The following is a 115,343-nucleotide window of genomic DNA, read 5'->3' as shown; positions in this document are numbered from 1 at the left end:
GCACCGTATTCTGGTGTCATGTTGGAGATGGTGGCACGGTCGCCCACGGTGAGGCTGTCGGCACCTTCGCCGTAGAACTCCAGATAAGCGCCTACCACGCGCTCCTTACGCAGGAATTCAGTGATCGCCAGGACCATATCAGTGCTGGTGATGCCTGGTTGCAGCTTGCCTTTGAGCTCAACGCCCACGATGTCCGGCAGGCGCATCATGGAGGCACGGCCCAGCATCACGCTCTCCGCTTCGAGGCCACCTACGCCCACGGAGATAACGCCCAGGGCATCCACCATCGGGGTGTGGCTGTCCGTACCCACGCAGGTGTCCGGGTAGGCAATATGCTTGCCTTCACCGTCTGGCCGGTTCTGAACCACCGGAGACATCTTCTCCAGATTGATCTGGTGCATGATGCCATTGCCCGGCGGAATCACATCCACGTTCCTGAACGCGGTTTTGGTCCAGTCGATGAAGTGAAAGCGGTCGTCATTTCGGCGGTCTTCAACGGCACGGTTTTTCTCAAAGGCATCGGCCTCAAAACCGGCGTGTTCCACCGCCAGGGAATGATCGACGATCAACTGCGTGGGAACCACCGGGTTGACCTTTGACGGATCGCCACCCTTTTCCTTGATGGCATCGCGCAGGCCAGCCAGATCCACCAGGGCGGTCTGCCCGAGGATGTCGTGGCAGACCACACGGGCCGGGTACCAGGGGAAATCCAGGTCGCGTTTGCGCTCGATCAGCTGCTTCAGGGAAGCTGTCAGCATCCCGGGCTCGCAACGGCGAACCAGTTGCTCGGCGAGGATTTTGGAGGTGTATGGGAGTTTGTCGTACGCACCGGCCTGGATGTCTTCCACGGCCTGGCGGGTGTCGAAATAGTCCAGGTCCGTGCCTGGCAGGGATTTACGGTAGTTGGTGTTCATGGGCGGTACTCTGATTCTGTTTTGTCGGATTACGGCTTTGCCTAATCCGACCTACGTTTATGGTGGCAATGACCTGTAGGTCGGATTAGCCGCAGGCGTAATCCGACACACAAACCAGATGTCACATCAAGGCCGTTGGTCGATTGGCACCCACTTCGCGTCTGCCGGGCCGGTGTAATCGGCGCTTGGGCGGATAATCCGGTTGTTGGCGCGCTGCTCTTTCACGTGGGCGGTCCAGCCGGAAACCCGCGACATGACGAAGATCGGGGTGAACAATTCGGTCGGAATGCCCATGAAGTGATAGGCCGAGGCGTGGAAGAAATCGGCGTTACAGAACAGCTTTTTCTCGCGCCACATGACGTCTTCACACCGCACTGACACCGGGTACAACACGGTGTCACCCACTTCGTCCGCCAGTTTCTCGGACCATTGCTTGATGATGGCGTTGCGCGGGTCGGACTCTTTATAGATCGCGTGGCCGAAGCCCATGATCTTGTCCTTGCGTTCCAGCATGCCCATCAGCCCTTCCTCGGCCTCGTCCGGGGTCTGGAATTTCTGGATCAGTGCCATGGCGGCTTCATTGGCACCACCATGCAGCGGGCCTCGCAGGGTACCAATCGCACCGGTCACACAGCTGTGAATATCCGACAGCGTGGACGCACACACCCGGGCGGTGAAGGTAGAGGCGTTGAACTCGTGCTCCGCGTAAAGAATCAGGGAGACATTCATCACCTTCTCGTGGAGCTCACTGGGCTTCTTGCCGTGCAGCAGTTCCAGGAAGTGACCGCCGATGGAGTCCACATTACTGTCGGTTTCAATACGCACGCCTTCGTGGGCGAAGCGGTACCAGTAGGTGATGATGGATGGGAACACCGCCAGCATGCGGTCGATCTTGTCGTCCTGCTCGTTGAAATCCTGTTCGGTTTCCAGGTTGCCCAGCATGGAGCAGCCGGTGCGCATGACGTCCATCGGATGTGCATCACTGGGAATCTGTTCCAGCACGGTTTTCAGGGCGGCGGGCAGGCCGCGCAAGCTCTGGAGCTTTTTCTTGTAGGCATCCAGTTCCTGGCGGTTGGGCAGTTTGCCCCGCAGCAACAGGTAGGCAATTTCTTCGAACTGCGCTTTTTCCGCCAGATCGGCGATGTCATAACCGCAATACGTCAGGCCGGCACCGCTCTTGCCCACGGTACACAGCGCGGTTTCACCCGCGACCTGGCCGCGGAGGCCCGCGCCGCTCAGTTTTTTTGCTTCAGCCATGGTGGTTTCTCCCATCATTATTCTGTCTGGATTGTTGGATTACGCCTGCGGCTAATCCAACCTACATTTTTAAAGTTCGAGGTCTGGTTTGGGTTGTCGGATTACGCCTACGGCTAATTCGAACTACATTTTTAATGTCCGGGTTCTGGTTTGGGTTGTCGGATTACGCCTGCGGCTAATCCGACCTACCTGCTGATCTCCGAATTCGTAGGTTGGATTAGGCGCAGCCGTAATCCAACAAACATCGTTAACCTTTGCTCTGCTCGAAAAGCTTGTCCAGCTTCTGCTCGAAATCGTGGTAATTCAGGAAATCATACAGTTCCATGCGGGTCTGCATCAGGTCGATCACATCTTTCTGGTCGCCTTTTTCCAAGATATTTTCGTACACCATCAGCGCCGCCTTGTTCATGGCGCGGAAGGCGCTCAATGGATACAGCACCATGTCAGCGCCGGCATCCGCCAGTTCTTTACGGTTGTAAAGCGGCGTGGCACCAAACTCGGTAATGTTGGCCAGAATCGGCACATCCAGCGCGGCGGCGAAAGCGTTGTAGTGTTCCAGCTCCGTGACGGCTTCGGCGAAAATGCCATCGGCACCGGCTTCTATGCAGGCTTTGGCGCGTTCAATGGCGGCGTCCAGGCCTTCTTTCTGAAAGGCATCGGTACGGGCCATGATGAAGAAGTCGTCGTCTTCCCGAGCATCCACGGCGGCTTTGATCCGGTCGACCATTTCTTCCTGGGAAACGATTTCCTTGTTCGGGCGGTGGCCACAGCGCTTCTGGGCCACCTGGTCCTCAATGTGAACCGCTGCCGCGCCGGCACGTTCCATTTCGCGGATGGTACGACCTATGTTGAACGCCCCACCCCAGCCAGTATCGATATCAACCAATAGCGGCACATCGGTGGCGGCGGTAATCCGGCGAACGTCTTCTACCACATCGTTCATGGAGGTCATGCCAAGGTCCGGCAGGCCGTACGAAGCGTTTGCCACACCGCCGCCAGACAGGTAAATCGCCTGGTGCCCTACCCGCTCGGCCATCATCGCGGAGTAGGCGTTGATGGTACCGACAATTTGCAGGGGGGTGTTGTCCTTCAGGGCCTTGCGAAAGCGTGCGCCGGGGCTGGGTTTCTTGGACATGGTGTTGACCTCGTTGTGATGAATAGTGATGCGTTGTGATGAGTCGTTTGTGAGCAGCGGTTAAATGGTTAAGCCGCCTTCCTGAATTTTTTTCTCGATGTTTCTGCGGGCGGCGTTGATGTGCCGCTTCATTAAAAACTCCGCCAGCTCGCCGTCTCGTTGGGCAATGGCCTCGACAATCCGCCGGTGTTCACCCAGTGCCATGTGAGGCCGGCCGGAGGAAGTACTCAAACGATATCGATACATGCGAACCATGTAGTAAAGGTCACCCAACAGCATTTGCGCGAGTTTTGTGTTGCGGCTTCCGGTGGCAATACGGTGATGAAAGTCATAGTCGCCCTCGGCCTGATAGTAGGCCTGGCCCTGAGCCTGCTCGATCATCCTTTCGTGGCTGTCGAGCGTGGCGTGGAGATCGGCAATTTCCTCGTCGGTCATACGCTCGGCGGCTTGGCGGGCGGCCAGGCCTTCCATGATTTCACGAATGCGGTACAGCTCCATGAGCTCTTCGGCGCTGACAGAAACCACTTTGACCCCTGCGTGGGGCCGGCGTACCAGTAACCCGCGGGATTCCAGCCGGCCAAGGGCTTCCCTGAGCGGGCCACGGGTAAGATCGAAACGCGAGCAGAGCTCCACTTCGCCAATTTTCTCCCCGGGGACAAGGTCACCTTTTACGATGGCCGTTTGCAGGCAATCAAAGGCTTCATCAGCACGGGTGTAGGTTTGAGCAAGGACTTCCGTCATATTTTGTCGACAATAAAGACTGTAATGACCCGAAATCTACGCTTCGCAGTGGTTATTGTCAACAATCCGCCCGCTGACGGTCTCTGCTCAACAAGGAAATTCGGCGGCCCCAGAAACTGTCGGGAGGTGACCGCCAGGCGAGCTGGTGCAATTCCGCCAACGATTGCCGGTCACGGCACAGCTGACTGAGTTCACTCCGGGACAAGGCACCCGGCCCGTCTCTGGCGCAGGATGCGGCCAGGGGAGCCAACAGTTGAGCTCGTCGGGTGTGTCGGTCATTTCGAGCCAGAGCCTGATGAAGCCGGTTCAACCGGGGCCGGATCACGGCGGCTTCAAGCGCTGTGAGCGCAGGCTCGCCCTTTTCATCACGCCTGGCAGCGCGGGCATCTTCCAGCACCGGTACCGGCTGCCGTTCTTCCGGAATCAGTAGCAGCCCCCACTTACGTAGGGCCTGACCCGCACCAACCCGGCTCAGCAGTACCGACGTCGGGGCGGCGAGCACCAGCGGAATGGCCACCGGCAGCGACCACAGAAAAAACAGAGGGTCGAGCCGCCAGGCAAAGGCCGCCCAGCCGGCACCGATCAGCATACCGGGGGCCTGCGTAAGGAACGCATCACGCCAGGACGTTTCTTGTGTCCGGTTCTGGCCCGCCCAGGTCAGCGACAGGTTCAATAACGCACCGACCACATAGCGGCTATGCGCCATCATCCTTACGGGCGCAAGCAGCACAGAAACAACAATCTCAGTCAGCACGCTGACGAAGAGCCGACTGAACCCTCCGAAATGCCACGCGGAGCCGTGGATAACGGCGTCTACAATGGCCAGGAACTTCGGTATAAACAGCAACGAAAGAGTGCTCAATGCCAGGCCGAGAGCCCATTCGGGCCGCCACTCCGGCCAGAGCGGGAATAACCCCTGATGCCCCTCCGGAAAGTAGTTAATGCTGCCGAGGGTCATCTGTACGGCTTCCATAGTGGTCAGAATCAGGAACGCCAGCCACAGCGGTGATGCCATATACGCCATGACACCGTTCAACAACGCCATTCTGTGGGCCAGCCGAAGCCGGCGACCGAACAGTAAAATCGCCAAGTGCTGAAGATTGCCCCGGGACCACCGGTTGTCCCGTGAGAGCTCATCGGAGAGGGTGGGCGGAGACTCTTCAAAGCTATTGCCAAGGCCCGGCTCCAGCCACACTTCATAGCCGGCCCGGCCCATGTAGGCCGCCTCCACAAAATCATGGCTCATGATCGGCCCCCGAAACAGCCCAAAGCCACGGAGCTTGCGCAGGCCACAATGGTCCATGAAGGGTTTGATCCGGATAATGGCGTTGTGCCCCCAGAATGCGGCATCGCCCATCTGGATGGCGGCAAGCCCGGTGGCGAACAGGCTGGAATAGAGCCGGTTGGAAAACTGCTGAACCCGGGCAAACAAAGACTCGCCATTAATGATGGAGGGCGCGGTTTGCAGAATGCCGATGTTCGGGTCTCGCTCCATCAGTTTCACCATACGTACAACGGTGTTTGCGCTGAGAAGACTGTCAGCATCCAGTACCACCATGTACCGGTAACGGCGACCCCAGCGACGCAGAAAATCCGCAACGTTGCCACTTTTGAAGTTCAGGTTCACCCGCCGACGACGATAGAACAGTCGCCCTTCTGCCCCAAGCTCACGACACAGGCGGTACCAGGTTGCCTGTTCTTCAAGCCATACGTTCGGATCGCGACTGTCTGAGAGAATATGAAACTCGAAGTCGTTCAGATGGCCGGAACGTTCGAGATCCCGGTACACCGCCTTGAGTCCGCTGAGAGTCCAGTGCACGGGCTCATGGTAGACCGGCATGATGATCGCCGTTTTAGCCAGTGGAGTGGCGTCCAGTTGTTTGCCCGCGTGCCGCATCAGTGGGCTGTGGCGGTCACCGCCCGCCAGCCTCAATACAAAGCCAAGAATCGCGGTCCAGAAACCGACCGCAATCCACATGTACAGCAACGCAAATAGCACCAGCAGCCCCAGCTCCAGCGCAGTACCGCCGTGATAAGGCAACACCCACAGCAAGAAGTAACAGGCCACAAGGGTCTGCCCCACCACGAACAGAGTCATCAGAAAACGCCGAAACGTGGCGACTCTGCGCCAGTCGCCCAAGCGCCTCCGCGCTACGCGATCGGTCTCACTCGCCATGTCAGTCATAGCCAATACGACCACGCTTCAGAGGTGGGGTCGCGTCCGGAAACGCTTCTGTTGGCCGCTCAAAATTATCAGGAATGCACGAAATGCAACGGGCAGGAAGATCCGGTCCAGCGCCCTTTTCCATCGCAGTATCCACCAGACGAAGGGCTCGCCTGCAGGCGTCCGTAGTCAGTTCCACGCCATCGTCTCCCAGATAGACCAGAACCCTATCCAGCGCTTGCTGACAAAGCTTGTCCGACATGATCAATGACCTCCTCAAGACCATTCAGTCAAGAACCGTTCAGCGCTGCCCTGGCCGCCTGCGAAAACGGATAGGACCAGACCTCCGTGAGCGGCTTGTCGCCGAGCAGTAACTGACCGTGAAAAACCGGATTTCCGCCACTGCCGGGCCGCACCAGCATGGACAGGCGCCAGTGATTGTCCGCCTCGACGAACTCGACGAAATGCTCGATAATTTCTGCATCGTCACCCTTCCCTTGACTATCCCCTCCGCTATACCCGCCTTTACTGACGTGACTGACCACCGGCGCGTTCGGCTCGATACTGGCCAGGGGGCCGCCGGCAAAATCAACAATAATGCGGTAGGCGTTTTCCGCATTACCACCGCCGGGCCGATTGCCATCCCCTATGAAGGTATGGACGACTCTCCCGATGTCCTGGTCGGCCACGTCAGGGCCGCCAAAACTGAGCGCGTAGGCAAGCGAACGTTGCTCGCCTCCGCTCGTTTCCTCCCGGGGTTTCCAGAATGCAACGATGTTGTCATTGGTTTCCGAATCGGTGGGGATCTCGACCAGCACAACTTCGCCATCTGACCAGCGCTGGCGCATCGATACCCATGCGCTTGGCCGCAAGTCATACCTCGCCTCTGCGTCCTCGAACTGATGAAACTCTGTGTTTCTCTGAATCAGACCGAAACCACCTAACTGTTTGACCTGCAGGTAACTGAGACTAAGGCGGGAAGGATTGAGCAATGGCCGCCACAACCACTCACCGGTACCCTGATCGTGAATCAGCAAGCCGTCGGAGTCATGCACCTGCGGCCGCCACTCCCCGATTGGCCGAACGGTGTTTTCGCCGTAGTAAAACATCGAGGTCAAGGGCGCAAAGCCCGGTTGTTTCATTCCATTGCGGAAGAACAGCTCCGCCGTGACATCCATTCGGGTAATCGCTCCGGGCTGAATATCGAAGCGGTAGGCTCCGGCCACACTGGGACCGCTCAGCAATCCGTATACGCGCATCCGGTTCCCGCCGACACCAGGCCGCTCTAACCAGAACTCCACAAATGAAGGAAACTCCTCGCCGGAGGGCAGGCCCGTATTAAGGGCAATCCCTCTCGCCGAGAGCCCGAACCGGTTGCCCGCGCCTACGCCTCGAAAGTAGCTGGCACCAGCAAACACCAGAAACTGGTTCTGTTCGTTTGCGTCGAGCAGCGGATAGGTGAGCTTGAAGCCGGCGTGGCCGAGATCGGCCGGCACGCGCTTGGCAAAATCACTGCTGGGAAAACTGTACGCAGACTTGTCAAAAGCAATGGCGTGCACACCGTTGTTGTCAATCCCGTTGAGTTTCACAGTGTGGGAATAGTAGTTTCCGGGGGGGACCAGCATGACCTGAAAAAGGGAACCACTTCCCCGCCAAAGACTGGCTTCAGGGTTAAACCGAATACCCTGATGTGCCTCGTAGTTCAGGTCTTTGAGAAAGCCCGGCACGTCGGGTGGCGGCTCATATTCCGCATTGGCCAACGCCCTGGCCTTTTCGACCACCTCTTCAAACTCAAATGCACCAGCCTGAAACGCATTGAGCAGCCATGGCAGCAAAAGCCCGGTAAGCAATCGTGTCCCTGAGCGCATGGTTCTCCGACCTCTATAATGTTCCTTCAAACATTAATGTAGCACCTGCGGGCCGAGCTTTCTCAAGTGACATTGATTTTAGGTGGAAGGGGTGCGTAATCAGATATCCACAGTAAGAGAGAACCGCACATCTGGATGGTCTGGCATTGTCAGGGCTGGATTGGAGGCACGGATCATTTGTCCCACGCTGACATTGGCAGTGAAAGCCCTACCCTGGAGGTTCAAGGAAACTTCGCCGGCACTGCCGGTGCCGTGGCGATCAGGCTGGCCACCGGAATACGGCACCCAGCCCTGCAGCATCGCGAAGTTAACACTGGATAAAACACCACCTACAAAGGGCATCGGCCAGGCGGGGCTGGCCGTGTTCATCCGCAGCCAGCCACCTTCGTTGGCATAAATGGATTGACCGTTGAAACCCGTTAGCATTGAGGATCCCGCCACTATCAGGTGCTCCGAGGGGGGCAGGTCCTCCGGCGCAAACTGATACCGTCCGTTAAGATCCCACTGCCACCGGAACAGTTCTCGCTCCAGAGAGGCGGTCACCGCGAACTTATAGAAGCGGTCATCGGTCGCCGTGTCGTTCTCGTGTGGGTAGTTCCACGCTGAATATTCACGCCCGCCGATTGCAGACAGTTCGCTGCGGGCGTAGAGCCCGCCGATGAGATGTTCGTCCCAACGCCCTTCCAACCCCATAGAGGATTTTTGATACGTCCGATCGGACACCAGACGCCCCTGCTCGAAGGCTTGGGTATCCCGCCCCGCATGTCGCATAACGCCATCGACATGGATTCCGTATCGGGACATCAGGAAACGTGAGCCGGAAATGCCCATAACCTGGGACTCGCTTCGAGCGTCAATCTGTTGGTCGTCCACGTGTTTCTGGTAGGTGTGCTGGTAATTCCCACGGGTCAGGCTGAGGTCCGTGGCCCCTAGCGGAAACTGGTAATCGATATCGAGGTTTCTGGTGCCATTCGCGGCTTTTCGGGATTTCGCATCGTGGAAATTCAGCCCCAGGGCGTGGTTGTCACCCACCAGATTGTTCGCCGTGACGCCAACACGGCCATCCAGCCCTTCGCTTGTCAGGGAAGACCGCCCCGAAAACCGGAGTTTGGAACGCAGCCAGTGCTCCCTCTTGGCACGATCGGACCGACCGGGGTCAAGCGCCCCCTGCTGCCAGCTCTCAGACAGACCGCTACCGCCCGGCTCCGCAGCGAGATTCTGGCTGAATACGCACCCGATCAGTGCAATGAGTAAAAAACGGATCAACACCTGGCCACCCAGTTAAAAAAATGTAGTCAGGAGGCAATCTAAGGCAGCCAATGTGTAAATTCTATGCAAATTTGCAAATTTTTACAATTTGAATCAATTGTATTTTCAATAACTTACATATATTTTTGGACGTATTTTCTTCATAAATCAACGGCTCGACCAAAACCGGACGCAAACGGCCGCTTTACCAAATTCAACATATTGATACACCACCCTCCTCTTAATGGCTGAACTTGGTTACACTTGGCACACTTCGTGTCTGACCCCGTATCAGGTAGGCAATCCAAGCAGCTTAAGGACGAACGTAATGATCAAAAAGTGCCTCTTCCCCGTCGCGGGGTACGGAACCCGCTTTCTTCCGGCAACCAAGGCCATGCCCAAGGAAATTCTGCCGATTGTTAACAAGCCGCTGGTCCAATATGGCGTTGAAGAAGCGGCAGACGCGGGCATCCACGAATTCGGTTTCGTGACGGGCCGGGGCAAGCGTGCCATCGAGGATCATTTCGACATCAGCTATGAACTCGAGCACCAGATCGCTGGCTCCGGCAAGGAAGGGCTTCTGACATCCATCCGCGATCTGATCGACAATAACTCTTTTGCCTTCACCCGCCAGAACGAGATGAAAGGCCTGGGCCACGCCATTCTTACCGGCCGGAATCTGGTTGGCGACAACCCCTTTGCCGTGGTCCTGGCCGACGATTTCTGTGTGGAAGACGGTGACGGTGAAGGTGTGCTGACGCAGATGGTGAAACTGTACAACCAGTTTCGCTGTTCCATCGTGGCGATCGAGGAAGTGCCGGCCGACGAAACCCACAAGTACGGTGTTATTGCCGGTGAGTCGATGAAAGACGGGCTTTACCGCATTACCGATATGGTTGAAAAACCGGCACCGGAAGATGCCCCGAGCAATCTGGCGATCATCGGGCGATACATCCTGACACCGGACATTTTCGATATCATTGAGCGCACCCCTCCAGGCAAGAACGGTGAAGTGCAAATAACGGATGCACTGCTTGAACAGGCGAAAAATGGCTGTGTGCTGGCCTACAAATTCAAGGGTCAGCGGTTTGATTGCGGCAGCATTGACGGTTTTGTCAAAGCCACGAACTACGTCTACGAAAATATCTACAAGAACGGCAAATAAGGTTCTGTCTAACAGGGCCTAGCGGCCCAGAATCTGCAGTATCATGCGCCGGTTTTCATCAGAAGCTTTCCGGAACCGGCGCAGTAATTCCACCTCTTCGTCCGTGAGCTGCACGCGGCTCAGTTCCTTTTCCAGCTCCGTCAACGCAGCGCCCAGGTCATCATTGTTGCTGAACGCCAGGCCCGGCAGTGGTAGCTGCCCGGAATCACCACCGGCCTCCAGGTCCAGAAGTTGTTCAAGCGGTGTGTCTGTGCGGATACACAGATCCAACAGCTCGGTGACGCCCGGATAACTGCGCTGTCTGGCGTCTGACGCCTCCCAACTGATCACCCGTGCGTCATCCACGCCGCACATGTGTGCTACGTCTTCACGGGACAGATGCCCCGCTTCACGCATCTGCCGCAGGCGACGGTGAAAGGTTTGCAGGTACCGCATAGCGCATTGCCTCAGCCGGGTCAGCACGGGTTGGCCTGACGGGATGCCGGAAATTCCCACTTCAGAGCCATAGAAGTGAATCAATCTGGAAATGTAACCTACATATAGCTTTATACACAATCTGCCTATACTGAATCCATCGGCAACGGACAATATCGCTATGGCTGCCCGACTTATGGATACACACTCTGCCTGGCATCTGGTGCTTGACGCAGTGAATCGCACCAATGTGACACTCTCATTGCCGGAGGAAGACAGGCCGGCTTTGGAGCTCAATGGAAGTGGGTGGCGATTGTTGCAACCTGCCTCGGAAGAGGCTGGCAATCTCCTTAACGTGTTCCTTCCTCTGTGCCTCCCGCTGACGGACACAGAATCCTGCCGGGTGGTCGGTCAACTTGGACAGAGCCTCGATGGTCGCATTGCCACAGTCACCGGTGCCTCACAGTTTATCAACGGTGAAGATGGCCTTATCCACTTACACCGTCTCCGTGCGGTATCTGACGCAGTCATCGTCGGGGCTGGCACGGCATCCACAGACAATCCGCGCCTGACGGTGCGCAAAGCACCCGGCCGTAACCCGGTGCGGGTAGTGATCGACCGGCACCGCCGGGTACCGGACAGCCATCACCTTTTTACCGACCGGGCCGCACCGACCCTTCGCCTGGTGGCCGGCACCTATCGACAGAATGCCCCGCAATCAGAACCTGTTGAACAGGCGTTGGCCGCTAACGGTCCGGTGGACGTGCCCTGCCTTGGCAACCCGGATTCAGACACGCCGGTTGCACCTGCGATTATTCTGCAGGTACTGGCTGACTTCGGGTTACGGAAGGTGTTTGTGGAAGGCGGCGGGCTGACGGTTTCCACGTTCCTGAACGCGGGCCTGCTGGATCGGCTGCATGTAATGGTCGCACCGATGATCATCGGGAGCGGCCGACCAGCGTTCTCACTGCCGGAGATTGATCTTTTATCCGACGCCCTTCGCCCCCGCGCACAGCTGGTCAACCTGGGGTCGGACATGCTGTTTGACCTGGATTTCAGCGTGCAACGGCCACCGAACTGAAGGTAAACAGCGCCCCGGGCAAACTCGCCAGCAGCACCAGCAGGCCGTAACCGACACTCAGCGCCACGCCCTGCTCCGCCGGCAACCCCGCCAGCGGCCACAAAAACGCCGCCGCGCTCTCCCGAACGCCCCAGCCGGCAACCGTGACCGGAATCACCATGCTCAGGAGCAATCCGCTGCACAGCGCCAGCAGCACAAGCATTGACTGACCATCCTCTAAATAGCCCGCCCCAAAAGCCAGTACAACAAACACTGCAAGGTAGCTGCCGACCACGAGCGCCGAAGACAGCAGCTGAATCAGCCCGACCGGCCAGCGCAGCAGACCAGCTCGAAGGTCCCGGGCCAGCCGCCGGCCGTAACGAAACCGTTGGGTACCAAGTACCACCACCATCACGGCCATCACTGCCACCAGGCCGACGCCGAGAACCGGCAATGCCGGAAGCTGATTGATCATACACAGCACGGTGGCCAGCGCTACCAGCACCAATTGGCCCGACAGCCGCTCAATAACCACCGCATGTACCGACGCCAGACGTGAGGTGGTGTCCAGGCTGTGACGCCAGGCGCGATTCACATCGCCCATCACCCCACCTGGCAATACCTGATTCAGAAACGTGGCAAGGTAGTATTCCCGCACAGCGACGGCGTAAGGCAAACCGAGATCGAGACAGCGGGCGGTGTAGCGCCAGCGCCACGCCGAAACACAGACCTGCACAACAGACAGCGCAACGGCCGGCACAAGCACCCAGGCCGGAAACCGTCCGAACTCGCTGAGCAACCTCGGCATATCAAGCCACCAGGCGACGCCAAGCAACAACACCAACGTGGCGATCCAGCGAACCGCTAGCATTCGACGCCCCTTCCCCTTACGCACCGCCATGCTGAGCGTCCGCCGGTAGCGCCAGCAGGTCCTGATGACTGACATGAACCGTCAGTTCACCGTCAGCAGCCTGTTGTTGCCGCTGATCCTGCCATTGGTGAATGCGCACTGCCATCGCCGGAGCCTGTTCAATGGCGGCCGCACACCATCCCTCGATCAGCGCGCGCTGTAATTCCGCATGGGTTGAGTCAAGCTGCCAGGGACTTTCTGCGATGGTCACCTGATAGCCGCGGCTGACCAGCATCCGCTTCAGGACAGCGGGTGCTTCCGGCCCCAGTGCCGCTGCCTTGCCTTTGTGCCCATGCTGATGCTCGTTCACCAACTGAAGCATCAATCCGTCATCGGGATGGGCCGGGCTCAGGCTGAAATCACCGCTGTAACTGAGCACAACAAACACTGCAGCCCTTCGTGTTGCGGCGCAGTCTGCCAATGCTTCAAGCCAGGGGGCGGGCACCAGGTCGATGAGCGCTGACGCGGTGATGACCTGCACATTGTCAGGAATGTGATGCGCCAGGGTCAGCGGTGATAATTCTGCCACCACCGCATCCAGCGGAATATCCAGAGCTGCTACCCGATCTTTCGCACGCCCAAGCAGGCGCGCGTCCTGATCCAGTAACGTCCAGTGCTGCGGGACCGGGATGGCCGGTGCCAGAAAGCACGCGTTGGACCCCGCCCCGCTTCCCAAGTCGACAATGGCAATGGGCGAACGTGAGCCGCCATGGGGCACCGTTGAGCGGTAAGCCCGCTCCACCCAGGTCGTCAGTTTTCTGGACAGTTCCCGATTTCGAGCCTGATGATCAGCGGGCTCCCGCAGCTCAAGCCATCGCGCGTCAAACAGGGTTGCGCTTTTATCGATCTGCAGCGCCTCCAGCCCCGCCAGAAAAGCCTCGGCGGTCCGGGCCCAGGTCTGAACCCGTGCGTGTGCCATCCGTGCGTCCTGCCGCAGTTGCGATAAACGATGAGGTTGTGCCATTAGCTTCGCCAACAGATCCGCCAGGGCCTGGATATCTCCGGCCGGAAACATTTGCACACCGGGCATATCAGCAACCCTGGCCAGCGCACCACCGTCAGAGGTAACAACGGGCAGCCCTGCGGCCAGCGCTTCGTCAATGGCCATGCCATAACCCTCGTAGAGGGACGGGAACACAAACAAGCTGGCCCGCTGATAGGCTTCGTTAACCGCTGATTCGTCGAGTTCTCCGGCGATCGTTACGCGATCCTGAAGCTGGCGGGCCGCCACCGCCCGCTTCACCGTGGCACTGTACCCGGCGTCGCGCTGGTCCGAGCCCACCAGGGTGCAATGCCATGGCAGTCTGGTCAGCTCAGAGAGGGCTTCCACCAGATGCAGCTGGGCCTTGCGGGGTGACAAATGGGCCACACACAGCAGTTCGATTAACTCGGTATCCGTTACTTTCGGCTGGGTTACGGGATTAGCCAGCCGGTCTACTCCCGGCCGGGCAACGTTGACCCGAGCCGCACTGACGCCGAAATCCGCCAGCCGTGCAGCAGTGTATTCACTGGTGGCGATAACCCCCTCAACGGCCGCCAGCGCCCGTTTCTCACTGCGGAAAAACCACGCTTTGCGCTCCGCTTCCAGCCCGGTTTCGTCCGCCAAGGGATGATGAACCAGAGCCACCAGAACCAGCCGCCCGGCGTGCCGTTCGATGACCTGCGGAACCCCGCCCATGGCCAGGCCATCGAGCACCACTCTGGAATGGTCCGGCAGGCTCGCCAACAGCTCATCAACGGCGATAACGGCTTCCTCATCGGGAAAGGGGAACTGGCCACCGACACCCACCACGTGGGCCGGGTGGCCCAGACCGTTCAGTGCGCCCACCAGGCGATTCACATAACGATAGCCACCGGTATTCTGATCCGGGTTGCCCGGTACCACAAACGTCAGCTGCTCGTGGCCATCAGAGGCTGCCATGGTAACTGGCCCAGGCAATGTGTGACTCACCAAGTGTCACTTTCATGCCAGTCAGCCCCTCGCCTGTGGTGCCCAGTCGACCGGATTTGATGGCAGCTGCCATCCTGTCGAACACCTGGCGGGCCATGAATTCAGTGGTGGTATTTCTGCCCTGCAACGCGTCCAGATCGTCCAGGTTTTTCATATTGAACTCTGCCAGCACCTCTTTCAGCACGGTGGACGCCAGCCCGATGTCGACAATGAGATCATCGTCATCCAGTTGCGGGCGCTCAAACGTCACATCAACAACGTAAGTAGCGCCGTGCAGCGCCTGCGCCGGCCCGAAAATCTCACCACGGAAACTGTGGGCAATCATCATGTGATCTCTGACCGTCAGGCTGTACATAAATCGGGGAACCTCTTGGCGTTGTGATTGTGATTGGGATTGGAATCCGGATTGAACAAGCGTGAGTTAGTCATAGCGAATGCGATGGCACAGCTCTTCGGTGGCACCGGCTAGCCGCGCCAAGGTGCCAGGAAGATCGGCAAACGGGCTTTCCCCGCTGATCAACACATCCAGTTCATCGTGTGCCAGTAATGAAAGCGCCAACGCCAATCGGTCCGGGTAGTGCCAGCGGGGTCGCTGAACCGGGTTGATTTGCCCAACCTGGCTGGAGATCAGGTTCAGGCGCTTTGAATGAAACGCGCCACCCAGATTGGCCGAAACACTCTGAGCACCAAACCAGCTCATTTCGACAACCCGCGCCTCCATGCCCGCCAGTGCCAACGCGGTGTTCAGGCCATCCGGGTGCCCGCTGGCGTGGAAAACCAGATCGTGGTCGCCCCGCTGCTCACCGCTGTCAAAATGCACACCCAGAGCGTGTGCAACCGATGCCCGGGTAGGATTCACGTCAATGCCGGTAACCCGGGTTCCCGGAATTCGGCTGGCGAGCCAGGCCAACATCAAGCCAACCACACCCAGGCCAACCACCGCGATTCGATCACCAACTCGTGGTGCGGCGTCCCACAGCCCGTTGATCGCGGTTTCCATATTGGCGGCCAGTACCGCGCGCTCCGGCGGCAGGTTCCCGGGCACTGGGGTCAAAGCACTGGCCGGGAGCGCAAAACGGCGCTGATGCGGAAACAGCGAAAATACCATCTGGCCTTTCAGGGCCTCACAACCCGCGACCACCTTTCCGACATTGCTGTAACCGTATTTGACCGGCCACGGAAATTCGCCTTCCTGAAACGGCGCACGCATGCGCTGATACTCTTCCGCAGGCACCTGTCCGTTGAATATCAGGGATTCGGTGCCGCGGCTGATCCCCGAGTAGCAGGTCTCAACTTCGATCAGATCAGGGGCATCGGCATAGGCCCGGCTCGTCACGTCGGTCGCTCGGATTTCACCTTGCTGTGGACCGGTGATCCAGAAGGCTTCGGTTTGGGGCATAGCGCCTCCCTGGGTTTAACGATTTGCACGCGGCACCGGAGGTTTGTTCGAATCCAGCCACCGTAGGGAACTAATAAGCGTTTCAGCAACTATAGTTTAGAGAACAGTTAAGAGAGTAGTTGCGAGACTGTCACCACGACGAGGTAATAAGATGGACTGTCCCCTCCGCTTTGAACGGATGGCCAGCGCTCCCGTACCCGACCTTTTCTGGGCCGGGCTGCTTACCTTTGTGCTGGTATTTACGGCGGGAGCCCTGTTACAGACCGGCTTGCTCATGCACCTTATCGCAACCATCGTGTTCGGGGGCATGGCGGGGTTGCTCATCTACCATTGGCCGGGGGCCAGGGAGTTTGGCTGGGCAAACCGCGCAACCCTGCTGCGCGCGGCCCTGGTGATACTGCTGATTAGCCTGGCACCTTTCGCAGAAAGCCTCGGCGGCTGGTTATGGCTTTACGCGGTTTTGTGCCTGTTGGCGTTAATCCTGGACGGTGTTGACGGTTCCATAGCCCGCAAAACCGGTTCTCAATCCGAATTCGGCGCACGTTTTGACATGGAGCTCGACGCGCTGTTCATCCTTGGCCTGTGTGTCACGGTGATCGCGCTGAACAAGGCTGGCCTTTGGGTGCTCTCGCTCGGGCTTATGCGCTATGGCTTTCTGATCGCAGGCCATGCTTTGCCGTTCCTGAATCGGCCGCTGCCAGACAGTTTCCGACGCAAAACCGTGTGCGTCTGGCAGGTTGCCACCCTGATGATCGCCATACTTCCAGTGACCAGCCCCCACTTCGCAACCTGGACACTCGCCACGGCCCTGATTCTGCTTGTGTATTCATTTGCCACGGATGTGTATTGGCTTTATCAAAGAAAAGAAGGGATATGAGGAGGGAACAGATATGAAAACCAGAATGTTACACGCAGCGGTCACCACCGCATGGCTGGCCGCAATCACAACACCGGCTCTGGCCGAGCCGGAAACATTTATCGTGGATGATGAGCACTTTTCCATGGCCTTCGAGGTGATGCACATCGGATACGCGCCGGTGATTGGCATGTTTCGTGACATCGAAGGCGAGTTCGAATTTGATGAAGAAACCAACGATATCGGATCCGGCAAGCTGGTGTTTCGGGCCGACAGCGTGTTCACCAATCACGACAAGCGCGACGAACACCTCAGGAAGCCTGACTTCCTCGACAGCAAACAATACCCGGATGTGACCTTCGAACTCACAGACTTCAAAACCACCGGAGACAATACCGGCGTTCTCACCGGCGACCTGACCCTGCTCGGCAAAACCCGCTCCGTTGAGGTAAACGTCACGCTCAATAAATCCGACAAGTACCCCATAGGTCACGAGGACTACACGCTGGGCGTGAGTGCCGAAACCACAATCCGGCGCAGCGAATGGGGCATGACCTACGGCCTGGACCCAGCGTTGGTGGGTGACGAGGTGAAACTCCGCTTCGGTTTCGAAGCGATCAAGGATTCCGGCTTCTTCTAACATTTATGACAATCATCACAGGCCTGAAACATTCCGTTACGTTTTCAGGCCATTTTTTTGCCTGCGGCGACCGCTCACGGTTTTCCCCACCTATCTTTTTTAGTTCGCAAACTATACATTACCTGGCTCTTTTCACCTGATCTGAGGTAGAGCGGTAGCTTGATGTCTGACGCCCATAAATCCGACCTGCTCCTTGTCGTTGTGACCCTCCTGGCGGCCATCAGCTGGATGTTTTCCAAGGAAGCCGTTCTGTTGATGCCGCCGCTGTTGTTTATGGCCGCCCGTTTTCTGTTGGCCGGCAGCCTGCTGGCTATCGTCGCCAGCCGTTCCCTCAAACGCCTCTCGGCGGATCAGTTAAAACGAAGCGTTGGCGTTGGGCTGGTGTTTGGTACGGCTATGAGTTGTTGGATCATGGGCCTGTTCCACGGTACTCACGTCGGCGAAGGGGCGTTTCTGACCAGCCTGGGCGTGGTCATCGTGCCAGTCATCGCGCGGCTGGTATTCAAGGAGCCGCAACCAGCCAGTACCTGGATTGCCATTCCCATCGCGGTGGCTGGCCTGGCGCTGCTGTCTTTGAAAAACGGTTTCAGGCCAGAACTCGGCCAACTGTTCTTTGTCTGTGCCGCTACCATTTTTGCCCTGTATTTCACACTGAACACCCGGGCAGCCAACCAGCGCACCGTGGTTAACCGCCAGGGTGAAAGCGTTGAGAAGCACCGGGTCCCAGCCCTGCCCCTCACCGCAATCGCGCTGCTGACGGTGGGCACGCTGACCCTGGTCGAGTCGCTCTTGCTTGAGTCCTGGACGGCGGTCATGGAGGGTTTTTCCGGCATCCTGGTCTGGTGGATTGTGGCCAGCGCGGTGATCGGCACCGCCGGACGGTTCCTGCTGCAAACCTATGCCCAGAGCCTGTCCGCCAATAGCCACGGCGTGGTGATTCTGGTACTCGAACCCGTCTGGGTTGCACTGTTCGCCGCTGGCTGGTTTTCGGAAACCATGAGCGCCACGCAACTTGCCGGTTGTGGGTTGATTTTTGCGGCTTTGCTGGTCAATCGCTGGGGGGTCATCAGCAAGGCGCTCAAAGGATGGCTGCGGAGCAGGCAGAGCGCATAAAAGTGGTTGACCCGCACCGCCGGAATCAGTATATTTCCTCCCCGTTGCAGAGACAGGACCATAGCTCAGTTGGTTAGAGCGCTGCCTTGACATGGCAGAGGTCGGCAGTTCGAATCTGCCTGGTCCTACCAACTCTGCAAAAAAGTCAGTCACTTACGAATGTCGTAAGCACTGGCTTTTTTTGTGCCTATGATTCCAGTCTTGCCTCACCCCAGTCACTCCCCCACCCGGAACAAAAATCGCTTATGCGCACCATCGTAGACCTTACCCTGAAAAAGCCCCAAATCGCCGTGGATGCCCTTAGCGATGCGACCGGTCTGTCCAAACAGCGCATTAAGGATGCCATGGCCAAAGGGGCGTGCCGCTGGACACTCAAAGGCAAGCAGATCCGTTTGCGCAAGGCCAAGCGTGAGGTCAAAGCCGGTACCCGACTCCAGCTGTTCTACGACGACATCGTGCTGGCTCGCCAACCGGAGCCGGCAGAGCTTCTGGTCGACCTGGGGGCCTACAGCCTGTGGTTCAAACCCCACGGGCTGCTCGCCCAGGGTTCACAGTGGGGGGATCACTGCAGCCTGTTACGGTTGGCTGAGGTGCGGTTCAACAAGCCATGCTTTCTGGTGCACAGGCTCGACGCGGACGCGGCGGGGCTTATGCTCATCGCCCATGACAGCAAAGCGGCGGCTGCCTTATCGGAATGTTTTGCGGGGCGGGCGTTGCGCAAGGTGTATCACGCTCGCGTAAGCGGGCAACTGGAGGCGCAGGCGCTGACGGTCAACACGCCCGTGGACGATAAAGAGGCTATCAGCCACATCACCACCCTGAAGACTGGGGTCCCCGACGACAGCACCGTGGTGGAGGTGACCATTGAAACCGGCCGTAAACACCAGATACGGCGGCACCTTGCGGGGCTGGGGTATCCGATTATCGGTGACCGCCTGTACGGTTCCGAGAGCGAACGGCCCCTGCAACTGGTGGCGGTGGAGCTGGAATTTTCCTGCCCGCTGACTCGCAAGCAACGCCTGCTCAGGCTGCCTGACGCACTCAACGATGTGCTAGCTGCCACCTGACAGCAAAAAGGCCAGCATGTGCTGGCCTTTGCTGAACGCTGGGTACCGTTACTCCTTAAACTGTCACACCTTGTAGAAATCCCGATACCAGTCCACAAAGTTGGCGATGCCCTCCTCCACCGTGGTGGATGGCTTATAGCCGACGTCGTCGATCAGGTCATCCACATTGGCGTAGGTGGCCGGTACATCACCTGGCTGCAGTGGCAGCAGGTTCTTTTCCGCCTTCTTGCCAACACGCTCCTCAATGATCTCGATAAAGCGGGACAGCTCTACCGGGTTGTTGCTACCAATGTTGTAGATCCGGTACGGGCCCTTGCTGGTGCCCGGGTCCGGCTGTGCACCACTCCAGTCTTCGTTGGGCTCAGCCACATGGTCCAACGTGCGGATCACGCCCTCCACGATGTCATCCACGTAGGTGAAATCCCGTTTGTGGTGGCCGTGGTTGAACACGTCAATCGGCTCGCCCGCCAGTATCTTCTTGGTGAAGATAAACAGGGCCATATCCGGGCGACCCCAGGGGCCGTATACCGTAAAGAAACGGAGCCCGGTCGTCGGCATGTTGTAGAGGTGGCTGTAGGTATGCGCCATCAGCTCGTTGGCTTTCTTGGAGGCCGCATAAAGACTCAGGGGATGGTCCACGTTGTCATGCACGGAGAACGGCATGGCTTCGTTGGCCCCATAGACCGAGCTACTGGACGCGTACACCAGGTGTTTGACGTCATTATGTCGGCAGCCCTCAAGAATATTCATGAAGCCGACCAGGTTGGCGTCCACGTAGGCGTGGGGGTTCTCGATTGAGTAGCGCACGCCCGCCTGTGCTGCCAGATGCACCACGCGCTCGGGCTTGTGCTCGCGGAACAGCGCTTCCATCACTTCCCGATCGGCAATATCCTTGCGCACCTCGGTGAAGCTCTGTTTGCATGTGAGCCTCGCCAGGCGAGCCTCTTTCAGGTTGACGTCGTAATAGTCGTTCACGATGTCTACGCCGATCACCTCGTCACCGCGATCAAGCAGGCGGTGAGCGAGGTGGGAGCCGATGAAACCGGCGGTTCCCGTAACCAGGATTTTCAAGTTTGCTCTCCCTGTCAGAACCGGACGCCCGCGCTTACGAAGGGCCCGCCCATATCGATATCCAGCTCTTCGTCACTGTCTTCGTAATCAATTGAGATCTGTCGATAGCCGGCACGCAGCTGCAGCAACGCGATCTCATACTGGCCATAGGCGTTGTAATCGAAAACAGAATCGCCGTCGAAGCTGATCATGTTGGCTTCGCCGCCGACGGACACGCCTGAAAATGGCAGGTCGAAACGGGCTGCCAGGTAACCCATGGGGATGACGGCGTCCACATCCGTCTCGCTGATCGCTACACCGGCGGTTTCCTGCACGATAAGTTTGCCATCCAGGTCGCGGGCGGTGACACCCAGGTCGAGATTGACCCAATTATCAAGCACTTCGTAATACAGGGTCAGGTCGAGTTGCTTCAATTCAAGCTGGGAGTCTACTTCACCGGACAGCTGGTCAAACCCAGCCGCAGACACTTCACCACGCCCGCTCTGGTCAATTCTGGTGTAGTTCAGGCGTACATTGGGCAGCAACGGCACCGGGTGCTCAATATAGGCGCTGAGATTGACGTTGGAATCGCTGTCCAGGTCCAGGTCGTTTTCAACGTCGACCACATCGCCGTTGTTTTTTACGTCACCGGACAAATCGGAGTCCCAGTAACTCACATTGGCACCCAGACCGATCACATCGGCGTAGGCCATCGGCGCGGCCAGAGCGGCTGCGCCGCCCATGGCAAGAATCAGTTTACGCATAAGACACCCTTTTCGTTGTTGTGTGATTGTTGTGCAGTTTTCGTCGGTCAGTCGAACTGAATACCCAGACGGCGACCAACCTCTTCGTAGGTTTCGATCACATCACCCAATCCCTGGCGAAAACGGTCCTTGTCCATTTTCTTGCGGGTTTCCTTATCCCATATACGACAGCCATCGGGACTGAACTCATCCCCGAGGACGATCTGGCCCCCAGAGCGGCCGAATTCCAGCTTGTAGTCCACCAGTAGCATGCCCGCTTCGTCAAACAGAGCTTTCAGCACATCATTCACCTGATAGGTGAGAGCTTTCATTTGTGCGAGTTCGTCTTCAGTTGCCCAACCAAAGGTGACCGCCAGTGACTCGTTTACCATCGGATCGTGCATGGCGTCGTTCTTGAGGAACAGTTCGTAAGTCGAGGGCGTCAGATTCTGCCCTTCTTCCACGCCCAGCCGACGGCACAGACTACCGGCGGACACGTTGCGGACCACGCACTCTACCGGAATCATATCGAGTTTTTTCACCAACGACTCGGTTGGTGCCAGCAACCCCTCAAAATGGGTGGGCACCCCTGCCGCTTCCAGCTTCTCCATCACAAAGGCGTTGAAACGGTTGTTCACCATACCTTTGCGATTCAGTTGCTCTTTTTTCTCGCCATCAAACGCTGAGGTATCATCGCGAAACACCAGCACAAACCGCTCCGGGTCGTCCGTTCGGTAAACAGATTTGGCCTTGCCCGAGTACAATTCGTCGCGCTTTTCCATGTCAGGTCTCCGGTGGTGCCAGGCCAATGGCCGGCACCCAATCGTTAATAAAGATACTCGAACAGCTCTGCAAGCAGTTCAGGGGAGCGATCATCGCCGTCGTAATCCGCTGTGCGGTGCGCGGTCACCGTCAGGACGCCGTCCTGCTCTTCCACGCGCAGATCGAAGGTATGCTGTGGCTCTTCGTCTTCACTGAACCAGCTGAACCAGCCGGATTCGCGCTCGGACGCTTCGCGGAAGTCCAGATTGAACCAGCCCTCGCTGCGATTCAGGTCCAGCACCGGGATTTCCGCCTCGTCCAGAGCGCGGCTGACTTCCGACCACCCTCGGCCGTAATCCAGGTCCAACTCAACCGCGACCGGTTTTTCGTTCGCCGAAATCAACCTGACCAGCGGCTCGGATACCATACCCAGTGCCGCTCTCGAGTAGGACTTGTTCTCCTCACGGCCTCGCAGGAAATCGCCCATGTCGGTGAGCAGGCGTTTACTGGTATCAAGTTCACTCCTGGATGGCTCTGCACCGGTCTGCCAGACCAGCAGCTCATCTGGATTGCTGTCGACTTCATGGACCCGCAACTGCACTTCTGTGGTCTTGCGGCGCACCCCCGGCGCGATGCGCGCCTGCACGACCAGAAGGTCTTCTCCGGAGTTCGGATCGCTCTGAAGTTCAAGCAACGTTCTGGCCCGTTTGCTGAAGTTGACCAGTTCACTTTGCTGCAGCCCAAGCTGAGGGCTGTCATGAGCGACCCCAAGACCCCGATCATTCAGGTAGGATGAGACAGCCGGCCAGACCCGCCCGGGCACATCGTTGACCAGCAACCACATCTGGCTGTCCAGTTCCTCAACAACGTAGTTCTCGTCAAGAATCTCAGAGGTCATATCGGGCGGCTTGGGAATCGAGGAGCTATGCATGCGGCCGGAATCGGCGGTGGTCACTTCTCGCACCGGCATCACCTGGCTGAAACGGGACTCATCGGCCGTCTCGGGGAGGGTCAGGGATTCGCCTTCAGGGGCATTGACGTACCGCTCGGAGCGATCTTCTACAAGGCTGCAGCCGGTGGCCGAGAGAACCGCGGCAAGGCCAGCGACCTTGACGACGGTGACAATCATTCGGTTTTTTTCTGTCCTGAACAGGAACGCCATCAGGCTACTCCAGGGTTTTGGTGGAACGAAAAACTCAGAGTACACCTGAGGCCTTGAGGGCATCTTCAACTTCACTGTGGAATTTCTCGCTCAGGGGGGTCAACGGCAGACGGATCCCCTCCCCGATCATGCCCATGTGCTGCAATGCCCATTTCACCGGAATCGGGTTCGCTTCCAGGAACAGTTTCCGGTTCAGCGGCATCAACACTTCATTGAGACGCGCGGTCTCGTCGCTGTCGCCGTTGATTGCGGCCTTGCAAAGCAGGGACATGTCCCTGGGTGCAACGTTGGCTGTCACCGAGACGTTACCTTTGGCACCCGCCAGCATCAGGTCAGCGGCGGTCGCGTCATCCCCTGAGTACACCGCGAGGCGGCCTTTGACGGCCTCAATCAGCTCCGCGCCGCGGGGGATGTTACCGGTCGCATCCTTGATACCGATAATGTTGGGAACATCGGCCAGCCGCTCAACGGTCTCGTTCAGCATGTCGCACGCGGTCCGACCGGGAACGTTGTACAGCATCTGGCTCATGCCGGGGACGGCTTCGGCAATGGCCTTAAAATGCTGGTACAGGCCTTCCTGGGTGGGCTTGTTGTAATAAGGCACAACCAGCAGGCAGGCGTCGGCACCGAGTTTATGGGCTTCGGTGGTCAGCTCAATCGCTTCGCGGGTGCTGTTACCACCCGTGCCGGCAATGACCGGAATGCGCCCGGCAACCCGTTTTATGATATGACCGACAACACGGCAGTGCTCCTTGGGATCCAGTGTGGCGGATTCACCAGTGGTGCCCACGGCGACAATGCCATCGGTGCCGTTTTCAATATGAAAATCCACCAGCTTATCCAGATCCTCCCAGTGGATGTCACCATTGGGATGCATGGGCGTGACCAGTGCGACAAGGCTACCCGTAATCATAAAAGCTCCGTCCGAATAAAACCGATATGGTAATGTTGGGTGCGAACTGACACAAGGGAATTAAAGGAGATGTCATGCCAGAATTGCTTCAGGCCGCGAAAGCCCTTTAAAGTTCTTCCGCAACCTCTACTGGCCGGCCATCTTTGACCGGCCAGGCGGAGAACACGGCCTTCAGCATGGTCGCCAACGGAATGGCAAAAAACACACCCCACAACCCCCATATGCCACCAAAAAACAGCACCGCAACGATGATCGCGACCGGGTGCAGGTTATTCACCTCAGAAAACAGCACCGGCACCAGGACATTTCCATCGAGCGCCTGAATGATGCCGTAAGCCACCATCACCCAGATAAAATGGGAGCCCCCGCCAAACGCAAACAGTGCAATCATCGCGACCGGAATGGTCACCACCGCCGCACCGATGTATGGAATAACCACGCTCAGCCCCACCAGCAATGCCAACAAGGCCGCATAAGGCATGCCCAAAAGCTTGAAGGTGACGTAAGTAATACCGCCCACGATCAGGATTTCCACCGCCTTGCCGCGGACATAATTCGCACATTGCAGATTCACTTCGTGCCAGATCCTGAGCATCATCGGGCGCTGAGGCGGCAACAACCGAGAGATGGAACCCAGCAGTTGGCTGCGGTCCTTGAGAAAGAAAAACACCAGAATTGGCACCAGCACCATGTAAATCAGCAAAGCGACGAGATCCGGAATACTGGACAGGGAAAACGACACCAGCCACTGAGTCAGGTGACCGGCCTCCGTGCTGATCTGCCGATACATGGTGTTAACAGCTTCCATCGAAATCAGCGTGGGGTACTGCTGGGGCAACAACTCCAGATAGGACTGCAGTTCCCTGATAATCCTGGGGGCCTCGCCGGCCAGGGACGACACCTGGGTCCATAACAGAGGCAGCAAGCCAAAGATGAACCCAACCAGAATGCCAAGGAAAACAACAAACACGCCCAGAATAGACACGATTTCCGGCACGCCCATACGCGTCAGCTTGGTGACCAGGCCCTGCAGAATAAACGCAATAATAACGGAGGCGATGGCCGGTGCCAGCATGGCACCGAATAGAATGATGAATACCGTGCCGGCAACAATGAGCAGAAAAAGAATGACGGCTTCGTCATCTGAAAAGTATTTATGAGCGAGACCGCGTAAAATTCTGACCATGTACATCTCCGTGGATCAATCGCCGCACTTTATCACAAACCGAAAGCGGCCATCGGCTTCCGTTGAGCTCACCAGCTCGTGCCGGGAGACCCGGAGATAAGCGGGGATGTCTCGGGCGGAGCCGGAATCTGTCGCGATAACCTCGAGCTCTTCACCTGGCGACATGGCGTTCAGTTCGAGTTTTGTTTTTAGCAGAGGCATCGGGCAACGCAGCCCGGATGCATCCAGAATTCGCTGGGCCATGACCGTAGGCACCCTGGATAACCGATATTTATGAGGCGGCATTATGACGACACTGCCCGGTGATTGCACCTCAATCGTATTTAATGAATGGTAGACGAACTTTTAATGGCAAAATGCTGTCCTATCAAGCGATTTAGTAATGGATAACCGAGACTGATGCGCACGTTTTTTCCAGACTCCAGACCGGCCCGGGCGTGGCTGATATCCGCGTTGATTGCAGCGCTTTCGGTTTTGCTTGTGGCTTCGGGCCAGGCACAGGAGAGCACGTTGCCATCCATCGGTGGTGCCGGTGGTGGGTTGATCTCTGAGCAGCAGGAAGCGGAAATCGGCCGCGAGGTCATGGCCTCCATCCGCCGATCCGCGCCTCAGGTTACTGATCCATTGGTCTACGACTACCTACACGACGTGATCTATCGGCTGGTGCCGTCGGCCCCCCTGAAAAATCGCGACCTGACGCTGGCCATCATCGACAGCCCGGACATCAACGCCTTTGCGGTGCCCGGCAGTATTGTCGGCATCAATGGTGGCCTGGTTCTTAACGCCAGCAGTGAGCAACAATTCGCCTCTGTACTCGCACACGAACTGGCGCACCTGAGTCAGCGACACTTCGCCCGGCGCATGCAACAGCAGGAAACCAGCGCCCCACTGACCATTGCAGGCATGCTCGCTGGCATTGTGCTTTCAGCTGTCACCCAGTCGGACATTGGCATTGCCGCCATCGTAGGCACCCAGGCACTGTCGATCCAGAACATGCTGGCCTACAGCCGTGCCCATGAGCAGGAAGCTGACCGAGTCGGTATGGACATACTGGCTGACGCCGGCATGGACCCCAGGGGCATGCCGGCGATGTTCGAGATCATGATGAAAAATAACCGGTTACAGGGAAACCGCCTGCCGGAATACCTGTCTACTCACCCACTTACCCAGAGCCGGGTATCGGATTCCCGCAACCGGGCAGAACAGTATCCGGTCAGGGACGACATCCAGGACACTCAGGAATACCACCTGATCCGTTCGCGGCTTCAGGTGCATTACTCGCGCTCCGCGAAAGAAGCCGTTGAGACCTTCAAGGACTACCTGGACCGACCGGATGTGCAAAAAACCGATGCCATCCGATACGGCCTCGCCGTTGCGCATCTGCGTGACGACGACCCCGACAGCGCCGTAGCGGTTCTTAACACCCTTCTTGAAAACAATCCGAGGCGCATCACCTACGTCGTGACGCTGGCCGAAGCGCTGGTAGACCAAGGCAAACTGGACCAGGCCAGGAGCCGCCTGCGGGAGGCGCTGGACCGGAACCCAGGCAACTACTCCATCACCTTCTGGCTGGCGCAAGTCGAGACGGCAGACGGCAACGGCGAGGCTGCCGCCGAACATCTGAAACGCCTTACCCGGGAGCGACCCCGCCAGGAACACCTGTGGAACCGTTTGGCGGAAGCGGAAGGCATGGCGAGGAACATCGTCGGCGTGCACCGTGCAAAGGCTGAATATGAGGCACTGATGGGCGACCTCGAAGCCGCCCAGCGACAGCTCCGCCAAGCTCAGGAAAAACTCCCGGCCGGCGCACCTATGCGTCAGATCGTCACTGAGCGGCTCGCAGAGATTACGGATCGGCTGAACACCCGGCGCAGCTAAAAGCTGGCACCCGCCAATCCCAATCGTCACATGGTCGCCGTCAGGCGTTACCGGCCGCTTTCAAGTTCATGCCTGCGGTGAAATCCAGCATGCGCTGAAGCGGCTTGAGTGCCTGCTCACGCAGGTCATCACCCACAAAGACTTCCTGATCACCATTTTCCAGTACGTGGAGCAAGTTTTCGAGGCCGTTCATTGCCATCCAGGGGCAGTGGGCACAGCTCCGGCAAGTGGCACCGTTTCCGGCCGTGGGCGCTTCAATCAGGGTTTTATTGGGGGCCAGCTGCTGCATCTTGTAAAAGATGCCGTTGTCAGTGGCCACGATAAACTGCTCATTCGGCAGGGTCTGCACCGCATGAATAAGCTGAGACGTTGAGCCGACCACGTCGGCCATTTCAACGACGCCATCCGGGGATTCCGGGTGCACCAGTACCGCAGCGTCCGGATACACTGCCTTCAGATCCTCAAGGCCCCGAAACTTGAACTCTTCGTGAACGATGCACGAACCATCCCACAACAGCACATCGGCCCCCGTGGTTTTCTGGACGTAGTGCCCCAAGTGTTTGTCCGGAGCCCAGAGGATCTTTTCACCTTTGGCATCCAGAGACTCAACAATGGCCTGGGCGCAGCTCGAGGTCACCACCCAGTCGGCCCTGGCCTTAACGGCCGCAGAGGTGTTTGCGTACACCACCACCGTGCGATCCGGGTGTTGGTCGCAAAACGCCGCAAATTCATCCGCCGGACAACCCACATCCAACGAACAGGTCGCCTCGAGTGTGGGCATCAAAACCCGTTTTTCCGGGTTCAGTATTTTTGCGGTTTCTCCCATGAAACGCACGCCAGCAACCACAATGGTTGACGCCGGGTGTTCGTTACCAAAACGGGCCATTTCCAGGGAATCGGACACACAGCCACCGGTTTCTTCAGCCAGGCGCTGAATGTCGGGATCGGTATAATAGTGGGCCACCAGCACCGCATCCTGCGCCTTCAGCACCTGACGGATACGAGATTCAAGCCGAACTTTTTCATCGGCGCTCAGCGGCGTCGGCTCAGCCTGGTGCGCCAGATGCTCGTGAACCAGAATGCGGTCTTCAGATCGTGTCATTACTGCGTCTCTGTGTTTCGGTGGCCTGTGAATTATATCATTGGGAGCGTACAGGCAAAAAAAAAGAGCCCGAGGGCTCTTTTTCAGATCAGGAGCCTGGGACTCCCTCTCATATTGGTGGGTCGTGAAGGATTCGAACCTTCGACCAATTGGTTAAAAGCCAACTGCTCTACCAACTGAGCTAACGACCCGTAACGCTTGGCCCACTCTTCACACCTGCATTGCGCATCTGCGACAAGGCCGAACAGAGCAACGGTTTACTGGTTGCCACGTTCTGTAATTGGTGGGTCGTGAAGGATTCGAACCTTCGACCAATTGGTTAAAAGCCAACTGCTCTACCAACTGAGCTAACGACCCAAACGAGGCGCATATAGTAATGATTTTTGGGCGCTGATCAACCCCTTTTTCGAGGTTACTCAACATTCTTGCTCAACTGTTTACTAACTGCCCGCCGAGTCCAGATACTTTTGCGCCAGCTTTGCCGCATTGGAGTCTGGGTAATTTCGTACCACCGATTCCATCCGGCCTTCAGCTTCGGCTTTCTCGTCAAGTCGGTCCAGCGTCACACCAAGCTTATAAACGGCATCCGGTGCCTTGCGATGATCGGCGTAGCGTGTGGCTACAATGGTGAACGCCTGCTTTGCCTGTTCCAGTTGCGGCTTGACCAGATACACCTCGCCCAGCCAGTAATAGGCATTCACTGACAGGTCCCCCTCGGGGTATTCGTCGACGAAATCGTATATTTGACTAATGGCTTCGTCGTAATTTTTGTCTTTATGGATCAGGTCCTGAATCTGTTCATAAGCCTGACGTTCTTCTCGTTCCGGCTGACGATAAACCTTGGTGACCGGTCGCTGCAGCGGTTCCGATCCTGACGATGGAAGATTAGCAGCCGACGGGGTGGCACTACCCCCGCCGGACGCCACCTTTTCAGACAGACCCAGAATACGCTGATCCAGATCGATGTACCGATCCCGGGACTGCCGGGTCAAGCGATTGATGAGGTTGCGCTGCTCCTCCACTTCGCCCTGAAGACGACGAATCTCGCCCTGCAGTTGCTGGATCATGTAGAACAGCTCAGCATTTGCCTGGCTGTTTCCGGCATTTTTTCGGGCTTCGGACGCATTGTCCTGAAACACCGGGGTTGCGGATTGCGCCAGTGCGCCTCCCACTGGCACCAGGGCCAGTGAGAGTGCAACTGTCGCCATGAGCATATGTCTCATGGGAGATCCCGTGGCTGTTTAGGATTATTCGAAAACGAGCTCAACACGGCGATTCTGAGCCCAGGCGCTTTCATCTGAACCGGTAACCGCCGGCTTTTCCTCACCGTAGCTTACGGTTTCCATCTGGCCACGGGAAGCGCCATTCACAATCAGGAAACGCTCAACCGCATTGGCACGACGCTCGCCCAGTGCCAGGTTGTATTCCTTGGAGCCGCGCTCGTCACCGTGACCTTCCAGGCGGACCTGTTGGTTCGGATCGTTTTCGAGATAGCGAGCGTGGGCAACCAGCACTTCCCGTGCTTCCGGCTTGATTTCAGCCGTGTCGAAATCAAAGTAGAAGGTGGTGATGTCACGCATTGCTTCCTGTTCGGCCCGCTCAGCGCGATCACGTCGCTCGTCTTCGGTCAGGTCGGAGGAGGATACACCACCATCGCCGTCACTGCCGTAGACGGTGCTACCGCCATCCTGATCGACCGCTTCGACGTCTGAACCGTATTCATCTTCTTCCATGGTCTCACCTGTGGAGCTACAGCCGGCGATCAGGCCCAGTGACAGAACCACTGCAAATGCTTTTTGATGAACTGAAATCTTCATAACACTTCCTTCCTGTTGGTTTGCTGTTGGTTTGCTATTGTCTGTTCGTTGATTGTGGAACCGCCTGTGCGGCTTCCGCATTAACGGAGGATCGGCGACCAGGCCGGGTCCCTTACATCGCCCTGTGAAGCGGGAAGGCTGTAGGCATCCCCCCCATCCGCCGAGACCACGGTCAATACGCTGTTGCCACTTTGCTTGGTGGCGTAAATCAGCATGCGCCCATTCGGTGACACGCTGGGAGACTCATCGGACTCTGACCGTGTCAGTACGGTTTCCTCACCACTTTCGAGGTCGGTCTTTGCTATATGGAATGCCCGGTCCCGTTGATGTACGTAATAAACGAACTTACCGTCATTGTCCGGACGGGCCCGAGCGTTATAACGACTACCAAACGTAATACGCCTGGGCTCGGCGTCCTCGCTGGATTTATGATAGATCTGCGGGCCACCTGACCGGTCTGAGGTGAAAAAGAAGCCGTTACCGGTGTGATCCCAGACCGCTTCGGTATCGATCGACCAATGGTTGGTCAGGCGTTTAAGATTCTTACTCTGAATATCAATCCGGTAAATTTCAGCGTTGCCGTCTTTCGACAGCGTCAGCAAGAGTGAACGGCCATCATCAGACCACGCAGGAGCCGAGTTGAGCCCGCGATACTCAGCAATTCGGGTGCGGTTGCCTGACGCCAATTCGTGGATAAACACCACCGGCCTGCCCGTTTCAAACGAAACGTAGGCCAATTTCCTGCCATCCGGTGACCAGGCGGGAGACAGGATTGGCTCCTTGCTTTCCAGGCGAATACCCGCGCGCTTGCCATCGACATCGCTCACCTGCAGGCGATAACGAGGCTCGCCGTTGGCGGAATCCCGGGTGACATAAGCCAGTTTCGTCGAGAAGGCTCCGGGCACACCGGTGATAGCCTCATAGACTTTATCGCTGATGTGGTGCGCCAGCGTTCGCATATTATTGGCGCTGGCACCGGCCGTTGCGCCCATAATGCGCTCCTCGCGGTTCACATCGAACAATTCATAGCGAGCCTCCACACGGTCGCCGTTGCGGTTCAATGCGCCCACCAAAACATACCGCTGGCCAAGCAGACGCCAGTCACGAAAGTAGACTTCAGAGCGCTTCGACGGCAGGCTCAGCATTTTCTCAGGTGCCAGCGTGCGAAACTCCCCGCTCATCGCCAGATCGTCCTGAACAATGCTGCTGATCTTGTCGCTTGAAGGGATGCCCTCACTTTCCGAGAACGGCACCACCGCCACTGGGATGGCGGCATCTGCGCCTTCGGTGATCCGGATCGTCAGCTCCGCCAGTGCGGAGTTGCTGCCCATCACTGCCCAGACAAACAACAGGCAAATCAGCGACTGTGCATACCGGGTACGGGGTGTTCTGGTCCGATTCGTCATCAATGGTCCCATGTTCCTTATTGCAATCGCTGCGGATTGAATTCAATCGTGAACTGGCGGAAATAGCGCTCAAATGTATCCCGGCTATCGGGGATCGGATAGCGATTCAGAGACTTCACAGCCCCCAACGCAGAATTATCAAATGCCGTGTTACCGCTGCTGCTGACCAGTTTGGCGGACTGAAGTTCACCCGTTGGCAACAGGGTGATCTGCACTCTGGCAGTCATTTCCTCGGTCGCTGAGGAAGGCGGATACCAGGCTTGGCTTAGCCGCTCACGGATCAGCGCCTGGTATTTCTCGCTTTCCGACATCATTTGCACTTCCCGGGCTTTTGCCGCCGCTGCTTCCTGCTGCCGTCTTGCTTTGGCTTCGCGCTCGCGATCAGCTTCGTCGGCAAGCGCTTCAAGCTGCTGCTCTTTCAGCCGACGCTCCGCTTCTTTACGTTTCTGTTCCGCTTCTCGCCGGGCTTGCTCCTCTCGTTCTCGCTGCTCGGCTTCTTCCTGCTTCCGGCGCTCCTCTTCGGCCTTGCGCCGGGCTTCTTCCTGACGCTGTTCCTCTTCTTTCGCCCGCTGGCGCTCCCGCTCTTTGGCTTCTGCTTCGGCTTTCTGCCGGGCGGCCTCTTCTTCGCGGGCCTGCTGCGCTTTTCGCTCGCGAGCTGCGGCCGCTTCCTGTTCTTCGCGTTCCTGTTCCTGCGCCTGCTCGATGCGCCGAGCCTCTTCCCGGACCTGTTCCTCTTCCGCAGCCTGACGCTCCGCTTCTTCGCGGCGCTGCTGTTCTTCTTCCTCTTTCCGGCGTTCCTCGTCGCGATCCGGTTCGTCGATGTCCTCGACCACCGGGCTTGGCTCAGGCTCCTGCTGGGTAATCAGCCGCGCCGAAATGCTCCTGGGCTCCGGATCATCCTTTGGCGTGCTCCAGGACCAGCCAGTCAATGCCACCACAACAATGAGCCCATGCAGTAGCAGTGACAAAGCAACCGGGGATCTCCAGGGCTGCTGGCCGGTTGGGGTTACATCACGTTCCTGACCTGTCACAAAAACCTGCCCGCTCTATGCTCAGTTTTCGGTGGATGGCGATTCGGTAATCAAGCCTATGCTGGCTGCTCCGGCCCCCTGGAGCTCGGCCATCAGCCGAACCACCATGCCGTACTCAACATTCTCGTCCCCACGGACCAGAATTTCTCCGGCGCTTCGTTCGGACAGAATCCTGGTCACCTGTGCCCGAATTTCTCCCAACGACATGGGATCGCTGTCTTCATCCCCGATTTCGAGAAAGTAGGCACCGTTGGAATCGATAGACACAATAATCGACTCCACGTCCTTGTCGGCCTGAATCGGCTCGGACGTTGTCTCCGGAAGATCCACCTTTACACCCTGAGTGAGCATCGGTGCCGTCACCATAAAAATAACGAGCAACACCAGCATCACGTCGATGTAGGGCACTACGTTGATCTCGGACATTGGTTTCCGACGATCCGCCGACATCATCCCCATGCCTTTCGTGCCTTTCGTGCCTTTCATGCCTTTGCACTCCTGACCGCTTTACCCTGGCGTGTGAATTTCATGATGCCGCTGACTGATCGCTGTTGTGAACGCGGCGATGGAGGATGCTGGAAAATTCGTCGGCAAAGGTTTCATAGTTTTTCAACAGTGCATCCGACATCGCTGAGAACCGGTTATAGGCAATAACCGCGGGTATCGCCGCGAACAGGCCCATAGCGGTCGCAATCAGGGCCTCGGAAATGCCGGGTGCAACCGTCGCCAGCGTGGCTTGCTGTACCTGAGCCAGCCCGCGAAAGGAATTCATAATGCCCCACACCGTACCGAAAAGACCGATATACGGACTGGTCGAGCCAACCGTCGCAAGGAATGGCAAAGACGCTTCCAGTCGCTCCTGCTCACGGGAAAACGCAACCCGCATGGCGCGCTGGGTGCCTTCCATCACCGCATCGGCATCCCGGCTTTGCTGACGCAGTCGGGAGAATTCCTTGAAGCCCGAGCGAAACAACGACTCCATGCCCGAAAAGGGGGTCGGATCGCTGTTCACTTCGCGATAAAGCTGGCCAAGATCCATGCCGGACCAGAACCGCTCTTCAAACGCGAGTTGCGCCTGACGGGCTTTGCGAAACACCTGAAAACGCTGAAAAATAAGCGCCCATGACACCACGGAAGCCAGAGCCAGCAACAGCATGACCAGCTGCACCAACACCCCCGCGTTGGCGATGAGATACCAAACAGAAACTTCTGACTCCACCTTATACTCCTGGCTTGTTCCGGTTTACAGTTGGTTGTCGTGAACCCGTTCCAACAGTTCACGCATTGTGTCCGGCAGCCGCCTGGGCCGCCCGCTATCCAGTACCACACAGGCAACCCGCACATCGGCGGAGGCAAGCTCACGTTCATCGCCTGCCCGTAATACCCGTTGGCGAAAATCCATCCATACCCGACCGAACCCTGTCGGCTCGGCCGTAATCAGCAATTGATCATCAAGCTTCGCGGGCACAGCGTAATGAATGTTCAGCCGCTGCACGACATAACTGATGTTGTCGGTAAGACCCGCCCTCAGGCCCACCCCACCCGTGCGCACCCATTCCGTGCGAGCCCGCTCCATGTAATGCAGGTATTTTGCATGGAACACAATGCCGCCGGCATCAGTGTCCTCAATGTATACCCTGACCGGCAGCCGGAACTGCGCAAGGCTGTGCTGATCAGTCAAAGAGGTCCTCCTTTCCTGACTGTGCGGGTGCCACGCCAAAATGCTGGTACGCGCTTGAGGTCACCATGCGCCCCCGGGGCGTCCGGACCATAAACCCCTGCTGAATCAGGAACGGCTCCAGAACGTCCTCAATGGTGCCTCGCTCTTCGCTGATGGCCGCGGCCAGACTTTCAACCCCAACGGGGCCACCGTCAAACTTTTCGATCATCGCCAGCAGTAAACGCCGGTCCATATGGTCAAAGCCCAGATCGTCCACTTTCAGCATGTTCAGTGCCAGATCGGCGATTCTATCGCTGATCCGCCCATCCGCCTTGACCTCCGCGTAGTCCCGTACCCGTCTCAGCAGGCGGTTGGCGATCCGCGGAGTACCACGGGACCGCCGCGCGATTTCGTAAGCGCCGCCCTCGTCAATACCCACCGAGGACAAACGCGCAGACCGAAGAATAATATTGGTCAGATCCGCCGTGTTGTAAAACTCCAGCCGCTGAACGATGCCAAAACGGTCCCGGAGCGGTGAAGTCAGCAGCCCCGCACGTGTCGTTGCCCCGACCAGGGTAAACGGCGGCAGATCCAGTTTGATGGAGCGTGCCGCCGGCCCCTCACCGATCATGATGTCCAGCTGATAATCTTCCATCGCCGGGTAAAGCACTTCCTCGACCGCGGCGCTCAGCCGGTGAATCTCATCAATAAAGAGCACATCGCCCTCTTCGAGATTGGTCAGCATGGCGGCGAGGTCACCTGCTTTTTCCAGTACCGGCCCCGAGGTTGTCTTGATCGCCACGCCCATTTCGTTGGCAATGATATTGGCCAGCGTGGTTTTACCGAGGCCCGGCGGGCCGAAAATCAGCACATGGTCGAGCGCTTCCTCGCGCCCCCGGGCCGCTGAGATGAAGATATCCATCTGTTCCCGCACCGCGGGCTGGCCGACATACTCGGACAACAGCGTTGGCCGGATTGCTCGGTCCTGCACTTCTTCATACTGCCCGGCCTGGGCTGAAATCAGTCGATCAGATTCAATCATCTAAGGAGTCCCAATTGTACAAACGGCTCTGTGGCTGTCACGTTACGCTCTATACAGAATAGCTGCCAGACGGATCGTAGGTTACGACAGGTTCATCCGGCAGGGATCATATTGCGAAGAGCAAGCCGGATCAGGTCTTCGCTGGACCTGCCTTCCTCCGCCACTTTGCTGATGGCTTTCGCCGCCTCCTGCGGCTTGTAGCCCAGTGAAATCAGCGCCGCTTCGGCTTCGTCTTTTGGCGAGTGGTCGTTGGCCGTTGCATACGCATGAGCCGGCTCACCCTCTGTCGCAGACGACGACATCGGCGTGAACTGCCCTTCAAGTTGCCCTATCCGATCTGTCATTTCAATAAGCAGGCGTTCCGCCGTCTTCTTGCCAACGCCAGGCAATTTGACCAGTGAATTGGCGTCCCGGGCTTCAACGCAACGAATAAATTGCTGCGCATCCAGCCCGGAGAGAATGCCAACGGCCAGCTTCGGCCCCACGCCATTGACCCGAATTAACAATCGGAACAGATCACGATCCAGCCGGGACGCAAAGCCATAGAGGCTTTGGGCGTCCTCACGGACCGCGAGATGGGTATGCAGGGTGACTTCAGCGCCCGCATCAGGGAGATGGAAGAAGGTGGTAAAAGGAATGTCGACTTCGTAACCCAGCCCGGCGCATTCAACCAACGCCTGACCCGGTGATTTTTCGACCAGCGTGCCTCGAATTCGGCCTATCAACGGGTTACTCCTTGGGCGCAATCACGCCGATGGTTATTAACGGACCCGCCCACTTCGGACCTTCCCGCCGGCGGCGAGCCTGGTCACGCTCTGACTCATATGAGCATGGCACAGGGCGATAGCAAGGGCATCAGCGGCGTCCGCCTGGGGCTTTCTGGAGAGTGCCAGCAGTACCTGAACCATATGCTGGACCTGGGATTTATCGGCACCGCCCTTGCCAACGACAGCCTGTTTTACCTGGCGAGCCGAATATTCATGCACCGGCAGGCCACTGTTGGCAGCAGCGACAATGGCCGCACCACGCGCCTGCCCCAGTTTGAGTGCCGAGTCAGGGTTGCGGGCCATGAACACCTGTTCAATGGCGAACTCTTGCGGGCGATATTCGCCAATCAACGTGGCCAGGCCGTGGAATATTGACTGCAGCCGCTCCGCCATCGGCTTATCACCCACCCGGATGCAGCCGCTGTCAATATAGTCAATGTGGCGACCTTCCGCCCGGATGACGCCGTACCCGGTGATTCGGGACCCCGGGTCCACCCCCAGAATGATTGCCACAGCCTGCCCCTGTCCGGTTTATCTAACCTTCCGCCTTGTTTCCATCGGTAGCCTTGGCAGCGGGCTTGCGCAGACGAATGTGCAGCTCGCGCAGCTGCTTCTCATCGACCTCACCCGGTGCCTGGGTCATCAGACAGGTCGCGCTCTGGGTTTTCGGGAACGCAATCACATCACGGATCGACGTGGCCCCGGTCATCAGCATCACCAGGCGATCCAGGCCAAAGGCCAGCCCACCGTGGGGCGGGCAACCGAACTTCAAAGCATCCAGCAGGAAGCCGAACTTGGCCCGCGCTTCTTCTTCACCAATGCCAAGAATGCGGAACACCGCTTCCTGCATTTTTTCATCGTGGATACGAATGGAGCCGCCGCCCAACTCGGTACCGTTAAGCACCATATCGTAGGCACGAGACAGCGCCGTTGCCGGGTTGGCTGCCAATTCTTCCGCTGAACAGGAGGGCGCGGTGAACGGATGGTGAATCGCCGTCAAGCCGCCGTCCGGAGTTTCTTCGAACATCGGGAAGTCCACCACCCACATCGGTGCCCACTCACTGGTGAGCAGGTCCAGATCATGGCCTACCTTGATGCGCAGTGCGCCAAGAGCTTCGTTGACGACGTTGGTCTTGTCGGCACCGAAAAACACGATATCGCCATCTTCCGCACCCACGCGCTCCATAACCGCCATGGCAACGTCGTCACCCAGAAACTTGATGATCGGGGATTGCAGGCCTTCAACGCCTTTCGCCAGGTCATTGACCTTGATATAGGCCAAGCCCCTGGCACCGTATATGCCGACAAATTTGGTGTACTCGTCGATCTGTTTGCGGGAAAGGTCGCCGCCCTTCGGCACGCGCAGCGCAGCGACACGCCCTTTCGGGTCTTTGGCGGGGCCGGCGAATACCTTGAAATCGACGGCTTCGACCAGGTCACCCACATCAAGCAGTTCCAGCGGAATCCGCAGGTCCGGCTTATCGCTGCCGTACCGCTGCATCGCCTCGGCGTAGGGCATGCGCGGAAATTCTGGCAGGTCCACTTCCAGCACATCCTTGAACAGCGAGCGGATCATGCCCTCGTTCAGGGACATCAGCGATTCTTCATCGATGAACGATGCCTCGATGTCCACCTGGGTGAACTCTGGCTGACGATCAGCCCGCAAGTCTTCGTCGCGGAAACACTTGGCAATCTGGTAGTAGCGGTCTACCCCGGACACCATCAACAGCTGCTTGAACAGCTGAGGGGATTGCGGCAGGGCAAAAAACGAGCCCTCCTGGGTCCGGCTCGGCACCAGGTAATCCCGTGCGCCTTCCGGTGTGGCTCGAGTCAGGATGGGGGTTTCCACATCCATGAAGCCGTTGCCATCCAGATAGTTGCGAATGTAGCTGGTGACGCGCGAACGAAAACGCAAGCGGTTCAGCATCTCCGGGCGGCGCAGATCCATATAGCGGTACTTCAGCCGAACGTCTTCGCCAACATCGACGTGCTGATCCAGCGGGAACGGTGGCGTGGCCGCTGCGTTCAGAATGCTGAGTTCTTTGCCCAGAAGCTCAACCTGCCCTGTCGGCATGGTGCTGTTCTCGGTACCCGCCGGACGACGGCGGACGCGGCCGGTCACTTTGACAACGAATTCGCTACGCACCTTTTCCGCCAGAGCAAAGCTCTCAGGGGTATCGGGATCGACCACGACCTGAGACATGCCGTCCCGGTCACGCAGGTCAAGAAAAATCACCCCGCCGTGGTCACGGCGACGATGGACCCAACCGCAAAGCGTTACTTGCTGATCAATGTGAGATTCGTTGATACCACCGCAATAATGGCTGCGCATACCGGTTCCCGTTGTTTCAGATGTGTGCATAAATGTGTGCAAATTTTGGATTTGGCGGACACTACTGGAAAAGCGGCCCATTATAAACACAATGCGCGCGAAAATCAGGCTCTGATCACGGTGGGTGACGCCTTAACGGCAGACCGATAGACTATGGTTCCCTGACTGCAATCGGAGCTGTTGTTTTGTCGTCCCGAGCCGAGCAAAAACTTAAGACCCGCCGCGCCCTGATGGACGCCGCCCTGGCCCAGCTGAGTGCCGATCGTGGCTTTGGCAGCCTGAGCCTGAGGGAGGTCGCACGGGAGGCCGGCATTGCCCCGACCTCGTTTTACCGCCATTTCACCGAGCTGAACGAATTGGGCCTGGCGCTGGTGGATGAAGGCGGCGTAGCGTTGCGGCAGTTAATGCGCCACGCCCGTAAGCGTATCGCACGGGATGGAAGCGCCATCAGCACCTCCGTTGAAACCTTCATGGAGTACCTGGGCAACAACGCTAACCTGTTTCGGCTCATGCTGCGCGAGAGAACCGGCGTTTCCAAGCCATTCCGCACCGCAATCAAGGCTGAGATCGATCATTTCGTCACCGAACTGGCAGACGACCTTCGACGCTTTTCGGACGAACAGAACAAGCCGCTGTCTGACGCCCGGCTGGTTGCCGAATCCATGGTGACCCTGGTCTTCAACCAGGGCGCGGAGGCACTGGATGCCTCCCCGAAGGAGAAAGAAGAACTGAAACTGAAACTGAAGACGGAACTGCGGATGATCCTGGTGGGCTCCCAGGCCCTGGCGATTCACGCCAGATCGGCACGCCCCTGACCCCCTGAAATAAAAAACCAATCTTTTTGGAACCCTAACGACCCACCGTTCGTCAGCTAACTGGGATAGAGCCTATCCTATTGTTGAGTCGTTGCCTCCATGAGGTAACTTGAGCCCGCCACATGGCGGGCTTTTTTTGCTCATTTTCAAACGGCGTACTTCACTCTGCCGCCAACCTGATATCCCTCCGGAACCTTATAGGCAGACGATACCATACGCTCGGCGTCGGCTGTCACTTCAGGTCAGATGAGGGAGGAAATGACGGGGTTGAGCTTTTCACGGACCGAGTCCAGTTCGGACTCGCTGTAGGGTACCGGCACCTGCTTGCCCCACACTGGGCCGGGCCATGCCGGATCACCCTCAAAGCGAACAATGTGGTGCAAGTGCAACTGCGGCACCATATTCCCCAGCGCGGCAACATTCATCTTATCGCCACCGAACAGGGCCATCATGTCTTTACTCAGGGCCGAGGACTCCGCCAGCAACCGTTGCTGATCGCTTACGTCAAGCTGATAGATCTCGCGGATTCCAGGCACCGCCGGCACCAGAATAACCCAGGGCCAGGTACGGTCGTTCATCAACCGTACCTGGCACAACCGGGTCTGGCCCAGGTCGGCAGTATCAGCAGCAAGGCGTTGGTGGAGCTGGAAGTCACTGATTGCCGGCATGTCAGTCAAACCGGAACTGATTACGGCCACGGCCAATGGCGTAGTAGATCAAACCGTGGCGTTCCAGCATCTCGGGCTCGTACAGGTTGCGGCCATCAAACACCACTGGCTCTCTCAATGCTTCCGCAATGGCAGAGAAGTCCGGGGAGCGAAACTCTTTCCACTCAGTGCAGATTGCCAGAACATCCGCGCCTTTCAGCGCCTGCTCTTTGGTTCCACAGAGCGTAAGGCCGGGTTCATCACCATACAGGCGCTGAGTTTCTTCCATAGCCTCAGGATCAAACGCCTGCACCGTTGCGCCAGCGTTCCAGAGGTTTTCCATCAGGGTCCGGGCGGACGCTTCCCGCATATCGTCGGTGTTGGGTTTGAACGCCAGCCCCCACAGCGAGACCACTTTGCCCTTGAGGTTGCCGTTGAAATAATGGCTGATTTTATCAAAAAGAACATGCTTCTGAGCCTGGTTGACCGCCTCCACTGCGTTCAGCAGGCGCGCATCGTAATCGCAATCGCGGGCAGTGCGGGCCAGTGCCTGTACGTCTTTCGGGAAACAGGAGCCGCCGTAGCCGCAACCAGGATAGATAAAGTGATAGCCAATGCGCGGATCGGATCCAATGCCACGACGAACGGCTTCGATATCCGCACCCAATCTCTCGGCCAGGTTGGCTATCTCATTCATAAAACTGATCTTGGTGGCCAGCATGGAGTTGGCGGCGTATTTAGTCAGCTCTGCGGAACGGATATCCATGAAAATCATGCGATCATGGCTGCGGTTGAAGGGGTAGTAAACCTCTTTCAGGATATCGGCCGCTTTGTCACTGTCGGTGCCCACGATAATGCGGTCGGGCTTCATGAAATCATTGATGGCAGCGCCTTCCTTGAGGAACTCCGGGTTGGAAACCACATCAAACTCCAGCTCCAGCCCCCGGCGATCAAGCTCTGCCCGCATGGCGGCCCGGACTTTGTCTCCGGTTCCGACCGGAACCGTCGACTTGTCCACAACCACCTTATAGTCCTCCATGTGTTCACCGATGGAGCGGGCAACAGCCGTGACGTATTGCAGATCGGCGGAACCGTCTTCATCCGGAGGCGTACCCACGGCGATAAACTGCAACACGCCGTGCCTGACCGCTTCCGCAGCATCCGTTGTAAACGCAAGGCGGCCGGCGTCAACCGTGTGCTTGACGATGTTATCAAGGCCGGGTTCGTAGATGGGAATCTGGCCGTTTTTAAGCTTTTCGATTTTGCCCTGGTCGACGTCCATACACAGCACATCGTGGCCTACATCCGCCAGACAAGCGCCAGTGACCAGCCCGACGTATCCGGTACCAAAAATCGTAATCTTCATTCGTTCAATCCCAAAAGTGTCTCGTTAAAACAAGGGCTCAGGTGTGATCGCCTGCCTGCCGTTCCTGCCAGATCGTTTCCCAGGCCAGAGCGGTGCCCACTATGGTGTCCAGGTCGTCATAATCCGGCTGCCAGCCCAAAACCTGTTTGATCAGGGTGTTATCGGCCATTAATGCAGCGGGGTCCCCGGCGCGGCGGCCGGTCTGCTGAACCGGAAAATCGACGCCTGACTGCCGTTTGACCACATCAATGACGTCGCGCACCGTAAAGCCGCGACCATAGCCGCAATTAAGCACGCTGGAATCGCCACCATTGGCCATATAAGCCAGTGCCATTACGTGAGCCTTGGCCAAATCTTCCACGTGAATGTAATCCCGTACGCAGGTGCCATCCCGGGTGTCATAATCGGTGCCAAACACGCTCATGCCGTCACGCTTTCCGGTCACACACTCACAGGCAACCTTGATCAGGTGCGTGGCCTCCGGCGTGGCCTGCCCAAGCAAACCCTCCGGATTGGCACCGGCGACATTAAAGTAGCGTAGAATGACATAACGGAGTGATGACGCCGCCGCCAGATCCATGATCATGCGTTCGCTCATCATCTTTGAGGCACCGTACGGATTGATCGGTGCCAGCGGCATGTCTTCGGTCAGCACGGTTTGCTCAGGCATACCGTATACTGCGGCCGTCGAGGAAAACACCATGTGCGGGATCTGGTGCCGCTCAACGGCCTTCAGCAGGTTCAGGGTGTTGCGGGTGTTGTTGCTGTAATACTTGAGAGGATTGGCGACCGATTCCGGAACCACGATGTTAGCGGCAAAGTGCAGCACGGCCTCAAACCGGTGGCTGGCAAAAACGTTTTCAATGGCTTCTTCGTCTGCCAGGTCTCCAACCACAAGCTCGCCGCAGGTGACGGCCCAACGATACCCGGTGGACAGGTTGTCGAAGACCACAACATCGTGCCCTGCGGCCCCAAGCTGACGAACAACGTGACTGCCAATATAGCCGGCACCGCCGGTGACTAATACCTTCATGGCTTGCTGCTACCCTTCCCTGAATTCAGTGGCTGTTGCTGACGCTGACGCCGTATTTCGGCACGCCGGCTGCTGAAAAAATCGCTGATGGCACGGCTGCACTGGTCGGCAAGTACGCCGCCCCTACTCGCAACCTGCCAGTTAAAGTAGGGTTCGTCCAGCGTCCGGCGTGCCGATTCCACGGCACCGGCTTTAGGCTCCGCCGCACCGTATACCAGCCGGCTTACGCGGCTGTGAACAATCGCACCCACACACATGGTGCAGGGCTCGAGAGTAACGTACAGGGTGGCCCCGGATAAACGGTAATTGCCAACACGCTGGGCGGCATCCCGCAGTGCCCGGATCTCCGCATGTGCGGTAGGATCACACCCGCTGATCGGTGCGTTGTATCCCGCGCCTATCTCAAGGCCTTCAAGCACCACCACCGCACCAACGGGCACTTCACCCAGGTCCGCTGCCTGGGCTGCCAGCGCCAGAGCGCGGGCCATCCAGCGTTCGTCTTCATCAGTGCAGCCGCTTGTCATATCTGCGTCAGCGCCCGTTTATTCCCACTCAATCGTCGCCGGTGGCTTCGACGACACATCGTAGGTCACCCGGGAGACACCATTGATCTCATTGATAATGCGGTTCGACACCGTCTCCAACAGGTCATACGGCAAATGCGCCCAGCGTGCGGTCATGAAATCGACGGTTTCCACGGCGCGGAGTGCAATCACATACTCGTAACGGCGAGCATCGCCGACCACGCCAACCGATTTTACCGGTAGGAACACGGCGAATGCCTGGCTGGTCTTGTGGTAAAAGTCCGCCCGATGGAGCTCTTCCAGGAAAATGGCGTCAGCCCGGCGCAGAATGTCTGCGTACTCTTTTTTTACTTCGCCGAGAATGCGTACGCCCAGCCCCGGACCCGGGAACGGGTGGCGATAAACCATATCGTACGGCAGGCCCAGCTCCAGCCCGATGCGGCGCACCTCGTCCTTGAACAGTTCCCGCAATGGCTCAACGAGCTTCATTTTCATGGTTTCGGGCAGGCCACCCACATTGTGGTGGGACTTGATTACGTGGGCCTTACCGGTTTTGGAAGCCGCAGACTCGATGACATCCGGGTAGATAGTGCCCTGAGCCAACCAGTTTACATCGCGGATGCTGGTGGCTTCTTCGTCAAACACGTCAACAAAGGTATTGCCAATGATCTTGCGTTTCTTTTCCGGGTCCGCCTCGCCCTTGAGCTTGGACAGGAACAGATCTTCCGCGTCTACGCGGATGACTTTCACCCCCATGTTGCTGGCGAACATATCCATGACCTGATCGCCTTCATGCAGGCGCAGCAGGCCATTGTCAACGAACACGCAGGTGAGCTGTTCACCGATGGCCTTGTGCAGCAGCGCCGCCGTTACCGAGGAGTCGACACCACCAGACAGCCCCAGCAGGACCTTGTCGTTACCCACCTGTTCACGGATCTGGCGCACGGCGTCATCGACGATCTTTGCGGGCGTCCAGAGCGCTTCACAGCCGGAGATAGTCAACACGAAATGTTCGAGAATGCGTTTGCCCTGCAGGGTGTGCGTCACTTCCGGGTGAAACTGCACGCCGTAAAGGTGCCGTTCCCGATCCTGCATCGCTGCGATCGGCGCACTCTCGGTGGAGGCCAGCAGCTCGAAACCTTCTGGCAAGGCGACCACCTTGTCGCCGTGGCTCATCCACACATCCAGCAGGGACTCACCGGTTGCGGTAAGGTGGTCGGTGATGTCCTGCAACAACGGACCGGGGGCACGGATTTTGATCTGGGCGTAACCGAATTCCCGTTTTTCAGAACTGGCGACCCGGCCACCGAGTTGCTCGGCCATGGTTTGCATGCCATAGCAGATGCCCAGTACCGGTATCCCACGATCAAACAACCCCTCTGGCGCGCGTGGGCCGCCAAGCTGGGTTACCGATTCAGGACCGCCGGCCAGAATGATGCCTTTTGGGTTGAACGCGTCAAGCTCTTCATCGGTAATATCAAAGGCCCTGATCTCACAGTAGACCCCGATTTCCCGAACGCGGCGTGCGATCAGCTGAGTGTACTGGGAGCCAAAATCGAGAATCAGAATGCTGTGGTCGTGGATGTTCTGGGCCATGGAGTCCTCGGATCAAAAATAATAGGCACGGCTCAGCCCCTGAGCCGCGCCTGGAAAGGCGTTACTTAACCGACGCGGTAGTTCGGTGCTTCCTTGGTGATGGTCACGTCGTGAACGTGGCTCTCACGCATGCCCGCGTTGGTGATGCGAACAAACCGCGGCTTGGTGCGCATCTCTTCCATGGTAGCGCTGCCGGTGTAACCCATCGACGCTCTCAGCCCACCCATCAGTTGATGAACGATATTGCGCATCGGGCCCTTACAGGCGACTCGGCCTTCGATACCCTCCGGAACCAGCTTTTCAATGCCTTTACTGGCATCCTGGAAGTAACGGTCACTGGAGCCCTGCCCCATGGCACCGATGGAACCCATACCGCGGTATGCTTTATAGCTGCGGCCCTGGAACAACTCCACCTCACCCGGCGCTTCGTCGGTGCCGGCCAGCAGGCTGCCAATCATCACACTGTGAGCACCGGCGGCAATTGCCTTGGCAATGTCACCGGAGAAACGCACACCACCATCAGCAATCAGCGGCACACCGCGATCTTTCAAAGCGGCGGCCACGTTGGATACCGCAGAAATTTGCGGCACACCGATGCCGGCAACAATACGGGTGGTGCAGATAGAGCCGGGGCCAATGCCCACTTTGACCGCATCGGCACCCGCGTCTGCCAATGCCAGGGCGGCATCGGCTGTCGCGATGTTACCGCCAATCACCTGAACTTCCGGGAAGTTTTCTTTAACCCAGCGTACACGATCAATCACGCCCTTGGAGTGGCCATGGGCGGTATCGACCACGATCACATCCACACCGGCCTCAGCCAGCGCGGTGATCCGCGCCTCGGTGTCGCCGCCAGTGCTCACTGCGGCTCCGACACGAAGCCGACCCTGCTCATCCTTGCACGCCAGCGGATAGTCTTTGGCTTTCTGAATGTCCTTAACGGTGATCAGTCCCTTGAGCTCGAACTCATCGTTGACCACAAGAACTTTCTCAATGCGGTGGCGATGCAGCAGCTCTTTGACATCATCCAGGCTGGCACCCTCTTTCACCGTCACCAGCTTGTCTTTCGGCGTCATGATGTCGGAAACCGGCGTCTCCATGCGGCTTTCGAACCGGATGTCCCGGCCGGTCACAATCCCGACCAGGTCACGGCCATCGACCACGGGCAGGCCGGAAATGTTGTTCGCGGTGGTAATGTCCACCAGCTCGCGAACTGTGGTGCTCGGGTTGACGGTGATCGGGTCTTTTACCACACCGCTCTCAAACTTCTTGACCTTACGAACGGCAGACGCCTGTTGCTCAACGCTCATGTTCTTGTGCATGATGCCGATGCCGCCTTCCTGTGCCATGGCGATGGCCAGCTCGGCTTCGGTCACGGTATCCATCGCTGAAGACACCAGCGGAACGTTCAGGGTAATGCCCTTAGTCAGTCGGGTTTGCAGACTGACCTGGTGAGGAAGAACTTCCGAAAATCCTGGGATCAGCAGAACATCGTCAAATGTGAGGGCTTCTTCGGCAATTCGCAGCATTGGGATCCGCCTTTTGAACATGCTAAGTTGGGAATTCATACACTGAGCCCGGCGTGGTCCGGCAGTGAGAAAACCTTAATCACCCATTATAAATGGGCGCGGGTGGACAGTAAACCGCGGAAAATTCAAGGTACGATTGCATCTTTTTGAAATTCCGCTATTTTTGCCCCTGACTTTTCGGCTATTGCGTATGTTAATCACGGGAGCCAGACCTTGAATACGCCGTTTAACGATTCCCGCCCACCGGCACTCAGCGTCAGCGAGCTGAACCATCAGGCAAAACACCTACTGGAAACCAGTTTCATGCAGGTGTGGGTGGAGGGCGAATTATCAGGTTTTTCCCGCCCCTCGTCCGGCCACTGGTACTTTTCGCTGAAAGATCGCAAGTGTCAGGTTCGATGTGCGATGTTCAAGGGCTTTAACCAACGTATCCGAACGTTGCCCAAAGAGGGAGACCAGATCCGGATTCGCGGCAAGGTCACGCTGTACGAGAATCGAGGTGACTTTCAGATCATTGTCGAGCACCTGGAGCCCGCCGGGCTGGGCGAGCTGCAACTAGCTTACGAAGAACTCAAGCGCAAGCTCCAGAGCGAAGGCCTTTTCGATGTGGCCCGCAAGAAACCACTGCCGGCAGCGCCCCGGCACATCGGTGTGGTCACGTCACCGACCGGGGCCGCCATCCATGACATTCTGACGGTGCTGGCGCGACGGTGCCCGGCTATTCCGGTCACGCTGTACCCCACGGCTGTCCAGGGCAAAGCCGCTACCGCCGACATTGTCCGCGCCATTGAAGCGGCCCAGTCCCACGGTGTGGCAGACGTGCTGATCATTGGTCGCGGCGGCGGCTCGCTTGAGGATTTATGGTGCTTTAACGAAGAAGCCGTCGCCCGAGCCATTGCCGGGTGCCGGATGCCCACCGTGAGCGCCGTAGGCCATGAAACCGACGTCACCATAGCCGACTTTGTTGCCGATCTCCGCGCACCAACACCGTCAGCAGCCGCTGAGAAGGTCTCTCCGGACCAGCGGGAATGGAGCCGGCAAGTGGAAGAAAAACAGCACCGGCTGGAAAACGCCATCCAGCGGTCGCTGCAACGGCTGCAGACCCAGACCGGACACCTGACCGCGCGATTGCGAGATCCCCGCCGGGACCTGATGGACAAAGCCCAACGCATGGATGAGCTGGACCTTCGCCTTGGTAAAGCCATGATGACAGCGTTGTCACAGCAGCAGACCCGGGCGGAGCACCTGGACCAGCGCCTGCGCGCCCAGTCACCACGGCGGCAACTTGAACAGAACCAGGACATGCTTGATCGCTTGACCAAGGCGCTGGATGTCGCGATTTACCGACTATTGGATAACCGGCAGGACCGGCTCAGCCACACCAGCCAGACTCTGAACCTGGTAAGCCCGCTGGCAACCCTCGGACGCGGCTATGCCATTGCGCGCAGGGAGAGCGATGGCATGATCATCCGAAACGCCGCAGACCTTACCACCGGAGACACCATCCACACCCGACTGGCGCGGGGAAGCGTTAACGCAACGGTGACTTCGGTCAACCTGCCGGAGGATTCCTAGGCTCCAAACGCCCGACTAAGCCTATGGTCTAGTAGTCGTTCCCCGCAAAGTCCCTACAGTTGAGATTAGCATTGCAAAACAACAACAGGACATGAGGTGGATGGCATGGATTACAACTCCGAATTCAGGCGCTCAATTGATCAGCGTGACGATTTCTGGCGTGAACAGGCGGCGGCAATCGACTGGTTTAAATCGCCTGAAACCATCTGGCAAGCAACCGCAAATGGTCACGGCACCTGGTTTCCGGATGGCGAACTTAACACCAGCGACATCGCCCTCGACGCCAACATTCGCGCCGGTCGTGGTGATCAGGCCGCACTGATTTATGACTCCCCCGTCACCAATACAACCCGTTCCTATACCTACAATGAGCTGACCCGCGAAGTCGCACTGTTTGCAGGTGTACTGAAAGACCGGGGAGTCACCAAAGGCGACCGCGTGGTTATTTACATGCCGATGATTCCCGAGGCGGTGATTGCCATGCTCGGCTGTGCCCGCATTGGGGCCATTCATTCGGTAGTTTTTGGTGGTTTTGCCTCTCATGAACTGGCTGTGCGCATTGATGACTCCAAACCCAAAGCGGTGATTACCGCGTCCTGCGGCATTGAGGTTAACAAAGTCATCGAATACAAACCCCTGGTAGACCAGGCTATTGAACAGGCCAGCCACCAACCGGAATTCTGCATTCTTTACCAGCGTGCCCAAGTACAGGCCTCCATGCAGGATGGCCGGGACTATGACTGGAAAGCGCTAATGGCCAGCGCCACCCCGGCAGCACCTGTTGCGGTCAAGTCCTCCGACCCGCTCTACATTCTTTACACATCCGGCACCACCGGTAAACCCAAAGGCGTGGTGCGTGACAACGGCGGCCATGCGGTGGCGCTCCGGTACAGCATGAAACTGGTCTACGATGCCAAGCCCGGCGATGTATTCTGGACCGCGTCCGATGTCGGCTGGGTGGTGGGCCACAGTTACATTGTTTACGCACCGCTGTTTGCCGGGTGCACCACGATTCTCTACGAAGGCAAGCCGGTCAAAACACCGGATGTCGGCGCATTCTGGCGCGTGATTCATGACCACAAGGTCAATATGTTGTTCACCGCGCCTACGGCTTTCCGTGCGGTTCGTAAAGAAGACCCGGAAGCGGATCAGCTATCACACTACGACATCAGCTCGCTTAAACGCCTGTTCCTGGCGGGCGAACGCCTGGACCCGGCTACCTACGAATGGCTGAAAGAAAAAACCGAACTACCGGTTCTGGATCACTGGTGGCAAACCGAAACTGGCTGGGCGATCTGCTGCAATCCGGTCGGCATTGAAATGATGGCGACCAGACCTGGCTCCGCCACCGTGCCCTCTCCCGGTTACAACGTTCAGGTTGTGGACTTTGAAGGCAGCCAGGTGCCAGCGGGCGAACAAGGTCAGATTGCCGTCAAACTGCCGTTGCCGCCGGGTTGCATGATGACGGTGTGGGGCGACGACGCCCGCTTTCGGAAAACCTACCTGGAACCCATCCAGGGCTTTTATACCTCTGGCGACGGTGGCTTCGTTGATGACGACGGCTACGTGTTTGTCATGGGCCGCACGGACGATGTCATCAACGTTGCCGGGCACCGTCTGTCGACCGGCGAAATGGAAGAAGTGGTTGCCTCCCATCCGGCGGTCGCGGAATGTTGCGTCGTGGGTGCCAGCGATGAAATGAAGGGCCAGGTTCCGGTCGGGCTGGTACTGCTCAAGGACGGTGCCACCATCGATCATGATGAACTCGAAGAGGAACTGGTCGACATGATGCGTGAGAAAATCGGGGCCATTGCCTGTTTCCGTCGCGCCCTGGTGGTAGAGCGCCTGCCGAAAACCCGGTCTGGTAAAATTCTCAGGCGAATCATTCGTCAGATTGCCGACGGCGAAGAATACACCGTACCGAGTACCATCGACGACCCAGCCATCCTTGTAGAAATCAGTCAGCAGTTCAATCGATGACCGAAGGGATGGCAACCCGTTGTTTTTTCAGCTTTAAAAACCTGCAACAAAGTCAGCAAAAAGCGTTGACGCCCCGGAAACTCGGTCTATACTGAAAATGCTGTGAAAAAACAGCGGTATTTGGTGAATGTGCTCCAACGTCCTGCCGCAGTACGCTTCGTTGCCTGTTCCTCAGTACGCTCTGACTTCTCAGCACCGGTTAATCCCAGAGGAAAACCGAAGGTCCCGTGAGGGCAAAATTTCAGGAATACAGGAAAGATTCATGTCTGATACTAAAACCGGCCACGTGAAGTGGTTCAACGAGTCCAAAGGCTTTGGCTTCATCGCTCAGGATGGTGGCAGTGACGTTTTCGTTCACTACAGTGCAATCAACTCCAGCGGTTTCCGCACCCTGACCGAAGGTCAGCAGGTACAGTTCACCGTGACCCAGGGCCCGAAAGGTCCCCAGGCGGAAAACGTTACTCCGGTCTGAAGTAACGGGGCCGCTTTGCCCCTCACGGGCAACAGCACAGACAAAAAAGCCGGCTTGCGCCGGCTTTTTTGTGGCTATCCGAAAAGCGTTAGGCCTCCCCTTTCTCCAGAACATTCTGCTTCACCGAACGGTCGACCACTTGCGCGACCGCTGAAAACAGCGCCTGCAGTGTGGCCGACGTGGTGTCCTCGGCCAGTGCCGCCGCACTGCACGGCATACCGTCGACCGTCAGTCGAATACAGGCAAGAGCGTTGGCGTTGGTGCCTTCACCCAGTGCGAACTCATCGTAGGCTTCGACGGCAATACTTACGCCATGCCGGGCCTCCAGAGCGGCGGAAACGGCTTCCACTGCGCCCAACCCACGGCCTTCGAGCACCACTGGCGATTGCCCGCCACCCACGCTGACAGACGCTTTTACGCCGTTGTCGTCGCGATGCAAGTCGTAGGAGGTCAAAACCCAGGTCTGGTGAAGCTTCAGGTATCGCTCCTCAAACAACCGGTGAATGGTCAGTGAATCAATCTCACCGCCGTTGGTTTCCGCCTCGGCCTGCACCAGCTTGCTGAATTCAATCTGCAACCAGCGCGGCAGACTGATGTTGTAATCACGCTCCAGCACATAAGCCACCCCGCCTTTACCAGACTGGCTATTGATGCGTACCACTTCCTCATAACGACGCCCCAGATCCCGGGGATCAATCGGCAAATAAGCCACGTGCCACGGGTCGCCTTCCTTACGCCGGGACAGGCACTTGCGTATGGCATCCTGGTGGCTGCCTGAAAAAGCGGTAAACACCAGTTCACCAGCGTAGGGATGACGCGGATGCGTAGAAATCTCGGTGCAGGCTTCCACCACTTCGGTGATTTCCGCCATGCCGGACAAGTCCAACGTGGGATCAATGCCCTGTGAGTAGAGGTTCATGGCCATGGTAACCAGGTCCATATTACCCGTGCGTTCGCCGTTGCCCATCAGCGTGCCTTCAACCCGGTCGGCTCCGGCCATAACCGCCAGTTCCGCAGCAGCCACCGCGCATCCGCGATCATTATGGGTGTGCACGCTGATGCGGAAATGTTCACGGTAACGAACCCGGTCACAGATCCATTCAATCTGATCCGCGAACACATTGGGTGTGGCCATTTCCACGGTGGCCGGGAGATTGACAACCACCGGCTGCCCCTCGTCGGGACGCCAGACATCGTTGACCGCATCAATCACCTCAGCGGCAAAGTCCAGTTCCGTGCCGGTAAAACTCTCGGGAGAGTACTGGAACGTCCACTGCGTTTCCGGGTATGTGGCGGCGATATCCCGCACCAGGGTGGCACCGTTGACCGCAATCTCGCGAATACCCGCCCGATCAAGTCCGAACACCTGCTCCCGCTGTACGGTCGAGGTGGAATTGTAGACATGGACGATCGCTTTCCGGGCCCCACGCAACGCTTCGTAGGTGCGTTCAATCAGTTCGGGGCGTGCCTGGGTCAGGGCCTGTACGCTGACGTCATCGGGAATGCGGTTTTCCTCAATGAGCTTACGGCAGAAATCGAAATCCGGTTGGCTCGCCGCCGGAAACCCGATTTCTATTTCCTTGAAGCCGAGTTTGACCAGCAGGTCGAAAAGACGCTGTTTCTGCGCCACTGACATGGGCTTCACCAGGGCCTGATTGCCATCGCGAAGGTCCACTGCACACCAGTCAGGAGCCTTTTCGATGACACGATCCGGCCAGCGCCGATCCTTCTTGGCCACAGGCTTGAAAGCAACATATTTGTGATGATCAAACGGCATTGTGTGTTTTCCTTGCGCGTTGCAGAAGTCAATCAATGTATGGGAGACAGGGTAACCGCTATTGCAGGACAAATGATTGCTATTTTTCTGAAACAGCCTAGTATTTTAATCGTTTATACCTATAAACCACAGATTTTAGCAATATTATGCCAACTACCAACGAAACACTCGCGAAAATCGATAAAACCGACCGAAGAATCCTCGAGCAATTGCAAAATGACGGTTCGCTTACCAACCAGGAACTGGCGGATAAAGTCGGGTTATCGCCTTCGCCCTGTCTTCGCCGGGTGCGTGCACTGGAGGATGCGGGCATCATCCTGCGCAAAGCCACGATCCTGGACCATAAAAAGCTCGGGCTATCGCTGACCGCCATCATTCTCATTGGTATGGATCGTCACACGCCCGAGCGTTTTTCGGCTTTTGAGGAAAAAGTTGCCGAGTATCCGGAAGTGCAGGAATGCTATCTCATCACCGGCCAGGACGCGGACTACATGCTCAAAGTCGTGGTACCGGACATGGACCATTACCACCATTTTTTACTTAATCGCATCACCCGCATTCAGGGTGTCAGCGGCGTGCACTCGAGCTTCGTGCTGAGGCGGGTGATCGACAATACCGCCCTACCCCTTGGCTACCTGTCATAGCGTCAGCAGCCTGGAGGATCAGCGTACAAGCGCGTGAACGTACGCGGCCATCATAACCTTAAGTTCGGTGACCAGACTCTTCGCCTGGTCCTCCGGAAGCGTGACGGCAAGCCGGAGTATACTGCCAGCCGACCGAGGCAGGATCAGGCTGGCGGTCCAGCGACGTTCCGGCGGGATGTGGGGGAACTCATCTTTCAAACGCGCATCAAGATCCCGGGCGTTGCTGTACAGCTCCCTCACGTCCAGCTCGCTCAATTCGGGCATGGACTCAACACCACTCCAGATCGCTGAATACGCCGGCTCGGTGCGGTAAAACTCGTAAAACAGATCAATCAACACGTCCACCGCATCGGTCAGTGCAAGCTCACCCAACCGGTCACTCAGGGCCGTCTCCATTTTTTCAACGTGGCGCTCGGCAATCGCTTTCACAATGGCGGCCTTGTTGGGAAAATAGCGGTACAGTGACGCCAGCGACATACCCGACTGCCGGGCAATGGCGGACATGCTGGTGGCATCGACCCCAACATCGTGAAAGATAGCAGCGGCATGGTGAAGAATGTTGTTCACACGCTCGCGACTGCGAGCCTGGACAGGCTGCCGCCGCGGCGTGACATCCACGGCGGCATCGTTGTTCTCTGCGGTCATAAACTGGCGGCCTCTACTCGATCTGTACCTTATGTGACAGGCTCCGTACAATGACCACCACTTTACGATAAATGAAGGGCCGGGCGAGCCCATCGCCGCTGTCCATTAGTCTAAGAACGTTCACCCATTCATACGGAAGACACAATGCGAGCGAGCCGTTTCCTGATTGCCACCCAAAAAGAAACACCTGCGGACGCGGAGGTTATCAGCCACCAGCTGATGCTCCGGTCCGGGATGATTCGCAAACTCGCCTCGGGGCTCTACACCTGGCTCCCGATGGGCCTGCGCACGTTGCGCAAGGTAGAGCGGATCGTGCGGGAGGAAATGGACAAAAGCGGTGCCCAGGAACTGCTGATGCCCGCCGTCCAGCCGGCAGAGCTGTGGCAGGAATCGGGGCGCTGGGAGCAATACGGTGGCGAATTGCTGCGCATGAACGACCGCCATGGCCGCGATTTCTGCTTCGGCCCCACCCACGAAGAGGTGATCACGGACCTGATTCGCAATGAGCTCAAAAGCTATAAGGAGCTGCCGGCCAACTTTTACCAGATCCAGACCAAATTCCGCGATGAGCGCCGGCCACGTTTCGGCGTCATGCGGGCCCGCGAGTTTTTGATGAAGGACGCTTACTCGTTCCACGTCACTGCCGAATCACTGGACGACACCTATCAGACCATGCACCGCACCTATTGCGCGATTTTTGACCGTGCGGGTCTGGATTACCGGCCCGTGCAAGCGGATTCCGGGGCCATCGGTGGCAACGCCTCCCACGAGTTCCACGTCCTGGCCTCATCGGGCGAGGACGACATTGTGTTCAGCACCGGGGGTCCGTACGCGGCGAACATCGAGAAAGCGGAAGCCATGGCCCCCGCCGGTGACCGCCCTGCCCCGGCCGAAGAACTGAAAGAGATTGCCACGCCCGATCAACGCACCATCGAGGCCATCGCCCGGTTCCTGAACATCGATGCCACTCGCACGGTGAAAACCCTGTTGGTCAAAGGCGAAGCAGACGAAAACGGCAAAGCCGGCCTGGTTGCCCTGATCCTGCGCGGCGATCACACCCTGAATGAAATCAAAGCAGAAAAGCTGGACGGTATCGCGGAACCCTTGACCATGGCCACGGATCAGGAGATCGAACTCACCGTCGGCTGCAAGCCAGGGTCTATCGGACCCGTCAAACTGCCAGTGCCGGTGATCGTTGATCGCAGTGCTGCTCACCTTGCCGATTTTGTCTGCGGTGCCAACCGGGACGGTTTCCATCTGACCGGCGTCAACTGGGAGCGGGATGCCAACATCGAACGGGTCGAGGACCTGCGGAATGTGGTAGAGGGGGACGCCAGCCCGGATGGCAAAGGCACCCTGGAGATCCGCCGTGGCATTGAGGTTGGCCACATCTTCAAGCTGGGCAACAAGTACAGCACGGCGATGCACGCCACGGTGCTGGATGAGCACGGCAAAAGCGCCATTCTGGAGATGGGTTGCTACGGCATTGGCGTGTCACGAATTGTGGCCGCTGCCATCGAGCAGAACCACGATGACAAAGGCATCGTCTGGCCGGAGGCAATCGCTCCGTTTGAGGTAGCAGTCGTCACCCTCAATGCCCATAAATCACCGGCGGCGGCAGAGGCAGGTGAACGCCTCTACGACCAGCTCCGTCAGGCAGGGTTTGATGTGCTGCTTGACGACCGCAACGAACGGCCAGGGGTCAAATTTGCCGATATGGAATTGATCGGGATTCCCCACCGTTTTGTGGTCTCTGAGCGCGGGCTGACCGCAGGTACGCTGGAGTACAAAGGGCGTCAGGACGCAGAGAAACAGGACGTTGCCATTGAAGACATTCTGCCATTCCTGCTCAGTGCATCTCCCCGCCACGGCCTGTGAGCCGCTTTCTGACACCGGGGCTCAATACCCCGGTGTCAATCCGGCGGGAATCACGCCCGGCTCCATATCCAGAGTCACGCCAAATCTCGCCTGCACATCCCGACGAATGCGCTCGGCTAGTGACAGCACATCGGCACCCGTGCCACCGGAATGGTTGATCAGTACCAGGGCCTGGCGGTTGTGCACACCCACTCGCGCGTTCCGGAACCCTTTCCAGCCACACTGATCGATCAGCCACGCCGCCGCCAACTTGGCCGTGACGGGCCCCGGATACCCCGGCATGTCCGGATGCTCGGCTTTCAGGTTTTCCCAGTCCGCGAGGGGCACCACCGGATTCTTGAAAAAGCTCCCGGCATTGGGCATCTGCTGTGGGTCGGGCAGTTTCCGGCGACGCACGGCCATCACCGCCTGAGCCACATCCAGCGGTGTCAGCGCCGGTATCTCCTGTTCGTCAAAGTAACCGGCCAGGTCGGCATAGACCAGGGTCAGCGGCGCAGACCGACTCAAATGGAGCCTCAGTTCGGTAATGACATAGCGTCCTGGCTGGCGCTTGAACACGCTGTCCCGATAGGCGAAGTCACACTCCTCACAGTGAATAACCCGCCATGATCCAGTGTTGCGGTCCAGAACCGTAACGCTGACCAGAGTGTCTTTCAGTTCAACACCGTAGGCACCGATATTCTGAACCGGGGCGGCACCCGCTGTGCCCGGGATCAGCGCGAGGTTTTCAATCCCGCGGTAGCCGGCGGAGGCCGCGTACAAGACCGCCTCATGCCAGTTTTCCCCACCGCCAAGGACCAGTATCGCGGAATCCCCTTCCACCTGTTCCCAGCGCCGGCCAGTGATGGCCAGGCGCGCAACCAGGCCCGGGAAATCTCCGGCAAACACCAGATTGCTGCCGCCACCAAGAACCAGTGTTTCCAGTCCTTCCTCATCGGCAAAATCCAGCAATGAAATAAGCCGGTTACCCGAGGTGGCCTCGCCATACCAGCGCGCGCTGACGTCTATGCCAAGGCTGTTCATGGCCTGCAGGCTGACGTTCTCCCGGATATTGGCAGGCAGCTTCAAACCAGCTCCCTGGGCGTGTGCACCTTCATCGCTAACTTCTCCTCATCCATTGCCTGAGCCTGTCGAGATCAGCCTCGGTATCAACACCGGCCGGTGGCTGCACCTGCGCCTCTTCCACATGAATTTGCGCGCCGTTGTACAGCGCTCTGAGCTGCTCCAGGGATTCGGTTATTTCTGTCGGTGCCGGTGCCCAGCGCACGAAGTCGGCCAGCAACCGCACGCGGTAACCGTAGATGCCGATGTGGCGAAAATACGTGACGCCCTCGGGCATTGCCATGTCCGCACGCGGCCATTCGTCGCCGCTCCAGGCATCTCTGGCCCAAGGAACCGGGGCGCGGCTGAAATAGTGCGCCATACCCCGATGGTCAGACACGACTTTGACGACGTTGGGATTGAACACGCTGGCGATGTCCGTGATTTTTTCACACAGCGTGGCAATGGCAGCCTGGGGAAAACGCTCCAGATTGCCCGCCACCTGATTAATGAGGACGGGGGGAATCAGCGGCTCATCGCCCTGCACATTGACCACACGATCGTCTGCGGCGAATCCCAGCTTGCGCGCCACTTCTTCGAGACGATCCGTGCCGCTGACGTGCTGAGATGACGTCATCACCACTTCGGCACCGAAATCCCGGCACACCGATTCAATACGTTCATCGTCCGTTGCGATGACTACGCGGTCAGCTTCACTTTCACCCGCGCGTTCGTACACATGCCGTATCATCGGTTTTCCGGCGATATCAGCCAGGGGCTTTCCGGGCAACCGGGTAGATGCGTACCGGGCGGGAATCACCACCGTAAAAGACATGCCATTCACCTGTCAGTGTTTATCGAGCCGCTCATCCGTTGACAAAGTTCTGGCTTCCGTTGCCAGCATCACCGGAATGCCTTCACGAATGGCAAAGGCCATCGCATCTTGATAGCAGACCAGCTCGGTTTTCTCCTGATTCAAGGTCAGATCGCCCTTGCACACCGGGCAGGCCAGCATGGCCACCAGCTTTTTATCCATGTTGTACTCTCTCGGGTTCATGATGTCTCAGCGTGGCTTCACATTCCCTTACCCGGTGGAGGAACGCCACGGCAAATTCGTCCGGCAGAGATGCCGTTACTGACAATACCCACGCATTATCACCGGCAATATCACGGCATTTGACGGCGTCCTTGGCGGTCATCACCAGCCAATCGTCGGTATCGGTTTCAAGATCGGCGGCGCGAAACTTATGGTGATCGCCAAAGGCTTTTTCGGATACCCGCGCTCCCAACGACGTCAGCGTCGCGAAAAATCGCCCGGGGTTTCCGATGCCGGCGACACCGTGCACCGCTCGCCCCTGAAGGCTTTCCAGAGGCACCGACTCTCCTGTTTTCAGGTTATCGAGCCGCGATGGGACCAATGTCATCGTATATTGAGCCGGGTGTTCAAGGTCCGCAAGATGCCCGCCATTGGTGATCACGAAATCGACCCCGGCCAATCGCGCCAATGGCTCCCGGAGCGGGCCCACTGGAATCCCGGCACCGTTGCCAACACCCCGGCTCGCATCAAACACGGCCAACTCAATGTCACGGGGCAGCGCGTAATGCTGCAAGCCGTCATCACAAATCAGAATATTACCAAGCTGACGTTCAAGCGCCCACAGAGCGCCCCGTTTTCGCTGCGGGTCAACCACCACCGGGCAACCCGTTTCCTTGTTGAGCATCACCGGTTCATCACCGGCCTCACCGGCGGTGATGCTTTCATCAACCAACAGGGGGTAAGCGCCAGAGTGACCGCCGTAGCCACGGCTCAGAATGACAGGCCGGTACCCCTGCTCGTTAAGCAACATGACCAGCCTGGCGGTCAACGGGGATTTGCCGGTGCCACCAGCGGTCAGGTTACCAACCACAACCACCGGCACCGGCAGAGCTTCATCTTTGGCTTTCCAGGCTTTTTGACGGCGGCTTTCTGCAACCACCCGGTAGATCCAGGCCAATGGAGACAACAGCCACAATGGCCGTTTACGGCCATACCATAGGCGGTCAACCAGCGCGGTCATGCGTGCTCGCTGAACTGCAACTGGTGCAATTGGGCATAGGCACCACCGGTAGCCAGCAGCTCATCATGACGGCCAGACTCAACAATCTGCCCCGCTTCCATCACCAGAATACGGTCCGCCTTTTCGATGGTCGATAACCGATGGGCAATCACCAGCGTCGTGCGCCCCTGCATGACTGTTTCCAGCGCCTCCTGAATATGCCGTTCCGATTCGGTGTCCAGCGCTGAGGTCGCCTCATCAAGAATCAGAACCGGGGCGTTCTTCAGCAGTGCCCGTGCAATGGCCAGGCGCTGTCGTTGACCGCCGGACAGCATGACGCCATTGTCGCCGATCATGGTGTCTAGGCCTTCGGGCATCCGGTCAATAAACTCCAGGGCGTGCGCCTTGGCAGCGGCCTCGCGAACTTCATCGCGGCTGCAGTGTCGCAGGGCACCGTAGGCAATATTGGCGGCAATGGTGTCGTTGAACAGCACCACGTTCTGGGTCACCAGCGCAATCTGGGCACGCAACGCCTGTAGGCTGAAGTCTTTCAGCGAATGCTCATCGATGCGGATATCGCCACCGGTGTGTTCGTAGAAACGCGGAAGCAGACTCACCATCGTGGATTTGCCGCTGCCGGAGCGACCTACCAGAGCCACGCTCTGCCCCGCCGGTATATCAAGAGAAATCGACGTAAGCACGTCATCCAGCTGATCACGATACCGGAACGAGACGTTATCAAAAACAATGTCACCCTCGACGCGCTCTGGGCGGTAGGTGCCATCGTCGTGTTCGGGCTCTTCATCCATGGTGCCAAACACGTCATGGGCGGCCGCTACGCCCTTCTGGATTTTGGCGTGCACCGAGGTTACCTGGCGAATAGGCTTGGCCATCGTAGTGGCAGCGGTGATAAAGGCGACCAGTTCACCGGTACTCATTTCACCACGAATCTCCGGCGCTAGCATGGTCCACACCAGCGCGGCGATGGCCACCGCCACCAACACCTGGATGACCGGAATACTGATGGCCTGGGTAGAGGCCATCTTCAGGCTCTGGGTCAGGTTTTTCTCGCTCACTTCGCGAAACCGTTCCCGTTCGTAATCTTCACCGCCAAAGGTGCGGACCACTCGGTATCCGGATATAGACTCCGAGGCAACGTGGGTGATATCCCCCATGGACCCCTGAATACGCTCACTGATCTTGCGAAAGCGCTTGCTGGCGTAACTGACCACCAAACCGATAAGCGGCCCCACCGCCAGAAACACCAGCGTGAGCTTCCAGTTGGTGTACAGCATGAAACCCAGCAAGCCGAGTATGGTCAGCCCTTCCCGCAGGGTGATGGTGACCGCGTTGGTGGTTGCCTCCGCCACTTGCTCTACGTTGAACGTGAGCTTGGACACCAGACGCCCGGATGCGTTCTCATCGAAATACCGGGAAGGCAGGGTCATCAACCGGTCAAACACCTGGGTTCGAAGCGCATTAATGACCTGCCGCCCGACGTAGCTGATAAAATACTGGCTCAGGAAAGTGCCGACACCCCGGAACGCGAACACCCCGACAATCAGCATGGTCAGCAGTATGCGGTTCTGTTGACTGGGGTTCTCGATCGCCTCAATCACATACTCCATGGCGGCGGCCATACCAGTGGACGCCGCTGCATAGATAACGTTGCCGAGCACGGCCAGCGAAAAGGCCAGCCAGAAAGGTTTAACGTAGGCGAGCAAGCGTTTGTATGTGGCCCAGTTGGAACCGGATACCGGTTCCCCATCGGTTGCACTGGCGGATTCACTCACTGCTCGTCAACCTCCCGCTCGGTGGTGATACTCAATTTGGCAAAACCCAGCCGCCCGGCGACGTCCATGGCACGCACCACGAACTCGTGGGCCGTGCTGGCGTCTGCGGTAATGATATAAGGCAGGGAGGTGTCACCTTCGGAAAGCTCGCTAACCGCACGCTCCAGTGTTTCCCGACGGTTGTTCACCAGAGTGCGTTCGTTGAGGATGTACTGGCCTTCCGCGTTGATCACCACATCGATTTCCCGCACTTCGGATTCCGTGCGGGCTTCTGAACTGGCTTCAGGCAACTCCACCTGCATATGGCTCTCCCGGGTGAACGTGGTGGAAACCATAAAGAAGATCAACAGCAGAAACACCACATCGATCAGTGGCGTCAGATCAACTCCAACCTCCTGGCTTCTCTGGCGCTTGAACTTCACGGCGTTCAGGCTCCTTCCACATCAATTTCACGGTCACCATGGACCACTTCCACAAGCTTGATCGCCTCTTGCTCCATACCGACCACCAACTCATCGACTCGACGGATAAAATACCGGTGACAAATCAATGCGGGAATGGCCACGCTCAACCCTGCTGCCGTGGTAATCAGCGCCTCGGAAATACCGCCAGCCAGGTTACCGGCATCACCGACGCCGGCCAACTGAATCTCCGCAAAGACCTTGATCATGCCGATAACAGTGCCCAGCAAGCCCAGCAGCGGGGTGATAGTGGCCACAGTGCCGAGGGGGTTCAGGAACCGCTCGAGGTCGTGAATGACCTGGCTGGCCTCGTGTTCAATGCTCTCTTTCATGATGTCACGGCCGTGCTTGGCGTTCATCAAACCGCCAGCCAGTACTCGGCCAAGGGGAGACGATCCCTGCAGGGCTTTGAGCTTTCGACCATTGAGCTCTTTCTTCTTGATCCAGCGCCACAGCTCATTGGTGGTCTGGGGGGGCGCTACGCGAGATGGCCGCAGGGTCCAGAACCGCTCAAGAATTATGGCAAGCGCCAGGATGGAACAGGCAACAATTGGCACCATCAAAATGCCACCAGCTTTCAACAGCTCGAACACGCTTGGTCTCCCTGATTGTTAACAAGCCGCGCTACTTTAGCATAGCTGTCGCTCCAGGCCACACCTGTTGTGTCACGGTATTTTACAGGGCAAACCAGTCCTTGACTGACCCCCGAATCCAGAACGGAGCCGCTGACCGCTGCTGCCGAACGGTTACTCCGTTTTCGCCCAGCTCGAGTCGAATAGCACCGGAGTATGCGGTGTTGAGCTGGCGGGTATCGACTGTTCGGTAACGAGAGATGACATCGGGATGGGGGTGACCGAACCGATGCCGGTAACCGGCGCTGTATATCACCCATTCCGGGGCAAGGGATCGCACCCAGGGGTAAGATGAGGATGTCTTGCTGCCGTGATGCGGTGCGACGACAACCCTGTCGACAGGGTTGGAATCAAACACCCGCCCCTCAACCATCCGCTTCTCGACCGCCTCGGTAATGTCGCCCGGCAAAATAACCTGAACGGCACCGTCGGCACGGGTAACGGTTACAACGCAGGAGGTATCATTGGCGTTCTTCGCAGCCGGAGTTTGCCAGTAACGGATGACAACTCCGCCCACTGTTCCCGCACTGATTTCATGGCAAGCTTCAGCGGTTGGCGCGGCCACGTCGCCCAGTATTGCTGCCACTCGCTCTGGCTCGCCGGTCACCAGCCTGCGCACCGGAAACGCCGACATCAGTGCCGCCAAACCACCCGCGTGGTCGCTGTCACCGTGACTGACAACCAGTGTGTTGATCACCTCCACGCCCAAATGGTTCAGATTCGGTATCAGCACCGATTCCACGGCTGAAAATACCCCCGGCACCGCCGGACCTGTGTCGTACAACAGCACCTGATCCCGGTGCCTCAACAGCACGGACAGGCCCTGCCCCACATCCCAGACATGGATTTCGGGGGTGTCCACCCAGGGGTTACCCGGCTCTGGCAGCAGACTGGCGCTTCCCAGCGTCATTCCACCAGTCAGCACCACCGCCCAGCGGAACCGGTAAGCGGGAATAACCAGCACAGCGAGCACCAGCACGCCAGCCACAGCGGCAGCGCCGGCACCGGGATTGTAGGCAGGCAACTCCAGGGCGGAAAGCCACGCAAGGACCGACCAGAGCACACCGAGGGCCGCGTCGAATGCCGTCAATACGATGTCCTGGCTCCACGGCAGTAGCCACATCAAGGCGCTGCCGATCATCAATAAGGGCATCACCACAAACGACACCCACGGTATGGCAAACAGATTGGCGAAAAGCCCCGTCAAAGGTTGCGACTGATCCAGCATCGACAACACCGGCCATAGACCCGCAAAAACCGCCAACTGGGCAACCAGCAGTGCCATGAGCCACCCTGGTGGCGACAACCGCCCGGCGAACACCAGAACCAGAACAGACACGGCACCGAAGGAAAGCCAGAATCCCTGATCCAGTGGCGCAAACGGGTCGGTCAGCACCACCACAAATAACGCCAGGGACAGACCGTGCCAGGCCGATACCTGGCGGCCCTGAACCAGCACCCACCCGGCAATCAGCACCATGACAAGGGCGCGCCGGGTCGGCACCGTGAACCCGGCGGCCAGGGCATACACAAGGCTGGCCAGAGCAATCAGAAAAATCACGACGTAGCGTTGAGAACGGGGGGCCATGAGCCCCGCAGGCAGTGCATTAACAAGTCTTCTTGCCAGAAAACCCGCGCCAATGGCCACCAGCCCCAGATGCAACCCGGAAATTGCCACCAGGTGAATGGTGCCGGTCGCTTTCAACACATCCCAATGGCCGGGCGTCATCTCGCCCCGGTACCCGATCAGCAAAGACGCCAGCAACGGGTATTGCTCCGCACTGCCCATGGTTGTCGCCACGGAAGCAGCCAGATCGCCTCGCCAGGCCATGTAACGGCATTGCAGGCCGCAGGGTTGCGCCGGATCTGCCTCTAGGTCCCGAACGGTTCCGGTGGCACCAAACCCCTTCCGGAATAGCCAGGTTTCGTAGCGAAATCCAACCGGGTTCATGGCCCCCTGGGGCCTTTTAAGCACCACTTTGAGTCTCAGGCGATGATCGGGAAGCACCTTATCCTCGGTGCCATACCATGCCAGCCTGATCTTCTGCGGAAGCGACGAGCGGGTTTCCTCGGCGTCATCGGGAAAATGCCATTGAGTGATACAGAAACTGAAACGCAGGCTGTTGAAGCTGCCATTAGAGGGGATTTCACAGAGGTAACCGGAAACAGAGAGGACCTGGCCTTCAAGAGCGGCCGGCAGAACCTGCTGCAACCGTTCCGTGGCGTGCCATGACGCCCAACCTGTCCCGATGATGAGCCACGCGAAAAGACAGGCAACGCCACCGCCTGATCGGTGACCCCGGGAAATGGCCACACAAATGGCGAAAACCACAGCGCCAACCACCCAAGACAGAGGTGGCACGACGGGGAACGTATAAAGTAAGATAACGCCGCACGCAAAGGCGGCAAGACTCCTGGACAATCCTTGTCCTCCTGATACTCCCAGGCTCCGGTACCAAACCACATCCGGACACTGTTAAACGGTCAATCTGAACGGGCAGAACTTCAAAATGCCAAAGAAGTTCATGAAACGATACCTACCAACGCCGGAAAAAGTCCGTGCGATGGAATCGCTGCAGTTTCTTGGCGACATCCTTCATGAGCCCAACCTCTGGCACATCAACCGACACAGCGTTTCCCGCGCCTTCCTGGTGGGCATTTTCCTGTGCTTTATCCCCATGCCCTTCCAGATGCTGGCGGCGGCATTTTTTGCCATCTGGTTTAATGCCAACCTGCCCCTGTCCGTGGTTCTGGTCTGGATCAGCAACCCGCTGACCATGCCACCGATGTTCTATTTCAGCTATAAAGTGGGGGCCTGGGTGCTCGACCGCCCGGTACTCAACTTCGAGTTCAAGGCCTCCTGGGCCTGGCTCAGTGAACGCATCCTCGACATTGGCATTCCGCTCTACCTCGGCTCACTGATCATGGCCACACTGTCGGCGTGTATCGCGTACCTTGTGATTCAGTTTCTCTGGCGTCGAAAAGTTCGCTCAGACTGGCGAGAACGGCGGTTTCTCCATCGCCGAAAACGCTAAAGCTCCGCGATCAGGCGCCCCTGTTCAAGCCGCAGAACCCGCCCGAGGCTTCGAGCTATCGCCATATCATGGGTGACCATTACGAATGCAATACCCAAGCGATCCCTCAGGGATTCTATTAACTGCTTGACACCTTCTCCGGTGTGTTCATCGAGGTTTCCAGTGGGCTCATCCATCAGCACACACTCCGGTTCGTTAACCAGTGCGCGCGCAATGGCTACCCGTTGCCTCTCACCACCCGACAATTCTCCCGGTTTGTGAGCCAGCCTCGGGGCCAGACCAACCTCTGTCAGAACCGACCGAGCCTTGCTCTCTGACGCTTTTATCGTCATGCCCCCCAACGCACAGGGCATCATCACATTTTCAAGAGCGGTGAATTCCGGAAGCAGGTGGTGAAACTGATAGACAAAACCCAGGTGTCGATTGCGGAACTTTGCCCGGCCTGCCTCGCTGAGCGAGTGAATGTCCTGGCCGCAAATCGCAATATGGCCCGAGGACGGGCGGTCCAGACCGCCCAGCAGGTTCAGCAGCGTGGTCTTGCCGGCACCACTGCTGCCCACGATGGCAACCGTCTCACCTGCGGCAACCTGCAACGAAATATCCGAAAAAATCGTCAGTTTCTCCGGACCCTGACTGTAGGTGCGCGTGACCTCCCGACAGTCAATGACCGAAGTCGGCACTGCGCCGTTGCTGATGGTGTCATTCATATCGCAGGGCCTCTGCCGGATCGACTCGTGATGCCCGCCAGGCGGGGTATATGGTGGCCAACAGGCTCATCGCCAGGCCGGCACTGCTGATGATCAGCACGTCCTGCCACAGTAACTGAGAGGGCAGATAACTGATGAAGTAAACGTCTGCATTGAGGAATTTGTGCCCCATTACGGCCTCGATCCAGGCGATAAAGCCACTGATATTGAGCGCGCCCAACACCCCAAGCGCGGTTCCGACTAGCGTGCCGAAAATACCAATCACACCGCCCTGGATAATGAAGATACGCATTATCCTGCCAGGGGTGGCCCCCATGGTCCGCAATATGGCAATGTCTGCGGTTTTGTCCGTCACCACCATGACCAGCGTAGAAACAATGTTGAACGCCGCCACCGCGACGATAAACATAAGCAGCAGACCAATCATGGTTTTCTCCATACGGATGGCCTGGAACAGGTTGCCATGGGTACGGGTCCAGTCTGAAATGTAGTAACGACCGTCAAGTCCGCTGGCCGCCTGCTCAGCGACCCGTGGCGCGGCAAACAGATCATCTACCAGAAGCCGCACGCCTTTGGCTTTGCCATCGGTTCGCATCAGCTTTGACGCATCATCCATGTGAATGAGCGTGTAATTACCATCCAGTTCAGCGCCAACGCTGAAAATTCCCTTCACCGTGAATCGCTTCAATCTCGGCAGCACCCCGGCCGGGGTGACGGATGCTTCGGGCAGCACCACCGTTACTTTATCGCCTAGCCCAAGCCTGAGACTGGACGCCATGGTGCGGCCGATAATGATACCGAACTCCCCGGATTTCAGGTCCGCAAGCGTGCCTTCCCGCATGTGGTCTTCAATGATCGACACATCGCGTTCCTGATCGGGTAATACACCATTGAGCAGGACACCACGAACATCGCCTCCGCCGGTCACCATGCCCTGGCCCTGAATAAAGGGTGCCGCGGCCAACACTCTGGGATGCTCTTCGACCCGGTTCACGACATCTTGCCAGTCACGGATATGATCCGAACCCTCTATGACAGCATGGGGAACCATGCCAAGAATCCGTTGTTTGAGTTCCCGGTCAAAGCCGTTCATCACCGACAACACGATGATCAGTACGGCCACGCCAAGCATCAGCCCGATCATCGACGTCAATGAAATGAAAGAGATAAAGTGATTGCGCCTTTTCGCGGCGGTGTACCGCAAGCCAACGTACAACGATAAAGGTCTGAACATGAGAAGGGGTGCCTGTTGCTACCTTCGGGTCATTCGGATTTCAGGCCACACTGGGTGGTCTGAAACTGCTAAACTTTTCAACATAAACAAAAAATGTTGCGCTGAAACGGAGCTCTCATGCCATCAAGACCTCTCGACGATTCTCCCCGGAGCTTGCCAAAGCCTGCAGCTGGAGACCGGCGCGATTTCTTTCGGATAGAAGACCATATCGGCCTCGAACTCCGCCGGGTATCCCCGGGGCATCCAGAGGATCAAAATCCGTTTGTCGGCGACCATCTGGATAGCCTACAGGCCGAGTGGCGTCGCCTGGATCAGGATGTGCGCTCACAGCTGGCAACGTTGGCCGAACGAGACCGGCTGTTAACCTCACTGATCAAATCCATGAACGGGAAGCTCGACACGCTGGCGCGCATTATGGCCTTTCAGCAAAATCCGTTGCAACCTGAGGACTGGCAGGATGTGACCCTGAGCGAAGGCGGCCTGGCATTTGATGGCAAAAGCAACGCCTGGGCAGAGGGAGAGTTACTGGCGATTCGGATGACACTCCCCCCCGAGCTGTTTCAGCCACAGGCCTTTGCCAAGGTCATCGAAATAATAGCCAACGACACCGGCGGAGCACGGGTGCACACAGAATTCACCGACATTCATGACAGCGATCGTCAGCAAATTGCGCGGCATGTGATGCGCTGGCAAATCCGCCAGCGGCAGAACGAGTAAATTGGCAAAACCGTGTGACTTTTGTCAGTCTTTTTACGATATTACGTTTTATTCATGTCATCTGTGGGGCACAGTGACAACAATCTTCATACGCCAGGGAGCACAGCACCCATGATAAGATTCGTTCAGAAACTGCTCGGCACCGCCACATTGGCGGCCATGTTAAGCTTTTCACCTCTCAACCCGGTGATAGCGGATGAAATGGCCATTCCGGTCGGGTCGCAGGCTGAGCGAAACCAGTCAGACCTGCCCCTCACCGGTATGAGCCAGGACCGTGTACGGAAAAGCTGGGGCAGCCCCCGGGAAACCAGTGGGCCGGTGGGTGACCCGCCCATCTCCCAATGGCACTACGACGACTTTGTGGTTTACTTCGAGAGTGACCAGGTTCTTCATGCAGTATTAAAGTCCTATCGGTAAGCAGGCAGATATTACCCCGCGCTTCCGCCCCACGGGCCGCGCAAAATTCCTGAACCCACACCCTGACGCAGCGTCGTCCGTTGGTTAGAATGACGTTTTTTGCAATAGGTGGCTATACATTGACGACCACACGCGTATTACCCCCGGAGTGGGCTCCGCAAAGCGCGGTCATGCTCACCTGGCCACACCCCGGCACAGACTGGAGTGACATTCTCGCAGACGTAGAACCCGTGTTTATGGAGATCGCCACAGCGGTTCTGGCGCGGGAACACCTGATCATCAGCTGTGAACACGTCTCAAGGCTGCAAGACCTTGAGCGGGACCTGTCCGCCTACGCCAGAGACCAGGGTTTGCCCGGCCGCGTTTATGCCGTGCCCGCACCCGCAAACGATACCTGGGCGCGGGACCACGGCCCGCTTACGGTGAGTACCGGCGACGGCCCCATTGTGCTCAATTTCCGCTTCAACGCCTGGGGCGGGAAGTTTCCCTGGGAAAAAGACGATGCGCTCAACCAGCACCTTCACAATGCTGGAACCTTTGGCGCAGCGCCCATGGAGGCGGTGGATCATGTTCTCGAAGGCGGCTCCATCGAATCAGACGGGGCCGGTACCCTTCTGACCACCAGCGAGTGCCTGCTGACGCCCAGCCGAAACCTGTCCCTGGATCGCGGAGCCATTGAGAATCTGTTGGCGGAAACACTGGGTGCCAACCGCATACTGTGGCTCAACCACGGCTATCTGGCCGGCGATGACACCGACAGCCATATCGACACGCTCGCGCGCTTCTGTGCGGAGGATCATCTGTGTTACGTCCGCTGTCCCGATGTTGCAGACGAGCACTACAGCGCGCTGGCCGCCATGGAAGAAGAACTGCAACAGTTCCGCCGGGCCGATGGCCGCTCTTACAAGCTGACGCCGCTGCCCTGGCCTGACGCCATCTACGATGAAGACGGCCAACGGCTACCGGCCACCTACGCGAACTTCCTGATCATCAATGGCGCGGTACTCCTGCCAGTATATGACGTCCCCCAGGATCGTGAGGCTATCGACGTGGTGCAACGCCTTTTCCCCGAGCGGGACATTATTCCGGTCAATTGCCGACCGCTGATCCGCCAGCATGGCAGCCTGCATTGCGTGACCATGCAGCTACCGGCCGGAGTCCTCACACTATGACCCGGCCTGACACTGCCCCTGTGCTGCAGGTGGCGGCAATACAACAGGCCTGCAGTAACGACAAAGCCGTCAGCCTCGCGACCAGCGAGCGCCTGGTGCGCCAGGCCGCCGCGGAAGGCGCAGGCCTGGTGGTTCTGCAGGAACTGCACGCCACCCTGTATTTCTGCCAGACAGAAGACACCTCGGTGTTTGAACTGGCCGAGCCGATACCCGGACCAAGCAGCCAGGTACTCGCAGCCCTCGCAGCGGAACTGGGTATTGTGCTGGTAGGCTCCATTTTCGAGCGCCGTATGAATGGCGTGTACCACAATACCGCGGTCGTTTTTGAGCGGGATGGCAGCATGGCAGGCATCTACCGCAAGATGCACATCCCCGATGACCCGGGCTTTTATGAGAAGTTCTATTTCACGCCTGGCGATGCCACTTTTAACGACGGTCGCAATGGTTTCACCCCCATTGAAACCTCTGTAGGAACGCTTGGGGTAATGGTCTGCTGGGATCAGTGGTACCCAGAAGCCGCACGGTTAATGGCGCTCGCAGGCGCTGAAATCCTGATTTACCCAACCGCCATTGGCTGGGATGAGACCGATGAGCCTGACGAACAGGCCCGCCAACTGGATGCCTGGGTAACCGTGCAGCGCGGCCACGCCGTGGCCAACAACCTTCCTGTGATCGCCCCCAACCGGGTCGGCACCGAGCCCGACCCGACCGGTCAGTCCAACGGCACCCGCTTCTGGGGCAACAGCTTCATTGCCGGGCCTCAGGGGGAACTTCTCGCCAGAGCCGATGATCGCTCCGAAACGATTCTCCACGCCAGCATTGATCGTCATCGTAGCGAATCGGTTCGTCGCATCTGGCCGTATCTCAGGGATCGACGAATAGACGCCTATAGCGACATTCTCAAACGGGTACGGGACTGACACCTGCATGAAAAAACGGATCGACACCGTTGTTAGCGAGCTCAACACCATCCTTCTGGGTAAAGACCGACAGGTCCGCCTGGCCCTATGCGGACTGTTGGCCCGGGGCCACCTGCTGATCGAAGACATTCCCGGCATGGGCAAGACCACGCTGTCCCATGCCCTCGCCCGGATTATGGGGCTGAGCTATCAGCGCATTCAGTTTACCAATGACCTGCTTCCCGCCGACGTGCTTGGCTACTCGATGTATGACAAGGAAGCCGGCAGCCTGGTCTTTCACAAAGGCCCGATTTTCGCCCAGGTCGTGCTCGCCGATGAGATAAACCGAGCGTCACCACGAACGCAAAGTGCGTTGTTGGAAGCGATGGAAGAGCGGCAGGTCTCCATCGAAGGGGAAACCCGCCCGCTGCCCCACCCGTTTTTTGTCATCGCCACCCAGAACCCCATCGAACAGGGGGGAACCTACCCGCTGCCCGAGTCCCAACTGGACCGCTTCCTGATGCGGCTGCGGCTGGGGTATCCTGACCCCAAAGCAGAGCGGGAACTGCTGGAAGGCGAAGATCGCCGCGCCCTGACGGACAAACTGCAAACCCTGCTTAGCCAGGGCGACCTGGAAGACCTGCAGGAATCGGTCAGCCGCGTGACCACCAGCCCGGCCCTGCTGGACTACGTCCAGCGTCTGCTCGAACAAAGCCGCCGCATGCCAGGCCTGCTCTACGGCCTGTCCCCGCGAGCCGGGCTGGGGCTGGTGCGCGCCGCGCGCGCCTGGGCACTGATGGCCGGACGCCATCACGTGTTACCAGACGACATCCAGGCGGTGTTCCCCGCCGTTGCAGAACACCGATTGGAGCAGGGAGAGTCGGGAAAGAGCGGTGAAAGAGTCAGACAGCTGCTTACCAATGTGTCAGTCATCGAGTGAATAGCATCGTTTAATCACCGGAATTGACCAAAGTAACTGGCACATTTCCCGGTTCATGATAGCCTGCATCAATTTCCAAACCGCTGTCTTCAGTTTGAAACGAGAGATCCATAATGAGCGAAACCAAACATTCCCGCCTGATCATCCTTGGCTCCGGCCCCGCCGGCTACACCGCTGCTGTTTACGCAGCCCGTGCCAACCTCAAGCCAACACTGATCACCGGTATTGAAGTGGGTGGCCAGCTCACAACCACAACCGACGTCGACAACTGGCCCGGCGACAACGACGGCGTGCAGGGTCCTGAGCTCATGCAGCGCATGCTCAAGCACGCCGAGCGCTTCGAAACGAATGTGGTTTACGACACCATCAACGAAGCCGACCTGCGCAACCGTCCGTTCCGCCTCAAGGGCGACAGTGGTGAGTACACCTGCGACGCCCTGGTCATCGCCACCGGCGCATCCGCCATGTATCTCGGCCTCGAATCGGAAGAAAAATTCAAAGGTCAGGGCGTATCCGCCTGCGCAACCTGCGATGGCTTCTTCTACAAGAAACAGAAAGTCGCCGTCATCGGTGGCGGCAACACCGCTGTCGAAGAGGCGCTGTACCTCTCCAACATCGCCGACGAAGTCACCCTGGTGCATCGCCGCGACAGCCTGCGCGCCGAAAAAATCTTGCAGGACAAACTGTTCGAAAAAGCCGAAAACGGCAACGTCAACATCGTCTGGGACCACACCCTCGACGAAGTCCTCGGCGACGGCACCGGCGTCACCGGCATGCGCATCAAAAGCATGAAAGACGGCTCGACCCAGGAACGGGACCTGGCCGGCGTATTCATCGCCATCGGCCACAAACCCAACACCGACCTGTTCACCGGCCAGCTCGACATGGAAAACGGCTACATCAAAATCCGCTCCGGATTGGAAGGCATGGCCACCCAGAGCAGCGTCCCCGGCGTATTCGCCGCCGGCGACGTAGCCGACCACGTGTATCGTCAAGCCGTGACCTCAGCCGGTTTTGGCTGCATGGCGGCGCTGGATGCGGAAAAATTTCTGGATCAACAGGATTAAACTGGACTGCTGAAGTTACCCGGTGGTCCGATCAGGCCTTCGGGTGCGACTGGCTGAAACTGTGCGGAGCCAAGCGTACACGGACGTATCTACAGCGTGTTTCAGCCAGTCGTGCCCGAAGGCCGCCGACTCCTAAATTCAGCAGCATATGACCAACAGCGGATCAGGATGACCTCACTACCCTGGATAGACCCTGACCACCTCTGGTTCCCTCCCGCCGAGGAAGCCCTGGACGACCCCGATGGCCTGCTGGCACTGGGTGGCGACCTGTCCACCGAGCGCCTGATCCTCGCCTATCGCAACGGCATCTTCCCCTGGTTCAGCGACGACCAGCCGATCCTCTGGTGGTCACCCAACCCACGCTGCGTGCTCTTTCCGACGGAAATCCACATCCCCCGCAGCCTCAGACGCACCCTGAACAGCCGATACTTCACCACCACCGCCAACAAAGACTTCAGCAGCGTTATCCGCCTGTGCGCCGACACCCGTGACGAAGGCACCTGGATCACCGCGGACATGGCCAACAGCTATGCACAACTCCACCAGCAAGGCGTTGCCCACTCCATTGAAGTCTGGAATCCATCAGGTGCCCTGGCCGGGGGCATGTACGGGTTGGCCATTGGCCAATGCTTCTTCGGCGAATCCATGTTTTCGCTGGAAGCCAACGCCTCCAAAGTGTTGATGGTACACCTTGCCCATCAGCTGAATGAATGGGGATACCAGCTCATTGACTGTCAGGTCGAAAGCAGCCACTTGCTGAAAATGGGCGCACGAACCATTCCCCGGCGCGAATTTTTATCTATACTCAGAGCAGGCGTTGACCGCTCTCCCAGCCAGAACTCCTGGCAGAGCCAGTGGCAATGGCCCGGGCCCGGAGGAGCGCATGAGTAACCTCAGAACCCTGGTGTTCTTTGCAACCCCCCCGCACGACTGCAGCTACCTGCCCAATCGTGAGGCCACCACTATGTTTGTCGACCCACGGGCCAATGTCGACAAACGACTCTACAGCCAGTTAACTGCGCTGGGCTTTCGCCGCAGCGGCTCCCACTACTACCGGCCCCACTGCGAGAGCTGCAACGCCTGCATCCCGGTTCGCCTCAAGGTCGATGATTTCAAGCCCGATCGCAGCCAGCGCCGGGTACTCGACAAAAACCGGGACCTCAACTGCGAACTGGTGCCCGCCAGCTTTGCCGAACGCTACTACCGGCTCTATGCCCACTATATCGAGGAGCGTCATGCCGACGGTGACATGTACCCACCGTCACGGGAACAATTCACATCGTTCCTGGTGGAAGGTGCCACCGATTCCTGGTTCCTGGAGATCCGGCTGGGCGACGAATTGATCGGGCTGGCGGCGGTAGACATGCTGGATGACGGCCTCTCCGCCATCTATACTGTGTTTCATCCAGACCACGAAAGCCGAAGCCTCGGCACCTTTGCGGTTCTGTGGCAGATCGAGTCAGCCCGAGCCCGGGATTTACCCCACTTGTATCTCGGATACTGGATCAAAAACTGCCGGAAAATGAACTACAAAACCCGGTTCAAACCGATTGAAGCCCTGATGGATGGCCACTGGCAGGCAATGACACACAACTGACTTTGCCAAATGGCGACAAATCAGGCAGAATTGCGCAATTTAAAATCCAGGCAAGTTAATCCCAAACGAGGTTTCTACTGAATGGCGAAAACAGATGTCATTGAAATGGAGGGCGTTATTCTTGATACGCTTCCCAATACCATGTTCCGTGTTGAGCTCAGCAACGGCCACGTTGTGACGGCCCACATCTCCGGAAAAATGCGCAAAAACTACATTCGCATTCTGACCGGTGACAAGGTGAAAGTTGAGCTGACCCCTTACGATCTCAGCAAGGGCCGCATCGTTTACCGCGCCCGCTAATCGTCAGCGTGACGTCTGAAAGCCCCGGTCTCCGGGGCTTTTTCAGTTACAGGGGCGCGGTTCATCGTATGGCGAGTGCTTACCCTACACGGCCTCGGCAGGCTCGTCCTCATAATCGAAAACCAGCTCATCGTCACCAAGGTGAATGTGCACCTCTCCGCCTTTCTCGGATAGCCGGCCAAACAGGATCTGCTCGGCCAGGGGTCGCTTGATCTTATCCTGGATCAGGCGGGACATCGGCCTTGCACCCATGGTGACGTCGTAGCCTTTTTCCGCGAGCCATTGTTTCGCCGGCTCATCCACGTGCAGAACCACATGTTTCTCATCGAGTTGCGCCTGCAACTCGGTCAGGAACTTGTCCACCACATGGGTGATGGTGGCCTTCTGAAGGTCTGCAAACTGAATGATGCCATCCAGGCGGTTGCGGAACTCCGGCGTGAAGGTCTTGCTGATGATTTCCATGCCATCCGAACTGTGGTCCTGCTCGTTAAAGCCGATGGACCGGCGCGCCATGCTCTCGGCACCAGCGTTGGTGGTCATCACCAGAATCACATGGCGGAAATCGGCCTTCCGGCCATTGTTATCCGTCAGCGTACCGTGATCCATCACTTGCAGCAGCAGGTTAAAGACTTCCGGATGCGCCTTCTCGATCTCATCCAGCAACAACACGCAGTGGGGGTGCTTGCTTACCGATTCGGTGAGCAAGCCACCCTGATCGTAACCGACGTAGCCCGGGGGTGCGCCAATCAGGCGGGACACCGTGTGCCGCTCCATGTACTCAGACATGTCAAAACGCACCAACTCAATGCCAAGCACCTTGGCAAGCTGCTTGGTGACTTCGGTCTTGCCGACACCGGTCGGACCGGCGAACAGGAAGGCACCTTCCGGCTTTTCCGGGGCCTTAAGGCCCGCCCGGGCCAGCTTGATCGCGGTCGACAGGGATTCGATGGCCGGGTCCTGCCCGAACACCACCATCTTCAGATCCCGTTCCAGATTGCGTAGCAGGTCTTTGTCACTGGTGGAAACACTCTTCGGCGGAATGCGTGCGATCTTCGCCACCACGTCCTCGATGTCCGTCACGTCAACCGTTTTTTTGCGTTTGCCCTCGGGCATCAGTCGCTGACGTGCACCGGCTTCATCAATCACATCAATGGCCTTGTCAGGAAGGTGACGATCCGTGATGTAGCGATCCGCCAACTCCGCTGCGACTCGCAAGGCCTTGTCGGTGTACTTGAGATCGTGGTGCTTCTCGAAGTTCGGTTTCAGACCCCGGAGGATCTGGTAGGTATCCTCAACGCTCGGCTCATTGACATCGATTTTCTGGAAGCGACGGGCCAACGCACTGTCTTTTTCGAAGATACCGCGGAATTCCTGAAATGTGGTCGAACCAATGCACCGGATTTCTCCGGAACCCAGCATGGGCTTGAGCAGGTTCGATGCATCCATCACACCACCGGATGCCGAACCAGCCCCGATGATTGTATGGATTTCATCAATGAACAGAATCGCATGGGGCTCTTTCTTGAGTTCAGACAGAAGCCCTTTCAGGCGCTTTTCAAAATCACCCCGGTATTTGGTACCGGCCAGCAAGGCTCCGAGGTCCAGCGAGTAAACCACGGCGTCTGAAATGATGTCTGGCACCTGGCCGTCCACGATGCGCTTCGCCAACCCCTCAGCGATGGCGGTTTTTCCGACACCGGCCTCGCCCACCAGCAGCGGGTTATTCTTCCGGCGACGAACGAGAATCTGCACAACCCGCTCGACTTCGTGTTCACGGCCGATCAATGGGTCAATCCGGCCCTGACGGGCCTGCTCATTGAGATTCGTTGCGTAGCTTTCCAACGGACGTGACGAACTGCCCTCCTCGCCAACCTCTTCATGGGAAGCCTGATCCTGACCTTCCTGGTCCTCAGCGCCCTGAACCCGGGATATACCGTGGGACACAAAGTTCACCACATCAATGCGGGCAATGCTCTGTTTCTTGAGCAGATAAACCGCCTGACTTTCCTGTTCACTGAAAATCGCGACCAGCACGTTGGCTCCGGTCACTTCTTTCTTACCTGAGGACTGCACGTGGAAGACCGCACGCTGCAGTACACGCTGAAACCCGAGTGTTGGTTGGGTTTCGCGCTCGCTGTCGTTGTTCGGAATAAGAGGTGTGGTGGAGTCCACAAACTCGACGAGCTCATCCTGAAGCTGCTTCAGGTCTGCGCCACAGGCTTTCAGCACGCCCACCGCCGATTCGTTGTCCAGCAGGGCCAGCAAAAGATGCTCCACGGTCATGAATTCATGACGCTTGTCGCGGGCATTTTTAAAGGCCGTATTCAGCGTAATTTCAAGATCTTTGCTCAGCATGGGCCACCCCTGGGTCTATCAGTCCGCACGTTCAATCTCGCAAAGGAGCGGTTGTTCGCATTCCGAAGAATACTGGTTCACCTGTGCTGCCTTTGTTTCCGCGATGTCACGGGTATATACCCCACATACGGCTTTTCCTTGCGTATGGACGAGCAGCATCACCTGCGTCGCCTTTTCTTCGTTCATGCCGAAGAAGGTCATCAATACTTCCACCACAAAATCCATTGGGGTGTAGTCGTCGTTCAGCAGCACCACGCGAAAGCGCGCAGGGCGCTCCAGGGCGGGCTTTTCAGGAGCGACGCTCAAGTCATCCTGATGCCCTGGCTGCTGTTCTTCATCCCCCTGATTAAATACTAGTAGAGAATTCTCGATAGTCCTCATGATTGTTTACCGGAAATCGGTACCCTTGCCTGTAAGATGGTTGTGAGTCACCTCGTTTTCAAGCCAACAGGCTGAACGAGCGTGCACTGGTTAACATTCTGCGATGATACCGCCTACAGACCCCATTCAACCATACATTACGACAATGTCCGCTATTGACTCAGGGGCAATATTGGTCAACAGTACAGTTGCACTGTAAAATAATGTAAATCTATGTAATGTTATTGTATCTGTGAAGGCATCCGTATCAGATAACACGACATCACCCGTGCAAGGCATAACGCACGGCAATAACGCCAATAACGCCAATAACAGTGATTGACAGTGGAAGAACAGGGGAGTTCATCATGCCAAAGGGCAAAGTAAAATGGTTCAATAACGCCAAGGGTTACGGTTTTATCATCGAGGACGGTTGCAGCGACGATTTATTCGCCCACTTTTCCTCAGTACAGATGGACGGCTACAAAACCCTCAAGGCCGGCCAGGCGGTAACCTTTGACAAAAAGCCCAGTGACAAGGGCGTTCATGCGGTCAACATTGTGCCGGAAGAGCAGTCGCACAAACCCGGTCATGCGGCTTCTGGCCAATCGGCCGACGAGTCAGGTGACCAGAGCCGTCACGATAGCGATGTACAGGCCGAACCTCGCGCCGTCAACGCCTGAGATTTAACCGCCGGCCTCCTTGAGTTCCGCAAGTGCGGCCGGTTCTTTTCCTCGGTCCCGGCTTCCGTTACCCTCACGGAATGGCGACCCTTATTTTATTCAACAAGCCCTTTCAGGTTATGAGTCAGTTTACCGACTCCCGCCACGAGGGTATTCCCCGCGCGACACTCGCAGACTGGATCCCGGTTCCCGGGGTGTACCCGGCCGGCCGCCTCGACTACGATTCAGAGGGGTTATTGCTGCTCACGGATGACGGGCAGGTACAGAACAGCATTGCCTCACCCCGGCAGAAAATGCCAAAAACCTACTGGGTTCAAGTCGAAGGTCTGATCACGCCCGAGGCACTGACCGCGCTGAGAACCGGCGTGGCGCTCAAAGATGGCAAGACCGCACCCGCGAAGGCAAATCAATTGGCCGAGCCGGACATCTGGCCCCGTCACCCACCGGTACGTCACCGGGAATCAATACCGACATCCTGGCTTGAACTGACCATCACCGAAGGAAAGAACCGCCAGGTACGCCGGATGACCGCAGCCGTTGGCTTCCCTACCCTTCGCCTGATCCGCTATCGGATCGGGGATTGGAGTCTGGATCAACTTGCCCCAGGTGACTACCGGAAGCTCAGTATTCACGCGCCCGCTGCAAAGCGCACAAACCGGAGACGATCCAAGCCATGACCTGGACACCTCATGCCACTGTGGCGGTTATCGTCGAAGACGAGCAAGAACGTTACCTGCTGGTTGAAGAAGTCAGCGGTGGCCTGGTGGTTTTCAATCAACCTGCCGGCCATATCGAAGAAGATGAGGCGATACTGGACGCCGTGCGCCGCGAAACTCTTGAAGAAACCGGCTGGGAGGTGGAACCCACCCATTTCCTCGGGCTGTATACGTACAAAGCACCGGCTAACGGCGTGACCTACTACCGCTTCTGCTATTCCGCCAGAGCACTCCAAAAAGTCTCTGACCGCCTCGACGATGGCATCCTCGCCACACACTGGCTGAGCTTCGGCGATATCGCCGAGCTCGGTAATCAACTCCGTAGCCCGCTGGTGCTCAGATGCATAGAAGATTACCGAAACGGGCGGCGCTTCCCGCTGGATGTGATCGTCGACGCTGAGACGTAACCGGCCAACAATGGTAAACTTCGGCGCTTTGAGCAGCACGGTTCAGCTATGACACACGTTCCCGAAAATACCCGCGTCATTGTCGGCATGTCCGGCGGCGTTGACTCCTCCGTCGCGGCCTGGCTGCTGAAAGATCAGGGCTATCAGGTCGAAGGCCTGTTTATGAAAAACTGGGACGAGGACGACGGCACCGAATACTGCACCGCCATGACCGACCTCGCGGACGCCCAGGCGGTCGCCGACGTTATTGGCATCCCCCTGCACACCGCCAGTTTTGCCGCCGAGTATTGGGACCGCGTGTTCGAACACTTTCTGTCGGAATACGGTGCTGGGCGCACGCCCAACCCGGACATTCTCTGCAACAAAGAGGTCAAATTCCGGGCGTTTCTGGATTACGCGGTGACCCTGGGCGCTGATTATATCGCCACCGGTCATTACACCCGCCAACGCCCGCTCCAGGACGGTTCCGGCAAAGCCGAGCTTCTCAAGGGGCTGGACCCCAACAAGGATCAGAGCTATTTCCTGCATGCGGTGTCCGGTGACCGGATTGCCCGCACGCTGTTTCCTGTCGGTGAACTTGAAAAGCCAGAGGTTCGCCGGATTGCTGAAGCCCAGGGCTTTGTGACTCACGACAAAAAAGATTCCACCGGCATCTGTTTTATCGGCGAACGAAAATTCCGCGATTTCCTCAAACAGTATCTGCCAGCCCAGCCCGGGAACATTGAAACCCCGGATGGCAAGGGCATCGGTCGCCATCAGGGGCTGATGTACCACACCATCGGACAACGTCAGGGCCTTGGCATTGGTGGCCTGAGCGAATTTGGTGACGAGCCGTGGTACGTGGCAGAGAAAGACCTGAGCCGGTACGTTCTGGTCGCCGTTCAAGGCAAGCACCACCCCCTCCTGTTTTCCCGGGGCCTGGTCAGCGGCCCCATTGACTGGATCGCCGGGGAGGCACCCGCTGACACCTTCCGTTGCAAGGCGAAAACCCGTTATCGCCAGCCTGATCAGGACTGCACCGTTACCCGCAGCGAAGGCGGCGTCACCGTGGTATTCGACGATGCCCAGCGCGCTGTCACACCCGGCCAGTCCGTGGTGTTCTATCATGGCGAGGTTTGCCTGGGTGGCGGTGTCATCGAACAGACGTGGCGAGACCACGAGCCATTGCCCGCAAAGGCTGTGGTGGGTGGAGAAACCGCATGAGCCGAACCCTGTATGACCAGACCATTGCCCTGGCAGGTGTGTTTCAGGCTGCTGCCCAGGTTCAGCAAGTGGCTCATAATGGCCAATGCGCGGAGTCCAGCTTTGAGACGTCCATACGTTCTTTGTTCGCCACGGACCCAGAGACCACCCTGGATGTTTATGGCGGTGAACTGAAAGATCTGCGCGAAGGCCTGACCACGCTGGCGAATGTCCTGAGCCAGCAAAGCAAGCAGCAGGATGTTCAAGTGCTGCGCTATGCGCTGAACCTGGTTCATCTGGAGTCCAAGCTCAACCGAAGCAAGGACATGATGTCCATCGTTGGCAACCGGATTGACCAGGCGCGCCACACCGCCAGCCACTTTGGCTATCTCCACAGCAACCTGATTGCCAACCTTGCCTCGGTGTACGCGGACACCATCAGCACTTTCCGGATGCGCATTCAGGTCACCGGGGAACCCACCATCCTGCAACAGGAAGAAAATGCCGCACGGGTGCGAGCCCTGCTGCTTGCCGGCATCCGCTCCGCGGTGCTTTGGCGGCAGAGCGGAGGCCGTCGCTGGCAGCTTATCTGTAACCGCCGCAAGGTCATCGCGATGGCCCGGGATCTGGCAGAGAAAGCGAACCGGGCGGTTTACGACTGATTCGCACCTGAGGGTGGTGTATCATAGTCGCCATTCTGTATTGACCCATTCTTTGATGATTTGAGAGGTTTTCGATGGAACTCACCGCCCTGACCGCCATTTCCCCGGTCGACGGACGTTATGGCAGTAAAGTCAGCGTTTTCCGGGATATTTTCAGTGAATATGGCCTTATCCGGAACCGGGTGACCGTTGAAATCCGCTGGTTGCAGAAACTCGCCGCCCACCCGGATATTCAGGAAGTCCCCCCGCTCTCTCCGGAGGCGTCAGCCTTTCTGAATCACATGGTCAGCGAGTTCAGCCTGTCAGACGCGGAGCGCATCAAGGACATTGAGCGCACCACCAATCACGATGTCAAAGCCGTCGAATACTTCATCAAGGAAAAAATTGCCGACGTGCCGGAGCTGCACGCGGTCACCGAGTTCGTGCATTTTGCCTGCACCTCCGAGGACATCAACAACCTGTCCCACGCCCTGATGTTGCGTGAGGGCCTGGATCATGGCCTGGTGCCGGCCATGGAGCGTGTTGTCGACAAGCTTGGCCAGCTCGCCCATGACCACGCCGAGCAACCCATGCTGTCCCGCACCCACGGCCAGACCGCATCGCCTTCAACAGTCGGCAAGGAACTGGCCAATGTGGTGCACCGGTTACGCCGCCAACTCAAACAGATTCATGCCACCGAATTGCTGGGCAAAATCAACGGCGCGGTTGGCAACTACAACGCTCACCTTTCCGCTTACCCGTCGGTCAACTGGGCGCAGAATGCCAAAGAGTTCATCGAAAGCCTGGGGCTGGACTGGAACCCCTACACCACCCAGATCGAACCCCACGACTACATCGCTGAGCTTTACGATGCCATTGCCCGCTTCAATACCATCCTGATCGACCTGGACCGGGATATCTGGGGCTATATTTCCCTCGGGTATTTCAAGCAGAAAACAGTGGAAGGCGAAGTCGGCTCTTCAACCATGCCCCACAAAGTCAATCCGATCGATTTTGAGAATTCCGAAGGTAACCTGGGCATCGCTAATGCGCTGTTCAGCCACCTCTCCGCCAAGCTGCCGATTTCGCGCTGGCAGCGGGATCTGACGGATTCCACCGTACTGCGCAATCTGGGCGTCGGCTTCGCCCACAGCCTGATTGCCTACGAGGCCTCCCTGAAAGGTCTGGGCAAGCTGGAAATCAATCCGGCACGTCTGGACCAGGATCTGAACCAGGCCTGGGAGGTGCTGGCCGAACCCATTCAGACCGTCATGCGCCGCTACAACATCGAAAAGCCGTATGAAAAGCTCAAGGCCCTGACCCGTGGCAAAGCCATGACGCCGGAAGTGATCCAGCAGTTTGTCGAGTCGCTAGAGATTCCCCAGGCGGCCAAGGATGAGCTGATGGCACTGACACCGGGCTCCTACATCGGCAACGCCATCGACCAGGCACAAAACATCTGAAATCAGGGCACGCGCTATGGAACTGCTTGGTGGCCGCACGGCGGCGGATTTTCTAAGAGATTACTGGCAGAAGAAACCGCTGGTTATCCGCCAGGCGTTTCCCGATTTCCAGTGCCCGGTAAGCGCTGATGAGCTCGCGGGGCTGGCCTGTGAAGAAGGTGTGGAATCGCGCCTGGTGATTGAAAAAGACGACGGCAAACCCTGGCAGATGCACAACGGTCCTTTCAGCGCCGAGCGGTTCAGCGAGCTTCCCGAGCATGACTGGACCCTGCTGGTGCAGGGGCTGGATCACTGGGTGCCTGAAATTGCGGATCTGCTGGAGCATTTTCGCTTTGTGCCCAATTGGCGGCTGGATGACATCATGGCCAGCTACGCGCCAAAAGGCGGCAGCGTCGGCCCCCATTTCGACCAGTACGACGTGTTCCTCCTGCAGGCCGAGGGCCATCGCCGATGGACCTTTGGTGGCCACTGCGATCACACATCTCCGCGGGTGGAAGGCACACCACTGCGCATCCTGAGCAGTTGGGAGGGAGAGGAAACGGTCACCCTCGCCCCCGGGGATATGCTCTACCTGCCGCCGGGTGTTGGCCATCATGGCGTGGCGGAGGATGATTGCATTACCCTCTCGATCGGGTTTCGTGCACCAACGGTGGACGACCTTCTCACCGGCTTCACCGACTTCCTCTGCAGCCAGTCCGATGCCGGTGATCACCTCAACGATCCGGACCTTCAGGTTCAGGACAACCCCGGCACCATCGCGCCAGGTGTTATAGACCGGCTCGAGGCCGTCATCCATCGCAAACTGTCCGACCGCCGCCAGCTCTCGCTGTGGTTCGGGCAATACGCCACCGCGCCCAAAAGCATGGACATTGTGGTGCCGTCGGACGAACCGATTGCCCCGGAAGTCCTCCGCGACCTGATCCAGGAGGGTGCCCAGTTGCGCTGGAACGAAGGCTCCCGCTTCGCCTGGTATGATCTCGGTGAGGAAAGTGCTCTGTTCGTGGACGGTGAACAATACCTTCTCAAGGGTGACGCCAAACCCCTGGCACCACTGATCTGCGCGGGCGCGCGGATCGATATGGAGGCGCTGGCGGCACTGGCAGGGGACCCCGCCATCAGCGGCCTGCTCAGCCATCTCTACAACCACGGTTCTGTCTACTTCGAATGATGCCGTTACGCATACGCAAGTACAGTTGGCAACTGGCACCGGGACCGGTACGCGATATACGGCAACAGGTGTTTGTCGAAGAGCAGCAGGTGCCCCCGGAACTGGAATGGGACGCAACGGACGAGATAGCCGATCACTTTCTGGCGGTTGACGCCAGTAACCAGCCGGTGGCCACCGCACGCCTGTTTTCCACACTGGGCGAAACCGCCCATATCGGGCGCATGGCGGTGCTGCCGTCCTGGCGTGGCCAGGGCATTGGTGAAGCGATGCTTCACCACCTGATCCAGGAAAACAGCGGACAGTTCAGTGAATTCCGGTTGTCCGCCCAGCAACACGCCATTCCGTTCTATCAGCGGTCCGGCTTCCATGTATGCTCCGAGCTCTATGACGACGCCGGCATTCCACACGTGGATATGCGCTGCCTGGCACCAGAGCTGGTAGCCCCTGAGCTGGGCAACCGACACTGCCCGCTGCTGCTTGGCGAAGACCAGAAATCCTGGGCATTCTCCTCCGAACATCTCATGATCACGCTACTGGACTCTCTGGCCGGGCAAGCCACCCAACGGCTGTGGCTCTATGATCGCTTGCTCGAACACAGCCTTTATGATCGCCATCAGTTCCGGGAAATTGTGTCCGCTGTGGCCCGGCGTCATCCACTCAGTGACATCCGCATTCTGATTCACGATGACAAGCCGCTGATCAAGCGCCGGCATCGGATAATTGAACTGATGAAACGGCTGCCAAGCCGGATAGAGCTTCGCCTGGCGAATGAGGATTACCCGCTAACGGACCAACCGTTCGTGCTCGCGGACCGCGAGGGCGTGCTTTATCGACACGATTTCTACACGCCCGAGGGCTTCGCCAGTTTTTCCGACGGTGGCAGGGTCAGGTTGCTGGGGGAAACGTTCCATCGCATGTGGGACACCGGGCAACGTTCGCTCGAACTCAGGGAGTTACCGCTCTGAGTGGTGAACACCGGGGATATCGGCGGATTCAAACTGGGCACCAAACGGCGCAAATTCGGCGTCCACCTCGCCAGCCACTTCCGCAATCAGCTTTCGCAACCATTGGTGGTCAGCGTTGTGCTGCAGCAGCGGGCTCCAGGCCATTTTAAGTTCAAACGGCGGTATCTCGAACGGTGGCACTTTGACGACCAGGTGCGCGTTGTCCTTTTGCAACCACGCCGCCCGAGACGGCAAGGTTGCGATCAAGTCGTGCTGCTCGGCCAGCAACATAGCCACCTGATAATGCCGGGTAAACACGGAAATCTGGCGCTTGCGCCCGATCAGCGACAGCGCTTCATCGACCCACCCCAGGCGTTGCACATCCTTGGGATTGACCCCCACGCCCACACCAAAGCCGGTTTTACTGACCCAGATGTGGCTGGCATCAAGGTAGGTGTCCAACGTGAACGGCTCCCTGAGTATCGGATTACGCGCGTTCATCAGGCAGGCAAAATATTCGGTCCAGAGGGTTTTTTGATGGAACGACTGGGGGATCTTGTCAAAGCGGTTGATCGCCATGTCCAGACGCCCCTGCTCCACATCCAGGAAACTGACATCACTGGGCGTTAACACATCCAGGGTAACGTGAGGGGCTTCCTGGCGAATACGCCTTAATACCCGGGGCATGAGGCAGGATTCCGCATAATCACTGGCCATGATACGGAACACCCGCTGGCTATCCATTGCCGAAAACGGCGTTTTTTCCTGAACCGCCTGTTCGATATCCGACAGTATGCCCCGCACCAGCGGCTGCAGTTCCCGCGCCCGCTCCGTTGCTGACATGCCTTCACTGGTTCGCACCAGCAAGGGGTCACCGAACAGGTTTCGCAATCGACGCAGGCCGTTACTCATCGCCGGCTGGGTAATGCCCAGGTGATTGGCGGCCTTGGTGACGTTCCTTTCCCGCAGAAGAACATCCAGGTACACCAGTAGGTTGAGATCAACCCGGGAAATGTCCATTAAACGACTCCAGACCGCATTCATTCACTGTGCCAACGCCACAGTATTCATTTCGGTAATCTACAGCATCCAACGAATTCACGAAATCAATATAATCCGGGAACCTTTCACATTTCTAAACGGATACGCTTACGGTTTTCTGCTAGTCTTTCGGTTACTTGCGGAAAGTGCGGGCTTATGCCCGGTGCCCCGCCATTCGTCCAAAAACCGGAGTCGTCGCCACAGATATGGATACCGTTACCATCGTCCTGATACTTGCCGCCCTCGTTGCTGCCTCAATCATCATCATTGTGACGATTCAGATGCGGGAACGCGCCAAGATTGAAAGGGCAAGACGAATTGCCGCGCAGGAAGATCAGTACAACCGCGCAAGCCGACTGCTGAACGAAATTCCGGGCCAATACCTGACCGCAGACCTGAAGCTGCTAATGATCAAACGAATGGAGGAAGCCTGCCGCGATCTGAACTCCCTGAACGCCAGCCTGCCCACCCGTCAATGGCTGGAAACCACACAGCAGTTGAAAAGCCAGATCCTGGAGAACACCGACCAACGCGCCCCGGTGAAAATCGATTCCCCTGAAAAGTCCAATTACGTGAAAGAGCTGTTGCAAAGCCTGTTCAAAATGATCGAGGGCATGCACAAAGCTGGCAGGCTGGACAACGCGGCTGCCAAAAAGAATCTCAAGTATGTGCTGTTTCTGATTCATAAAACCCACGCCGACCTTCACGTTTTCCAGGCGAGGGACTTCGTTCGTCAGAATCAGATCCGCAAGGCCATCCACGCCTACCATCTCGCCAGTACGGAGCTGGGTAAGTCCAAGGACCACCCACTGGCGATGAAAGCGGTGAAAAGCTTCCGCACCCGCATTAAAGAGCTTGAGGCCATGAGTACCGACGGTGATAAAGCGTCGGACAGTCAGGAAAGCCAATCCAAACTCGACAAGGAATGGGATACCTTCCTTCATGATGACGAATGGAAGAAGAAAGCCGATTACGATGAGTGACCAGGAACTTCCCATTCGCCCATGAATTTGCGTCCAGACAGGGATTGTAAACACTGGTGACCAGGCTATTTCGCAAACGACTCTCTTTTCGCCTGACCCGTGATACGGTGTTGGTGGCGATGGCATTGGGGCTTGTCCTGAACGCGGTACAAGTCACCCTGGATTATTTCAGCGCGCGCGACTCCATGGAGTCAGAGATTCGGGCTCTGATCGAAATCAGCCACAGCCCGGCCTCGCAGATCGCCTACAACATCGACGTTCGCCTTGCAGAGGAGCTTCTCGACGGCTTGCTGCGCCACCCAGCAACGATTGACGCCCGGATCATCGACAATGACGGCCATACCATGGCTGCCGCCAGTCAGAGCAGCCCGGTCTCATCTTACCGCTGGATCAGTGACGCCCTGTTTGGTTCAAGCCGCACGTTCAGTGACGAGCTGCGGGTGCGCCAACTGGCCGACCTGTCACTGGGCACTCTGGCGCTAACGATTGATACCTATCATTACGGGCTGCTGTTCCTGGAGCGTGCCGGCTACACCCTGCTCAGCGGGTTTTTCAAAAGTCTCATTCTGTCTGTGGCCTTGCTTGGCATCTTCTACTTCGCCCTGACCCGCCCGATGATGAACGTGATCAACGCGCTGAGCCGGGTACAGGCCGACAGCCCGGAGAAAGTCCGCCTGCCCATCCCGACTAACCACCAGGAAGACGAAATCGGCACCATGGTGGGTATCATCAACCAGCATTTGCAAACCATTGACTCCAGCCTTGCCCAGTTGCGGCTGGCCGAAAGTGCCATGAAAAATTACTCCGCACAGCTGGAACGGGAAGTCGATGACCGCACGCGGGAAATTTCTGAAAAAAATGAGGCTCTGCAGCGGGGCAACCGCGCACTGGTGAAAGCCAAGGAAGATGCTGTGCGCCGGGCCCGCTCTCGAGCCAATTTTCTGGCAAGCATGAGCCACGAAATCAGAACGCCGCTCAATGGCTTGCTGGGTATGCTGGGGCTGACCCTGGAAGGTGACCTGAACACTGAGCAGCGCAACCGTCTCGACATCGCGCTGAACGCCGGCCAGGGCCTTTTAGGCTTGCTGAATGACATTCTTGATATATCCAAGGTGGAAGCGGGCAAACTCAGCCTGGAAAACATTCCGTTCAGCGTCCGCAATCTTATTGAAGAATGCGCAATGCTGCACGACCAGCAAGCCGGCAAGAAACAGATCAAACTGATTACCGAGATCGACCAGGAGTTGCCGCGCATGTTCCTGGGCGACCCGACCCGGACACGCCAGATTCTCAACAACCTGCTGAGCAATGCCATCAAGTTCACTGAAGACGGCAGTGTGAGCCTTCGCGCCAGGCGTATCGGTGGCAATCTGCAGCTCGACGTGATCGATACCGGCATCGGCATGAGCAAGGAAGGACTGCACCGGATTTTCTCACCGTTCTCCCAGGCTGATACCGACACCACCCGCCTCTATGGCGGTACAGGTCTGGGGCTGACACTCTGCCGACAGCTAGTCGAGCGCATGCATGGCCAGATTATGGTGGATTCTGAAGCGGGGTCAGGCACCCATTTCACCGTCACGCTACCTCTGCCTGTCTACGAACAGACCCGGCACGACCCCGCAACCGCTGCGATAGCCGAAGACAGTGCCACCCCCACGCCAAGGTTGCGTATTCTTCTGGTCGAAGACAATCAGGTTAACCAGCTGGTTGCCAGCAGTCTTCTGCGCAAAATGGGCCACTCAGTGGACCTGGCGGAAAACGGCAAGCTGGCGTTGCAGGCATTGGGCAAGAAACACTATGACATGGTGCTGATGGATTGCCTGATGCCGATCATGGACGGCTATGAAGCCACAAGCCAGATCCGGAAAAATCCGGCGTGGCAATCTCTACCGATTATTGCCATTACCGCCAATGTCATGCAGGGGGACCGTGAAAACTGCCTCGCGGCCGGCATGAACGATTACATCACCAAACCCTATAACCGCAATGACTTGAAAACGGTTATAGATCGCTGGGCTCCGGATTCTCCAGTTCGGCAAGAACCGACCTGAGCTCGTCCCTCAGCGCCAGCAACCGGTCGGGCTCGACACCAGTCGCGCAAAGTAGCCTGGCCGGGATGGCCTTAGCCTGCTCCCGCAGGGCCAGGCCCGCCGGAGTAACCGCCACCATCACCACCCGCTCGTCCTGCTGCTCCCGAATGCGAGTCACCAACCCGCGTTCCTGCAGCCGCTTCAATAACGGCGTGAGCGTGCCCGAATCCAGGCGCAACCTGAGCCCGAGATCGGACACCCGAAGCCGGTGAGAGGCAGCAGCGGCTTCCCATAACACCAGCAACACCAGATATTGCGGATAGGTCAGCCCAAGCTCGGACAGCAAAGGCCGGTAGCGGGCAATCACTGCGCGGTTTGCTGCGTACAACGCGAAACAGACCTGACTGTCGAGGGCGAGCGTTTCCTCCTGCGCGGTCATCGTCTACAGCAGCTTTTCGATATCGGCGCGAATCGCTTCCGGCTTGCTCGTTGGCGGGTAGCGGCGAACAACCTGACCATCACGATTGACCAGGAACTTGGTGAAATTCCATTTGACCTTCTCTGAGCCCATCACACCCTTCGCTTCCTGCTTGAGAAAACGGTACATCGGGTGAGCCCCCGGACCATTGACTTCGATCTTGCCGAACATCGGAAATTCCACGCCATAGTTCAGACTGCAGAACTCGCTGATACCGTCGTTATCGGCCGGATCCTGATTCATGAACTGATTGCACGGGAAGCCCAGCACTGACAGCCCTTTGTCGCCCAAGTCGCTGTATAACGCCTGCAGACCTTCAAACTGAGGCGTAAAGCCGCACTTACTGGCGGTATTGACGATCAGCAGCACCTGATCGCGGTACTCACCCATGTCTTGCTCGCTGCCCTTGATGTCCTGAACCGTAAAATCGTAGATGCTTTGATGACCGCTCATAATCCTACCTCTTCTATTGCCCAACATTATATTGTGCACAATATAGTATTCGCACCGGAAAGTCCTGTTTGGCCACAATTCATCACATTTGCCCTGTTGCCGGGACGGCATGCTCCGCTAGAATACGGGACTGATGTTATTAAATTTTTCCGGTATCGGGTCAAGGAAACCAGGGTCTATGCAGAACTACAACAAGTCCGCCAAACTGGATAATGTTTGCTATGAGATACGTGGCGTAGTTCTGCGGGAAGCGCGTCGCCTTGAAGAAGAGGGGCACCGTGTACTGAAGCTGAACATCGGCAACCCCGCCGCTTTTGAGCTGGATGTTCCGGAAGAAATTCAGCAAGACGTGATCTACAACATGCCCCAGGCTCAGGGCTATGTTGAATCCAAAGGTCTGTTCTCGGCACGTAAGGCCGTGATGCATTACTGCCAGCAACGCGGTATCGATAAAGTCGACATTGACGACATCTTTCTCGGTAACGGTGTCAGCGAACTGATTGTCATGTCCATGCAGGCGATGCTCAATACCGGTGATGAAGTCCTCATTCCTGCTCCGGATTACCCGCTGTGGACCGCTGCTGTGACGCTGTCCAGCGGCAAGCCCGTGCACTATCACTGCGATGAAGCACAGGACTGGTTCCCGGATATCGATGACATCCGCAAGAAAATCACCAGACGTACCCGGGCGATCGTGTTGATTAACCCCAACAATCCGACCGGTGCCGTGTATTCCACGGAATTGCTGGAACAGGTCATAGAACTGGCGCGGCAGCACAACCTGATCATTCTGTCGGACGAAATCTACGACAAGATTCTGTACGACGGCACCGAGCACGTACCCACCGCCTCGCTGGCCGATGACGTTCTGTTTTTCACGTACAACGGGCTGTCAAAGAACTACCGCGCCGCCGGTTACCGCTCTGGCTGGATGATTATCAGCGGGGCCAAGCACCGCGCCCGCGACCTGATCGAAGGCATCGAAATGCTGTCGAACATGCGGCTGTGCGCCAACGTGCCCGCGCAGCTCGCCATCCAGACCGCACTCGGCGGGTATCAGTCCATCGATGACCTGGTCAGCCCCGGCGGCCGTCTCTACGAACAACGGGAAACAGCGTGGCGATTGCTTAACGACATTCCGGGCGTCAGTTGCGTCAAACCCAAGGGCGCGCTCTACCTGTTTCCCAAGCTGGACCCCAAGCGCTTCCCCATCGTCAACGACGAGAAGCTGGTACTGGACCTGCTGCTGCAGGAACGCATCCTTCTGGTCCAGGGCTCGGCGTTCAATATCAGTGACCGACAGCATCTGCGCGTCGTTTTCCTGCCAAGGGTAGATACCCTGGAAGACTCGATGAAGCGACTTGCGCATTTCCTGTCGACCTACCAGCAGTAACCGGTGCCCGACCATGGCGGATATTCACATAGAAGAATTTTACAAAGACGCGGCGATAGCGCTGTTACAGCTCTACAACAGCTTTCCGAGGCGCATCAACCTGTTTGTGGAGGACATTGCCGGACCCGATGAACCGGACGAGTTCGGCCTCCACAGCAAACGCCATATGGCCTGTTTTGGTGCCCTGCTCTGGCTTGAGGAAGAAGGCCTGCTGCGTTACGTCGATACCATTCGCCAGGAGGCGCTGGATCAGGCCGTGCTGACCCGGGACGCCTTTGTGCGCCTGAGCACCCCCGCCAGCGGCACCCTGCTCTCAGCGCCGGACACTCACTCTCCAATGGTAGCTGATACGCTGCCAGAGTCCGTTCGACAGGACCTGTCCACGCACATTCACCTTATCCGCAACGCACTGCGCAGCGGAAGCTCCTCCTCGATAACCAGGGTTATGCAGGGCACCTTTTTCAATAACGCCAGGAACGAAACTTCTGGCATGGCGAGCGATCATTAAATCCGAGTTAAGTGCTTGAAACAGCTAGGGCGCTCCAGAGCGCGAGCCTGTGATCAGATTTTCAGCTTGAAGCCCAGGGCGCGGAACGTGTCCTGAAGCGACTTGCTAGTACCCTTGAGCTGAATTTTTACGCTGGAGCATTCCCTGCGTATCGGATAGCTCTTTCTCAGGCGGTCAAAGGCCCGGGCCCGCTCGTCGGTGGGCAACTCCATTGTCAGCCTCAGGCGGGCATCGTCCCGGCGAGGGTCGTAACAGGATCGCATGGCAATATTGCCAGCGTCCGTCTCGTCAGCCGAACTGGTGAAGCTGAGCTTACTCAGAGCGGGCTCAGGCAGATACTGCCCGGCTTTTTTCCGTACCGGCAAGCCCAGAAAGCGGCAAAGAGACTGATACACCATCTCGGTACCCTGCACTTTGCCTTCCAGGCTGTAACCGGCAATATGAGGCGTTGCCAGCCAAACCATGTCCACCAGCCGTGGGTTAATGCCCGGCTCCTGCTCCCAGACGTCGAGCACCACCGTCGGGGCGTTGGCTTCCTGCAATCGCTCAAGCAACGCCGCCTGATCAATCACCTCTCCGCGGCTGGTGTTGATCAGCAACTGGCCGGTGGTCAGCCTGTCCAGCGTGTGGCTATCAATCATGTGGAAGGTGGCGTTCGCCGAATCCCGCGTTAAGGGTGTGTGAAGCGAAATGACATCACATTTCAACACCTCGTCGAGGCTGCAAAACGCCTCTTCGCTGCCGTCTTCGCGCTCCTGCCTCGGCGGATCGCACAGGCGGACGGCAAACCCCAGCTTTTCAAGCTTTCGTGCCAGCTCACTGCCCACATTCCCGGCACCGACGATGCCCACGCTGAGAGTTTCCCAGTCGTCCCGACCCTGTTTTTCGGCATAGAGCGACAATACCGATAGCACATACTCGGCAACGCTGTTGGCGTTACAGCCCGGTGCTGCTGAAAAGGCAATGCCCCGGGATTTGAGCCAGGGAACATCAACATGGTCTGTGCCAATCGTCGAAGTGCCGACATACCGCACCCGGCTGTCTTTCAGTAACGCTTCGTCGACGCGGGTCACTGACCGGACCAACAGAATGTCGGCGTCATTGACGTCGTCGGGAGACAGGGTTCGTCCGGATACACGGCGTATATCGCCGATGTCTCCGAAGAAGGAGTCCAGAAGAGGAATGTTCTCGTCCGCTACAATCAACATGGTCTGGCTGGTCCGTCTGGTCTGATGTCTGTGCGTTACCTGTCTGGTTTTTCCAAACTCTAGCTTCTGCGCTGGCGTGCCGGGCGTCCGCCCTGGCTCCGCCCGCCCTGACCGCGATTGCCCTGCGAGCGGCGACCGCCACGCTTGCGGGTGATCGGCGTGTTGGGCATTTCTCCCATCAACGCTTCATCGGGCACCGTCGTTTTCAGTTTCTGGCTGATATAGGACTCAATCGCCGGTAAGGAGAACGCATCATCCTCGCTGGCGAAACTCACCGACACCCCGTTTTTGCCTGCGCGCCCGGTACGACCGATTCGGTGTACATAATCCTCCGGGTTTTCCGGAAGGTTGTAGTTGAAAACGTGAGTCACACCGTTGACGTGGATGCCACGACCGGCCACATCGGTGGCGACCAGCACCTGTATGTCACCGTTCTTGAACTGCTCGAGTGTCTTGAGACGCTTATTCTGGGGAATTTCGCCCGACATCAACGCCACTTTAACGCCCTGATTGCGGAGATCTTCATCAAGATCCCGGCACTGATCTCTGCGATTGGCAAAGACAAGGGCTTTCTCGACCTCGGGGTTTTTCAGATAGTTGACCAATACCGGCAACTTCTCCTCTTCACCAACCAGATAAACAGCCTGCTCGACCCGCTCCGCGGTTTTCTGATCGGGCTCGATCTCCACAAATTCAGCGTTGCTCGTCCACATGGACGCAAGATTCAGAACATCCTGATTAAAGGTCGCGCTGAACAGCAGGGTCTGCCGTTCGTCTTTGGGGGTGCATTTGCGGATGATGCGCTTGACGTCAGGGATGAAGCCCATGTCGAGCATGCGATCAGCTTCATCCAAAATAAGAATGTCGAGCTGATCCAGAAACACATCCTGCGACCCGAGGAAATCAATCAGCCGGCCAGGGGTGGCCACCAGTATGTCGACCACTTCGTTTTGCAGCTGGCCTCGCTGCTTGTCGTAGTTCATGCCGCCCACCACCGTAACCACGTTGTGGCCGGTGTAGCCACACAGTTGTTCAGCGTCCTTGGCGATCTGCATGGCCAGCTCCCGTGTAGGGGCAAGCGCCAACACACGGGGCTCGGAGGCCAGGCGATCCCCCTCAGGCACCGGGGTCTCCAGCAGGCTCTGAATCGCGGTGATCAGAAAGGCCGCCGTTTTACCGGTGCCGGTCTGTGCCTGGCCAATCAGGTCTTGACAGGCCAGTGTGAAAGGCAGGGTTTCGGCCTGAATCGGCGTGCAATGTTCAAAACCGATATCGGTAATGGCGTCGAGCAGGCGCTGATCGAGGTTAAGATCCTTGAACAGCGTTTTGCCGGTATCATTTGAATCAGATGTCATAGATATTCAGTCTTCCTTTATGTCGGGAGCGGAATTGAAGGGAAACATGCGCCGGGTCTCTTCGTGCCAGGCGTTCTCAAACGTTCCTCCAGTTCCATAAAATGACCTCAGCGTATCCACGAATGCCCGGGCTCGGGCCGGCATGTCACGCTCAAGGTAACTGCCGGCCTGTGCCCACACCTTGCGGCAAAAGCCCGTTTCATCCACTGCACCCTCTCCGGAGAGATTGTCCACACTGATATGAAAGCGCGAGCCAGCCGCGACGGCAAAGAGCCATTCAAGGGCCTGAGGTTTCACCTCAACCTGCTCAAATGCCTGTTGCTGAGACACGGAGCGGCCATCGGGGCAGTACCAGTAACCGTAATCCCGCAGTGTCCGGCGACGTTTGCCGGCAATGCACCAATGGCTGATCTCATGCAGGGCGCTGGCGTAATAGTCGTGGGCGAAAATAATCTGAGCAACACCACCGGCGTCGGAGCCGGGTAGATACTCGGGCTCATCGCCGCCTTTGACCAGGACCGTCCGGGCGTTTTCCCGGAACAGGTCATTGAATAGCATGATAAGATCGTCTGGATTGTGATTCATTGGGTGGCTATTGTGCGACTTTAAACCATTCAATACCAGAGGGAACTTTAGGATGCCGGCCCGGTCCATTGCTTCCTGACGGCCGCTGTACCGGCGACTTCCCGGCCTGCTGCTAAATGAAAACACCGTTCTGGACCCGATGCGTATTATGACCGAGTTTGATCAATCCAAAGCACGCTCCCTCCCAGACGCCCTGCTCTATCGAGGCATCCTGACGCTTCTGTTTCTGGCGTTTTCAACAACGGCCTGGGGCTTCGGCAATTCGGGCAACGGCCTGTTCGGCAATAGCGGGGACTTTCTCCCGGTCGACGAAGCACTCCCGTTCAACTATACCACCGAGGCCGATGGCGTGGTTCTGTCATGGAACGTCGCGCCTGAACACTATCTTTACAAGACCCGGGTGGCGGTTGAATCGACCGTCGACGGCGTCGTGATCGGCGAACCGGAATTCTCGCTTGAGGGCACCACCACCGAAGATGAATTTTTCGGCGAGGTCACCGTCTTTTACGATCCGGTAGAGGCCCGGGTATCGGTTGAACTGCCAGAGGGCGTTCATGAGGCTGAGCTGCAGGTAACCTATCAGGGCTGCGCGGAAGCCGGCCTGTGCTACCCACCGCAAACACAGACCGTGCTGTTCTATCCGGGTAATGGCGGCAGCACCAGCCCGGACAACGACAGCAGCATCACTGGCACCGCCACCGCTGCGGATGCAAACACGCAGTCGGCCACCGGTCTTGCCGGCTTCCTGTCAGAGCAATCCACGCTTGCCATTGCGGCCGTGTTCCTGCTGCTGGGACTTGGGCTGACCTTCACCCCCTGCGTACTGCCGATGGTGCCGATTATTTCGTCGCTGGTCTCTGGCCGGAACACCCGTTCTTCCGCCCACGCTCTGGTGCTCTCCGGCAGCTATGTGCTGGGCATGGCACTGACTTACGCGGCGGCCGGCGTCATTACCGGTTTGCTGGGTGCCAGCTTTAACCTCCAGGCACAGCTACAATCGCCCTGGGTTCTGGGTGTGTTTGCGGCGTTTTTCGCGCTGTTTGCCCTGTCCATGTTCAACGTCTTTGATCTCCAGTTACCACGGTTTATCCGCGAGCCCCTGAATGACGCCAGCCATCGCCTGACAGGCACCCGGGTTATCAGCCTCTTTGGCATTGGCGCGTTATCGGCATTGATCGTGTCTCCCTGCGTGTCCGCGCCTCTGGCGGGTAGCCTGCTCTATATCAGCACCACCCAGGATGCGCTCATTGGCGGTGTTGCCCTATTTTCACTGGGCCTTGGCATGGGCGTACCGCTGATCCTCGTGGCGATTGGCGGGCGTAAGTTTCTGCCCTCCACCGGGCCCTGGATGAATGTGGTCAAGGCGTTTTATGGGGTAATGCTGCTGGCGGTTGCAATCTGGTTGATCGAGCGTCTGATTCCGGCCTGGGCCGCGCTGACACTTTGGGGGCTGTTGATAGCCATCACGGGGGTGCAGCTCGGCGCTTTCGACGCGGCGAAAGCAGGCTGGGAAAGAACGCGCAAGGGTGCTGGCCTGGTTATTTTCGCCTATGGGCTCGCACTGCTGGCCGGTGCCATTGGTGGTGCCACGGACCCGTTACGGCCACTGGCACCCTACACCGCCTCAGTATCTTCCAGCGGAAACGCAAACGGTAACCACGCTGCGTTTGAACGGGTTAAGTCACCGGACCAAATCAAAAGCCTGATTGCCGAAGCGGGCCGGGAGGGCAGACCGGTCATGCTCGACTTTTACGCCGACTGGTGCATCTCGTGCAAGGTCATGGAGCGCACTGTGTTCAGCGACGCCACCGTGGTAGACGCACTCTCTCCTTACCGATTGCTACAGATCGATATGACGGACAACACCCCGGCCCAACAGGCGCTTCTTGATGAATTCGGGCTCTTCGGCCCACCCGCCATCCTGTTTTACTCAGCCGATGGCAGCGAGCTGACCAACGCCCGGGTGTTGGGCGAAATGAACCGGGACGAGTTTCTGGATCACGTCAGTTCCCTCGGCGGATGAAGAAGTAAAACTCTTGTCCTGACGCCTCGCTGTGAACCAGCGGGTGATCAAGAAACTGACAGAACCGGGGAATGTCCCGGGTTGTCGACGGATCGGTTGCCACTACTTTAAGCACACCGCCAATGGGCACATCGGTAATACGATTGTGCAGCATCATGACCGGTTCCGGGCAATACAGCCCGCGGGCGTCGAGCTCTCCGTCAAATTTTATGGTTTCCAAAACTGGTTCTCCATTTTCCGCTCAGCGGCATTTCTGGAAATACATGCTAAATTATTGTTTATAGCTGTCAAAATTGTATGAGGTAAACAATGATCCGGGTACTGATTGAACGTCATATTGCTGAAACTCTTGAATCCGCCTATGAGGAACGCTCGCGCAAGGTGCTGCAGCAGGCCGTCAGCGCACCAGGGTTTGTCTCCGGAGAAACGCTGGTCGATGCCAGCGATCCGAACCACCGCCTGACACTGGCGAACTGGCGCTCTGCCTCAGACTGGGATCAGTGGTACCGCTCCGAGGAACGTAAGGCGTTGCTAACGGAACTGAAACCGATGATGGACCAGGACGAGGTGATCACGGTTCTCGAGCAAAGCTGACCGTCGCCCCGCACTTATTGGTCCAAACATTCGATGAAGCAGGTGATTTCCTCACGGTCGTGGTAGAGGTGGCGAGCCCTGAGCCGAAAGCGGCGGCCGGTGTCAGCCAGGCCGGCGTGAATAATGTCCCGGCAAATTACCCACTCATCGTATCGCTTTTTCATCGGCAACTTCAGATTGAAGACCGAGAACCGGCATAAGCCGTTCCCCAGCCAGTCGACCACCATGTGTGCGGTCCGGCGCGGGTGGTCCACAATATCGCATACCATCCAATCCACCGCTCGCTTGGGTTTCCAAAAATAACCGTCGGCCCCGACGTGCTCGACTTGCCCGGTCGCCATCAGGTCAGCATTCATGGGCCCGTTGTCGACCGCCGTCACCATCATGCCCTGTTGCACAAGCTGCCAGGTCCAGCCGCCCGGTGCAGCACCAAGGTCTACCGCTCGTTTACCGCCACCCAGGTAGTCCAATGCCTGATCCAGCGGCAGAAACACTTTCCACGCTTCTTCCAGCTTCAGCGCGGAGCGGCTTGGTGCCGACGCCAGCAATCTCAGCCTGGGAATGCCCCCGACATAGCGGGCGCGATTATCCCCCATACTGATCCCCACCAGCGCTTTGTCAAAACTGAGCAACAGGACATCAAGCCGGGCTGGTGCCGCAGCGTTCGCATCCGGCTTCAGCAGCCCAGCTCCCCGCAACCCCCGGGACAAGGGAGGCATCCATTTGCGGGCGAAATTGCCCAGATCACTGTCCGGATTGTTTTCCAACAACCTGATTTCCACGCGCGCGCAGTTCGGGAACCCCGACGTGACGGACCTCAATTCCTCGACTACCGCACCCACGCGATCAGCCACCGGCAGGTTGACCTCGGCAAGGCCAATTATCCAGTCTCTGACAAACACCAGCTCATCCAGACTCAGACGGCGCAGCAGGATTTCCGGGCCTTCCGGTCCGGTCAGGTAAAACAACAGATACCCCTGACTGCCTGCGGGCTGAAAATACCCATAAACGCCTTTGGCCGCAGCGGCATCGGTGAGCTCTCGGCCAGCCTCGGTTTCAAAGCCTGGCCGGCAAAATAGAATAACGTATTCCATGACGATCCTTTTTCACGCGTCTTTGACGTCACCTTCTGGCAATCCGGCGTGGCGCAGACCCGGGTACTCACCACCGGCGACAAGCACCCGTTTCTCTCGCGGTGCATAGACTACCGGTATTTCCTGCTTCCCGTCACGCTGGCGACCTCCCGTTTCATGAAAGAGGTGGCCCAATCGGCCGCGTGCGCCACCAGATCTGACCGAGACTCCGGCTGCCTTGCCAGAGGCTGGAAGTCGTGATCCCCACCCTCAAGCCAAAGCCACTCCAGCTTCCCGCCGGGGGCCAGCTCACGTTCTACCTCTTCACGCTTACCAAAGGGGTCTCGACTACCCTGGACAATGCCCACGGGGCACCAGAATTCACTAAAGTGGTCGATACGCCACCGGTCTGGTTTACCAGGTGGGTGGAAAGGGTATCCAAAGGCGATGGCACCGCGGTGCTTACCCCTCAGTCGGGAATCCGCTGCGAGCATGGTCGCCATCCGGCCGCCCATGGATTTCCCGCCGATGAACAACGGGCGTCCTGCCAGTTGCCCGTTGGCCACGTCGTCGAGCACCCGCTCATAGCTCTCGATCAATACTGCCTGGCGATCAGGCGGTCTTTTATTGCCACCCCTGCGTCGCTGGGCCATATAAGGAAACTCGAAGCGGACGGTGGTTACACCGTGCCGGTTCAGCCCCCGAGCCAACTCTGTCATAAAGGCCGAATCCGCAGGTGCACCAGCGCCATGAGCAAGGATAAGCACCGGGCCGTCGGGATCATTTCCATTGTCCGTAAAAAGGTCCATTCATTTCACCTCAACTCTATGTACTTCTACTATTACAACATGGCCTGTCCGATACTTACCGGACAGTATAAGTCAATGCTGTAAAGCACTGATAATCCGGCGTAGAAAAGCAACGCATGTCACTGATTCGGGCCCATTTTAACGGGCTTTCAGAGTTGACCTGTGTCATTGCAAAGCGCTAATGCTTTCTCCATACTTGCGCCCGCATATTTCCCACTCTAAATCCACTGGTAAGGCTATGAGCACAGTAAATGCAAACCTGACATACAACTACAAGGTGGTGCGGCAATTCGCCATCATGACGTTGGTCTGGGGCATTGTCGGCATGGGCATGGGGGTACTGATCGCATCCCAGCTTGTCTGGCCGTCCATGAACCTTGACCTACCCTGGACTCACTTTGGCCGGCTCAGACCGCTCCACACGAACCTGGTCATCTTCGGGTTTGGTGGTTCAGCCCTGTTCGCCACCTCCTATTACGTGGTGCAGCGTACCTGTCAGGCCCGCCTCATTTCGGACAGCCTGGCAGCGTTTACCTTTTGGGGCTGGCAAGCGATTATGGTCGCCGCCATCATCACCCTGCCAATGGGTTTGACCTCAACAAAAGAATACGCTGAGCTTGAATGGCCAATCGACATCGCCATTGCGATCGTGTGGGTGTCTTACGCTCTGGTTTTCTTTGGCACCATTACCAAGCGCAGCACGCCACACATTTACGTCGCCAACTGGTTCTACGGTGGATTCATCCTGACCGTGGCCGTGCTGCATATCGGCAACAACCTCGCACTGCCGGCCACAGCGTTCAAGTCTTACTCCGCCTATGCGGGTGTCACTGACGCCATGATGCAGTGGTGGTACGGCCACAACGCCGTGGGCTTCTTCCTGACCGCCGGCTTCCTGGGCATGATGTACTACTTCGTTCCGAAGCAGGCAAACCGCCCGGTATACTCCTACCGTCTGTCCATTGTTCACTTCTGGGCGCTCATCGCGACTTACGTCTGGGCCGGTGGCCACCACCTGCATTACAGTGCATTGCCTGACTGGGCCCAGACTGCTGGCATGGTGATGTCGCTGATCCTGCTGGCACCATCCTGGGGCGGCATGATCAACGGTATGATGACGCTGTCCGGCGCGTGGCATAAACTTCGCACCGACCCAATCCTGCGCTTCCTGGTGGTGTCCCTGTCGTTCTATGGCATGTCGACCTTTGAAGGCCCGATGATGGCGATCAAAACCGTCAATGCGCTGTCCCACAACACCGACTGGACCATTGGCCACGTGCACTCCGGCGCACTTGGCTGGGTAGCGATGATCAGTATCGGTGCTATCTACCACCTGATCCCAAAACTCTGGGGTCTGCCGGCCATGTACAGCACCGGGCTGATCAATGTGCATTTCTGGCTGGCGACAGTCGGTACCGTGCTCTACATCGTGGCAATGTGGGTCAACGGCATTATGCAGGGCCTGATGTGGCGCGCCGTAAACCAAGACGGCACGCTGACTTACAGCTTTGTCGAATCGCTTGAAGCTTCCTGGCCTGGCTATCTGGTCCGCTTCATCGGCGGTGCAATCTTCCTCGCCGGCATGCTGGTCATGGCCTACAACACTTACATGACCGTTCGCCAGAAAGACGCCGTCGCACAGGACAACGCGGCAGCCCAGCCGGCGTAACGGGAGACCATCACGATGAAACATGAAATTATAGAAAAGAATATTGGTCTGATGATCGTTCTGATCATTCTCACCATCAGTGGCGGGTTCCTGGCGGAAGTGGTGCCGCTGTTTTTCAACAAGCAGACCAATGAGCCGGTCGCGGGCCTTGAGCCACTGTCCGCACTGGAGCTGGAAGGTCGCGACATCTATATTCGCGAAGGCTGCCACGTGTGCCATACCCAACAGATTCGCCCCTTCCGTGCCGAAACCGAGCGCTATGGCCACTATTCCGTAGCGGGTGAGTTCGTCTACGACCGTCCGTTCCTGTGGGGCTCCAAGCGCACAGGGCCAGACCTGGCACGTGTGGGTGGTCGCTACTCCGATGCCTGGCAACGCCAGCACCTGTTCGACCCCCGCAGCGTGGTTCCCGAATCCAACATGCCGGCGTTCCCATGGCTGTTTGAAGACCGGGTAGATCACACAGACACAGCAGCAAAACTGGAAGCACTGCAAACCCTGGGCGTGCCCTACACCGATGAGCAGATTGCGGAAGCATCGGCCAATGTTGAGGGCACATTCGAAATTGAAGCGCTGCTGGCCTATTTGCAGCAGCTGGGCACAGTGATTTCTGAGAAGCGGTGATCCCTATGGATTTGAACGAGTTACGCGGCATTCACACGCTGATCATCATGGCAATGTTTCTCGGCATCGTCTGGTGGGCCTACAGCGCCCACCGCAAGAAACCGAACGACGAAGCGGCGCACCTTCCCTTCGACGATGACGAGGTGGAAAAGCGTACTCTTGAACAGGAAAAAACGGAGAAAAAGCAATGAGTACCTTCTGGAGCATCTGGATCAGCGTGATCGTGCTCGGTACTATTTTCGGGTGCTGGTGGCTGCTTATGGCAACCCGCAAAGGCCAGACCACCGACACCGAAACAGACCGGACCACTGGCCATTCCTTCGATGGCATTGAAGAGTATGACAACCCGCTGCCGAAATGGTGGTTCTATCTCTTTATCGCCACCTGTGTGTTCTCGTTGGGCTATCTGGCGCTCTACCCTGGCCTGGGCAATTTTCAGGGCCTGCTGGGTTGGACCTCGACCAATCAGTGGGAAGCGGAAGTACAACAGGCCGACGCTCGTTACAGCGAACTCTACGCCCGTTATGGCGACACGCCGGTTCTCGACCTGGCAGACAACGATGACGCGATGAAGATGGGCCAGCGCCTGTTCGCCACCAACTGCTCCGTCTGCCATGGTTCCGCGGGGCGTGGTTCTCTCGGCTTTCCGAACCTGACCGACGACGACTGGCTTTACGGTGGAGAGCCCGAGAACATCCTTTCCACACTCCATGATGGCCGCAATGGCAATATGCCGGCCAAGGGTGTTATGCCCAGTATGAGTAACGATCAGGTCGATCAGGTTGTCAATTATGTGCTGTCGTTCAGTGACCGCGAAAGAGACGCCGACGCGGCTCAAGCCGGTGAAGACGTCTTTGCTCAAGCCTGTTCAAGCTGTCACGGTGCCGACGGTAAAGGCAACCAGGCACTCGGCGCACCCAACCTGACCGACAATGTCTGGCTTTACGGTTCCACCTATGACTGGATTCGTGAAACCGTGGTCAATGGCCGCCAGAACCAGATGCCGGCGCAGGGAGATCGCCTCTCGGACGACAAGATCCACATCTTGGCTGCGTACGTCTACAGTCTGTCCAACTGAGTACAAGGCCGGAATTCAGGTTCCGGCCCGGTCTGCTCAACTCTGTGTCTGCCTGCGGGCACAGAGTTGAGAAGATCTGAAGCCCTGAGGAACCTCAGCGGCTATTATTTTTCATCGGGAGGTAACGATGAGCAGTGAGATACCGGTCAAACAGGTTGACCCATCCTCTGACACCTCCGACAACAACAACAAATCCGGAACCGTCGAGCTTTACGCCAGCCGCAAGAAAATCTACGTCAAGGAAGTGAAAGGCTTCTTCCAGCGCATCCGTAACGTCAGCCTTCTCGTGCTGATGGGTATGTACTTTTTGTTCACCTGGATCACCCTGGACGGACAACCTCTGGTTCTTTTTGACCTTCCTGCCCGGGAATTCCACCTGTACGGGATGACGTTCTATCCCAAGGATTTTTTCCTGCTCTCCGGAATGCTGATCGTAAGCGCCTTCGGCCTGTTCTTTATCACCGCTCTGTTTGGTCGGGTCTGGTGTGGGTACACCTGCCCGCAAACCGTGTGGACCTTCATTTTCATGTGGGTGGAAGAGCGGATAGAAGGCAGCCGGAACCAGCGCATCAAGCTGGATAAATTGCCACAGTCTTCCCGCAAGATAATGAAGAAGTCGCTCAAGCATGCAGCCTGGCTTCTGATCGCCCTGGCGACCGGCCTAACTTTTGTTGGCTATTTTTACCCAATTCGTGACCTGATTGCCGACATTTTTACCTTTCAGGCCAACGGCTGGGCGTACTTCTGGGTCGGGTTCTTTACCGTGGCCACCTACCTCAACGCGGGCTGGATGCGCGAGCAGGTTTGCCTGTACATGTGCCCTTACGCTCGCTTCCAGTCAGTGATGCTGGACCCCGACACCCGTGTGGTGTCCTACGACCCCAACCGCGGCGAACCCCGGGGTGGCCGCCGCAAAGACGCAGCCCCCACCGAGCGTGGGCTCGGGGACTGTATCGATTGTGGCCAGTGCGTACAGGTCTGCCCGACCGGCATTGATATACGTGACGGTCTTCAGTACGAGTGTATTGGCTGCGCGCTGTGCATCGACGCCTGTGACGAGATCATGGACAAAATGGACTACCCCAGGGGACTGATCCGATACACCACCGAGAATGAACTGGAAGGCAGGCCTTCAAAATTGCTGCGTCTTCGCACCCTCGGATACGGCGTGGTGCTTGCACTGATGATCGGTGCCATCGTGTTCGTGCTCGCCACCCGGATTCCGGCACAGCTCGATGCCCTGCGGGACCGCGGCGCGCTGTTCAGCTTTAATGGCGAGGGCCGGGTCGAAAATACCTACACCCTGAAGATTGCCAATATGACGGAAGTTCCCCAGACTTTCCTCGTGTCCGTATCCGGGATGGACGATATCCGGATTTTGACCGACACCCGTATAACCGTTGACAGCGGAGAGAACCTGGCGCTGCCAACCGTGGTCGATGTTGACCCCGAAACCATTGAACAAAGCAATAACACGATCCGGTTCCGCATGAGCTCAGAGACGGATCGATCACTGATCGTGGAAACTGAAAGCCGTTTCGTGGGTCCTAACCGCTAATCCGACCGCCGTGGCGGTATTGACTATATTCGAGAGACAGCCGACATGACCGAAGAAACTGTAAAACCCTGGTACCGACAGCCCTGGCTCTGGTTTCTGCTGGTATTCCCGCTGGCGTCCATCATCTGGTGCACGATCGCCATTACCGTCGCCATGAACACAGACAACGCCATGGTCACAGACGACTACGCCAAAGAAGGCCGGGGCATTAATATGCAGATCGCCCGCGACCAGAAAGCAAAAGACCTCGGGCTGCAGGGCGAATTTGAATTTTCTGAGCGGGAGATCAAACTGTCGTTTTCCAGCACCGAGCAGACGGATTACCCCTATTTGATTCTGAACCTGTTTCATCCGACCATTGCGGAGAAAGACCAGACTGTCCAGTTCACTCGCACCGGAGAAAACACGTACCGGGCCACGCTCAATCAGGACATTCAGGGCCGCTGGTACTTCGATTTACGCAGCCCGGACAACGACTGGCGACTGAAGGGGGAAACATCGTTGCCCTCAGATGATGCCATTCAGGTCGGCACCGCGAGCCGCTGATCGACGTGAAGGGTTTGTTGTGCTTTCACTGTGGAGAACCCGCCGACGGCGAGCCACAAATCACTCTGCAGCTTGACGGGGAGTCCCGTCATTTTTGCTGTCTGGGCTGCAAGGCGGTGTGCGAAACCATCCGCGCCGAGGGGCTCACCAACTTTTACCAGTACCGCACCGAAACCGCCGTTACACCTTCGCAACTCACGGATTCCGAACTCAGCCGTATTCGCGAGCTGGATCACGCTCTGGTTCAGGCGTCGTTCGTGTCTCCGGTCAAAGGGGGCCAGGAAGCGCAACTTTTGATTGAAGGCATAACCTGCGCGGCCTGTATCTGGCTACTGGAAAACCACCTGGCCAGGCAAGTAGGCGTGCGGGCGTTTTCCGTCAATCACAGTACCCAGCGCGCGCGACTGGTGTGGTCAACGGAGGAAGCGCCTCTGAGTGATCTGCTGATCGCCATTCATGAGCTGGGCTACCGCGCCCGCCCCTACCAGGCGGACGAAGCAGAAATGGCGCTCAAGACCGAACGCCGTACAACGCTGATTCGACTGGCGGTCGCCGGAATCGGCACGGTTCAGACCATGATGCTGGCGTTCCCCCTTTACTTTGAACTGATCAGTGAGCTGTCCGCAGACTTTGTCGCCTTCTTTCGCTGGTTCAGTCTGCTGGTGGCGACGCCCGTCGTGCTGTTCAGCGCCCGTCCATTTTTCCGCAACGCCCTGCGTGACTTTCGCAGCCGGCACCTGACCATGGACGTGCCCGTCGCGGTTGCCATCGGCCTCGCTTACACCGCCAGCGCCTGGGTAACCGTGACCGGAGGCGACGAGGTCTACTTCGAATCCGTCTGCATGTTTACTTTTTTCCTGCTGCTGGGACGCTACATTGAAATGCAGGCCCGATACCGGGCCGGCCTCACCGGCAACGCCCTGGCGGGTTTTCAGCCCGGAGTTGCCACCCGGGTGGTCGGTGACAGCAGTGAAATTGTAGCCGCCCACGCGCTCACAGCCGGTGACATTGTCCGGGTGCGGCCGGGAGAAATTCTGCCGGTTGATGGCACCATCGTCAGTGGCGACTCCACGCTCAATGAAGCCGCCCTGACCGGGGAGTACCTTCCCGAAACCCGTCACCCCGGCGATACCGTTCATGCTGGCAGCGTCAACGGTGAAAACCCGCTGGAGGTCAAAGTCAGCCATTCAGGGGCACAAACCCGGCTGTCTGGCATTTTGCGAATTCTTGATCGGGTGCAGGCAGAGAAGCCTCCTGTCGCCCGCATGGCTGATCGCATCGCGGGGACCTTTGTCAGCCGGGTACTGATTGTGACGCCATTGGTGTGGGTAGGCTGGTGGCTGGCCGGTGCCGATAACGCATTCGATATCACCCTGTCCGTATTGGTGGTGACCTGCCCATGCGCATTATCCCTGGCCACACCCACCGCCATCACTTCCGCAACGGTTCGACTCCGCCGCATGGGATTTCTGCCCACACGCGGCCACACCCTGGAGTCCCTGAGCGATGTCGACACCGTTGTTTTTGATAAAACCGGTACGCTCACCCGGGGCGAGTTGAACCTGATTGACGTTGCGATCACCGGATCTCACACCGAGGCCGACTGCCGACGCCTCGCCGCCGGACTGGAGAAACATTCCGAGCACCCGATAGCCCGCGTGTTTCACCCTATTCCCGGTCACCCGGTCACAAACGTGACCAACCACCTGGGGGGTGGGCTGTCCGGCACCTGGAATGGCAAGCCGGTCTTTATTGGTCACAGCGACTTTGTTCGAGCACGTTCTGATGCGACACCGCCAGAGACACCCGCCAATAGGGGCATGGATATCTGGCTGGCCACAGCCGATGAGTGGCTTGCCCGCTTTACCCTGGATGACGAGCCGCGCTCCGATGCCCGCGAAACCATCGCCCGACTGCAAGCCGCAGGTATCCGGACTCTGCTCCTCAGTGGTGACCGCTCAGGTCATGTAGAGCAAATCGCCAGCGCTCTTTCCATAGATGAGGCCATCGGGCAGGCGTCACCGGAGCAAAAGCTGGCCGTACTGGAAAAACTCGCGGCTCAGGGCCACAACATCATGATGGTGGGAGATGGCCTTAACGATCTGCCGTCGATGGCCGACGCGAGTATTTCCGTCGCCATGGGCACCGCCGCCGACCTGACTCAACTGAAAGCGGACGCAGTGCTGCTCAATGGCCAGCTGAGCCAACTGGTAAACGCCATGGACACCAGCCGCCAGACCCGCCGGGTCATTCGTCAGAATATGGGCTGGGCATTGGGTTACAATGTGCTGGCATTACCCTTGGCAGCGGCGGGCATGGTGCCCCCATGGCTCGCTGCGATCGGTATGTCGCTAAGTTCACTGGTGGTGGTTCTCAGCGCACTGCGGCTTGGCCGCACAGGTGCGGCCAAGCCATCAGACTCAGAGGCGGTTGGCGCGCCGGTCGCCTCCTGATACCGTCGCCTGGACACCCCTTTACCCCGGAGGTTCGCCGTGCAAATTGTGATGATACTGGTTCCTGTCATGCTGGTTCTGGTGGCACTGGGCCTGGTGCTGTTCTCCTGGGCCGTCAAAAATGGCCAATACGATGATCTCGAAGGGCCCGCCCACCGGATTCTCTTTGACGACGACAAAGACATGATCCCGGATGACGCCAAAACCCGTGCAGAACTCGACGAAGAAAGTGACCAATCTGATACTGACGATACAGCGCGCCACTGATGACTGAAGGCCTTTACCTTAGCTACTCTGGCGCGTTTCTGATCGGGCTGCTGGGAAGCACCCACTGCCTCGGCATGTGCGGTGGCATCAGTGCCTCACTGTCGATGGCGCTGCCAGTTGGCAAAGGCTTCCGGATTCGCCAGACGGTGATGCTGCTGGCCTTTAACGCGGGCCGCATTGGCAGCTATACCCTGATCGCCACGCTGATCGCGTTACTCAGTACCACGGCCGCGGCGCAGTGGAGCGAATTGGCACCCTTGCTGAGAGCCATAGCGGGCATACTGTTGATATTGATGGGATTGTCTATGGCGCAATGGTGGCAGGGCATTCGCCATATCGAGCGCGTGGGCGCGCCTGTGTGGGCCAGGGTTGCGCCACTGACCCGTCAATTTGTGCCGGTTCGTCACCGCTGGCAGGCTATCGCACTCGGCGCGCTCTGGGGCTGGCTTCCTTGCGGGTTGGTTTACAGCACCCTGGGCTGGGCCGCATTGCAGCCCACGGTGGGCAGTGCGGCGGCCACCATGGCATTTTTTGGTCTGGGCACCCTGCCCTCCATGCTGGCCACGGGATACGCTGCCACCTGGGTACGCGCGCTCCAGGGCAAGAAACCGATCCGGCAGCTCACCGGTGTGCTGTTGATTGCTTTCGGAATCTGGACCCTGCCCCTGGGAATGGTGCTCACCAGCGGACACGGTGGCTAGGAAAACGTCCGGCTGTCAGATATTCAGAACGTCCAGCCGCCCGAAATTCACGGTTTCCGGCTCTGCAGTGCCCGCGCCGTCAGCGGGTGTGCCACCCAACCGCTTGCCTTCGTGGAAATCATACAAGGTGCTGTCCGCAAGATGTGATGGCTCGACATTGCACATAGCCCGAAACATGGTTTCCAGCCGCCCTGGGTGTTGCTTGTCCCAACTCTGGAACATCTCCTTGATCACCTGACGCTGCAGGTTTTCCTGAGAGCCACACAGGTTGCAGGGAATAATGGGAAACTCCCTCAGTGCGGCATACCGGGCAATGTCCTTTTCCCGGCTGAAGGCCAGCGGGCGAATAACGGTGTTGCGACCGTCGTCGCTGTGCAGTACCGGAGGCATGGACTTCAGCTTTCCACCGTAAAACATGTTCAGAAACAGCGTTTCCAGCAAATCATCACGATGGTGCCCCAGTGCAATCTTGGTCACGCCGTGCTCTGCGGCAAAATTATAGAGAATTCCACGACGTAGACGCGAACAAAGGCCGCAGGTGGTCTTCCCTTCCGGCACTTTTTCCTTAACAATACTGTAGGTGTCCTTTTCGATGATGTGGTACTCGATGCCCATAGCTTCAAGGTACCGGGGCAGCACCTCTTCAGGGAACCCGGGCTGCTTCTGGTCCAGGTTGACAGCGATCAGCTCAAAGGATATTGGCGCACTTTTCTGGAGATTCAGCAGGATGTCCAGCATGGCATAAGAGTCTTTGCCACCACTGAGGCAGCACATGACCTTGTCACCGGCTTCAATCATTGAATACTCTGCAATCGCCTGACCGGCTTCACGACGCAGACGTTTCTGCAGTTTGTTGAATTCCAGCTTTTTTCTGCGGTCTGCTTCGGATGTCAGTGAAGGATCTGAATTGGCGGTCATTGCATCGGACATAAAAAACACTACGTTCACAGGATTGGTGAACGCAGGATTATACGCGTGAGAAACACACAGGGACAGGACAGCGACATGGATATGTTAACGAACTGCAGCGACACCCTTGGCAAACGGGAGTCCAACCGAATTCGCAACCGCAATGCCATCCTGCTGGCGGCACGGGAATGTTTCCGCAAGAAAGGGTATGACAACGCCACCATCCGCGACATCGTCAGGAAAACCGGTCTGGCGGCGGGCACTTTTTACAACTACTACTCCAGCAAACAGGACATCTTTGCCGCCCTGCTGACGGATTTTCTGAACCAGCTCAACCTGAACCTGACCCGCTACCGCAAGGCCGCCGGCACCGGTGAAGACTTCATCCGCTCAACCTACCTTGCGCTGTTCCGCGCTACCGCCGACGATCCGCTGGTGTACGAGCTCGCCCACCGCAATGACCAGACCATCCGCGAGCTGTTTGGTTCAGATCTTCTGGGGCTTGCCATGCTCTCGCTGGAAGACGACGTGCGCGATGCGGTCAACGGCAACCTGCTGCCCAATGTTGACCAGGACTACCTGTGCGCAGCGTTTTTCGGGGTGGCTTATGAAATGAGCCTGCGCGTCGCCAGGCGTACCCACAAAACGCCGGACAACGGGGAACGGGAGGCTCAAGCTGCGGCTCAATTTGCGGCGACCCTGTTTTTGGGCGGCCTTACACAACTGGACACGCTTTCCTAACGGCGATCAGTCCCCTAACATAGCGCCATGAACAAAAGCGCCCTGAACAAGCCTAATGAGACAGCCCGAGACAGGCCGGATCACCTGACGGCCACCGACAATCGGGAAAATCCGGTACTGGACCTGCAGATTCAGCACCTGCTGGTGGCGGTTGAACACGAGCTGCGGTGCAGCCCTGAAGGGCTGACCGAACTCGCACTGATCAAACGCCTCCAGAATAACCCGTGGCAGTTGATCGGCCCCGTCGAGTTCGCCGAACCCGCACAGCTCTACCCGGTTCATTTTTTGCTGTTCCACACTCTGTACCGCCTCAGAGACCAACTGGCCGGTCAGGGTGAAACCGTCAGTATTTCACCCCTGAACCTGCAACTTCGCGCCTGCGCTGTAGTGTCCGGTGTCGGCGTTGCCGGCGAAGTTGATAAACTGCGGATGTTTTATCTGGATCTTTCCCAGTATCAGTTATCCGACGACTACATTCGCGAAATGATGGACGACTTTTGGAACGGTCACCAGCGGCAGCCACCATTGAGGGAAGAAGCTTCTGAAGCTGCGGCAGCCCTGGGTTTTGAGCAACTCCCCGAGGATTTCTCCACGGTAAAACAGCGATTCAGGCGAGCCGTGATGGACGCTCACCCGGACCGTGGTGGCGACACCGAGAGTATTCAGAGCCTGAATCAGGCGTTCGCGGTACTCAAAGCGCATTTTCATTAAACCGATCAAGGGCCAACAGATGGTGACACCAACCGCACGTTATGTATTCGTCTTGCTGATGGCCGGGCTGTCCCTGGGTGCCCGGGCGGACCTTGTGGTTCTCCAGTACCACCATGTCAGTGATTCCACCCCGCCGGCCACCAGCACCTCTGTGTCACTGTTTGAGGGGCAACTGGGGGCCATTGCCGGCGAAAACCTGGACGTGGTTGCACTGCAAACGGGTGCTGAAGAAGCCCTTGATGGAGCGCTGGATGACCGCAAACAGGTCGCAATCACCTTCGATGATGCCTATGACTCAGTTTACCAAACCGCAGCGCCGATGCTGGACCGGTTCGGCTTCCCCTATACCATCTTCGTGAACACAGACGCTGTCGGTAACCGGGGCTATATGACCTGGGACCAGCTCAGAGAGCTGAATGAACATAGCAACGTGACCATCGCCAACCATAGCCACGAGCATGGCCACCTTGCCAAACGATCAGACGAGAGTGAGAGCGATTGGGAAGCGCGGGTGGACAAAAGCCTCGACCGGGCTCAGGCATTATTGAAGGAAGAGCTCGACATTGATGTGCCAATGTTTGCCTATCCGTATGGCGAATTCGACTCAGCACTGGAGAGAAAACTGGCCCAGCGTGGCTGGATTGGCTTCGGCCAGCAGTCCGGGGCGGTCGGGGCCACTTCAGGCCGCACCCGGCTCCCCCGTTTCCCGATGGCTAATGCCTACGGTCAGCTTGGCAGCCTGAATGACAAATTACTGAGCAAAGCACTGCCGGTAGAGGCAAGTACGCTGCCGGCCGGTATTCTGACGGAGAACCCGCCAACACTGGAATTCCGCCTGCCGGACCCCCTCAGCGCGAGCCGGCTGAGCTGCTTTGCCTCCGGTCAGGGACGCGTAGAACTGGAAACTGCAGAAGACGGTCTTATCCGAGTGAGGGCACCAAACGCCTTTAACAGCCGGCGGTTCCGCTACAACTGCACCCATCCCACCAATGATGGTCGTTATTACTGGTTTTCCCAGCAGTGGCTTGATCTGGACAAGCCGGAGGATTGAACTCAGCGTTCGCTGAGTTCGGTGACGCTCAGCTCACCCATACGGACATGTCGGATGGCCCGGGGCCCCCATTTATCCTCAATGATGGTCTGCCCCAGCGTATCCGCGGTTCGAGTATAGAGGAGGAGCCAACGCTCGCCATGCCCCGGGAAAACCGGAACAAAGGCTTCCAGATAGCCGCGCCGATGCCAGCTTTCCGGCACAAAGTCAGCCACCATGTCGGTGACAATTCGCACCGGCTTGAGATCGGCATTGAGCAACGCCAGCGATGGCACGAAAACGCCCTCTCGGGCGAAGGACCGCAACCTGAGAATAAAACCCTTGCGCTCTTCAGCCATCGGCAGGCGCACCAACAGGTAAGGGCTATTGCCCGTCATAAAGTCGTGCACTGGGGTTTGCCCATCGATGGTCAGGCCAAACTCGCGACTACCCTGCCATTGTTCGACTTCGCCAGTATCCAGTGACTCACAGCAGTGACTTTGCCACTGTTCAAAATAGCCACCGGATGGTTCGTCAATGTCAAGAATGGCGAACGCGTCGGGATCACCGCCTTCGGTGGTTGGTGCGGGTTCCGGTTGCGTGCCCTGTTGGTAGATGCTGGCCGGGGTTAGCTCGATGGGTGGTTTTATGCGGCCCTTCTCGACGGCGGACCGGGTATCCGGCTGGTAATAGCTGACACGGATGTTGCCGTCAGCGTCTCGCCAACTGAAATAAGGCGGGGGCTCCCCAGGGCGAACATAACCGTCGCGCTCAAGCTGAACACCGTCGGGATAGTTTTCCAGATTGAACTCTGATTCCGGGGCCTGGTGTTCCTGGCGGTAAGCTTCCGCTGGCGATGTCTGTTCCGGCTGGCGGTAAATGGGGGATTGCTGCACCCGTCCCTGTGCATCCACCCAGGTAAAATAGCCATCTTTACCGGCAGATGGCTCGCCAGTGCTCTGGCACCCTGCCAGCAATACCCCGGCCAGAGCCATCAGACACACCAGGTTCCGGAATCGTTTGCTCAACATAGGTGTCCACTACCTGACAGGCGTCACCTTCGCGCGCCGTGATCTCAGAATTTGGTCCGGAAACTGAGCCCCGCCATCACGACCCTCAACGAGGTTTTTATGTCCAGGCCCGCATACGGGTTATAAATGATGTTGGTGATATTGTCACAGTTTACGTTGCAACTGGTATTGGCGGGAATGGTCTCTATGGAATGCAGATAACTGAGGTTCATGTCGATCTCGGTATTCTTGTCCCATCGATAGCCCATACCCACGCCGTAAAGATTGGCACCGCCAAAGGGAGCCATGATAGAGCGCTGGTCGTCGGGAATGACCGAGTCCCGAATTTCGACCCCAGCCCTGAGGTCAAGCCGTGATGTCGCGTGAAACTCAAGCCCGAACCCCCAGTTCCACTGATCAGTAAAGCCCAGCGGCAAACGCAGCGTATTGGGGGTCGCATTATCCGGTGACAGTATTCTTGCGGCGTTGAGAAACTCGAGGTTACGGTCGAAACGGAACACAAAGGCATCCCACTGTTTGTAGTCTGTCCAGCCAACATCGACGTTCATGGTCAGTTTTTCGTGAAGATCCACGCTGATACCGGTCTGGAAATGTTGAGGGTAAACCAGATCCATACTGACGTTACCCGCTTCCCGCGGTGCACCCGAGGGCAGACTGAGGATCGCAGAGGTGATCGCCCCCAACACGGAACCATTTACGCTCTGCCAGAACCCGGACCAGTCATCCGTGTATTCAATCTCGAAGGTGCCCTTGAGATTCATGTCGGCTTCGGAGGTGTAGCTTGCCCCCCAACTGAACCAGTCCGCCGGCTCCCACATAACCCCGAGGGTATAGGTCGGCGACAGGGTTTCCTGGACGTTGATGCTCAGCGCGCCTATGTCATCCCACGGGCCCACGTTACCGCCACACAACGCCAGCCAGGGTTGAAGTGGCTCATCACCGCCTTCACAGTTGAACGCGTCCTGCAGGACTTCTGCCACCCCCAGCAGCATGTTGGGGGCTCGCATGTACTGGTCTGCGGCAATCCCCATATGGGACAGGTGAATACCGGCACCTACCGCCCACTCATCGTTGATTTCATACCCCACAGTCGGGGCCAGATAGGTGGTTCTCTGCAAGGCGGTTGCCTGCGGCATATAGCGACCAGGGTCGTCTTTATCGCGATAAAAACCGGCGGCCAGGGGCAGATAGAACGCGTTACCAAACGTCAGTTTCGAGCCCGGCGGGTTGATGCTGATGCCGGCAGAAGGCGCGATGGCTGGCCCCGGGGGAGCCCGCAGAATACCGTGACCCGGCAAGTACAGCGCCACGTTATTGGTATGGCTGTGCTTGTTGGCAACCGGGTCTCGCTGCTTGCCGGTCAGCGGGTCTTTTTCCAGGCCCTTGATACCGAAAATTTCGTAATCTTCGTCGGCGTGGAAATCGGCGTCAATATCCAGGTAGACGCTCATCAGGTTAACTTCAAGCTGGCGGCCTTCGAGCTTGGTTAATCCTGCCGGGTTATAATGGATGGCCATGATACCCGGTGGATCTGCGGTCACTGCGTTACCAAGCGCCAGGGCCTTGGGGTGTATGGTCAGGTTCTGCGCGAGCTGAGCCTCGGCACCACTGGAGATGGTCGCGGCAATTATGGCCCCGAGAATCTTCTGCTTGTGGCTGGTCATTCTCATGAAGTCTTCCCTTCCCGTAAAACGTCAGCGGCGTCGATCACTCTTTAAGGCCGGAGAAATTAATGGGCAGGGACACCCCCAGAGAAAAGTCCGGAGCATCCTCGGTGAGACCAATACCAAGACTGGTGTTCACGATGGTTGTATCGCTCACCCGGTTACCCAGGGAGATACTGAGAAAACCGGTCATCTGATCCTGAGCCATGGCCTGATCACCGTTGGAGAACGTGAGGCTGGTTTCATCGTTGTAGCTGAGCTGGGCCGACAGGCTCAGTGAGATATCGTAAGACAGGGAGTAGGCAAAACCGGCAGACCCGGACAACCCGAAACCGGGCTCAACCTGTTCCAGAAGCCGCCCGCCCCGAACCTGCTCAAGGCCGGATTCGGTCAGGTTATAGGTTGCACTCACCGAGCCAAACACCACGACCGGGTCCAGTACCTTTGACAGGCTTGCACCGCCACCGAGGGAGTAGTAACCGCTGCCGGTGGACAGCTGTTCGTTGATGTCGATTTCGTAGGGGCTGACCCCCGTCTTGGAGGTCAGCGAGCCGAACAAGGTCGTGGACATTTTGCCGGGCACATAGGCGAATGGCTGCCAGCGCGCGGTGAAAGAGATATCCCCGAAGTCGTAAATACTGAGTTCATCCTGGGTATCGTATTTCACCACCAGGGGCACCCGGGTACCCACCGTCAGGTTATTCAACAGGCCGTAATCGTAGGAAAACGCGTTGGTGAAGTTGTGCGTCGCCGATGGCACCACGTCCAGATTACGCACCGAACCATTGGTGATCGCCAGATCAAGGCGCTGGTCTGCAGTGTAGGAGTAGTCGAACGCATAATTGAGCGCGTGACTGCCCTTTTGCTGCAGGGAATAATTTTTCTCCGACGCCTGAAACACTTCCTCAAGCTGGCGAGTGGAGTCTTCGTCACCTTCCTGCTTTGACAGCGCTTCCCTCGCCTCGTCGACATTACCTTCCTGTGCCATCGACATTGCGGGCATCAAACCGGCTATCGAACAAAGGATAAAACCTCGCGTGAACCAACGATTCATCCTGACTCCCTTAATTCTGATTGTTTTATTCCTGCTCCCCGATGATCACACCGGGCTTTTAATTTCGGCGATAATGAAGCTGCTTCCGTGTATTTTCGACACTGCCATCCGGATTGTTCTTCTGACGCTCAAGCAGGTTCTGGATGCGCCTGGCGGTCGATTCGTGAAACTGAGGTACCTGTTGCAGGGCTAACAGTGTCAGCGTCTGGTCATCGACAAAGCGCAGGTCTTCGTCTTTGAGTTCGAGATAGTCCAACGGTTTGTCGCTGCCCGGAAACACGATAAACAGCACGTTGTCGTCCCATACTTCCTCAAACTGGGTGAGTGTGAACGAAATATTGCCGACTGCCGGATCTGCCAGGTATACACGGCCATCACGAATGGTTCTGAGCACCACAAAATGCTTAAAGCCGGCGTGCTCTATGGGAACGATGGCGGGGTGATCGAGGTCAATCAGATCTTCCATGGAGGCCCGGAATCCGCCAGAGGGGTAGCCCAGAGCGGTGACCAACCGTTTCATATCAAGCATCGAGAATGCGCGGCGCTGAACAATGCGCTCACTTTCACCGTAGTGCAGCAACCCCTCCATCACCTGACGCTCATTCAGGGTTCTACCCAGGTAGTGGTTCAGGATGGTCGTCAGGGCGGCGCTGCCGCAGCTGTAGTCATAGGCCTGGCGAACAATATTGCGGAATTTCTGCTCGACCAGAGGTTCAACCCGCACCTCCGTGCGCAGTTCGAGCGGGCTGCTGTCGACGTCCTGTTCGATAACCACGGTGCCTCTGTCAAACGGTTCCACCACGGTCGCTTCCTGCACCATGGTGAACGTAAGGATGGACCCGGCGAGTACCAGCAGCATGTCAGAAGAAGTCCCTGTTATTATTTGTCACGGTATTGCGCACGTTTTATTTTGTTACACGTTGTTACGGTAAGATACCGAAAAGGCGGGGTCCTTAAAGATAACTGTGCCTCAAATCTGTCGCTATAGAAGAGGCCTTGAAGTGCCGTTTTGAGAACGGGTTCAAGCGGCGGATGATCAACCGCCTTTAATGTGGCACTATTTCGGCCTTTTCCACCGGCGGAGCAAAGGTTCATGGTCTACACCACGACAGCGGCACTCGCGGTTGCCCTTATCCTGTTTACCTGGCTGGGCGTGAGGGCGAGAGCCGTCAACGGCGGTCTGGATGATTTTGTGACGGCGAGGAATACCCAGGGGGCACGCGCCCTGGGCCTGAGTTTTCTGGCTTCCGGCATGGGTGGCTGGATACTGTTTGCACCGCCGGAAGTCGGCGCTCTGGTTGGCCCACTCGCCTTGGCCGGGTACGCGCTTGGCGCGGCATTGCCGTTTATTGTTTTTGCCTTTTGCGGGCCGGCCATTCGTCGCTTTCTGCCCCAGGGCCGCAGTATCGGGGAGTTTGCCCAGGCCTGCTACGGGAACGGCGTTCGCCGCTATGTATCGCTGATCTCCGTGCTGTACATGCTCTGCTTTCTCACCGCCGAGCTCACGGCTATTGGCGCGATCACCTCACTGCTCTCATCCGTTAACGGCAACCTCGCCGTGATCGGGGTT

The 115,343-nt window shown here is 57.7% G+C and carries 115 protein-coding genes, 3 tRNA genes and 1 pseudogene (1 of these 119 running past the window's edge); 51 read left to right on the top strand and 68 right to left on the bottom strand.

The features are described from left to right. The 8 genes from acnD to WD429_RS06735 form a co-directional block, all read right to left on the bottom strand. On the bottom strand, positions 1-914 hold the beginning of the coding sequence (acnD, locus tag WD429_RS06770) for a Fe/S-dependent 2-methylisocitrate dehydratase AcnD (RefSeq protein WP_368421415.1). The gene continues 1,699 nt to the left of window position 1, outside the view; 914 of the gene's 2,613 nt are visible here — the first part of the coding sequence; it begins with the start codon at positions 912-914; its stop codon lies off the left edge, out of view. Between the two features lie 126 nt (positions 915-1,040). Further along, positions 1,041-2,171, bottom strand: a complete 1,131-nt coding sequence (prpC, locus tag WD429_RS06765) for a 2-methylcitrate synthase (protein WP_368421414.1) — start codon at positions 2,169-2,171, stop codon at positions 1,041-1,043. Positions 2,172-2,418: 247 nt separating this feature from the next. Further along, positions 2,419-3,306 (bottom strand): methylisocitrate lyase, encoded by an 888-nt coding sequence (gene prpB / locus WD429_RS06760; protein WP_368421413.1) that lies wholly within the window; start codon positions 3,304-3,306, stop codon positions 2,419-2,421. A 60-nt stretch (positions 3,307-3,366) separates the two neighbouring features. Then, on the bottom strand, positions 3,367-4,047 hold the full coding sequence (locus WD429_RS06755) for a GntR family transcriptional regulator (RefSeq protein ID WP_368421412.1): 681 nt from the start codon (positions 4,045-4,047) through the stop codon (positions 3,367-3,369). Between the two features lie 58 nt (positions 4,048-4,105). Further along, complete coding sequence (gene mdoH, locus WD429_RS06750; RefSeq protein ID WP_368421411.1) at positions 4,106-6,232, bottom strand: glucans biosynthesis glucosyltransferase MdoH; 2,127 nt, start codon at positions 6,230-6,232, stop codon at positions 4,106-4,108. Further along, the gene (locus tag WD429_RS06745) at positions 6,225-6,473 is read right to left on the bottom strand and encodes a hypothetical protein (protein WP_368421410.1); all 249 of its coding nucleotides are present in this window, start codon (positions 6,471-6,473) and stop codon (positions 6,225-6,227) included. Before WD429_RS06745 ends, mdoH begins: the two co-directional genes overlap by 8 nt. Positions 6,474-6,501: 28 nt before the next feature. Further along, positions 6,502-8,079, bottom strand: coding sequence for a glucan biosynthesis protein G (locus WD429_RS06740; RefSeq protein WP_368421409.1), 1,578 nt, complete (start codon positions 8,077-8,079; stop codon positions 6,502-6,504). A gap of 99 nt (positions 8,080-8,178) precedes the next feature. Further along, positions 8,179-9,348 carry a ShlB/FhaC/HecB family hemolysin secretion/activation protein gene (locus WD429_RS06735; protein ID WP_368421408.1) on the bottom strand — a complete coding sequence of 390 codons (1,170 nt, stop codon included), beginning with the start codon at positions 9,346-9,348 and terminating at the stop codon, positions 8,179-8,181. Positions 9,349-9,655: 307 nt separating this feature from the next. Here WD429_RS06735 and galU point away from each other — a divergent pair, with 307 nt between their 5' ends. Further along, complete coding sequence (galU, locus tag WD429_RS06730; RefSeq protein WP_368421407.1) at positions 9,656-10,492, top strand: UTP--glucose-1-phosphate uridylyltransferase GalU; 837 nt, start codon at positions 9,656-9,658, stop codon at positions 10,490-10,492. Between the two features lie 18 nt (positions 10,493-10,510). On the opposite strand, the gene WD429_RS06725 is transcribed toward galU, so the two are convergent. Further along, positions 10,511-10,927, bottom strand: coding sequence for a helix-turn-helix transcriptional regulator (locus tag WD429_RS06725; protein ID WP_368421406.1), 417 nt, complete (start codon positions 10,925-10,927; stop codon positions 10,511-10,513). Between the two features lie 160 nt (positions 10,928-11,087). On the opposite strand from WD429_RS06725, the gene WD429_RS06720 reads away from it, so the two are divergent. Continuing rightward, complete coding sequence (locus WD429_RS06720) at positions 11,088-11,987, top strand: RibD family protein (protein WP_368421405.1); 900 nt, start codon at positions 11,088-11,090, stop codon at positions 11,985-11,987. On the opposite strand, the gene WD429_RS06715 is transcribed toward WD429_RS06720, so the two are convergent. The 4 genes from WD429_RS06715 to WD429_RS06700 all read right to left on the bottom strand — a co-directional run bounded on the left by WD429_RS06715 (position 11,962) and on the right by WD429_RS06700 (position 16,226). After that, positions 11,962-12,837, bottom strand: coding sequence for a lysylphosphatidylglycerol synthase transmembrane domain-containing protein (locus WD429_RS06715; protein ID WP_368421404.1), 876 nt, complete (start codon positions 12,835-12,837; stop codon positions 11,962-11,964). The genes WD429_RS06720 and WD429_RS06715 overlap by 26 nt on opposite strands. A 16-nt stretch (positions 12,838-12,853) precedes the next feature. Beyond that, on the bottom strand, positions 12,854-14,797 hold the full coding sequence (locus WD429_RS06710; protein ID WP_368421403.1) for a glycosyltransferase: 1,944 nt from the start codon (positions 14,795-14,797) through the stop codon (positions 12,854-12,856). Continuing rightward, positions 14,784-15,182, bottom strand: coding sequence for a 6-pyruvoyl tetrahydropterin synthase family protein (locus tag WD429_RS06705; protein WP_368421402.1), 399 nt, complete (start codon positions 15,180-15,182; stop codon positions 14,784-14,786). Before WD429_RS06705 ends, WD429_RS06710 begins: the two co-directional genes overlap by 14 nt. A gap of 66 nt (positions 15,183-15,248) precedes the next feature. Then, positions 15,249-16,226, bottom strand: coding sequence for a zinc-binding alcohol dehydrogenase (locus WD429_RS06700; RefSeq protein WP_368421401.1), 978 nt, complete (start codon positions 16,224-16,226; stop codon positions 15,249-15,251). 151 nt (positions 16,227-16,377) lie between these two features. Between WD429_RS06700 and WD429_RS06695 the strand changes: the two genes are divergently transcribed. From WD429_RS06695 to WD429_RS06675, 5 genes are all read left to right on the top strand, one after another. After that, the gene (locus WD429_RS06695) at positions 16,378-17,103 is read left to right on the top strand and encodes a CDP-alcohol phosphatidyltransferase family protein (RefSeq protein WP_368421400.1); all 726 of its coding nucleotides are present in this window, start codon (positions 16,378-16,380) and stop codon (positions 17,101-17,103) included. Between the two features lie 13 nt (positions 17,104-17,116). Then, complete coding sequence (locus tag WD429_RS06690) at positions 17,117-17,722, top strand: YceI family protein (protein WP_368421399.1); 606 nt, start codon at positions 17,117-17,119, stop codon at positions 17,720-17,722. A 162-nt stretch (positions 17,723-17,884) separates the two neighbouring features. Beyond that, on the top strand, positions 17,885-18,835 hold the full coding sequence (locus WD429_RS06685) for a DMT family transporter (RefSeq protein ID WP_368421398.1): 951 nt from the start codon (positions 17,885-17,887) through the stop codon (positions 18,833-18,835). Between the two features lie 54 nt (positions 18,836-18,889). After that, positions 18,890-18,966 (top strand) — tRNA-Val (locus WD429_RS06680). A gap of 114 nt (positions 18,967-19,080) precedes the next feature. Further along, entirely contained in the window at positions 19,081-19,902 is an 822-nt protein-coding gene (locus tag WD429_RS06675; protein WP_368421397.1) for an RluA family pseudouridine synthase, read from the top strand. Between the two features lie 63 nt (positions 19,903-19,965). Here the strand turns inward: WD429_RS06675 and WD429_RS06670 are convergent, their stop codons facing one another. The 7 genes from WD429_RS06670 to WD429_RS06640 form a co-directional block, all read right to left on the bottom strand. Then, complete coding sequence (locus WD429_RS06670) at positions 19,966-20,973, bottom strand: NAD-dependent epimerase (protein ID WP_368421396.1); 1,008 nt, start codon at positions 20,971-20,973, stop codon at positions 19,966-19,968. 14 nt (positions 20,974-20,987) lie between these two features. Further along, the gene (locus tag WD429_RS06665; RefSeq protein ID WP_368421395.1) at positions 20,988-21,716 is read right to left on the bottom strand and encodes a TIGR04219 family outer membrane beta-barrel protein; all 729 of its coding nucleotides are present in this window, start codon (positions 21,714-21,716) and stop codon (positions 20,988-20,990) included. A gap of 47 nt (positions 21,717-21,763) precedes the next feature. Beyond that, positions 21,764-22,477, bottom strand: a complete 714-nt coding sequence (purC, locus tag WD429_RS06660) for a phosphoribosylaminoimidazolesuccinocarboxamide synthase (RefSeq protein ID WP_368421394.1) — start codon at positions 22,475-22,477, stop codon at positions 21,764-21,766. A 44-nt stretch (positions 22,478-22,521) separates the two neighbouring features. Then, on the bottom strand, positions 22,522-23,619 hold the full coding sequence (bamC, locus tag WD429_RS06655; RefSeq protein ID WP_368421393.1) for an outer membrane protein assembly factor BamC: 1,098 nt from the start codon (positions 23,617-23,619) through the stop codon (positions 22,522-22,524). Between the two features lie 34 nt (positions 23,620-23,653). Continuing rightward, complete coding sequence (gene dapA, locus WD429_RS06650) at positions 23,654-24,532, bottom strand: 4-hydroxy-tetrahydrodipicolinate synthase (protein WP_368421392.1); 879 nt, start codon at positions 24,530-24,532, stop codon at positions 23,654-23,656. A gap of 106 nt (positions 24,533-24,638) precedes the next feature. Continuing rightward, positions 24,639-25,718, bottom strand: coding sequence for an AI-2E family transporter (locus WD429_RS06645; protein ID WP_368421391.1), 1,080 nt, complete (start codon positions 25,716-25,718; stop codon positions 24,639-24,641). Positions 25,719-25,733: 15 nt separating this feature from the next. Beyond that, positions 25,734-25,961, bottom strand: coding sequence for a sulfurtransferase TusA family protein (locus WD429_RS06640; RefSeq protein ID WP_368421390.1), 228 nt, complete (start codon positions 25,959-25,961; stop codon positions 25,734-25,736). A gap of 156 nt (positions 25,962-26,117) precedes the next feature. On the opposite strand from WD429_RS06640, the gene WD429_RS06635 reads away from it, so the two are divergent. Then, positions 26,118-27,596, top strand: coding sequence for a M48 family metalloprotease (locus WD429_RS06635; protein ID WP_368421389.1), 1,479 nt, complete (start codon positions 26,118-26,120; stop codon positions 27,594-27,596). A gap of 40 nt (positions 27,597-27,636) precedes the next feature. Here the strand turns inward: WD429_RS06635 and nadA are convergent, their stop codons facing one another. From nadA to aspS, 14 genes are all read right to left on the bottom strand, one after another. Continuing rightward, positions 27,637-28,698 (bottom strand): quinolinate synthase NadA, encoded by a 1,062-nt coding sequence (gene nadA / locus WD429_RS06630; protein WP_368421388.1) that lies wholly within the window; start codon positions 28,696-28,698, stop codon positions 27,637-27,639. Between the two features lie 115 nt (positions 28,699-28,813). Continuing rightward, positions 28,814-28,889 (bottom strand) — tRNA-Lys (locus tag WD429_RS06625). Positions 28,890-28,979: 90 nt separating this feature from the next. Beyond that, positions 28,980-29,055, bottom strand: a tRNA-Lys gene (locus tag WD429_RS06620). An 83-nt stretch (positions 29,056-29,138) separates the two neighbouring features. Next, positions 29,139-29,906, bottom strand: a complete 768-nt coding sequence (gene ybgF / locus WD429_RS06615) for a tol-pal system protein YbgF (protein ID WP_368421387.1) — start codon at positions 29,904-29,906, stop codon at positions 29,139-29,141. Positions 29,907-29,945: 39 nt separating this feature from the next. Further along, on the bottom strand, positions 29,946-30,515 hold the full coding sequence (gene pal, locus WD429_RS06610; protein ID WP_368421386.1) for a peptidoglycan-associated lipoprotein Pal: 570 nt from the start codon (positions 30,513-30,515) through the stop codon (positions 29,946-29,948). Positions 30,516-30,595: 80 nt separating this feature from the next. After that, entirely contained in the window at positions 30,596-31,921 is a 1,326-nt protein-coding gene (gene tolB, locus WD429_RS06605; protein WP_368421385.1) for a Tol-Pal system beta propeller repeat protein TolB, read from the bottom strand. A gap of 17 nt (positions 31,922-31,938) precedes the next feature. Then, on the bottom strand, positions 31,939-32,889 hold the full coding sequence (tolA, locus tag WD429_RS06600) for a cell envelope integrity protein TolA (RefSeq protein ID WP_368421384.1): 951 nt from the start codon (positions 32,887-32,889) through the stop codon (positions 31,939-31,941). An 84-nt stretch (positions 32,890-32,973) separates the two neighbouring features. Next, positions 32,974-33,402 (bottom strand): protein TolR, encoded by a 429-nt coding sequence (gene tolR / locus WD429_RS06595; RefSeq protein WP_368421426.1) that lies wholly within the window; start codon positions 33,400-33,402, stop codon positions 32,974-32,976. 76 nt (positions 33,403-33,478) lie between these two features. Further along, a complete protein-coding gene (tolQ, locus tag WD429_RS06590) occupies positions 33,479-34,171 on the bottom strand; it encodes a protein TolQ (RefSeq protein WP_368421383.1) in 693 nt (230 codons plus the stop codon). Between the two features lie 24 nt (positions 34,172-34,195). Next, entirely contained in the window at positions 34,196-34,633 is a 438-nt protein-coding gene (locus WD429_RS06585; protein WP_368421382.1) for a YbgC/FadM family acyl-CoA thioesterase, read from the bottom strand. Then, positions 34,626-35,654: a Holliday junction branch migration DNA helicase RuvB gene (gene ruvB, locus WD429_RS06580; RefSeq protein ID WP_368421381.1), complete on the bottom strand. Its 1,029-nt coding sequence runs from the start codon at positions 35,652-35,654 to the stop codon at positions 34,626-34,628. The genes WD429_RS06585 and ruvB overlap by 8 nt, the downstream gene beginning before the upstream one ends. Positions 35,655-35,746: 92 nt before the next feature. Then, positions 35,747-36,379, bottom strand: coding sequence for a Holliday junction branch migration protein RuvA (gene ruvA, locus WD429_RS06575; RefSeq protein ID WP_368421380.1), 633 nt, complete (start codon positions 36,377-36,379; stop codon positions 35,747-35,749). Positions 36,380-36,415: 36 nt separating this feature from the next. After that, positions 36,416-36,934, bottom strand: coding sequence for a crossover junction endodeoxyribonuclease RuvC (gene ruvC / locus WD429_RS06570; protein ID WP_368421379.1), 519 nt, complete (start codon positions 36,932-36,934; stop codon positions 36,416-36,418). A gap of 22 nt (positions 36,935-36,956) precedes the next feature. Next, positions 36,957-38,753 carry an aspartate--tRNA ligase gene (gene aspS, locus WD429_RS06565; RefSeq protein ID WP_368421378.1) on the bottom strand — a complete coding sequence of 599 codons (1,797 nt, stop codon included), beginning with the start codon at positions 38,751-38,753 and terminating at the stop codon, positions 36,957-36,959. A gap of 185 nt (positions 38,754-38,938) precedes the next feature. Here aspS and fabR point away from each other — a divergent pair, with 185 nt between their 5' ends. After that, a complete protein-coding gene (gene fabR, locus WD429_RS06560; RefSeq protein ID WP_368421377.1) occupies positions 38,939-39,568 on the top strand; it encodes an HTH-type transcriptional repressor FabR in 630 nt (209 codons plus the stop codon). A gap of 242 nt (positions 39,569-39,810) precedes the next feature. On the opposite strand, the gene WD429_RS06555 is transcribed toward fabR, so the two are convergent. The 6 genes from WD429_RS06555 to guaB form a co-directional block, all read right to left on the bottom strand. Next, positions 39,811-40,236 carry an HIT domain-containing protein gene (locus tag WD429_RS06555; protein ID WP_368421376.1) on the bottom strand — a complete coding sequence of 142 codons (426 nt, stop codon included), beginning with the start codon at positions 40,234-40,236 and terminating at the stop codon, positions 39,811-39,813. Between the two features lies 1 nt (position 40,237). After that, a complete protein-coding gene (locus tag WD429_RS06550; protein WP_368421375.1) occupies positions 40,238-41,581 on the bottom strand; it encodes a UDP-glucose/GDP-mannose dehydrogenase family protein in 1,344 nt (447 codons plus the stop codon). Between the two features lie 37 nt (positions 41,582-41,618). Beyond that, positions 41,619-42,614 (bottom strand): UDP-glucose 4-epimerase GalE, encoded by a 996-nt coding sequence (galE, locus tag WD429_RS06545; RefSeq protein WP_368421374.1) that lies wholly within the window; start codon positions 42,612-42,614, stop codon positions 41,619-41,621. Then, on the bottom strand, positions 42,611-43,138 hold the full coding sequence (gene tadA, locus WD429_RS06540; RefSeq protein ID WP_368421373.1) for a tRNA adenosine(34) deaminase TadA: 528 nt from the start codon (positions 43,136-43,138) through the stop codon (positions 42,611-42,613). Before tadA ends, galE begins: the two co-directional genes overlap by 4 nt. Before the next feature lie 18 nt (positions 43,139-43,156). Continuing rightward, complete coding sequence (gene guaA / locus WD429_RS06535) at positions 43,157-44,734, bottom strand: glutamine-hydrolyzing GMP synthase (protein WP_368421372.1); 1,578 nt, start codon at positions 44,732-44,734, stop codon at positions 43,157-43,159. Between the two features lie 65 nt (positions 44,735-44,799). Continuing rightward, positions 44,800-46,263, bottom strand: a complete 1,464-nt coding sequence (gene guaB, locus WD429_RS06530) for an IMP dehydrogenase (RefSeq protein WP_368421371.1) — start codon at positions 46,261-46,263, stop codon at positions 44,800-44,802. A 213-nt stretch (positions 46,264-46,476) separates the two neighbouring features. Here guaB and xseA point away from each other — a divergent pair, with 213 nt between their 5' ends. The 3 genes from xseA (at position 46,477) to WD429_RS06515 (ending at position 50,290) form a co-directional block, all read left to right on the top strand. Then, a complete protein-coding gene (gene xseA / locus WD429_RS06525) occupies positions 46,477-47,838 on the top strand; it encodes an exodeoxyribonuclease VII large subunit (RefSeq protein ID WP_368421370.1) in 1,362 nt (453 codons plus the stop codon). A gap of 105 nt (positions 47,839-47,943) precedes the next feature. Next, entirely contained in the window at positions 47,944-49,818 is a 1,875-nt protein-coding gene (locus tag WD429_RS06520; protein WP_368421369.1) for a propionyl-CoA synthetase, read from the top strand. 262 nt (positions 49,819-50,080) lie between these two features. Beyond that, the gene (locus WD429_RS06515; RefSeq protein ID WP_048494874.1) at positions 50,081-50,290 is read left to right on the top strand and encodes a cold-shock protein; all 210 of its coding nucleotides are present in this window, start codon (positions 50,081-50,083) and stop codon (positions 50,288-50,290) included. Positions 50,291-50,378: 88 nt separating this feature from the next. On the opposite strand, the gene leuA is transcribed toward WD429_RS06515, so the two are convergent. Continuing rightward, positions 50,379-52,067 carry a 2-isopropylmalate synthase gene (leuA, locus tag WD429_RS06510; RefSeq protein ID WP_368421368.1) on the bottom strand — a complete coding sequence of 563 codons (1,689 nt, stop codon included), beginning with the start codon at positions 52,065-52,067 and terminating at the stop codon, positions 50,379-50,381. A gap of 146 nt (positions 52,068-52,213) precedes the next feature. Here leuA and WD429_RS06505 point away from each other — a divergent pair, with 146 nt between their 5' ends. Then, complete coding sequence (locus WD429_RS06505; protein ID WP_368421367.1) at positions 52,214-52,711, top strand: Lrp/AsnC family transcriptional regulator; 498 nt, start codon at positions 52,214-52,216, stop codon at positions 52,709-52,711. Positions 52,712-52,729: 18 nt separating this feature from the next. Here the strand turns inward: WD429_RS06505 and WD429_RS06500 are convergent, their stop codons facing one another. Beyond that, positions 52,730-53,356 (bottom strand): TetR/AcrR family transcriptional regulator, encoded by a 627-nt coding sequence (locus tag WD429_RS06500; RefSeq protein WP_368421366.1) that lies wholly within the window; start codon positions 53,354-53,356, stop codon positions 52,730-52,732. Between the two features lie 144 nt (positions 53,357-53,500). On the opposite strand from WD429_RS06500, the gene WD429_RS06495 reads away from it, so the two are divergent. After that, positions 53,501-55,234 carry a proline--tRNA ligase gene (locus WD429_RS06495; RefSeq protein WP_368421365.1) on the top strand — a complete coding sequence of 578 codons (1,734 nt, stop codon included), beginning with the start codon at positions 53,501-53,503 and terminating at the stop codon, positions 55,232-55,234. A gap of 21 nt (positions 55,235-55,255) precedes the next feature. Here the strand turns inward: WD429_RS06495 and murB are convergent, their stop codons facing one another. From murB to WD429_RS06455, 8 genes are all read right to left on the bottom strand, one after another. Then, positions 55,256-56,302: a UDP-N-acetylmuramate dehydrogenase gene (gene murB / locus WD429_RS06490; protein ID WP_368421364.1), complete on the bottom strand. Its 1,047-nt coding sequence runs from the start codon at positions 56,300-56,302 to the stop codon at positions 55,256-55,258. Between the two features lie 31 nt (positions 56,303-56,333). Then, entirely contained in the window at positions 56,334-57,110 is a 777-nt protein-coding gene (kdsB, locus tag WD429_RS06485) for a 3-deoxy-manno-octulosonate cytidylyltransferase (protein WP_368421363.1), read from the bottom strand. 12 nt (positions 57,111-57,122) lie between these two features. After that, positions 57,123-57,311 carry a Trm112 family protein gene (locus WD429_RS06480; protein WP_368421362.1) on the bottom strand — a complete coding sequence of 63 codons (189 nt, stop codon included), beginning with the start codon at positions 57,309-57,311 and terminating at the stop codon, positions 57,123-57,125. Beyond that, complete coding sequence (gene lpxK / locus WD429_RS06475) at positions 57,304-58,332, bottom strand: tetraacyldisaccharide 4'-kinase (RefSeq protein ID WP_368421361.1); 1,029 nt, start codon at positions 58,330-58,332, stop codon at positions 57,304-57,306. Before lpxK ends, WD429_RS06480 begins: the two co-directional genes overlap by 8 nt. Next, positions 58,329-60,104: a lipid A export permease/ATP-binding protein MsbA gene (gene msbA, locus WD429_RS06470; protein ID WP_368421360.1), complete on the bottom strand. Its 1,776-nt coding sequence runs from the start codon at positions 60,102-60,104 to the stop codon at positions 58,329-58,331. Before msbA ends, lpxK begins: the two co-directional genes overlap by 4 nt. Then, positions 60,101-60,526 carry an ExbD/TolR family protein gene (locus tag WD429_RS06465; protein WP_368421359.1) on the bottom strand — a complete coding sequence of 142 codons (426 nt, stop codon included), beginning with the start codon at positions 60,524-60,526 and terminating at the stop codon, positions 60,101-60,103. The genes msbA and WD429_RS06465 overlap by 4 nt, the downstream gene beginning before the upstream one ends. 5 nt (positions 60,527-60,531) lie before the next feature. Beyond that, on the bottom strand, positions 60,532-61,158 hold the full coding sequence (locus tag WD429_RS06460; protein ID WP_368421358.1) for a MotA/TolQ/ExbB proton channel family protein: 627 nt from the start codon (positions 61,156-61,158) through the stop codon (positions 60,532-60,534). A gap of 82 nt (positions 61,159-61,240) precedes the next feature. After that, the gene (locus tag WD429_RS06455; RefSeq protein ID WP_368421357.1) at positions 61,241-63,559 is read right to left on the bottom strand and encodes a DNA internalization-related competence protein ComEC/Rec2; all 2,319 of its coding nucleotides are present in this window, start codon (positions 63,557-63,559) and stop codon (positions 61,241-61,243) included. 148 nt (positions 63,560-63,707) lie between these two features. On the opposite strand from WD429_RS06455, the gene WD429_RS06450 reads away from it, so the two are divergent. Next, positions 63,708-64,232, top strand: a complete 525-nt coding sequence (locus WD429_RS06450) for a DUF2062 domain-containing protein (RefSeq protein ID WP_368421356.1) — start codon at positions 63,708-63,710, stop codon at positions 64,230-64,232. Here WD429_RS06450 and WD429_RS06445 read toward each other — a convergent pair. Both WD429_RS06445 and WD429_RS06440 read right to left on the bottom strand, forming a co-directional pair. Then, a complete protein-coding gene (locus WD429_RS06445; RefSeq protein ID WP_368421355.1) occupies positions 64,229-64,939 on the bottom strand; it encodes an ABC transporter ATP-binding protein in 711 nt (236 codons plus the stop codon). The two genes, WD429_RS06450 and WD429_RS06445, sit on opposite strands and share 4 nt — an antisense overlap. Further along, positions 64,932-66,173 carry a lipoprotein-releasing ABC transporter permease subunit gene (locus WD429_RS06440; protein ID WP_368421354.1) on the bottom strand — a complete coding sequence of 414 codons (1,242 nt, stop codon included), beginning with the start codon at positions 66,171-66,173 and terminating at the stop codon, positions 64,932-64,934. The genes WD429_RS06445 and WD429_RS06440 overlap by 8 nt, the downstream gene beginning before the upstream one ends. A 117-nt stretch (positions 66,174-66,290) precedes the next feature. Here WD429_RS06440 and WD429_RS06435 point away from each other — a divergent pair, with 117 nt between their 5' ends. From WD429_RS06435 to infA, 9 genes are all read left to right on the top strand, one after another. Next, positions 66,291-66,890 carry a PilZ domain-containing protein gene (locus WD429_RS06435; RefSeq protein ID WP_368421353.1) on the top strand — a complete coding sequence of 200 codons (600 nt, stop codon included), beginning with the start codon at positions 66,291-66,293 and terminating at the stop codon, positions 66,888-66,890. A gap of 111 nt (positions 66,891-67,001) precedes the next feature. Beyond that, positions 67,002-67,307, top strand: coding sequence for a hypothetical protein (locus WD429_RS06430; RefSeq protein WP_368421352.1), 306 nt, complete (start codon positions 67,002-67,004; stop codon positions 67,305-67,307). A 119-nt stretch (positions 67,308-67,426) separates the two neighbouring features. Then, a complete protein-coding gene (locus WD429_RS06425) occupies positions 67,427-68,479 on the top strand; it encodes an agmatine/peptidylarginine deiminase (protein WP_368421351.1) in 1,053 nt (350 codons plus the stop codon). Beyond that, positions 68,476-69,399: a carbon-nitrogen hydrolase gene (locus tag WD429_RS06420; protein ID WP_368421350.1), complete on the top strand. Its 924-nt coding sequence runs from the start codon at positions 68,476-68,478 to the stop codon at positions 69,397-69,399. The genes WD429_RS06425 and WD429_RS06420 overlap by 4 nt, the downstream gene beginning before the upstream one ends. Positions 69,400-69,406: 7 nt before the next feature. Then, complete coding sequence (locus WD429_RS06415) at positions 69,407-70,318, top strand: AAA family ATPase (protein ID WP_368421349.1); 912 nt, start codon at positions 69,407-69,409, stop codon at positions 70,316-70,318. A 113-nt stretch (positions 70,319-70,431) separates the two neighbouring features. Then, the gene (trxB, locus tag WD429_RS06410) at positions 70,432-71,385 is read left to right on the top strand and encodes a thioredoxin-disulfide reductase (RefSeq protein WP_368421348.1); all 954 of its coding nucleotides are present in this window, start codon (positions 70,432-70,434) and stop codon (positions 71,383-71,385) included. Between the two features lie 168 nt (positions 71,386-71,553). Beyond that, positions 71,554-72,276 (top strand): leucyl/phenylalanyl-tRNA--protein transferase, encoded by a 723-nt coding sequence (aat, locus tag WD429_RS06405; protein WP_368421347.1) that lies wholly within the window; start codon positions 71,554-71,556, stop codon positions 72,274-72,276. Next, the gene (locus WD429_RS06400; protein WP_368421346.1) at positions 72,269-72,982 is read left to right on the top strand and encodes an arginyltransferase; all 714 of its coding nucleotides are present in this window, start codon (positions 72,269-72,271) and stop codon (positions 72,980-72,982) included. Before aat ends, WD429_RS06400 begins: the two co-directional genes overlap by 8 nt. A gap of 81 nt (positions 72,983-73,063) precedes the next feature. Continuing rightward, a complete protein-coding gene (gene infA, locus WD429_RS06395) occupies positions 73,064-73,282 on the top strand; it encodes a translation initiation factor IF-1 (protein WP_368421345.1) in 219 nt (72 codons plus the stop codon). A gap of 84 nt (positions 73,283-73,366) precedes the next feature. On the opposite strand, the gene clpA is transcribed toward infA, so the two are convergent. Continuing rightward, the gene (clpA, locus tag WD429_RS06390) at positions 73,367-75,637 is read right to left on the bottom strand and encodes an ATP-dependent Clp protease ATP-binding subunit ClpA (protein WP_368421344.1); all 2,271 of its coding nucleotides are present in this window, start codon (positions 75,635-75,637) and stop codon (positions 73,367-73,369) included. A gap of 18 nt (positions 75,638-75,655) precedes the next feature. Then, positions 75,656-76,018: an ATP-dependent Clp protease adapter ClpS gene (clpS, locus tag WD429_RS06385; protein ID WP_368421343.1), complete on the bottom strand. Its 363-nt coding sequence runs from the start codon at positions 76,016-76,018 to the stop codon at positions 75,656-75,658. A 347-nt stretch (positions 76,019-76,365) separates the two neighbouring features. Here clpS and cspD point away from each other — a divergent pair, with 347 nt between their 5' ends. From cspD to WD429_RS06345, 8 genes are all read left to right on the top strand, one after another. Then, complete coding sequence (gene cspD, locus WD429_RS06380; RefSeq protein ID WP_368421342.1) at positions 76,366-76,680, top strand: cold shock domain-containing protein CspD; 315 nt, start codon at positions 76,366-76,368, stop codon at positions 76,678-76,680. Between the two features lie 80 nt (positions 76,681-76,760). Further along, a complete protein-coding gene (locus tag WD429_RS06375; RefSeq protein ID WP_368421341.1) occupies positions 76,761-77,357 on the top strand; it encodes a pseudouridine synthase in 597 nt (198 codons plus the stop codon). After that, a complete protein-coding gene (locus WD429_RS06370) occupies positions 77,354-77,803 on the top strand; it encodes an NUDIX hydrolase (protein WP_368421340.1) in 450 nt (149 codons plus the stop codon). The genes WD429_RS06375 and WD429_RS06370 overlap by 4 nt, the downstream gene beginning before the upstream one ends. Positions 77,804-77,851: 48 nt before the next feature. Further along, entirely contained in the window at positions 77,852-79,006 is a 1,155-nt protein-coding gene (mnmA, locus tag WD429_RS06365) for a tRNA 2-thiouridine(34) synthase MnmA (protein ID WP_368421339.1), read from the top strand. Further along, positions 79,003-79,647, top strand: a complete 645-nt coding sequence (gene hflD, locus WD429_RS06360; protein ID WP_368421338.1) for a high frequency lysogenization protein HflD — start codon at positions 79,003-79,005, stop codon at positions 79,645-79,647. Before mnmA ends, hflD begins: the two co-directional genes overlap by 4 nt. A gap of 74 nt (positions 79,648-79,721) precedes the next feature. Further along, positions 79,722-81,089 carry an adenylosuccinate lyase gene (purB, locus tag WD429_RS06355; protein ID WP_368421337.1) on the top strand — a complete coding sequence of 456 codons (1,368 nt, stop codon included), beginning with the start codon at positions 79,722-79,724 and terminating at the stop codon, positions 81,087-81,089. A 16-nt stretch (positions 81,090-81,105) separates the two neighbouring features. Then, positions 81,106-82,257 (top strand): cupin domain-containing protein, encoded by a 1,152-nt coding sequence (locus WD429_RS06350; protein WP_368421336.1) that lies wholly within the window; start codon positions 81,106-81,108, stop codon positions 82,255-82,257. Continuing rightward, positions 82,257-83,222: a GNAT family N-acetyltransferase gene (locus WD429_RS06345; protein WP_368421425.1), complete on the top strand. Its 966-nt coding sequence runs from the start codon at positions 82,257-82,259 to the stop codon at positions 83,220-83,222. Before WD429_RS06350 ends, WD429_RS06345 begins: the two co-directional genes overlap by 1 nt. On the opposite strand, the gene WD429_RS06340 is transcribed toward WD429_RS06345, so the two are convergent. Further along, positions 83,211-84,221 (bottom strand): LysR family transcriptional regulator, encoded by a 1,011-nt coding sequence (locus WD429_RS06340; RefSeq protein ID WP_368421335.1) that lies wholly within the window; start codon positions 84,219-84,221, stop codon positions 83,211-83,213. The two genes, WD429_RS06345 and WD429_RS06340, sit on opposite strands and share 12 nt — an antisense overlap. A gap of 227 nt (positions 84,222-84,448) precedes the next feature. On the opposite strand from WD429_RS06340, the gene WD429_RS06335 reads away from it, so the two are divergent. Together WD429_RS06335 and WD429_RS06330 are read left to right on the top strand one after the other, a co-directional pair. Continuing rightward, positions 84,449-85,225, top strand: a complete 777-nt coding sequence (locus WD429_RS06335; RefSeq protein ID WP_368421334.1) for a hypothetical protein — start codon at positions 84,449-84,451, stop codon at positions 85,223-85,225. Between the two features lie 56 nt (positions 85,226-85,281). Next, positions 85,282-87,279: an ATP-binding protein gene (locus WD429_RS06330; RefSeq protein WP_368421333.1), complete on the top strand. Its 1,998-nt coding sequence runs from the start codon at positions 85,282-85,284 to the stop codon at positions 87,277-87,279. Here the strand turns inward: WD429_RS06330 and WD429_RS06325 are convergent. Beyond that, positions 87,230-87,697, bottom strand: coding sequence for a MarR family winged helix-turn-helix transcriptional regulator (locus WD429_RS06325; RefSeq protein WP_368421332.1), 468 nt, complete (start codon positions 87,695-87,697; stop codon positions 87,230-87,232). The genes WD429_RS06330 and WD429_RS06325 overlap by 50 nt on opposite strands. Before the next feature lie 3 nt (positions 87,698-87,700). Beyond that, the gene (locus WD429_RS06320) at positions 87,701-88,189 is read right to left on the bottom strand and encodes a glutathione peroxidase (protein ID WP_368421331.1); all 489 of its coding nucleotides are present in this window, start codon (positions 88,187-88,189) and stop codon (positions 87,701-87,703) included. A 178-nt stretch (positions 88,190-88,367) separates the two neighbouring features. On the opposite strand from WD429_RS06320, the gene WD429_RS06315 reads away from it, so the two are divergent. Beyond that, positions 88,368-89,582, top strand: coding sequence for a pyridoxal phosphate-dependent aminotransferase (locus WD429_RS06315; protein WP_368421330.1), 1,215 nt, complete (start codon positions 88,368-88,370; stop codon positions 89,580-89,582). Between the two features lie 13 nt (positions 89,583-89,595). Continuing rightward, positions 89,596-90,090: a hypothetical protein gene (locus WD429_RS06310; RefSeq protein ID WP_368421329.1), complete on the top strand. Its 495-nt coding sequence runs from the start codon at positions 89,596-89,598 to the stop codon at positions 90,088-90,090. Between the two features lie 53 nt (positions 90,091-90,143). On the opposite strand, the gene pdxB is transcribed toward WD429_RS06310, so the two are convergent. The 3 genes from pdxB to WD429_RS06295 are packed head-to-tail and all read right to left on the bottom strand — an operon-like array spanning position 90,144 to position 93,211. Then, the gene (gene pdxB, locus WD429_RS06305; RefSeq protein ID WP_368421328.1) at positions 90,144-91,298 is read right to left on the bottom strand and encodes a 4-phosphoerythronate dehydrogenase PdxB; all 1,155 of its coding nucleotides are present in this window, start codon (positions 91,296-91,298) and stop codon (positions 90,144-90,146) included. Between the two features lie 59 nt (positions 91,299-91,357). After that, positions 91,358-92,653, bottom strand: coding sequence for a DEAD/DEAH box helicase (locus tag WD429_RS06300; RefSeq protein WP_368421327.1), 1,296 nt, complete (start codon positions 92,651-92,653; stop codon positions 91,358-91,360). A gap of 6 nt (positions 92,654-92,659) precedes the next feature. Continuing rightward, positions 92,660-93,211 (bottom strand): elongation factor P hydroxylase, encoded by a 552-nt coding sequence (locus tag WD429_RS06295; RefSeq protein ID WP_368421326.1) that lies wholly within the window; start codon positions 93,209-93,211, stop codon positions 92,660-92,662. A 175-nt stretch (positions 93,212-93,386) separates the two neighbouring features. Between WD429_RS06295 and dsbD the strand changes: the two genes are divergently transcribed. After that, a complete protein-coding gene (gene dsbD / locus WD429_RS06290; RefSeq protein ID WP_368421325.1) occupies positions 93,387-95,261 on the top strand; it encodes a protein-disulfide reductase DsbD in 1,875 nt (624 codons plus the stop codon). Here dsbD and tusA read toward each other — a convergent pair. Further along, on the bottom strand, positions 95,242-95,481 hold the full coding sequence (tusA, locus tag WD429_RS06285) for a sulfurtransferase TusA (protein ID WP_368421324.1): 240 nt from the start codon (positions 95,479-95,481) through the stop codon (positions 95,242-95,244). The two genes, dsbD and tusA, sit on opposite strands and share 20 nt — an antisense overlap. 89 nt (positions 95,482-95,570) lie before the next feature. Here tusA and WD429_RS06280 point away from each other — a divergent pair, with 89 nt between their 5' ends. After that, positions 95,571-95,855, top strand: coding sequence for an antibiotic biosynthesis monooxygenase (locus WD429_RS06280; protein ID WP_368421323.1), 285 nt, complete (start codon positions 95,571-95,573; stop codon positions 95,853-95,855). 14 nt (positions 95,856-95,869) lie between these two features. Here WD429_RS06280 and rlmM read toward each other — a convergent pair whose 3' ends face one another. Both rlmM and WD429_RS06270 read right to left on the bottom strand, forming a co-directional pair. Then, complete coding sequence (gene rlmM / locus WD429_RS06275; protein WP_368421322.1) at positions 95,870-96,949, bottom strand: 23S rRNA (cytidine(2498)-2'-O)-methyltransferase RlmM; 1,080 nt, start codon at positions 96,947-96,949, stop codon at positions 95,870-95,872. Positions 96,950-97,059: 110 nt separating this feature from the next. Further along, positions 97,060-97,737, bottom strand: coding sequence for an alpha/beta fold hydrolase (locus WD429_RS06270; RefSeq protein WP_368421321.1), 678 nt, complete (start codon positions 97,735-97,737; stop codon positions 97,060-97,062). 238 nt (positions 97,738-97,975) lie between these two features. Between WD429_RS06270 and ccoN the strand changes: the two genes are divergently transcribed. The 9 genes from ccoN (at position 97,976) to WD429_RS06225 (ending at position 106,633) form a co-directional block, all read left to right on the top strand. Continuing rightward, the gene (gene ccoN, locus WD429_RS06265) at positions 97,976-99,406 is read left to right on the top strand and encodes a cytochrome-c oxidase, cbb3-type subunit I (protein ID WP_368421320.1); all 1,431 of its coding nucleotides are present in this window, start codon (positions 97,976-97,978) and stop codon (positions 99,404-99,406) included. A gap of 15 nt (positions 99,407-99,421) precedes the next feature. Further along, positions 99,422-100,030, top strand: a complete 609-nt coding sequence (gene ccoO / locus WD429_RS06260) for a cytochrome-c oxidase, cbb3-type subunit II (protein WP_368421319.1) — start codon at positions 99,422-99,424, stop codon at positions 100,028-100,030. Positions 100,031-100,035: 5 nt separating this feature from the next. Then, positions 100,036-100,221: a cbb3-type cytochrome oxidase subunit 3 gene (locus WD429_RS06255; RefSeq protein WP_368421318.1), complete on the top strand. Its 186-nt coding sequence runs from the start codon at positions 100,036-100,038 to the stop codon at positions 100,219-100,221. Then, positions 100,218-101,108 (top strand): cytochrome-c oxidase, cbb3-type subunit III, encoded by an 891-nt coding sequence (gene ccoP / locus WD429_RS06250; RefSeq protein WP_368421317.1) that lies wholly within the window; start codon positions 100,218-100,220, stop codon positions 101,106-101,108. Before WD429_RS06255 ends, ccoP begins: the two co-directional genes overlap by 4 nt. Before the next feature lie 127 nt (positions 101,109-101,235). Continuing rightward, entirely contained in the window at positions 101,236-102,666 is a 1,431-nt protein-coding gene (gene ccoG, locus WD429_RS06245; RefSeq protein WP_368421316.1) for a cytochrome c oxidase accessory protein CcoG, read from the top strand. Positions 102,667-102,711: 45 nt separating this feature from the next. After that, a complete protein-coding gene (locus WD429_RS06240; RefSeq protein WP_368421315.1) occupies positions 102,712-103,212 on the top strand; it encodes a FixH family protein in 501 nt (166 codons plus the stop codon). 5 nt (positions 103,213-103,217) lie between these two features. Next, the gene (locus tag WD429_RS06235; RefSeq protein ID WP_368421314.1) at positions 103,218-105,665 is read left to right on the top strand and encodes a heavy metal translocating P-type ATPase; all 2,448 of its coding nucleotides are present in this window, start codon (positions 103,218-103,220) and stop codon (positions 105,663-105,665) included. 39 nt (positions 105,666-105,704) lie between these two features. After that, the gene (gene ccoS / locus WD429_RS06230) at positions 105,705-105,932 is read left to right on the top strand and encodes a cbb3-type cytochrome oxidase assembly protein CcoS (protein ID WP_368421313.1); all 228 of its coding nucleotides are present in this window, start codon (positions 105,705-105,707) and stop codon (positions 105,930-105,932) included. Beyond that, positions 105,932-106,633, top strand: coding sequence for a sulfite exporter TauE/SafE family protein (locus WD429_RS06225; protein WP_368421312.1), 702 nt, complete (start codon positions 105,932-105,934; stop codon positions 106,631-106,633). The genes ccoS and WD429_RS06225 overlap by 1 nt, the downstream gene beginning before the upstream one ends. Before the next feature lie 15 nt (positions 106,634-106,648). Here the strand turns inward: WD429_RS06225 and ttcA are convergent, their stop codons facing one another. Then, positions 106,649-107,563, bottom strand: a complete 915-nt coding sequence (ttcA, locus tag WD429_RS06220; protein ID WP_368421311.1) for a tRNA 2-thiocytidine(32) synthetase TtcA — start codon at positions 107,561-107,563, stop codon at positions 106,649-106,651. A 75-nt stretch (positions 107,564-107,638) separates the two neighbouring features. Here ttcA and WD429_RS06215 point away from each other — a divergent pair, with 75 nt between their 5' ends. The 3 genes from WD429_RS06215 to WD429_RS06205 are packed head-to-tail and all read left to right on the top strand — an operon-like array spanning position 107,639 to position 110,045. Then, complete coding sequence (locus WD429_RS06215) at positions 107,639-108,283, top strand: TetR/AcrR family transcriptional regulator (protein ID WP_368421310.1); 645 nt, start codon at positions 107,639-107,641, stop codon at positions 108,281-108,283. Positions 108,284-108,310: 27 nt separating this feature from the next. Then, a complete protein-coding gene (locus tag WD429_RS06210; protein ID WP_368421309.1) occupies positions 108,311-108,994 on the top strand; it encodes a DNA-J related domain-containing protein in 684 nt (227 codons plus the stop codon). A 19-nt stretch (positions 108,995-109,013) separates the two neighbouring features. Then, positions 109,014-110,045 (top strand): polysaccharide deacetylase family protein, encoded by a 1,032-nt coding sequence (locus WD429_RS06205; RefSeq protein WP_368421308.1) that lies wholly within the window; start codon positions 109,014-109,016, stop codon positions 110,043-110,045. A 2-nt stretch (positions 110,046-110,047) separates the two neighbouring features. Here WD429_RS06205 and WD429_RS06200 read toward each other — a convergent pair whose 3' ends face one another. The 4 genes from WD429_RS06200 to WD429_RS06185 all read right to left on the bottom strand — a co-directional run bounded on the left by WD429_RS06200 (position 110,048) and on the right by WD429_RS06185 (position 114,632). Next, positions 110,048-111,055, bottom strand: coding sequence for a MalM family protein (locus WD429_RS06200; protein ID WP_368421307.1), 1,008 nt, complete (start codon positions 111,053-111,055; stop codon positions 110,048-110,050). Positions 111,056-111,099: 44 nt separating this feature from the next. Further along, a complete protein-coding gene (locus tag WD429_RS06195; protein ID WP_368421306.1) occupies positions 111,100-112,725 on the bottom strand; it encodes an OmpP1/FadL family transporter in 1,626 nt (541 codons plus the stop codon). Positions 112,726-112,762: 37 nt separating this feature from the next. Then, entirely contained in the window at positions 112,763-113,713 is a 951-nt protein-coding gene (locus tag WD429_RS06190; protein ID WP_368421305.1) for a transporter, read from the bottom strand. 118 nt (positions 113,714-113,831) lie between these two features. After that, positions 113,832-114,632, bottom strand: coding sequence for a C39 family peptidase (locus WD429_RS06185; RefSeq protein WP_368421304.1), 801 nt, complete (start codon positions 114,630-114,632; stop codon positions 113,832-113,834). A gap of 234 nt (positions 114,633-114,866) precedes the next feature. Between WD429_RS06185 and WD429_RS06180 the strand changes: the two are divergent. Further along, positions 114,867-115,343 (top strand): annotated as a pseudogene (locus WD429_RS06180) (sodium:solute symporter); the annotation flags it as partial.

The sequence above is a fragment of the Marinobacter sp. genome (genome assembly GCF_040904845.1).
Classification (GTDB): domain Bacteria; phylum Pseudomonadota; class Gammaproteobacteria; order Pseudomonadales; family Oleiphilaceae; genus Marinobacter.
The sequence above is the reverse complement of the archived record's forward strand: the minus strand, read 5'-3'. Positions and strand labels throughout refer to the sequence as shown.

Bases quoted from the DNA above. Each gene is read 5' to 3' on its own strand.
- prpC (WP_368421414.1), bottom strand. From the start codon at position 2,171: ATGGCTGAAGCAAAAAAACTGAGCGGCGCGGGCCTCCGCGGCCAGGTC.
- prpB (WP_368421413.1), bottom strand. From the start codon at position 3,306: ATGTCCAAGAAACCCAGCCCCGGCGCACGCTTTCGCAAGGCCCTGAAG.
- WD429_RS06755 (WP_368421412.1), bottom strand. From the start codon at position 4,047: ATGACGGAAGTCCTTGCTCAAACCTACACCCGTGCTGATGAAGCCTTT.
- mdoH (WP_368421411.1), bottom strand. From the start codon at position 6,232: ATGACTGACATGGCGAGTGAGACCGATCGCGTAGCGCGGAGGCGCTTG.
- WD429_RS06745 (WP_368421410.1), bottom strand. From the start codon at position 6,473: ATGTCGGACAAGCTTTGTCAGCAAGCGCTGGATAGGGTTCTGGTCTAT.
- WD429_RS06740 (WP_368421409.1), bottom strand. From the start codon at position 8,079: ATGCGCTCAGGGACACGATTGCTTACCGGGCTTTTGCTGCCATGGCTG.
- galU (WP_368421407.1), top strand. From the start codon at position 9,656: ATGATCAAAAAGTGCCTCTTCCCCGTCGCGGGGTACGGAACCCGCTTT.
- WD429_RS06725 (WP_368421406.1), bottom strand. From the start codon at position 10,927: ATGCGGTACCTGCAAACCTTTCACCGTCGCCTGCGGCAGATGCGTGAA.
- WD429_RS06720 (WP_368421405.1), top strand. From the start codon at position 11,088: ATGGCTGCCCGACTTATGGATACACACTCTGCCTGGCATCTGGTGCTT.
- WD429_RS06715 (WP_368421404.1), bottom strand. From the start codon at position 12,837: ATGCTAGCGGTTCGCTGGATCGCCACGTTGGTGTTGTTGCTTGGCGTC.
- WD429_RS06710 (WP_368421403.1), bottom strand. From the start codon at position 14,797: ATGGCAGCCTCTGATGGCCACGAGCAGCTGACGTTTGTGGTACCGGGC.
- WD429_RS06705 (WP_368421402.1), bottom strand. From the start codon at position 15,182: ATGTACAGCCTGACGGTCAGAGATCACATGATGATTGCCCACAGTTTC.
- WD429_RS06700 (WP_368421401.1), bottom strand. From the start codon at position 16,226: ATGCCCCAAACCGAAGCCTTCTGGATCACCGGTCCACAGCAAGGTGAA.
- WD429_RS06695 (WP_368421400.1), top strand. From the start codon at position 16,378: ATGGACTGTCCCCTCCGCTTTGAACGGATGGCCAGCGCTCCCGTACCC.
- WD429_RS06690 (WP_368421399.1), top strand. From the start codon at position 17,117: ATGAAAACCAGAATGTTACACGCAGCGGTCACCACCGCATGGCTGGCC.
- WD429_RS06685 (WP_368421398.1), top strand. From the start codon at position 17,885: ATGTCTGACGCCCATAAATCCGACCTGCTCCTTGTCGTTGTGACCCTC.
- WD429_RS06675 (WP_368421397.1), top strand. From the start codon at position 19,081: ATGCGCACCATCGTAGACCTTACCCTGAAAAAGCCCCAAATCGCCGTG.
- WD429_RS06665 (WP_368421395.1), bottom strand. From the start codon at position 21,716: ATGCGTAAACTGATTCTTGCCATGGGCGGCGCAGCCGCTCTGGCCGCG.
- purC (WP_368421394.1), bottom strand. From the start codon at position 22,477: ATGGAAAAGCGCGACGAATTGTACTCGGGCAAGGCCAAATCTGTTTAC.
- bamC (WP_368421393.1), bottom strand. From the start codon at position 23,619: ATGGCGTTCCTGTTCAGGACAGAAAAAAACCGAATGATTGTCACCGTC.
- dapA (WP_368421392.1), bottom strand. From the start codon at position 24,532: ATGATTACGGGTAGCCTTGTCGCACTGGTCACGCCCATGCATCCCAAT.
- WD429_RS06645 (WP_368421391.1), bottom strand. From the start codon at position 25,718: ATGGTCAGAATTTTACGCGGTCTCGCTCATAAATACTTTTCAGATGAC.
- WD429_RS06640 (WP_368421390.1), bottom strand. From the start codon at position 25,961: ATGGCCCAGCGAATTCTGGATGCATCCGGGCTGCGTTGCCCGATGCCT.
- WD429_RS06635 (WP_368421389.1), top strand. From the start codon at position 26,118: ATGCGCACGTTTTTTCCAGACTCCAGACCGGCCCGGGCGTGGCTGATA.
- nadA (WP_368421388.1), bottom strand. From the start codon at position 28,698: ATGACACGATCTGAAGACCGCATTCTGGTTCACGAGCATCTGGCGCAC.
- ybgF (WP_368421387.1), bottom strand. From the start codon at position 29,906: ATGGCGACAGTTGCACTCTCACTGGCCCTGGTGCCAGTGGGAGGCGCA.
- pal (WP_368421386.1), bottom strand. From the start codon at position 30,515: ATGAAGATTTCAGTTCATCAAAAAGCATTTGCAGTGGTTCTGTCACTG.
- tolB (WP_368421385.1), bottom strand. From the start codon at position 31,921: ATGACGAATCGGACCAGAACACCCCGTACCCGGTATGCACAGTCGCTG.
- tolR (WP_368421426.1), bottom strand. From the start codon at position 33,402: ATGTCGGCGGATCGTCGGAAACCAATGTCCGAGATCAACGTAGTGCCC.
- ruvB (WP_368421381.1), bottom strand. From the start codon at position 35,654: ATGATTGAATCTGATCGACTGATTTCAGCCCAGGCCGGGCAGTATGAA.
- aspS (WP_368421378.1), bottom strand. From the start codon at position 38,753: ATGCGCAGCCATTATTGCGGTGGTATCAACGAATCTCACATTGATCAG.
- WD429_RS06555 (WP_368421376.1), bottom strand. From the start codon at position 40,236: ATGCCGGCAATCAGTGACTTCCAGCTCCACCAACGCCTTGCTGCTGAT.
- WD429_RS06550 (WP_368421375.1), bottom strand. From the start codon at position 41,581: ATGAAGATTACGATTTTTGGTACCGGATACGTCGGGCTGGTCACTGGC.
- galE (WP_368421374.1), bottom strand. From the start codon at position 42,614: ATGAAGGTATTAGTCACCGGCGGTGCCGGCTATATTGGCAGTCACGTT.
- tadA (WP_368421373.1), bottom strand. From the start codon at position 43,138: ATGACAAGCGGCTGCACTGATGAAGACGAACGCTGGATGGCCCGCGCT.
- guaA (WP_368421372.1), bottom strand. From the start codon at position 44,734: ATGGCCCAGAACATCCACGACCACAGCATTCTGATTCTCGATTTTGGC.
- guaB (WP_368421371.1), bottom strand. From the start codon at position 46,263: ATGCTGCGAATTGCCGAAGAAGCCCTCACATTTGACGATGTTCTGCTG.
- WD429_RS06520 (WP_368421369.1), top strand. From the start codon at position 47,944: ATGGATTACAACTCCGAATTCAGGCGCTCAATTGATCAGCGTGACGAT.
- WD429_RS06515 (WP_048494874.1), top strand. From the start codon at position 50,081: ATGTCTGATACTAAAACCGGCCACGTGAAGTGGTTCAACGAGTCCAAA.
- leuA (WP_368421368.1), bottom strand. From the start codon at position 52,067: ATGCCGTTTGATCATCACAAATATGTTGCTTTCAAGCCTGTGGCCAAG.
- WD429_RS06505 (WP_368421367.1), top strand. From the start codon at position 52,214: ATGCCAACTACCAACGAAACACTCGCGAAAATCGATAAAACCGACCGA.
- WD429_RS06500 (WP_368421366.1), bottom strand. From the start codon at position 53,356: ATGACCGCAGAGAACAACGATGCCGCCGTGGATGTCACGCCGCGGCGG.
- WD429_RS06495 (WP_368421365.1), top strand. From the start codon at position 53,501: ATGCGAGCGAGCCGTTTCCTGATTGCCACCCAAAAAGAAACACCTGCG.
- kdsB (WP_368421363.1), bottom strand. From the start codon at position 57,110: ATGTCTTTTACGGTGGTGATTCCCGCCCGGTACGCATCTACCCGGTTG.
- WD429_RS06480 (WP_368421362.1), bottom strand. From the start codon at position 57,311: ATGGATAAAAAGCTGGTGGCCATGCTGGCCTGCCCGGTGTGCAAGGGC.
- lpxK (WP_368421361.1), bottom strand. From the start codon at position 58,332: ATGACCGCGCTGGTTGACCGCCTATGGTATGGCCGTAAACGGCCATTG.
- WD429_RS06450 (WP_368421356.1), top strand. From the start codon at position 63,708: ATGCCAAAGAAGTTCATGAAACGATACCTACCAACGCCGGAAAAAGTC.
- WD429_RS06445 (WP_368421355.1), bottom strand. From the start codon at position 64,939: ATGAATGACACCATCAGCAACGGCGCAGTGCCGACTTCGGTCATTGAC.
- WD429_RS06440 (WP_368421354.1), bottom strand. From the start codon at position 66,173: ATGTTCAGACCTTTATCGTTGTACGTTGGCTTGCGGTACACCGCCGCG.
- WD429_RS06435 (WP_368421353.1), top strand. From the start codon at position 66,291: ATGCCATCAAGACCTCTCGACGATTCTCCCCGGAGCTTGCCAAAGCCT.
- WD429_RS06430 (WP_368421352.1), top strand. From the start codon at position 67,002: ATGATAAGATTCGTTCAGAAACTGCTCGGCACCGCCACATTGGCGGCC.
- WD429_RS06420 (WP_368421350.1), top strand. From the start codon at position 68,476: ATGACCCGGCCTGACACTGCCCCTGTGCTGCAGGTGGCGGCAATACAA.
- WD429_RS06415 (WP_368421349.1), top strand. From the start codon at position 69,407: ATGAAAAAACGGATCGACACCGTTGTTAGCGAGCTCAACACCATCCTT.
- trxB (WP_368421348.1), top strand. From the start codon at position 70,432: ATGAGCGAAACCAAACATTCCCGCCTGATCATCCTTGGCTCCGGCCCC.
- aat (WP_368421347.1), top strand. From the start codon at position 71,554: ATGACCTCACTACCCTGGATAGACCCTGACCACCTCTGGTTCCCTCCC.
- WD429_RS06400 (WP_368421346.1), top strand. From the start codon at position 72,269: ATGAGTAACCTCAGAACCCTGGTGTTCTTTGCAACCCCCCCGCACGAC.
- infA (WP_368421345.1), top strand. From the start codon at position 73,064: ATGGCGAAAACAGATGTCATTGAAATGGAGGGCGTTATTCTTGATACG.
- clpA (WP_368421344.1), bottom strand. From the start codon at position 75,637: ATGCTGAGCAAAGATCTTGAAATTACGCTGAATACGGCCTTTAAAAAT.
- clpS (WP_368421343.1), bottom strand. From the start codon at position 76,018: ATGAGGACTATCGAGAATTCTCTACTAGTATTTAATCAGGGGGATGAA.
- cspD (WP_368421342.1), top strand. From the start codon at position 76,366: ATGCCAAAGGGCAAAGTAAAATGGTTCAATAACGCCAAGGGTTACGGT.
- WD429_RS06375 (WP_368421341.1), top strand. From the start codon at position 76,761: ATGGCGACCCTTATTTTATTCAACAAGCCCTTTCAGGTTATGAGTCAG.
- WD429_RS06370 (WP_368421340.1), top strand. From the start codon at position 77,354: ATGACCTGGACACCTCATGCCACTGTGGCGGTTATCGTCGAAGACGAG.
- mnmA (WP_368421339.1), top strand. From the start codon at position 77,852: ATGACACACGTTCCCGAAAATACCCGCGTCATTGTCGGCATGTCCGGC.
- hflD (WP_368421338.1), top strand. From the start codon at position 79,003: ATGAGCCGAACCCTGTATGACCAGACCATTGCCCTGGCAGGTGTGTTT.
- purB (WP_368421337.1), top strand. From the start codon at position 79,722: ATGGAACTCACCGCCCTGACCGCCATTTCCCCGGTCGACGGACGTTAT.
- WD429_RS06350 (WP_368421336.1), top strand. From the start codon at position 81,106: ATGGAACTGCTTGGTGGCCGCACGGCGGCGGATTTTCTAAGAGATTAC.
- WD429_RS06345 (WP_368421425.1), top strand. From the start codon at position 82,257: ATGCCGTTACGCATACGCAAGTACAGTTGGCAACTGGCACCGGGACCG.
- WD429_RS06340 (WP_368421335.1), bottom strand. From the start codon at position 84,221: ATGGACATTTCCCGGGTTGATCTCAACCTACTGGTGTACCTGGATGTT.
- WD429_RS06335 (WP_368421334.1), top strand. From the start codon at position 84,449: ATGGATACCGTTACCATCGTCCTGATACTTGCCGCCCTCGTTGCTGCC.
- WD429_RS06325 (WP_368421332.1), bottom strand. From the start codon at position 87,697: ATGACCGCGCAGGAGGAAACGCTCGCCCTCGACAGTCAGGTCTGTTTC.
- WD429_RS06320 (WP_368421331.1), bottom strand. From the start codon at position 88,189: ATGAGCGGTCATCAAAGCATCTACGATTTTACGGTTCAGGACATCAAG.
- WD429_RS06315 (WP_368421330.1), top strand. From the start codon at position 88,368: ATGCAGAACTACAACAAGTCCGCCAAACTGGATAATGTTTGCTATGAG.
- WD429_RS06310 (WP_368421329.1), top strand. From the start codon at position 89,596: ATGGCGGATATTCACATAGAAGAATTTTACAAAGACGCGGCGATAGCG.
- pdxB (WP_368421328.1), bottom strand. From the start codon at position 91,298: ATGTTGATTGTAGCGGACGAGAACATTCCTCTTCTGGACTCCTTCTTC.
- WD429_RS06300 (WP_368421327.1), bottom strand. From the start codon at position 92,653: ATGACATCTGATTCAAATGATACCGGCAAAACGCTGTTCAAGGATCTT.
- WD429_RS06295 (WP_368421326.1), bottom strand. From the start codon at position 93,211: ATGCTATTCAATGACCTGTTCCGGGAAAACGCCCGGACGGTCCTGGTC.
- dsbD (WP_368421325.1), top strand. From the start codon at position 93,387: ATGACCGAGTTTGATCAATCCAAAGCACGCTCCCTCCCAGACGCCCTG.
- WD429_RS06280 (WP_368421323.1), top strand. From the start codon at position 95,571: ATGATCCGGGTACTGATTGAACGTCATATTGCTGAAACTCTTGAATCC.
- rlmM (WP_368421322.1), bottom strand. From the start codon at position 96,949: ATGGAATACGTTATTCTATTTTGCCGGCCAGGCTTTGAAACCGAGGCT.
- WD429_RS06270 (WP_368421321.1), bottom strand. From the start codon at position 97,737: ATGGACCTTTTTACGGACAATGGAAATGATCCCGACGGCCCGGTGCTT.
- ccoN (WP_368421320.1), top strand. From the start codon at position 97,976: ATGAGCACAGTAAATGCAAACCTGACATACAACTACAAGGTGGTGCGG.
- ccoO (WP_368421319.1), top strand. From the start codon at position 99,422: ATGAAACATGAAATTATAGAAAAGAATATTGGTCTGATGATCGTTCTG.
- WD429_RS06255 (WP_368421318.1), top strand. From the start codon at position 100,036: ATGGATTTGAACGAGTTACGCGGCATTCACACGCTGATCATCATGGCA.
- ccoP (WP_368421317.1), top strand. From the start codon at position 100,218: ATGAGTACCTTCTGGAGCATCTGGATCAGCGTGATCGTGCTCGGTACT.
- ccoG (WP_368421316.1), top strand. From the start codon at position 101,236: ATGAGCAGTGAGATACCGGTCAAACAGGTTGACCCATCCTCTGACACC.
- WD429_RS06240 (WP_368421315.1), top strand. From the start codon at position 102,712: ATGACCGAAGAAACTGTAAAACCCTGGTACCGACAGCCCTGGCTCTGG.
- WD429_RS06225 (WP_368421312.1), top strand. From the start codon at position 105,932: ATGACTGAAGGCCTTTACCTTAGCTACTCTGGCGCGTTTCTGATCGGG.
- ttcA (WP_368421311.1), bottom strand. From the start codon at position 107,563: ATGTCCGATGCAATGACCGCCAATTCAGATCCTTCACTGACATCCGAA.
- WD429_RS06215 (WP_368421310.1), top strand. From the start codon at position 107,639: ATGGATATGTTAACGAACTGCAGCGACACCCTTGGCAAACGGGAGTCC.
- WD429_RS06210 (WP_368421309.1), top strand. From the start codon at position 108,311: ATGAACAAAAGCGCCCTGAACAAGCCTAATGAGACAGCCCGAGACAGG.
- WD429_RS06205 (WP_368421308.1), top strand. From the start codon at position 109,014: ATGGTGACACCAACCGCACGTTATGTATTCGTCTTGCTGATGGCCGGG.
- WD429_RS06200 (WP_368421307.1), bottom strand. From the start codon at position 111,055: ATGTTGAGCAAACGATTCCGGAACCTGGTGTGTCTGATGGCTCTGGCC.
- WD429_RS06195 (WP_368421306.1), bottom strand. From the start codon at position 112,725: ATGAGAATGACCAGCCACAAGCAGAAGATTCTCGGGGCCATAATTGCC.
- WD429_RS06190 (WP_368421305.1), bottom strand. From the start codon at position 113,713: ATGTCGATGGCACAGGAAGGTAATGTCGACGAGGCGAGGGAAGCGCTG.
- WD429_RS06185 (WP_368421304.1), bottom strand. From the start codon at position 114,632: ATGCTGCTGGTACTCGCCGGGTCCATCCTTACGTTCACCATGGTGCAG.